A 113,401-nucleotide genomic window follows, 5' to 3' on the forward strand; every position below is an offset into this window, starting at 1 on the left:
CAGCTGATGATTCCACTTCTTGAAATTCTTGGGTCAAAATATAATTTTTTACCAAGTTCAACTCTTTTGTCAGTTGTTGGGAAATCTTTTGCATCTGGTGCTGCACTCTCTGCTAGTTTTGCGATTTCAGCAGCAGTTTTAGGTAGTGCTTGTAGGCCACTATCTTTTGCAAGTTTTGCCAAATCGTCAGCTGCGAATACTGAGCTAGCAACAACTACTGAACTAAGTAATAAAAACTTAACTTTCATTTTCCTCTCCTTTAAAAAAATGTAAATGGATTTTAAAATTTATTAAATAAAAAGTTACTTAAAAATTTAAGCGAAATAATAAAAATTCTTAAAAAAAAAAAAGATATAATTTATCGCAAAAAGGTGCTAGAACATAAAAAAATTACAAAATTTTATTAATTTAAGTTTTTTTTAAATTTAAAGCCGAATTTCCTCGATTTCTTGATAAATCACCCGAAATTTATCATCAATTTTAAAATCCTCGTGAAAATGCCCAAAATACCACTTTTTAAACTCTATTTTGTCGTAAAAATCCTGCAAAATTTTCGAATTTATATCATCAATTTTCGCCGCCATTGATAGTTTTATCACACGCGGTATGACAAATCTAGGACAGGTGTGCGTGATAATGATATCGACATTAAAGCTGTGTTTTGCGAGGTTTGCGTTCGCTTCGCAGATATCAGCCTGGCTTATCATTTCGCCCTCCCACCACGAAACCCCAAGCTCTCGCATATCTCTATCGATACTAAGCGCGCCACCCATGGTGAAAATTTTGCGCCCTGCGATTTCATAGACTTGCCCCCTCATTAAATGATACACGCTCTGGCTGATTTTATGCACTTTGCCACCAGCAAATTCGCTGATTTCATAGGCGTTTAATCGGTCGAAATTTTCATGGTTGCCGTCGATGAAAAGCGTGGTAAATTTACGCTCATTGAAGTATTTTAGCCACTGCTCCTCGCGCGCGTCGCTTTGAAACATATTCCAAACAAAGCCAAAATCCCCAGCGATGATTAAAAAATCATCTTTGCAAAGCGCACTTTCGAATTTTTCGAACTTCTTAAATCGTGCCATTTCGCCGCTAAATCCACGCCAGCCGCCGTGTGTATCGCCTGTGATAAAAATTCTATTCATTGCCTGCCTTTTTAAATTTTTGTTTGATTTTTTGCTTTTGCGATATTTATTTTATGCGCAAAATCCAAAATTTATGGAATTTTCATTATTTTTCAAATTTTGTATTTACTAAAATACTGACCCAAAAAACGATTACAACTATAAAATTGAAATTTTTGTATTTTATCGGAAACGAAATAAAGCTCAAAGGAAAATTTGGTGGTGTCCCGTGCAGGCTTCGAACCTGCGGCCCTCTGATTAAGAGTCAGATGCTCTACCAACTGAGCTAACGAGACACGAACTTGTATTTTATTCATATATATATAAAAAATAGGTTAAATTTGGCAGAATTTTCGAAAATTTGATTAAATTTAAACGATTTGTTATTGAGAGTGAAATTTATATAGATAAATTTAATGAATTTTAGGCTCCCTTAGCGAGAGCCTAAATTTGAGAAATTATTTTTTTGTTTGAGTTTTGCTTGCTTTTGCGCCTTTTTTGTAAGGGCGGTCAGAAACGATTGGTTTGCCATCAGCGTATTTTTTCTCGATTTTTGCAAACTCATAATTTGCGCCTACATTTTTAGCTGAGCGGACATTGCCCATTGTTAGGTATTTATAAAGAACATCTTTTAGGTTTTTAGTGTGTTCTGTATTGCGTGGAGAATCGTTTAAAATATCCTCGTAAGCGTAAATTCTCTCATAATAATCGTTTGTTAGTTGATCATCGATTGTGATGCGACCGCTATCGATTGTCACGCCAGCATACAAGCCTGTTTGCTCGCCTGGGGTTGCAATCCATGCTGAAATATCAGGTAAATCAGTAGCGCGACCAGCTTTCGCACCGTGTCCGCCAAATGCTGCACCAGCACTTACTTCTAGTGTATCAGCGCCTGTGAATACATCTTGGTAAGATTTAGTTGTGTGGAAAAGTAGCACAACATCGCTTGTCTCGTATCCTGCTTGGATACCTACACCAAAGCCTTTGTATTTGATGAAAATCGGAGCACTCCATGTGCCATCAGCATTTTTTACGCTAAAAATTCCATCGCCGTATTGGATAGAAGCGCCAGCTGCTAGGCGTTTGACATCTGTTAGGATTGCTACTGCTTTTGCGCCTTGTAGATATTTTTGATCTACATGGAAACCGCTAGATGCGCCAAATGATCTCATAACATTAGTCGCTGCGATGACTTCTTGATTTGCTACGACATCAGCGTGCAAAAAACTAGAAACTACAAATGAAGCAATTAATAAAAATTTTTTCATATGTTTAATCCTTTTAAAATAGAAATTTAGTTATTATAACAGCAATTTCATTTTTTTTAGCTAATTTTTAACAAAAAATTGATGAAAAATAACAAATTTTTGGGAAAATAATGAAAATTTTGGCGATTTTAGCATTATGTGTGGTTAAAATTTTTGCTTTATCGATAGTAAATGGTGAAGCAATTGTTTTGAAATTTAACAAAAACACGAGTGAAATTTTAGCAAATGGTAAAAAAATTCCCCTCGTAAATTCACTGGGTAGTGATGAAAAAATTGCAATCATCGCTGCAAATTACAGAGCCAAAAACGATATCAAACTCAAAATCACCCAAGATGGCAAAACCACAACCGAGATTATAAATTTAATCAAAGGCGATTACAAAAGCGAGGCATTTTCCGTCGCTCCGTCTAAGGTAAAACCGCCAAAAGAGGCGAAAGCTCGCATAGAGCGCGAACTAGCCGAAGCAAACAAAATTTACGCTAAAACTACGCCAAAAATTTTATTACAAAAACCTTTTTTATTACCTTCAAATGCTAAAATTACATCTGCATTTGGCAATGCGCGCACCTTTAATGGCGAGTTGAAAAGCTACCACTCAGGCACGGATTACCGCGCTGCTATGGGCACAGATGTGCATAGCGTGGGCGAGGGCGTGGTAGTCATAGCAAAGGACAGATATTACGCTGGTGGTTCTGTGGTGATAGACCATGGTGCTGGCGTGTATTCGCAGTATTATCATTTAAGTAAAATTTTGGTAAAAGTAGGCGATAAAATAGGCGGTGGCGATAAGCTAGGGCTAAGCGGTGCTAGCGGGCGCGTGAGTGGGCCACATTTGCACTTTGGGATTGCTATAAATGGTGTGAGTGTGAATCCTTTGGATTTTATAAATAAATTTAATAAAGTGGTGTTTGAAAATGAGTGAAAATAAAAAATTAACCCCAAAAGAGTTGATAAAAGAGTTAATCGAAGGTAGCGAATATACGCTCAAAGACTCAGTAAAAGGGCGCGTGCGCATAGTAGGGCGAGATAAAAAAATAATAAATTTCCTCCCAAGACAATTTGGCGTAGAGAGCCTCAATGACAAAATGAGCCTAAGCCCAGAACAAATCGAAAAAATCAAGGCAAATTTCTTATCTATTTTGCGCGAGGGAGCCAAACCAGCCGCGAGTGCTGGGATCACTGGCGAGGCTAGCATGGAGCAGGATTTGCAAAGTGCTACAAAAAAATCGGTCAAAAGCAAGCCGAAATTTAACCTAGCGTCTAAAAATAAAACCTTGCAAGAAATTTACGAGGGCTCGAAAACAGCTGCCGCTAAGTCGCAGAGCAAAAGCGCACAGTATTTCACGCCAGTGGCCGTGCGCAAGAAAAACACAAAAATCCCGTGCAAGGTGAGAATTTCGTTTTTGCGCAAAAGTTGCAGTGACGAAAAATTAGGAATCCTAGCTAGGGTAAAAATTCCGCTTTTAATGGAAAATTTCGGACTAAATGATGTCATAAACTCATCTGAACACGCGCAAATGGCGAAAAAAATGGTTCGCACAATCGCGAATTTGTATGTCGCCAAAGATTTGCGTGGCGTGCGCATAGAGGGCCCTGTGTGCCTATCTATGGGCTTTAAAAGCCAAATGGCAGATATCAGCAACCACGCCTTTGTTTTCAAACTCATCGAGGATACTTTGGTAAATAACCGCGTCATCACTGACGATAACGCTAGCGTCGTCAAAGAGATAAAAATGTATAAACAAGATGAATTTGACGGCGTTTTGGTCGATATTTTAAAGACTGATAGATAATCGCTTCAAAATTTAATCGCTTAAATTTAAGCGATTAAATTTTTCACCACTCCCCAAAGAAGTTTTGCAGCATAAAACACCAAAATCGCCGTAGAAATGTAAGCAAACGCCCTAGCCACGCTATCTGGCAGGCGCGCTCTGTTTTTATAGACTACAAGCGGAAAAAGCGTAATCCACGATAAAATCGCTACAAAAAGCCCCAGCAGTGAGAGAGCGAAATTTTCGCTACTCACGCTAGCAGAGACACTGAGCCAAAACATAATCACATAAGGATTTAGCAAATTTAAAAAAAAGCCTTTTGAGTAAATTTTGGCGTGCGTGCCAAGCTCGACGCTTTTGATTTCAGGTGTGTTGCGCGCGCTTTTGTAAATTCCATACGCAATGTATAGTAAAAAACACGCCCCAAACACCGAAATAATCGCAAATACAAGCGGAATTTTGGCAAGTTGCGAAATCCCAAATGCGCTAAGGGCGAGATAAAGCATATCCGCACTCATTGCGCCAAGCCCCAAGCAAAGGGCTTTTGTATAGCTTTGCAGGGCGTAAGACATAATCAAAACATTAATCGGACCGATTGGCACACTCACGCCAAAGCCCATTAAAATGCCGTTTATAAAGGCGTTCATCAATTTCCTTTAAATTTTTAGTGTGAAATTAAAATTTAAAATTCAAAATCGCCAGTGCTACCTTTTGACATGCTCTCAAACACGGCCTTGACATACTTATCGCGCGTTTGGCAGTCTAGGATTTTTTCGCACTGGCTACAACTTTGCAAGCCATTTTGCGCTTGGCAATCTTGCAAAATGGCTAAATTTTTGTCTAAAATTTGCTCGAAAATATCGCGTTCTTGGTTATTTTCTGACATTATTTTTCGCTTTGATAAATTTCGTGCATTTTGGAAATTTCATATTTCGAGCCGAAAAAACACGGTGTGGTTTGGTGAATTTTTGAAATTTCAAGCTCTAAAAGCGAATTGTTTTTTCCGTCGCTAGTAGCACCGCCAGCACGCTCGTAGATATAGGCAAATGGCAACACTTCAAACGCCATGCGAAGCTTGCCTGCTGGGTGATCGCTCGTGGCAGGGTAGCTAAATAGCCCGCCGCCTTTTAGCAAAATTTGGTGCAGGTCGCTGACCATGGCTCCTGAGTATCTGAGGCGATAACCCTCGTCAAATAGCGTTCTTACGAGCACTCTGTGTGTATCGCTCCAACCTTTTTGCGTCGCTCCCGTGGCGTTTAGTTTGCCTTTTTCGTTTAAAACTAGCTCTTTTGCGAAGGCAAATTTGCCGTCCCTGCCAAGCCTGTATAGCTTCGGAGTGTCGCCTAAACATACGCAAAGCTCGATTCTAGGGCCATACACGCTATATACTGCCCCGCGCAATGAGCTTGGTGAAATTTCGCCCTCATAAATCGCAAAAATCGAGCCCACGGCGAAATTTACATCTACTAGGCTAGATCCGTCGAGCGGATCGTAAGCTACTATAAATTTGCCGTTTTCATTAATGCTTAGCATTTCCTCTTTTTCTTCGCTAATTAGCGCCTTTACGCACTCTACGCCACGAAATTCGCGCTCGATTATCATATCGCTTAGCACATCGAGTTTAAGCTGTGTGTCGCCGGTGGAATTTTGCGTGCTAGCGTAGCCGAAATCAGCGTATTTTAGCTCTTCGCTGATTAAAACGGCGATTTTTTCTATTGTTTTTACGATTTCTTGCATACTCTCTCCTTTTTAAACTTTTTTAGCATTATCAAGTATCCATTTTGCGATACTTTGCGCGTCGTTTATGTCGAAATTTACAGGGCAGAATTTATCCATTTGCGCTCTTGGCAGATTTGTCGCAATGGCTTGCGAAAACGGCAAATACGCCTCGTCGATTTTGTCCCTAAATAGGCTGATTCGTGGCAGGGGCAGTGTTTTTAGACCCTCCACAATCAAAATATCAAAATCACCAAATCCAGCGATAATCTCGTCTAAATTTCGCATTTGGTTTAAAAAATATGTCGTGCGCGTAGGGCTTACGACCGCCACATCTGCGCCAACTGCGCTAAATTTCGCGCTGTCCTTGCCCTCGGTGTCAAATTTAGCCTTGTCTTTGGGGTCGTGTTTGACGATAGCGACCTTTAAATTTTGCTCGATAAAAATTTGCGCTACCTTGCAAATTAGCGTTGTTTTGCCGGTGTTTGACGGACCTGAAAACGCAATGGCTAGTCTTTTCATCTCTCTCCCTTAAAAAATCTTGATTGTATCAAATTTAGCCTTTTAAAAAGCAAAATTTGATAATATACGCCAAAATTTAAAGGAAGAAAAATGCAAAATTTAACTATTTCAAAATTTGCGCGCACTCTGATTTTAGGGCTGTTTGCGCTAGGAATTTGCTCGTGCGCTAATAAAGAAAAAGTCCCTCACGACCCGGTTAAAAACGAGTTTATGGCATATACGCAAAAATTCGAAAGCGTCAAAGAGGGCGATAGATACCTGGGCGTGGCGACCTATCTAAACCCCACAATGCCCGAGATTCGCAACGAAAGAGAAGATGAGTTTTTCTTGCTAACCTCGTATCCAAAAGAGATCGAGATCAAAAATGTGCGTGTAAATGGAAGCGACGAAAATGTCAGCGTGGAGCTAATCGCCGATGAGAGCCCGCTAGCTAGCAAAGAGGTTTTTAAAATCGCGTGGTCTAATCGCTACAAAATCAGCGCGCCAAAAACGCAACAAGATAATCTCGTGCTTAGCTTTACGACCTCAAACGGCCTAAATGCGAGCGTGAAATTTCGCAAGGTCTCGAAGTCGATGTATTGGCACCCTAAACTCAAACTCGATGATTAGGGCGGGCGCAAATTTTGCTAGAAATAAAATTTGTGATAAAATTTCAGAAATTCAAATTTGAAGGATAAAAAATGAAATGGCGTGGCGGAAATAAAAGCTCAAATATCGACGATATGAGGGCTAGTAGCGGTGGTGGCGGAGGCGGAGTAAATCTCGCGCTTTTGATTCCTGTGGTAAAATTTTTGGTAAAAACGAAATTTGGCAGAATCGTCCTAGCCCTTGGCGTGGTAGCGGCGTTTATGGGTTATAATCCGCTAAATTTGCTAAATTTCACCTCTGCTAGCGGTGGAGCTGCGGCTAGCAAATTCGAAAACAACGAAGCAGCAAAAGAAGCCAAGGATTTCGTCTCTACCGTTTTGCGCCAAACCGAAGATGTTTGGGGCGCGATTTTTGCGAAATACGGCGCGAAATACTCTGAGCCAAGACTGCTTTTATTCCACGGCGCGACAAGAAGCGGGTGTGGGTATGCTAGCTCGCAAGTTGGGCCATTTTATTGCCCGGTCGATACTAGGATTTATTTGGATACGGATTTTTTCTCTGATTTGGCGAAAAAACACCACGCAGCGGGCGATTTCGCGCAAGGCTATGTCATCGCGCACGAAGTGGGACACCATGTGCAAAATCTGCTAGGAATTTTATCTAACGCCGATAAATTAAAGGCCAGAACTAACGAAGCTGGGGCAAACGCAATTCAGGTTAGAGTGGAGCTTCAAGCCGATTGTTTGGCGGGTATTTGGGGACATCATCAATACAAAATTTTAGAAGATGGCGACTTGGAAGAGGCGCTAAATGCCGCTACGATGATAGGCGATGATACCTTGCAAAAAAAGGCGCGTGGGTATGTGGTGCCGGATTCTTTCACGCACGGAAGTGGCGCACAAAGAAAAGAGTGGTTTTATAAAGGCTTTAAAACGGGCGATTTGAGTGCGTGTTTGACGGGCTTGGAGAGTTGGTAAAATAGGAATTTCAGTAAATTTGGCGAATTTTTGCGACCCTGCACGGGTTTTTTAAATTCGGAATTGAAACGAGCCTAGCTTTCACACAAAGCTCACAACGATAGACAAAAACAAGTCTTATCTTTTGATGAGCTTTGTGTGAAATCGTCGGCATTTGTTATTCAAATTTAATAAATTCTGTATTGAAAGTATTGTAGGATTGGCATCCTTGCTCACAAAAATAAAAATTCGCTTTTTGCGATGACGATGAAAATAAAATTTAATTTTGGCGGGCAAGGATGCCCACCTTGCGAAACTAATTTTAAAGGATTAAAATGACAAATGAATCTATCATAGAAAGTGCCCTACAAATCTCTGAAAGTGACCACAATAATAAAGAAAAAATTAAAAATAAATGCAACGATATAATTGCTAATTTGGGTGAATTAAATGCGTATATTTTTTTTAAACAATCTGATTTTTGCGACAAACTAATATGTAATAATGATATAAATGCAAAAGAACCAACCGCTGATTATTCCTATGATTTTAATGGTATAAATGTAAATATAGAAGTAAATACGCAACAAGAAACCAAATCTAATAAAAAAACAACTTCTATATCAGCAGGGGCTACAAAATTTAAAAATTGTCATATAGATACAACTTCTTGTTGCCCATTTGGATACGATGAAGATATAATACTTGCCAATGTAATAAGTAAAATCAATATGATAAAAGAAGATGAAAAACAATTCAAAGAAAATGAAATAAATATTTTATTTGTAGATTTATCGTTTTTAGCTCCATTAAATTTACTGAAATATCATGAACAGCCACTCGTAATAGATATGAATAATGATGAATACATTATTCAATGCGGTTTAATTTGGCACAGCGTGTATGGAAATAAAGATGATATTTTATTTGACAAAATAGATATTAACATGCCATTTGAAACAAGTGTATATAAAATTCCATATAAAATGAAATTTTATAACAAAAGCAAAATTGATTTTATTATATTTAAGAACTATGAAGAATTCTTTATTTATCAAAACCCAAACAGACAAAATTCTTTAATCAATACTGAGTTTTATAGAAAAATAAAGTCTTTAAAAGCAAGTGTGCTTTGGTTAAATGAAGATGGCAGGTTGCAAGATAAAATTAAATACCACAAAGACATAATAAAGTATTTATTAAAATTTAAGGAATTAGTATCGTAAGGTGGGCATATTTGCCCACCATTTATATTTTTAAAGCAAATTTTCAAATCCTAATCGGATTTTCAGGCAGGACTTCGATTTGTATGTTTGGTTTTTTATTTTTATTGCTCGAATTTTGGTCGTTAAAATGCATTTGAAAGCTTTTGTTTAAATTCTGTAAAATGTCGCCAAACATCTTTTCAAGTTCGCCGTTATCTATATTTTCATTTAATGTAGCGTTTAAATCGCCAAAAAATTTGCCAAAACTTTTATCAGCTTCTTTGGCTAAATTTTCTAAATCTTTTCCAAAAATTTTAAAGCTTTTATTTGGTTTTTGCAGATTGCTTCATTTTTGTAAAACAGTTCTTTGTAATCACAATAACGGCGAAATTCGGGGCGGTATCGCCAAATCCGCTAGTAAATCAAATTTCGATTTCATACTCGATTGGATCTTTTACGCCGGCTTTTGCAAAGCCATTTAGGCGCAATTGACAGCTATCGCACACGCCGCAAGCCTTGTGCGAGTTTGTGTAACAACTCCAAGTAAGCCCCAAATTTACGCCGTTTTCAAGCGCACGCGCCACAATCTCGCCCTTGTTTAAATGCACCAAAGGCGTTTTAATCTCCACGCTAAAATTCGGCGAAGTGCCCGCATTTATCGCGCTTTGCATTTTTGCGATAAATTCCGCCGTGCAATCAGGATATCCGCTGCTATCCTCCTGCACCACGCCAATGAAAATCGCCTCACACCCCTCACGCTCGGCAAGCGCGCCTGCGATACTCAAAAACACGCCGTTTCGAAACGGCACATAGGTGTTTGGGATCTCGTTTTTATCGATGTTTGCGCCCTTTCGCACACTAAGGCTCGTATCTGTAAGCGAGTTTGCGCCGATTTGCGCGATAAATCTAGCATCCAGCGCGTATCGCCTCGCTACGCCTAAATCATCGCAAATTCTCTCGAAACACTCGCGCTCTTTATCCTGCGTGCGCTGAGCATAATCAAAATGCACTCCAATGACCTCATAGCCTGAATTTTTGGCGATATACGCGCAAGTCGCGCTATCCATACCGCCGCTGATGATACATAAAGCTTTTTTCAAATTTAATCCTTTTTTTGGTAGAATTATACGAAAAATTTGATATAAAGGGCTTAAATTTGATACTTTGTGATGAAAAATATCCTGCTATTTTGGGCGAAATCCTAGCTGAGCTTAGTGATGACGCCGTAGAGCTTGTATTTGTGCGAAGTGAAGAGATGAGAGAAATCAATAAAAATTCGCGTGGCATTGACAAAACTACCGATGTGCTTAGCTTTCCGCTTGAAAATGTGCCGTTTGGCGGTGATACTAGGCTTATGGGTTCTGTTGTGATAAATTTGGATTTAGTAGAGCAAAAATCGCTAGAATTTTCGCACTCAAATAACGATGAAATCGCACTTTTATTTACGCACGGACTTTTGCATATTTTGGGCTTTGACCACGAAATCGATAACGGGCAAATGCGTGAAAAAGAGTGCGAAATCATCACTAAATTCAAACTTCCAAAAAGCCTAATCGTGCGAACGCTGGAATAAAGGATAAATTTTGAGTAGAAAAAGAAAAATTTTAAACATATTTTTGGCGATTTTTTTGGTTTTGCTAGTTCTTATATTAGGAAGTATGTGGGGTACAACTGGAACAAATAGGTTGATTTTTTGGGCTAATCAATCCAAAAACCCATATCCGTTTCCAGGGCATGAATTTTATATCAAAATTCCCGATGAAAAAATTGTTGATATTACATCAAACAAAAATAAAGAAAATTTACTCATCATAACGGACGCTGATGAATACGGCGGATTTTTAAAAAATCTAAAATGTGGTTTTACGCCAGAAAGTTCCAAAGAGCCGTTACCGTGCAAACACTATTATTATAAAGAAAACGGAAAAATAAAAGCTATAAGCGATGATGATTTCAAAATACTATCCGAGCAAAATATTACAAAAGTCATCATTAGACACAAATATTTATTTTGAAAATTTAAGAAAAATTAATCGGATCCATATCGATCTCAACGGGCAAATGTGCTAGAAGTGCGCCAGCCCTTAAAAGTGGCGTGTGCGTGGTAGCTCGAAGCAGTATTTCGTAGCGAAATTTGCCCGCAATCAGCGCAATTCCAGCCTTGCCGTACCCTATGATTTGCAAACCATTTAGTTTTTTGGCTTTTAGCGCGCCGTGCAAAATTTCAAGTCCGCTAGCGCAAATTTTAGCCGCCTCTACCTCGTTTTTATGCGAGATTAAAACACGCAAAAGCCTAGTGTATGGCGGGTAGAGAGGATCTCGATCCTCGCTTTCTTCTTCTAAAAACGCGTCATAATCCTGCAAAAAATCCTCGAAAAACGCCCTTTGCAGAGTCTGTATCACGACCCTGCCTTCGCCCTTCCTGCCGGCTCTACCTGCTACTTGCATGCCAAGAGCCAGGGTCTTTTCGCGCGCCCTAAAATCAGGGTAATTCAAATGCTCATCAATCCCCATAATCACCGCCAAATCCACACCATGGTAATCATGCCCCTTGCTAAGCATTTGCGTGCCTACCAAAATGTCGATTTTATGGGCGTTAAAGTCGTTTAATAGAGCTTCTAGCTTTCTTTGGGTCGTAATCTCATCGCGGTCAAATTTAGCGATTTTTGCCTCAGGGAAATTTGCTTTTAGCTCTTTTAAAAGCTCGCTAGTGCCCATTTTTTTGGCCTCGCTTACGCTTTTGCCACATTTAGCGCAAGGCTGTTTGTAAAACGCGCTGTATCCGCAATAATGGCATTTTAGCGCCTTTTCCTTTTCGTGATAGCTCATACCCACGGAGCAAAACGGGCATTTGATAATCTCGCCACAACTCTTGCAAACCATATATTTGAAATTTGCGCGTGTGGGTAAAAACACCACCACTTGGCGATTTGCGCCTAGACTTGCGCTGATTTCTTTTTTTATTTTTGGCGTGAGGGAAGTTTCGCTCTCGTCGTAAATGTAGCGTTTGTGCGTGGCGTGATAGGTGCCTTTGAGCCTGAAATTTGGCTGTTTGGCAAAGCTCGTAAGAGAGGGTGTGGCTGAGCCAAGCACGGTTTTAACGCCACATTTGTGCGCGGCAAAAATCGCGAGATCTCGGGCATTTATGCGTGGAGCGGAAGCTGATTTGTAGCTATCATCGTGCTCCTCATCGACGATGATTGCGCCAAGGTTATGAAACGGCAAAAACAGCGCCGAGCGCGCGCCTGCGATAAGGCGAATTTTGCCTGCGAAAAAATCGGCTAAAATTTGGCGTTTTTTAGCGGGGGTGATTTTGGAGTGCCACACGCCAAGAGCCTCGCCGAAATACCCTTGCAAGCGCTTCGTCATTTGCGGTGTGAGCGAGATTTCTGGCATTAAAAATAGCGCTTGTTTGCCAGAGTTTAAAATTTCTGCTATGAGCGAGATATAAACCTCGCTTTTGCCGCTTCCCGTATCGCCAAAAATCAGCGAAACGGCGTTTTGCTTGGCAAAATTTAGAGCTTTTGTCTGCTCCGGGGTCAAATTTGGCGTTTTTGTGAAATTTAGCTTTTCGCAAGGCGCGCAATTTATGCTCGAATTTGGCTCAAAAACCCCAAACGCCACGCCGATTTCGCAGACATAAAAATGCGAAATAAACTGCGCTAATTCCACCTGAAACGGCGTGAAATTTAGGGGCAAAATTTCGCTGATTTCTTTCGTGCAAAACTCGGGTTTTGGCACTTCGCGCAAAACTACACCGCGTTTTTGGGCGTTTTTTACGGGAATTTGGACTATTTGGTATGGTGAAATTTGTGAATTTGAAAAATAGGTAAGCGGTTTTAGTCTTGCCCCTAAAACCGCGATTTCGTAGTAATACACTTACTCAGTCAATGCTTTGCAAGTTACATCTGTATGGACACAATCAAATGTGCCAACCCTGACACCCGCAGCGTCAGCTTCTGCTCTTGTTCGATAATATGTAAAATCTACGCACTTCCCAGCTACGCACGCCTCATAAGTTTGATTTCGAGTTTTAACTTTCCAGCCGTTTTTGCCAGTGCTTTTAGTTAGGTCATTTTGCAAAACATTACCAAACATATCATCGCTACTGCTGTTTAAATCAGGCCATGTCGCAATGCCTCTTAACTGATCTTCACCTCTTCTTAGCGAAATTCCGCTTCTGATAGCCGCTACATCGCCTCTTATTTTTGCGACCGTAGCGTCATCTCTGGTGACGGCTAGTTTTGGCACAGCAACACCTGCTAAAATGCCGAGCACAACGATAACAAAAACCAACTCAATCATAGTAAATGCGTTTTTCATATTAAATCCTTTGATTTAAAATAGATTTAAGTATAGCTAAAATTAAATTAAGCTAGCTTTAAATTAAATTAAGCTAGCGATTTTTTGCGCAAATTTTACCCTTTGCCCCTGCGAAATTTCAAACTCCAAAAATTCCTCCTCGGCAATCATCACTATCGTAGAGCCAAGCTCGAAATTTCCGATATGTTCGCCCTTTTTAAAGCTCACGCCCTCGCCATAATCGAATTTATTATAATCAAAATTCAAAATTTCCCTAGCCTTATCGTTAGCCTTAGCGTTAGTTTGAATCCTTTCATCAAAGTCAAATTTCATCTTGCCTACATTTAGCGCCCCTACAAAAACCAGCCACAAAAGCCCGCCGTTGCTCATTTTGCAGAGCAAAACCACGCGCTCGTTTTTAGCATAGAGATTTGGCACTTTTAGCAGATATTTTTTTGCCACGCTGTGAAGCTCGCCCGGGATATATAGCGCACCAATGACGCTAAGATCGCATGGGGCGTGATAGTGATGATAGTCTTTTGGGCTTAGATAGATGTTTGCGTATGTCAAATCCGCCGACATTTTAAAATCTCTGGAAGTTTTCATATCATCTAAATTTAGCAAACTAATAAAAATTTCGGAATTTTGCTTTTGCAAATCCCCGGCCCAAGATTTAAGCCCCAAAAGCTCCCAAATATCGTACTTATGCCCCTTTATACTAAACGCGCTAAAATCACTAGTAGCCCCACACTCAAAAATCACTCCATCACTCGGGCTCAAAAACGCGCTAGGCTCGGCGCAAATTTCACGCTCCCTCACCAAACGCCTCGTAAATAGCGCATTTAGGCTATCGTAATCACCTGCGCCTAAAAATTCGCTCATATCAATCTCAAAAGCGTCGATATATTTTTGATTGATAAACTTCTGCACAGGGCGCGGAAATTTTACCCCAGCCACAGCCCCAAAACAGCGTGAAATTAGCTTTTTCATCACTCTCTCCTTAGTCTTAGTAGCGCGATTTCTGCGTCAGCAAAAATCCTCATCGGAGGTCCCCAAAAACCGACCCCACTACTCACATAAATTTGCTTTGCTCCGTCATTATATAGCCCATGGACATATTTTTGATCGAGTGCTACAAGCAGGCTAAATGGGAAAATTTGCCCGCCGTGCGTGTGTCCGCAAATACACAAATCCACCTCATCTTTTACATGTAAATTTATAAATTTTGGCTGATGAGCGAGTAAAATTTTAGGTTTATTTGGATCTGCCATTTTTAGGGCTGCCCTGAAATTTGGCTCTAATTCATTAAATCTCACACCGCTTAAATCGTGCGTGCCAAGCAGATTTATCCCCATAAACTCCACGCTCTCGTTTTGCAAAACCCTCACGCCCTCGCGCTCCAAAGCTTCGATTAGCCCCTTTGCGCCTCTGTAATACTCGTGATTTCCCGTTACAAAAAACACAGGCTTTTTTAGTTCGCGCAAAGGCTCCAAAATATCGCCAAGCTCGTTTGCGCGCAAATCAAACATATCGCCCACGATACACACAGCATCATGGCTGGTAGCGTTTATCTGCGCTACGATAGTTTGCAAAAAATCTTTTTTTAAAAATTCGCCCAAGTGTATGTCGCTCACCACAGCCAAATTCAGATCCTGGCTTAGATTTTTGATTTTGATATCGACCTCGTTTATTTTCGGAGTTTTAAGCGCGTTGTAAAAGCCCTTAAAAAGGTAGCTAAACGCCATTATTACGAAGGTTACATCTACGCAAATTTTAATAAATTTGCGCCTGCTCTCGCTAAATTTGGCAAATTTTGCGCTCACATTTAAAATATCATAAGCAAGGCATAAAAAGAAAAGTGAAAAGCTGCTAGCCACGCAAACTACGCAAATTTTGTATAAAATTTCATCTTTTAGCGCGCCGGCAAAAACGCTTCTAGTAAAAAACATACCCTCGAAAATCACCAAAAATAGGCAAAAAACTATCAAAAACGGCTTTATTTTTTTGAATTTATCGTAAATTTCAAACCTAGCTGAGATTGATTTGTAAATGTATAAATTCAAAAAAACAAAGAGCGTCGTCGCTACAATCGGAAAAATATATGGGATTTTCACTCTTACTCCAAATCAGATAAATTTTTCTAATTTTTCTCTATCAAAGCCTGAAATTTCACCATCTTTATCGACCAAAAGCGCGCCAGATTTTTTAAATTTCGTAATCGTGCGAGAAAATGTCTCAGGGGTGATATTTAAAATTTTGGCGATTTTAATGTGTTTTGAGCTGGTAAAAATATCAAAATTTTCGATGATAAATTTTGATATTTTTGCCTCGCTAGGTAGCACGACGCTGTTTTCAAACGCAAATTCTAGCGCCCTAAGCTTCGCCGAAATTGATTTTATAATGCTAATGCAAATCTCAGGCTCGCTCAAAAACTCTTCGACAAATTTTTCATAATCTATTTTTAAAACCTCGCCACCGCTAGCAAAGCGCGCGCTGGCTGGATAGGGGATATTTTCGAAATTTACAGCCTCAGCCACGAAAGACATCGGGCGGATTTCGTGGATATAGATTTCCTTGCCACTAGGGGCTGTTTTATAAATCTCGATTGTGCCTTTAAGCAAGATGATTAAATGAGAGCTTGTATCGCCCTCATAAAATAAAATTTCTCCCTTTTTAAAAGCCTTTTTGCTACTAATCTGCGCTAATCGCTCGATTTTGGCCTCATCAAGCCCCTTAAAAAAAGGGATAAATTTCAAAATTTCCATATTATTTTTTTAGTAAATCCCTGATTTCGCTTAGAAGTTTGATATCTTCGCTAGGCTCAGCTGGGGCCTCAGGCTCGGCTGGTTTTTCTTTTTTAAGCTTGTTAATCGCCTTAATAGCGCAAAAAATACAAAATGCGATAATGATAAAATCAACCGCTGTTTGGATAAACGAGCCGTAATTTATCGTCACGGCTGGTGTTTCGCCCACAGCCTCTTTTAAAACGATTTTTAAATCGGTAAAATTCATACCACCTGTGATAACTCCGACGATTGGCATAATGACATCGCCAACTAGTGAAGTTACGATCTTGCCAAAGGCTCCACCGATGACCACACCCACTGCCATATCGATGACATTGCCTTTCATTGCGAATTCTTTGAATTCTTGAATAAAGCTCATTACAAGCCTCCTTTGGGAAATAAAAGGATAGATAATAACCTAATTTTGCTTACTTTTTGCTTTTTATTAGGTAGAAAAAAGTATAATGGCAAATTTTGAAATTTAATAAAGAAAAGGAAAATTTATGTATAGATTTGCGCCATCACCCACAGGCGATATGCACATTGGAAACTTACGCGCCGCGATTTTTAACTATATCCGCTCGCTTCAAGATAAAAGTGGATTTATTTTGCGTATCGAGGATACCGATACTGCCCGCAATATCGAGGGCAAAGACAAAGATATAATGGAAATTTTAACCCTTTTTGGTATCAAATGGCAAACGCTATATTATCAAAGCAAAAATCTGAAATTTCACCAAGAATTCGCCGCTAAACTGCTCCAAGAGGGCAAGGCGTTTTGCTGCTTTTGTAGCGAAGAAGAACTTGCCGCCAAAAAAGAAAAAGCCAAAGAAAAGGGCGTAGCGTATCGCTACGACGGGACTTGCGAGCATTTAAGTGACGCTGAGGTCATAGACAATCCAAAGCCATTTACAATTAGACTTAAAAAACCAACCAGGGTTTTGAAATTCACAGACGCTATCAAGGGCGAGATTAGCTTCGAGCCCGAAAATATCGATAGTTTCGTCATCATGCGCGCGGATAAAACCCCGACATATAATTTCGCTTGCGCCACTGATGATATGTTAGAGGGTGTTACCTTCGTAATCAGGGGCGAGGATCATGTCAGTAACACCCCGAAACAAAACTGGATTAGGGAGTGTTTGGGATACACAGACGAGATTTCATACGCGCATTTGCCGATTATTTTGGGGCCTGATGGCAAAAAAATGTCCAAACGCGACGACGCAAGTAGCGTAAAATGGATGCTAGATACTGGATTTTTGCCTGAGGCGATTGCGAATTATTTGGTTTTGCTTGGAAATAAAACCCCGTGCGAGGTATTTAGTATCGAAGAAGCGGTGGAGTTTTTCGATATCGCCAAAATTTCAAAAGCACCTGCTAAATTTGACATCGACAAGCTTGCATTTATCAACCGCGAACATATCAAAAGAGCAAGCGCAGAGCGCATTTGCGAGCTTTTTGGCGTAGATGAGAGCAAGGTAGAGTTAGTGAAATTTTACACCCAAGAATCCAGCCTAATCCCAGAGATTAAAGCAAAAATTAGCGCAATTTTTAGCCAAAAAGAAATTCCAAGTGAATTTAGCCAAAACGCCGAAATTTTACGAAATGAAATTTTAAATTTAACCCAAATTCCAGCCGAATTTAGCGAGTTAAAAACAATTCTCATGGAAAAAACCGCTCTCAAAGGCAAGGCGTTTTTTATGCCACTTAGATTGCTTCTTACAGGCGCGCCTCACGGACCAGAGCTTGGTGAGCTTTACCCGCTCATAAAATCATCAATCAAGGAAATCCTAAATGCTAGCAAATAGCCTAATTTACGGCGTTTTAATCACTCTGCACTACGCCATACAAGCCTACATTTTGCTTGTGTTTGTCGCCTGCGTGCTTAGCTTCATACGCCCAAATCCGTTTAACAAATTTGTCCAAGCGATTTATAAGCTTACAACCCCAGCTTTCAAGCTCGTGCGCAGGTATATCCCAACCACGCTTGGCGGGTTTGATTTCGCCCCGCTTGTGATTTTAATCGGCCTTAGCGTGATTGATAATGCGATAATTTATGCCTTACAAAGGAGTGTTTTTTGAAATTTTTATTTAAATTTAGCCTAGCGGTGGCACTCTGCGCGAGTTTTGCCACAGCAAATGTCAAAAGCTACGAAGAGATAAAAAACGAGCCAAAATCTTTGGCAAAAGATTATTATATTTATCGCCTAGCCACCGAGACCAAATACGACAAAAACGAGCTAAAAGCCCTTAGAAAGGCTGGAATTTACCGCTATCGTGGCAAGATAAAAAAGGAACTTGATAAAATTTTAGGCGCGTTTAAAGCTCTGCCAAAGCCAGATAAGTGCGCAGGGATAACGAGCGCAAATATACTAGATGCGAATTTAACCTGCCAAAAGGCTAGAAGCTATCCAGCATTTGTGGCAAAGCTAAGCCCCAAAACTCGCTCGGCGCTAATTAGCAAATTTGAAAATAGCGGAAATTTGGGCGCGATGAGTGCGATAAATTTGCTAAAAGGCTTTAATTCAGGCTCGCCGGCGCAGTATTTTAAAGAGAGCGGTCATGCGCAAAATTATTTTTCATATTATCAATTCAAGGGCGATGAGAGCTTGCTAAACATAAACGCAAGCCCCGCTTTTATCACAGATATGGCGCAACTCTCTGGCTTTAAAAGCGTGCTTGAAGATGCTGTAATCAAGCGCAAATATCCAAATTTGCGCCAATCTATGCTAGGAATTGATCCGCAAAAAGTGGAAAAAGAGGTCGCGTTTTTGCTCGGCGTAAATGCTCTAACTTATGGCGATGAGGCGCAGGCTTTGGCGTATTTTGGGCGCGCAGCAGCTACGATAGAGAGCGTGCATAACTCGCACAATGCGAAATTTTGGGTCTATTTGCTAAGCAAAGACGAAAATATCTTGCGCGAGCTTGCCAAAAGCAACTATTATAGCCTCTATTCGCTCTACGCAAAGGAAATTTTGGGTGATAAAAGCCTAAATATCATAAATCCAACCCCAGCGCGCGATAAAATTTCAAACTATGATATCAAAAACCCATTTAACTGGGTTCGCACTAAGGTCAAAGCCGATAAAATGGGTAAAGCGGAGCTTTTGGAGTTTGCGAAGAAATTCGACACCAAAGAGAGCCTTGGCGAGTGGGCGTATATAATGAATAAGGCTAATGGCGGGCGCGACAACTACTATCTAACGCCATTTATGGAGCATATCGGCACTACTGATTTGCACCGCCAAGCGCTGATTTTAGCTCTTGGCCGCCAAGAATCACGCTTTATCCCAAGCGCCGTTTCGACCTCGTATGCGCTTGGTATGATGCAGTTTATGCCATTTGTAGCGAACGATATCGCCAAAAAGCAGGTTAGTATCGAGGGCTGGGATCAAGATATGATGTTTGATCCAAAAATCGCCTACAAATTCGCCAATATCCACATTGACACACTCGAAACAAAGCTACTTAGCCCCGTTTTTATCGCATACGCATACAACGGCGGACTAGGATTTACGAGCAAGCTTCTAAAACGAGCGGATTTGTTTAAGAGGGGCAAATACGAGCCGTTTTTGTCAATGGAGCTAGTAACATTTGCTGAGAGCAGGGATTATGGCAAAAAGGTTTTAGCAAATTATGTGATTTACTCGCATATTTTAAACCCAAATTCAAAGGTAAGCATGCGTGAGGAGCTAGATAAGCTTTTAATCCCAAGCAAGAGTGATAAAATTCGCTAAATTTATTACCATTGAAAGAAACGGCGTAAGCCGTTTCGAGGCAATCTACGAGTATAAAATTTAAAGCGTGTAAATTCGCTGTCATTGCGAGCTTTTGCAGAAAATGAAGCAATTCAGAGAAATTAGCGCACCCTCAATTTGTCATTGCGAGGCGACTTGTCGCCGAAGCAATCTATGAGTATAAAATTTAAAGCGTGTAAATTCGCTGTCATTGCGAGAAAACGAAGTTTTCGAAGCAATCCAGAAAAATTTAAATTCAAAATTCAACTCAAATTTAGCATTGAACGATTTTTAAATTTTAGGCTAAATTTTAATTTTCACTCAAATGCGGAGTTTAAATTTAGGCTTGGGATTATTTGCAAATTTTGCGGTGCGACAAAGCTTTGTTTGCGGTATTTCTCCAAACCTGCGCGCGCTATCATCGCAGCGTTATCCGAGCAAAATTTCAGTGGCGCAAATAAAAGTTCGCACTCGTGCGCATCGCATAAATTTGCCAAATTTTGCCTCAAATGCGTATTCGCACTAGCCCCACCCACGACGCCAAAACGCCTAAATTTGCGCTCATCAAAGACCCGAGAGAGTTTATCTATGATATGCTCGCAAGCACTTTTTTGAAAGGCGTAGGCGATATCGCACTTATCTTGCCCCGCTAGCTCGCCATTTTGCGATAGTTTTTCGATTTGCACGCGAACGGCATTTTTAAGGCCTGAGAAGCTGTATTGTAGGCGTTTATCGCCCTTTAAAGGCACTGGGAAGCTAAATTTTGGCTTACCATTTTTGGCTAAATTTTCGATTATCGCGCCACCTGGATAGCCAAGTCCTAGCATTTTGGCGCACTTGTCAAATGTTTCGCCAAAGCTATCATCGCTGGTGCTTGCAAGCACGCTGATTGCGCCCTGGGCGTTAATATCAAGAATCATCGTGTGCCCGCCACTTACTAGCAAAACCCCAAGCGGAAATTCTGCTTCTTTGTCCAAAAATAGCGAATAAATATGCCCGATTAGGTGATTTACGCCAATTAGTGGCAAATTTAGCGCAAGGCTAAGAGTTTTTGCCATATTCACACCCCCTATCAAACTCACGCTAAGGCCCGGTGCGTGCGTTACGGCGACGGCTTTAAGAGAGCCAAAAAAAGGCTTTGCGCGCTCTAAAATGCGAGGCAGTGCTTCTGTGTGAAGACGCGCAGCTAGTTCTGGCACGACACCGCCGTATTTGGAGTGTTCGAGTTCTTGGGAGATTTTTTCGTAAAATTCTAATGCGAAATTCGAGCTGTTTAGCACAGCAATCGAGCTGTCATCACAGCTACTTTCAATGGCTAAAATCATTATTTTCCTTTAATTTTTTTCTAAATTTAGCATTTTTGGGCTAAGTTTTGGGTAAAAATAAAACAGACTAATTAAATCTTTAAAATTTTAATAATTTTTACCATTTATAAATAAATTTTGATTATAATCAAAGGTTGTAAAATTTAACACAAAGGAAAAAAATGATAAATGTTTATGATGTAGTTGTCATCGGTGGCGGTCCTTGCGGAATCGCGGCCGTGGTCGAGGCCAAAAGAAAAGGCGTAGCCAAGGTGCTTTTGCTAGAAAAAGGCGATAATCACTCTCAAACAATCAGACAATTTTACAAAGATAAAAAACGCGTAGATAAAGAATACAAGGGCATGGATAGCGAAACAAAGGGCACGATTAGCTTCGAGACTGGCACGAAAGAGAGCGTGCTAGATTATTTCGATAGCTTGCTAGATCACGGCGATATCGATATTTACTTCAACAGTGAGGTCGAAAAGGTCGAAAAAAAGGACGACGGGCTTTTTTGCATAACCACAGCCTCAGCTGGCTTTGTAGCGCGCAATGTCATCATCTCAATCGGCCGTATGGGCAAACCAAACAAACCAAGCTACAAAATCCCGCCATCAATCACACAAAGGGTAAATTTCAACCTCGATAAATGTAGCGTCAATGAAAAAGTCCTAGTCGTGGGCGGTGGCAACTCAGCCGCCGAATACGCGCTTTCGCTATGCAAAACAAATACCGTTACCCTATGCTACCGCAAAGAGAGCTTTACTAGGCTAAATGAAATCAACGAAGAAGATATCAAAAAAGAGGCCAGAAACGGCGACATTATCCTGCGCCTTGGCCTTGATATCGAAGCGCTAGAAAACGAAAGTGGCAAGGTGCTAGTGAAATTCACAAACGGCATGGAGTTAGTTTATGATCGCATAATCTATGCAATCGGTGGCACGAGCCCTGTGGATTTCCTTAAAAAATGTGGCGTAGAATTCGACGAAAACGGCGTGCCTAGCGTCGATGAGAGGTGCGAAACAGCCACAAAAGGGCTTTTTGTGGGTGGAGATTTGATCACTAGAAACGGCGGTTCGATCGTCGTAGCCTTCAACCACGCTCACACAATCGTAGAAAATCTGCATTTATGAGACTTTTCCAGCTAAAAAGTGGGTATCGCTACACCAGCGATACCATTTTTTTATGGAATTTTATCTGCGAAAACTGGCTTAACTCTCGCGCCACAAATTCTCTTAAAATTTTAGATGTTGGGGCAGGATGCGGGATTTTGGGGCTGATGTTGAAGCGGGATTTTCCAAATTTAGATTTAAGCTTGCTTGAAATCCAAGAGCAAAATTTAGAAATTTTGCGTAAAAATTGCGAGCAAAATTCATTGCAAGCTCAAATTTTGCATGAAAATTTCGCAAATTTTAAAAGCGAGCAAAGATTTGATTTAATCGTTTCAAATCCGCCATTTTATAGGGAAAAAATCCTAACTAGCCAAAATTCGCATATTGCGCTAAGCAAAAGTGCCACAAGCCTAAGCCTTAGCGATTTCGTGCGTGTTAGCAACACTCATTTAAAGCCCAAAGGCGCGCTAATTTTTTGCTACGAGGCGGGCAAAATCGCGCAAATTTGCGAAATTTTGCAAAATTACAAGCTAAATTTGACAAAGCTTGCTTTCATCTATCCTAACGAAAACAAGCCTGCCAAACTCGCACTTTTTTTGGCGCAAAAAAGTTCGCGCTCACTTTGTGAAATTTGTGCGCCGATTTATACATTTCTTAATGGTGAAAAAAGTAAAATAACGGCTAAAATTTATGAAAAAGCCAATTTAGAAAGTGTCGATATTGAGTGAGTTTGACTATACCTTCGATAGTAGCGCCTGCGAAAGCTGCGGCGGCAAGTGTTGCACGGGCGAGAGCGGATATATTTGGATAAATGACGCAGAAATCGAGAAACTCAGCGAATTTATGGGGATAGATAAGGCAAATTTTATCCGCGTATTTTTAGAGCGAGTTGGGAATAAATTTAGCATAAAAGAAAAACCATACCTTGACGGTATGGCGTGTGTGTTTTTCGACGAAAAGCACCGAAACTGCGGGATTTATGAATACAGACCAAATCAATGTAGAACCTTTCCATTTTGGGAATATTTCAAAGAGCATAAAGATGAATTGGAGAAAGAATGTATTGGGGTAAAATTTTAACCGCTTTTTTGGCTCTTGGTGCCCTAAATTTGGGCGCTAGTGAAACCAAAAGCGACGCGATAAAAGATATGAATAAAAGCTCGGTTATCACAAATACTGCGCCGGTATCCGAGAACAACGCTAGTGAAAATGTAACGCAAAAGGCCACCACACCGCAAAAGTTAAAAGAGGCGATGAAGGCTTACGATGAGGCTGAGCTGAATTTCGATCTGCTAACTGCGCTAGAACTAGCCAACAAAGACCCGCAAAGCGCGATGAAACTCTACGAAAAAGCCTTTTTAAAGACAAATTCGCAGGTGTATTTGCTAGAAGCCTTAAAGCTTGCGTTTTTTTTAAAAGATAGCAAAGCAACCGCGCGCTACCTAGCTTTGGGCGATAAAATTTTGGCTGATGATAGCGAGTATTTGCGCGTAAAAGTGGGGTATTATATGGGGCAGGGCGAAATACTTAAAGCCAACACTACCGCGCTTCATTTAGCAAATTTAGAGGTAAATTCGAGAAATTACTCGATTTTGGGCGCGACATATTATGCTATGGATAATTTCGCCCTAGCCAAGCAGTATTTCGAAAAGGCCTATGAGCTGGAAAAATCAGAGGAAAATTTAATCCGCCTTAGCGATGTTCTTTTAAATAGGCTTGATAGTAGCGACGCTGCGGTGCGTATCATGGAGACACACAGGCGAATTTATGGCTGCGCTAGCGGTATGGTGTGCGAGGTTTTGGCTGATGTGTATCGCATGCAAAAAAAATACTTTGAGGTCGCCAAACTCGATGAGGCGCTGTATGAGAGCAAAAAAAATACGAAATTTTTAGACGATATGATTGGGATTTATTATTATATGAAGGAATTTGATAAAATCATCGAAATTTTGCAAAAATACGATTATAAAAAAGATCTCATAATTGACGCTTACGCCCAGAAAAAGGACTTCGCCACAGCTATGAGATTAGCGCGTGAGGAGTTTTCGAAAACCGAAAATTACGATTATTTGGCGAACGAGGCGATTTATCTGTATGAATCTTTTGGCGATAAAAAAACAGCTGCTCAGATTAACGAAGTCGTGGCGAAATTTGAAAACATAGCTAGCAAGCTAAAAGATCCGGTGCATTTGAATTACTACGGATACATTTTAATCGATCATGATTTGGATATCAAAAAGGGCATTGATTATGTCGAGCGCGCCCTAAAAGACGAGCCAAATTCGGTTTATTACATAGACTCGCTAGCATGGGGGTTTTACAAACTTGGCGAGTGCGAAAAAGCCAAAGAGTGGATGGACAAGATAAAAGACGATGAGTTTTACGCTAGCGACGAGGGCAAGGGGCATGTAAGCGCGATAGAGAGATGCGTGATAGATAAAAATATCCAAAAAATAGGCGAAATCGCAGGCGGAATAAAGGCACAAAAATGATTTTAGATGAAATTTTAGAAAAAACGCGCGAGGATTTAGCTAGGCGCAAAGAAAAATTTAGCTTTGATATGCTTGGTCGCACGCTAAGTGCTAATCCCATGATACCGCGCGATGCGAAAACTGCGCTAAAAAGCACCCCGGATAATCCGCTTCGCATAATCGCTGAGGTGAAAAAAGCAAGCCCTAGCAAAGGCGTCATCAGAGAGGATTTCGATCCGCTTAAAATCGCTATGGAGTATGAAAAATCAGGCGCTAGCGCGTTTTCTATTTTGACTGAGCCACACTATTTTAAGGGCGATATTAGCTACATTTCGCAAATCAGGCGTTACACAAACACGCCGATTTTGCGCAAAGATTTTATAATCGATGAGTATCAAATCCTAGAAGCGCTCGTGTATGGGGCGGATTTTGTGCTATTAATCGCAAAGGCTTTGGAGCAAAAAGAGCTTAAAAGACTTTTGGAATTTGCTAGGCATTTGGGCCTTGAAGCGCTTTTTGAAATTCACGATAAAGATGATTTGAAAAAGGCGATTTTCGCAGGGGCTGATATAATCGGCATAAATCACCGAAATTTGCAGACTTTCGAGGTTGATTTGAGTTTATCGGCAAATTTAATCCCGCTTATCCCAAATGGCAAAATTATCGTGGCTGAAAGTGGGCTAGGCTCGCACGAACAGCTACTCGAATTAAGCGCACGCGGGGTCGATGCGTTTTTAATCGGCGAGAGTTTTATGCGCCAAGATGATGTCGGTGCGGCGCTTAGAGCAGTGAAATTTGGCGAAAAATAGGGGGAGAATATGGATTATATTTGCGCGCCGTGGAGAAGTGATTATTTCACGCAAAAACGCAGCGGTTGCCCATTTTGCGCTGCCGCAAAGGCAAAAAAGGGAGAAAAGTGCGTAGGCGTGGTATTTCGCGCTAAATTTTGCTTCGGGCTTATGAATTTATATCCATACAATCCTGGGGCTTTTATGGTGATTCCTTACGAGCATACCGATAATATCGAGAATTTACCGCTAGAAGCGTGGTTAGAGATGAGCGAATATGTCCAAAAGGGCGTGCGAGTGCTAAAAACCGCCCTTGGCGCAAAGGGGGTAAATATCGGTATGAATCTAGGCGTGGCAGCTGGGGCTGGGATAGCCGAGCATGTGCATTATCATCTAGTTCCGCGCTGGGAAAGGGATACGAATTTCATCACTACAATCGCAAATGTGCGTGTAAATGGCGTGAGCTTCGCCCCGCTTTATGAAAAGATAAAAGCTGGATTTAAAAATTTGAATAAGGATTAAAAATGGTTAGCGTAGAACAAGCTATACAAGATATGAAAAATGGCAAGATGATTGTCATGGTCGATGATGTTGATCGCGAAAATGAGGGCGATTTGATTTTCCCTGCGACTTTTACGAGCGCGGAGAAGGTAAATTTCGCTATCACACACGCTCGTGGCGTGGTTTGCGTGGCACTGGACGAGGAAATCGCCAAAAGGCTAGATTTGCCCCTAATGGTCGATAAAAACACATCTTCGCACGAGACGGCCTTTACTATCACAATCGACGCAAAAGACGCAACCACGGGCGTGAGTGCGTATGAGCGAAATATGACAATCGAGCTTATGGCGCGCCCAAACTCCACCCCAAGCGACTTCGTGCGCCCTGGCCACATAAACCCGCTCATCGCCAAAAAAGGTGGAGTGCTCGTGCGCACAGGCCACACTGAGGGCTCTGTGGATTTGTGCAAGCTCGCTGGAATCGCGCCAAGTGCGGTGATTTGCGAGATTGTAAATGAAGACGGCACAATGGCAAGGCGCGATGATTTGGAGAAATTTTGCGAAAAATTTGGCATAAATATGATTTCAATCGCCCAAATCGTCGAATACAGATTAAAGCATGAAACTTTGGTTAAATTTGGCGAATTTAGCGAGGGCAAAATTTGCGGTAAATCGTGCAGAGTTTGCGAAATCACAGACCACGATGACAACGCTCACAAAGTCTTTATTTTCGGTAAAATTGGCGAAATTTGCAATGTAAAATTTCATAAAATCGGTAGCGATTTAGAATTTATGCAAGATGAAAATTACGATGATTTTATGCAAAATTTAGAAATTTTAAGCACGAGCGGTGGCGTGATTGTGGCGCTAAATTCGGCTTCGCACAAGGGCGATTTCAAAAGCTATGGTATCGGAGCGCAGATTTTAGCGCATTTGGGGATTAAAAAAATCAAAATTCTTTCAAATTCCAGCCCGAAGGAATACGCTGGACTTAGTGGATTTGGGATAGATATAGTTTGATAGCACATATCGATTTAGACTGCTTTTTCGTATCTGTCGCAAGGCTGATAAATCCCGCTCTTAGCGGACTTCCTGTCGCAGTTATCGGCGGAAATAATGAGGAAATTTTCGCTAATAAAGACGAGGGCTTTGGGGCGAAATTTCACTTCGATGAGAGCGCGCAAAATTTTAAAATTCAAGCCCAAAAAGAGCAAAATTTGCAAAATTTTGCCGATGAGCAAAAAAGGCTAAAATCTTTGCAAAAAGGTGTGGTTTTAAGTGCTAGTTACGAGGCTAGAAAATTTGGCGTGCATTCAGCGCAACCCCTAAAAATGGCGCTTCTAGCCTGTCCAGAGCTAGTGCTGGACGCGGCAAAGCACGGCGTGTATGGCAAGATTTCAAACCAAATTCACAAATTTTTACTAAATTTCACGCCAGAAATTGAAAAATTTAGCGTTGATGAGTTTTTTTTGGATTTGCGTGGCACGAAATACAACGAAAACGCGCGCGAGTTTGCGCTATTTTTGCAAAGCGAAATCAAGGCGAAATTCGGGCTTCCTAGCAGTGTGGGGCTAAGTGAGGCGAAATTTATCGCCAAGCTTGCCACTGATTTAGCCAAGCCTTTTGGGGTGCGCGAAATACCTCTCTCGCGCCTTAAAACCGAGCTTAGAGATGTCGAAATTTCAAAATTTCCAGGTGTGGGAAAATCTATGCAAAAAACGCTCGCAAAATACGGCATTAAAAGTATTGGCGACGCGTGGGGACATAGGGAAATTTTCGAAAAAATGGGCAAAAACGGCGAGCAAATTTTCGCTCAAATCAGTGGCGATACGAGCGAGCGGGTGCAGGTTAGCAGGGAGCGCAAAAGTATCGGTCTTGGGCGCAGTTTCGAGCCGTGCTTCGATAGGGACGAGATTAAAAGGCGCATTAAAATTCTCTCTCGCCACCTAGCTAGCGAGGTTTTAGAGGGTGGGTTAAATCCGCTGACATACGAGGTCAAAATCCGCTACAAATCGCGCGATGAGAGTTCTAAAAGGCTTAGTCAGCATAGGCCTTTTAGCCTAGATTTGCTTGATGAAACGGCGCTTTTGCTTTTTGAAGCTATTGATGTGCATAGGGGCGATGCGATAATTCATGCGTCGCTAAATTTGTCAAATTTTGGCGCAAATAGCGCAGAGTGTGCGACGCTGCTTTTCGATGAAATCGATAAAAAACGCCAAAGTTTGGATAAATCAATGAATCAAATTTGGTCAAAATTTGGTGTAGAAAAAATTAAAAAAGCTAGTGAAATTTAAGGAGAAAACATGAAAGTAGGGGAACTTTATTCGGTTATGTGTATAATTTTCGCGACGAATTTTAAAGGCGCGATAAGCAAGGAAAATTTCGAAAAACTTGCTAGCAAATGGATTATAATCAACGAAAATCCAGAAAACAAAAAAGGTCAAGAGCTTTGGGCAGGGGTTAAAAATAGCGATTATGAGGCTATTTGCGCTGATTTTGAAAATCTCAAAGAGGCCTTTGATATGAGCTATTTCAAGCTAATAAGTGCGAGCGAAGTGAGTATTTTTTACGAAAAATGTCGCTTCAAAAAGCCATTTGCGGATTTGCCAGATACACACGCTGCAAACATGCTAGGGCTGTTGGCGATGATTTTTAAGCAAGATACAAACGAAAAATCGCACAATATTTTGGGCGAGTATTTGACGAATTTTATCATGCCAAGCCTGCGTGGGCTAGCCGGACATTTGCAAATCAATGCTAAAAGCGATTATTACAAGGCGTTTGGGTATTTTTTGGCGGATTTTTGCGTGGTTGTGAAAAATAGCTTGGGGCTTAAAATTTAGCCAAATTTACAAATTTAATTAGGGGTGAGAGTTGGAGTTTTGGAACCACATTTACGAAAAATTTGACCCAGTTGCGTTTAGCGTTGCCGGTTTTAGCGTGCATTGGTATGGCATAATGTATGTTTTGGCCCTGCTAATCGCACTCTTTATGGCCAAATGGATTGCTAAGCGTGACGGGCTGAAATTTAGCAGTGCGGTGCTGGATAATTATTTCATCTGGGTCGAAATCGGCGTGATTTTGGGCGCTAGGCTCGGATATATCGCGATTTATTCGGGCGAGGCGCTGTGGTATTTCACTCACCCGTGGCGAATTTTCAACCCCTTTTATAACGGCGAATTTATCGGAATTCGCGGCATGAGCTACCATGGGGCGGTGGTTGGATTTATCATCGCCACAATAGCGTTTTGTCGTCGCCACGCCCAAAACCAGTGGGCGCTACTCGATCTTGTCGCGCTCAGCGTTCCGCTTGGGTATTTTTTCGGGCGGATTGGGAATTTTTTAAACCAAGAGCTAATCGGGCGCGCAACCGATGTGAGCTGGGGGATTTTTGTAGATGGTGTGCTTCGCCACCCTAGCCAAATTTACGAAGGTTTGCTCGAAGGAATTTTGATTTTTGTGATTTTATTTTTTAGCAGGAAATTTAAGAAATTCGACGGCGAACTGATTTGCAACTACGCTATTTTATACACTTTTATGCGCTTTGTGAGCGAATTTTTCAGAGAACCAGACGCTGGGATTGGGTTTGTAATCGCTGGATTTTCAATGGGGCAAATTTTATCGCTCGTTATGTTTTTGGCGGGCATTATATTAAAAATTTCTTTGAAATTTCAACTAATAGGGCGTAATTAACTTTACTTAAAGTTAAAAAATACTATAATGTCCTGTTAAAGTTAAATTTACAAATTGTTAGTAATTTAACTAACTAATTTTCTATAAGGAGAGCTCATGAGCGAGCAAATCGAAGGCTTCTTAGGTATCCGCACGGATCGCACAAAAAGCCGTATGCCAGCGCGCCTAGACTTAATCCAAAGTATCAGTGGTGGAATTTTGGGTCTATTTATGTGGGTGCATATGATGTTTGTTTCTACTGTATTGTTCGGTGGAGACTTTTTTACCAAAGTTGTTGAATTCTTAGAATTAAGATTTTTGAGCGACAGCCCTTCTATGAGCTATATTACATCTTTCTTAGCTCTTGCTGTATTTATCATTTTCTTTATTCACGCTGCGCTAGGTATGAGAAAAATGCCAATCAATTTCCGCCAATGGCAATCATATCGTGCTCACATGAAACGCTTCAAACACGAAGATACTTCACTTTGGTGGGTTCAAGCAATCACTGGCTTTATTATGTTCTTCTTGGGTGCTGCACACCTTATTTTCATCATCACAAACTCTGATAAAATTTCAGGTGATATGTCAGGTGCTCGTGTAGTAAGCCATTTTATGTGGTTGTTCTACCTAGTATTGCTTTTCGCTGTTGAACTTCACGGTAGCATTGGTTTATACAGACTATGCGTTAAATGGGGTATTTTCGAAGGTCCTGATGCAAAAGAAAGTCGTAAAAAACTTAAAAAATTAAAATGGATTGTTTCAGCTTTCTTCTTAATTTTAGGTCTTTTATCTTTGGCTGCATTTATCAAAATCGGTGTAAATTTATAAAATAGGGAATTGAAATATGAATGTTAAATATTATGATGCATTAGTTATCGGTGGTGGGCTTGCAGGCCTACGCGCTGCGGTAGCTGCTGGCGAAAAAGGGCTTAGTACAGTAGTTTTAAGCCTTATTCCTGTTAAACGCTCGCACTCAGCAGCAGCACAAGGTGGTATGCAAGCAAGTCTTGGTAATTCTAAAATGAGTGAAGGCGATAATGAAGATGTGCATTTCGCTGATACCGTAAAAGGTAGCGACTGGGGTTGCGATCAAGATGTAGCTAGAATGTTTGCTCAAACAGCTCCAAAAGCTATTCGTGAGCTAGCTGCGTGGGGCGTTCCATGGACTCGTATCACAAAAGGTAAAAGAAGCGCGATTATCAACGCTCAAAAAACAACAATCGAAGAAAAAGAAGAAGTTCATGGTCTAATTCACAGCCGTGACTTCGGTGGAACAAAAAAATGGAGAACTTGCTACACAGCTGACGCTACTGGTCACACTATGCTTTTCGCTGTTGCAAACGAGGCATTAAAACACAATGTCGATATCCACGATAGAAAAGAAGCAATCGCTCTAATCCACGAAAACAACCGCTGTTATGGCGCGATTGTTCGCGATTTGGTAACTGGCGAGCTTACAGCTTATGTCGCAAAAGGCACACTAATCGCAACTGGTGGTTATGGTCGTGTATATCGCCACACTACAAACGCTGTTGTTTGTGAGGGAACTGGTGCTGCTATCGCACTAGAAACAGGCGTAGCTCAATTAGGAAATATGGAAGCAGTTCAATTCCACCCAACTCCAATCGTTCCAAGTGGTATCTTGCTAACTGAGGGTTGCCGTGGTGATGGTGGTATCTTGCGTGATGTCGATGGATATCGCTTTATGCCTGATTATGAACCAGAGAAAAAAGAACTAGCTAGCCGCGATGTTGTTTCACGCCGTATTATGGAGCACATTAGAAATGGTAAAGGCGTTCCTAGTCCTTATGGATACCATGTTTGGCTTGATATTTCTATTTTGGGTCGTGAGCATATCGAGAAAAACCTTCGCGATGTTCAAGAAATTTGCCAAATTTTCAACGGTATCGATCCTGCTGATACAGAGACTTACACAGATGAAAATGGTCGCAAAAGAGGCAAAGGTTGGGCTCCAATCCTTCCAATGCAACACTACTCAATGGGTGGAATCAAAACAAAAGCAACAGGCGAAAGCCCAACACTAGCAGGTCTATTCTCAGCTGGTGAGGCTGCATGCTGGGATATGCACGGATTCAACCGCTTGGGTGGAAACTCAGTTTCTGAGACAGTTGTCGCTGGTATGATTGTAGGTGATTACTTCGCAGATTTCTGCGCAAGCCACGAAATCGATATCAAAACAACTTCAATTGAGAAATTTGTAAATAAATCACAAGCTTATCTACAAAGCCTACTTGATAAAGATGGCAAATACAATGTATTTGAGATCAAAAACAAAATGAAAGATATCATGTGGGAACATGTTGCGATTTTCCGCACAGGCGAGGGCTTGGCAAAAGCTGTAAAAGAGCTAGAAGAGCTTTACAAAGAATCAACAAATGTTAAAATTTCAAACAAAGAGCTATTTGGAAACCCAGAGCTAGAAGAGGCTTATCGTGTTCCTATGATGCTTAAACTTGCACTTTGCGTTGCAAAAGGTGCACTAGATCGCAAAGAGAGCCGTGGCGCTCACTACCGCGAAGACTTCACAAAACGCGATGACGCAAACTGGCTAAAACGCACACTAGCGACTTGGAAAGACGGCGATACATTGCCAACTCTAACTTACGAGCCACTAGATATTATGAAAATGGAAATCCCACCAGCGTTCCGTGGTTATGGCGCTAAGGGTAACATTATCGAGCACCCAGATAGTGCTAAACGCCAAAAAGAAGTTGATGACATTAGAGCAAAAATGGAATCAGAGGGCAGAGGACGCTATGAAATCCAAGAAGCACTAATGCATTATGAGTTGCAACCAAAATATAAAGCACCAAATGAAAGAGCAGGTATAGGATATGAGTAGAAAAATCACAATTAAAGCGTTTAAATTTAATCCGCTAAGCAAGGTTTCTAAACCTCACTTTGCGACTTATGAGCTTGAAGAAACAGATGGTATGACACTATTTATCGCACTTAATGTCATCCGCGAAAAATTTGACCCAGAGCTAAGCTTCGACTTCGTATGTCGTGCTGGTATCTGCGGTAGCTGCGGTATGTTAGTCAATGGTAAGCCAGCACTTGCTTGTCGCACACTAACAAAAGACTATCCAGAGGGCGTCATCGAGCTTATGCCACTTCCTGTATTCAAACTACTAAAAGATTTGAGCGTAGATACAGGTAACTGGATGAACGCGATGAGTAAGAGAGTCGAGAGCTGGATCCACACTGACCATGTAACTGACATCTCTAAATTAGAAGAAAAAGTCGAACCAGAAGTAGCACAAGAGGTTTTCGAGCTAGATCGTTGTATCGAGTGCGGTATCTGCGTGGCAGCATGCGGAACTGCGATTATGAGAGAGGATTTTATCGGTGCTGTTGGTATCAACCGCGTAGCTAGATTTAAAATCGACGCTCTTGATAACAGAACAGACGATGATTTCTACGAGTTAATCGGCGATGATGACGGTGTGTTTGGTTGTATGAGTTTGCTAGGTTGCGAAGACAACTGTCCTAAACACCTTCCATTACAATCTCGCATTGCTTATATGCGTAGAAAACTTGCTGCAAAAGGCAAATAATCCTATGACGCTTGCAAAATTTTTGCAGGCGTCTTTCTACTTTTATAAAATTTTGAAATTTTATTGCAAAACTTATCAAATTTCTAACCATTTCAACCCAAAAAAGGTAGTTTATGAATAATTTTATGAGTAAAATTTGGGGTTCAAAGAGGCTTTTTATCGATGAGAGCCTAACTCGCACTATGCCTAGCGATATCGCTGCGCTTATGTTATGCACAAATTCGCAAAATTTTGAAAAATTTAAATCGTTGCAAAGTTTTAGAGAAATTTTAAAAGAGCTTGGCGAAGAGATTGGAATCTATGCGATTCAGTCCCTGCAAATCGGCGCAATCAATGCGATTTGCAAGCTTAAAATTTCCAAATTAAGCGTTTTGATGATGGTTGAAAATTTAAGCAAAGAAGGAATTATTAGCAAAAGCGAGTATGATGAAATTTCAAAATTTTTGCTTCAACTTCAAAGCGATTTGAACGAAAACGAAACCCTAAATTCGCCCGCAAATTTCGCATTTTACGGTAAATTAGAGAGTTTGGATATTATTAGCGATGAGCTAAAAGCACTTTTGAGCGCCAAAAGCGAAGATGAACTTGCAAATTTGGTTTCAGGCACAGATACTGGCGCGGGCGCAAATTTAGGCGCAAATTTGGGCGAGTATTTGGATACTAGCGCGAGCGAAAATGCGAGCGAAAATTCAGATACAAACCCAGGTGCAGGTTTTCTCGTTTGCGCGAGCGAATTTGAAAATTCGCTCTTTGAGCGCACAAACGCCGCCAAATTAAACGCCAAAGATGCAAATTTCACGCTCTCGGTTACTGGCGTAATCAACGCTGGGAAATCTAGCATGCTAAATCGCCTTTTGGGATTTGATATTTTAGGGACTTCAAATATCCCTGAAACGGCGAATTTAACGCTTCTTAAAGGTAGCGATAAGCCTTATGCTAAGGTCAAATTTTACGATGATGAGGAGCTTGAAATTTTGGGTTTTGCGCAGGAATTTCGCTCGAAATTTCAAAACCAAAGCGAAGCCATAATCGAGCCAGAAAAATTGCAAGAATTCACCTCTGCCAAGTATGAAATTTCAAAATTTATCAAATTTATCGAACTTGGCATAAAAAGCGATTTTCTAAGCGATAAAATCACCGTCGTCGATACCCCAGGTTTGGACGATAGCGTGGTTTTGCGCGAGGAGCTGACGAAAAACTTTATGTTTTCAAGCGACGCGATAATCCACCTAATGAACGCCTCTCAAAGCTCGACCAAAAAGGATATGAGCTTTATCGCAAGCACTCTAAAAAGCTCGAAAAACAACTCGCTCATTGTCGTTTTAACACACGCTGATTTGCTTAGCCAGACCGAGCTAATCGACGCGCTAAGATACGCTAGGGCTAGTATTTGCGAGGAGCTTGGGGCGTTTGGGTTCGATGAGGGACTGATAGAAAATGTGAGCTATTTTTGCATAGATAGCCACAGCGGACGGGGCATTGGCGAGCTGAAATCTCATCTTTTCGAGCGATTTTTCGGCGAAAATTCAGCCAAAGCAGATGAAATTTTATCCTCATACAAAAAAGAGTTATCGCTGATTTGCGAGGTGTATTTGGCTGATTTGCAGGAGCAAAACGCTGATTTTAGCGCGAATAAAAGCGAACTAGCCCAAAAATGCGAGAATATAAACGCCGAAATTAGCGCGCTAAATGCAAATTTAGCTAAGCTAAAAAACGATTTAACCGGCGCAATTAGCAAGCTTAGCTACGATGATAGCACGCTTTTTGCGCCGTTAAAATCAGCGATTTTGACGATTAAAGACAGGGTTTTAACCGACATAAATTACTCGAAAAAAAATAAAAAGCAGATTGATTTTTCTAGGCTAGAAGTCATCGCAAATTCGGGCGTCAAAGATGTCATCACGGACATTTTCCGCTCGTTTTCGCAAAAGATTTCGCGCGATATTTCTGATATAAAAGAGCTTTTAGGAAGCGATTTTAGCGAGGTAAATTCGCTTAAATTTGACACGAAAAAATACATGGACGAAAATTTCGCCCAGCCAAATTTCGCTAAATTTAACGAAAGCCTGCGTGAAATCGTGCGCAAAAACAGCGATTTTGGCGCATTATCGGCGAGTTTTGACGCGCTATTTAGCGAGTTTTTCGCTAAGCTAAATTTAAAATCTAGTTTCGAAAACATCGCCAAAACCTGCACCGCAGAGTTTAAAGAAAATGTCCTAGCCCTTTTTGCTAGCAAAAAATCTAGCCTAGATTTGCGCCAAAGCGAGCTTGAAAACGCGCTTAAAGCAGGCGATGAAAACGCCGAGCAAATTGCCAAAAACGCGCGATTGGTGCGAGAAAAAATAAATTTGGTAAATGGATTAATTAAAAGGATCGAGCAATGCTAAGGGAATTTATCAGCGAGTATAGGGCGAAATTTTTACCCAGCACGAAGCAGGGATTTTGGGGCGATATGAGCAGGGCTGTGAGCGAGCTAAAAGACCCGAGTCTGCACCCTAGCGCGCATTTAAGCAAGGTTTTAGATGAAATTTTGCTCGTCGAGTCTGAGCCTCTTAAAATCGCGGTTGTAGGGCAGTTTAGCAGCGGTAAATCGACATTTTTAAACACCTTGCTTTCTAGCGAAGTTTTGCCAACTGGCGTCGTGCCAGTCACTGCCAAGGCCACTCACATCAAATACGCCCCTTATGAAATGATGAGCGTAGCGTATAAAAACGGCTACACCCAAACCTTAGAAAGCTCGCAAATTTCGGATTTCGTCGATCAAAGGCGGGAGTTAAAAGATATCAAAAATATAAATATGTTTTTGCCGCACGAGCTTTTGAAAAAGATAAATTTCATCGACACCCCAGGGCTAAATTCACGCTCGAACGCCGATACTAGGGAGACTTTGGAGATTTTCGACGAGGTTTTTGGCGTGCTTTGGATTTCACTCATCGACAACGCCGCCAGAAAGAGCGAAACAGCTCAAATTTCGCTTTTGCCAAAATTTTTAAGCAAAAACTCCATTGCAATTTTGAGCCAAAAAGATAGACTTGGCGCCGAAGAAATCGAGCGCGTGCATAATTACGCCAAAACGATTTTTGGCGCGAATTTCGCCTCTATCGTGCCAATATCATCAAAGCTAGAAAAAGCTGGCGATAGCCAAAACAGTGGGTTTAGCGAGGTTAGAGAGTTTTTAGACGGGCTTGATAAAAACCGCATTAGCTTTGCCAAATCTAGGCTAAATTTCATACTTGCCGAGCTTAAAAACGAGCGGGCAGGGTATTTGGAAATACATAAAATTTTAGAAAACATTATCGCTTCAAACAAAGATAAAATCGCCGAATTTTGCGCCAGCGAGCGTGAAATTTACAAAGAGGAATTTAGCAAAATTTACGCTTCGATTAAAGAGACCTCGAAATTTATCGCCCAGACAATGCAAGAAGCCCTAAGCTCGAAGCAAAACGAGTATTTCATAAGCGCGACACAGACGAAAAAGAGCTTTTTTGGCACGCAAACCTCGAAGGGATACGAAAAGGTAGCCTACGAGGCGCCGTATTTCAACACCGACGCCGCGCTTTCGAAGCTGATTTACAACGACGATAGGCTAAATGTGATTTTTCGCCGTTTCAAAGGCGAGCTAGTCAAAACGCAAAACGCCATGAGCGAGGCGATAGAGCGCATTTATGCGGGGTTTGAGAGGGAAATTTTGCTATTTAAAGGTAGGTTTGAAAACTACGAGCGCCAAAGCGATTTAGCCTCTATCATAGAGGCTTCAAACATCGCTAAAATCGCAAGCGAAGTCTATGGGCTGTTTTTAAAAGACGGCGAGAGAGCTGTTTTTCAAATCTGTCAAAAAATCGCGCTGTTTTTCGAGCAAATTATGATAAAAATCGCCTCAAACTACACAAACGCCGTAACCCTAAGCGCGAATTTCATCGCAAACAAAATCGCAAAATCAATCAGCGATTACGAGGAAGAACCAGGACTTTATCAGCTTTTTTATCCATCTTATGAGGATTTTGAAAAGGCGGTTTTGGGGGGACTTCATTACTATGAGTTCGAAAATGACTTCGTAGGGTCTAGCTCGTTTGTGGATAAAATTTACTCAGATTTTAGCGCGCAGATTGCGCAAATTTTCGAGGAAAATTTAGCCAAAATCGCGGATTTTAAAGCCACGCAAGAAAATGCGCTTGCGATTTTTAGCGCACTTGAAAATTTGCAAAGTCAAAATTAGTCTAAATTTCTAAATTTAGACTAATTTCGCAAACTCACTTCCTAGTTTTTCGCGCCAATTATCGGCGATTTTTTCGCCCTCTTTGGCGTATTTTAAAATCACGCCCTCGCATTTTTGCAAAAATTTAAAGAGCTTTTCCTCCCAAATTTCGGGGCTTTGATTATTTTTGTGCATGGTTTGGATAAAGACTAATTCCTTGCTAAGATTTGCGATTTCATCGAGTGCTTCGTCCCTTTGGCTCTCATCTTTTAGCTCTAAATTTTGCAAAGCTAAAATTTCGCCATCAAGTATGTCGCAAAAGCTCAGATATTTGGCGTTATTTGGCACTTCTTCTATCATATCAGCGCGCGAGGCTGCGCGCATTACCTGCGAATAAACGATAAAACCTACTATCAAAAAAACCGCCAAAATCAGCGTTATATTAACCATTTTTCCTCCTTTTTAAGCTATCAAATCCCACTATCGCAAGCCCTAGCCAAATGAGCGAAAAGCTGAAAATTTTGTAAAAACTAAGCTCCTCGCCGTATAAAAACACAGCGATTAGCATGCTCATCGAGGGGCTAAGATACTGCATAAATCCGATTGTCGAAAGCGGCAGATACACAGTCGAAATCGCGAAAGTAATCAGTGGCAAAACCGTGATAACTCCGCTAAATGCGAGCAGTGCGCCGGTGCTGTGTGCCCCAAATGCGCTAGTGCCCGAATACGCGCAAAACCCCAAATACGCGCACGCAAGCGGGAGCATGAGTGCGGTCTCGCAAAACAGCCCCTCGAAGCTAGGCACGGCGATTTTTTTGCGAATTAATCCGTAAAATGCGAAACTTGTCGGCAAAATCAGCGACACAAATGGCAGTCTGCCAAGTGCGTAAATTTGCACGCAGATCGCCAAAAACGCCAAAAATAGCGAAACTCTCCCTGCCACGCTTAGCCGTTCTTTTAGAAAAATTGCGCCCAAAAGCACCGATAATAGGGGGTTTATGAAATACCCTAGGCTCGTGGATAAAATATCGCCCAGATTTACCGCCCAGATAAAAATCCCCCAATTTATGCTAATCAAACAGCCTGTGCAAAGAAGCGCCAATGCTTTTTTGCGGTCTGATAACAAAAGCGAGATATTTTTTAGCTTTTTTGTAAAAAACAAAAATAAAAAAAGCAAAACAAAGGACCAAAAAATTCTGTGCGCTAAAATTTGCGTGGCATCTACATCTTGGATAAATTTGAAATAAATCGGAAAAACGCCCCACATAAAAAAGGTCAAAAACGCGATTATTAGCCCTTTTGTGCGGTCATCTTTCATAAAATTCCTTAAATTTGCGATTGATTTAAAAGGCTTGCATTTTAAAATTTAATTGATTAATAACTGCTTATTTTTGGCGTGAAATTTAGGAGTAAATTTATATTTTTGAAATGAAATTTAGTCATATTTAGGTATAATGGCAAAATTTTTAAAACCAAAAAAGGAGAATTTATGAGTTGGGATAGATCGTCTTGGAAAAATTTCAATATCTTACAGCAGCCCACATACCCTGATATGGGCGCAGTCGAGGCCGTCAAAGAAAGGCTCTATAACTTCCCGCCACTAGTTTTTGCTGGCGAGGTCAGATCTTTAAAAAGCGATCTTGCAAGAGCCACAAGGGGCGAGGCGTTTTTGCTTCAAGGTGGGGATTGCGCTGAGAGTTTTGCGAATTTTAGCGCAAATAATATCCGCGATATGTTTAAGGTAATGCTCCAAATGGCGATTGTAATGACCTTCGCCGCTGGCAAGCCTATCGTAAAGGTCGGACGCCTAGCAGGTCAGTTTGCCAAACCACGCAGTAGCGATTACGAAGAGGTTGGCGGTGTGAAGCTCCCTAGCTATCGTGGCGATATCATAAATGGCTTTGAGTTTAACGAAGCTGCGCGCGTGCCAAATCCAGAGCGTATGATTGAGGCATATCACCAAAGTGCGGCTACGATGAACCTTTTGCGTGCCTTTTCGCGCGGTGGTCTAGCCAATCTGCACGAGGTGCATAAGTGGAATTTGGGCTTTTTGAAAAGGGCTGAGTTGCAGGCGAAATTCAACGCTCTAAGCGATTCTATCTCAAATGCGCTGAAATTTATGGACGCATGTGGCATAAATACGCAAAGCGCGCCAACGCTAAATGAGACGAAATTTTACACTTCACACGAGGCGCTTTTGCTAAATTACGAAGAGTGCCTTACGCGCATAGACAGCACGAGCGGGGATTGGTATGACTGCTCGGCGCACATGGTTTGGATAGGCGAGCGCACTAGGGGAGTTGGTGATGCGCATGTGCATTTTATGAGCGGTATCAAAAACCCTATCGGCGTAAAAATCGGACCAAACGCCAGTGCGCAGGATATTTTGCGCTTAGCTGACGCGCTAAATCCAGAAAACGAGGCTGGTAGGCTAAATATCATCATTCGTATGGGCGCAGATAAAATCGGCGATAGGCTACCAAAAATACTGCGCGAGCTAAAAAGCGAGGGCAGGGAAATTTTATACAGTATCGATCCTATGCACGGAAACACCGTCAAAGCGGGCAATTACAAAACGCGCGAGTTCGATATGATTTTAAAAGAGGTTCAAAGCTTCTTTGAAATCCACAAGGCTGAGGGCACGAAAGCTGGCGGAATCCACCTAGAAATGACAGGCCAAGATGTTACAGAATGCACAGGCGGGGCGTTTAATGTAACCGAAGAGACGCTAAAAGAGCGCTACGAAACCCAGTGCGATCCGCGCCTAAACGCTGATCAAGCGCTCGAACTTGCCTTTGTAATCGCTGATAATTTAAAGGCAGTGGAGTAAAATTTCAAAATTTAAATTTTGCCTATAAGCCAAATTTGCCATTTTTGGTGAATTTGGCTTTTTTAATGGTTAAATTTTATGTTTATTAAAATTGTATATTTTTAAAAATTCTACTCAGCAATTCTAAATTTAGCGCATATTTAATCACTGGGTTTATAAGTAGTAATTAAGTTTTATTTTGTCATTATGTCGTATCCAATTATCAAGGAGGATACGATATGGATAAATCAAGACGAAATTTTCTCAAAGGTAGCGCAGGAATCGGCACACTAGCCGCTTTTAAGCTCCAAGCAGGCGCAAATACGGCTGATTTGCTCGGCAAAGAGAGCAAAAAGGTCGCAAGTGTGTGCGAAATGTGCTCTTCGCGCTGTCCGATTGAGGTTAGAGTAGAAGACGGCAAGGGGGTTTTCATCCAAGGAAATCCAAAATTTGGCAATAAAACCTCGGTTTGTGCCAGAGGCGGCGCAGGTGTAAATCAACTCTACGATGATCAAAGACTCGTAAAACCGCTAATCCGCGTGGGTGCGCGTGGGGAAGGCAAATGGAAGGAAGTAAGCTGGGAAGAGGCGTTTAAATTTGCCGCGCAAAAACTCGCTGAAATTTCTGAAAAATACGGCCCGCAGAGTGTCGTTTTCACCTCCAAAGCAAGCGAAAATCACAACCAAATGATAAATTTCGCCTGTGCCTATGGTAGCCCAAATATCTACTCACACTGGTCATGCTGTCCTGTGGCGTATCGTATCGCGCTTCCGCATACTTTCGGCTCTGATATGCAAAGGGATTATGGCGACGCCAAATATATCGTAAATTTCGGCCACAATCTTTTCGAGGGAATTGATATTTCAAAAACCAAAAAGCTAGCCAAAACAGCCGCGAAAAAAGACGCAAAACTGCTAGTTTTAGAACCGCGTTTTAGCGTGGTTGCAGCCAAAGCCGATGAGTGGCTTCCTGTAAAACCTGGCACCGATTTGGCGTTTGTAATGGCGCTAATTCATGTTTGGATTAGGGACGGAAAATACGACAAAGAATTTGTCGAAAAATTTACCACTGGAATCGAGCAAGTCATCGAAGCGACCAAAGAAACCACGCCAAAATGGCAAGAGAGCATCACCGGCATAAAAGCAGCCGATGTCGAGCGAATCGCAGATGAAATTTGGGCCGCTGCGCCAAAAGTCATTATCGACTGGGGTCATAAAACCACCACCACAAGGGCAGAGTATCAGCGCACAAGGGCCATAGCAATCGCAAATGCGCTAATGGGAAATGTCGAGAAAAAGGGCGGAATTTATTATAGTAAGGATTCGAAAGTTTTCAACAAACTCTGCAAAGAAGAGCTATTTCCGACTATTGCAGACCCTGATAAAAATTTTAAAATTCCAAAAACGGCTAGGATTGACGGGTGTGGTGAAGAAGGTAGCGTAAATTTCTTTATGCCACGCAAACACGGCGTTTTAATGGAAATTCCAAAGGCAATTTTGAGCGAAAAACCATACCCTGTCAAAGGCTGGGTAAGCACGAGATTTAACCACCTAATCAATGTCGCTGATACAAACACGACGCTAAAAGCGATAGAAAAACTCGATTTTATCATGGTTACGGACATTTATATGAGCGATTTCGCAAATTTAGCCGATGTGGTTTTCCCTGAGGCTAGTTATTTAGAGCGCGATGAGAGTATCCAAAACAAAGGCGGCACCGCACCTGGATTTGTCATGCGAAATAAAGTTGTCGAGCCAATCGGCGGGACAAAAAGCGCGTATGAAATTTTTAGAGAGTTAGCCAGAGTTATGAAAATCGACGAGCTTTATACTTGGAAAGATATAAATGAATTCCGTATGCAACAAGCAAAAGGAAACGCTGAATTACTAGCAAATTTGATGAAAGACGGATATGTAACTTGGAAGGTGCCAAAAGTGTATTATTTGGAAAAAGAAAATGTAGCGAAATTTGTCGAAAAATACCCTGTCGCGGCTGAATTTGTAGATGAAAATGGGCAAATGAGCTCGCAGATGAAATGCAAAACTCCAAGCGGAAAAATCGAGCTTTTTAGCGAACAGGTTGAAAAAGTTTTCCCGGGGGAAGGCTGTATCAATGCAAACGATATGGATGTTTATAACGGCCACAAATACTGTCTCACAAGCGGTAAAATCGCCACTCACACAAACGGTCACACACAAAATGTCAAAATTTTAAACGAAATGACAAAGGAATCACCGCTTTGGATTAGCCCAAATACGGCTAAGGCCGAAGGGCTAAAAACAGGCGATTTGGTGCTAGTCAAAAACGAATTTGGCGAACAAAAGGTCAAAGTTTTCGTAACCCAGGGTATTAGAGATGATACGCTTTTTGTATATCATGGCTTTGGACACGCAGGAAGTGGTATGAGACGGGCAGAGGGTCTAGGAATGAACGATAGCGTGCTTCTTGATCCCAAAGCAGGGGCAGTTTGCGCGACAATGGTTACAAATATCGGCGTTGATATAGTTAAAATTTAAGGGTGTGAAATGAAAAAATTTGTAATGGTTCATGATGAAAATTTATGTATAGGTTGCCAAGGTTGCGTGGTAGCGTGCAAGAACGAAAACGGCGTAGGCGAGGGCGTTAGTAGGCTTGAAATTTACGGCGTTAGTAGCGGTGTTTTTCCAAATTTGAAACTTGATATAAAAAGACAAAGTTGCGTAATGTGCGAAGAAAGCCCGTGCGTGAGCGTCTGCCCGACAAATGCGAGTTTTAAAACCGCTGACGGCGTGGTGATGATAGATGAGAGAGAGTGCATAGGGTGCAAATACTGCATTTTGGCCTGTCCTTACGAGGCAAGGTATGTCAATCCAGTCACAGGTAAAGTGGATAAATGCACATTTTGCTACGATAACCGCGTAGCAAAGGGCGAAAATCCAGCCTGTGTGAGCGTATGCCCGACAGATGCGCTAATCTTTGGCGATGCGAACGACGAAAACTCAGCCGTAGCTAAAATTTTAGCCTCTGGCGTAAAATATCCAAAGGAAAATTTGGGCTTAAAACCGCGACTTGGCGTGATTGAGAACTACAAAGGATAGATTATGGAAAAGATAAAATTTATATTTTTGAGTTTGGTTTTGAGCTCATTTGCGTGGGCTGAAAATTTCAGCGTAGGTTCGACCTCGTTGTGGGAAGAGTCGAAATTTAGCGCGCCTGATACATACGCTAGTGGATATGCGCCATTATTTGTAAATTTGCAAAGTGGGGCTAGCAAAATCGCCTTAATCGCGCTAGTTGCGCTAGTTGCTATTTTTGCGTTTCACTATTTTGTATTTGGATCAAAGAAATTTTCGCATAACGGAGAGAGAGTTTTAGCATTTAGTGGATTTGAGCGTTTGATACACTTCGTCGCTGCGATTTCGTGGGTAGTGCTCGTGCCAACTGGGCTAATAATGCTCTTTGGCAAAAGCTTTGGCGGAGGGCTCGCTGGGGTTTGCAAATGCCTGCACCAAATCGCCACAATCGGCTTTGGCGTAGCGATAATCCCGATGTTTTTAATGTGGGTTTTGAAAATGTTTCCAAGCGCGTATGACATAAAATGGCTAGCGATTTTGGGTGGATATTTAAGCAAGGCTAAAAAACCAGTCCCAGCTGGCAAATTTAACGCAGGGCAAAAAATGTGGTTTTGGGTCGCGATTTTAGGCGGAGGCGTGATGATAGCAAGTGGCGCGCTAATGTATTTTAGCGACTATTACGCGGCTTCTAGCACGCAAATTTTAGGCTTAAACGGCCTTGAAGCCTTGCGCCTTAGCGCGACGCTCCATACGATTTTGGGTATTGTTTGCGTGGTGTTTTTTATCGTGCATATTTATATGTCGGTTTTCGGTGTCAAAGGCTCGATTTCATCGATGATCGACGGATATAAATGCGAAGAAGAAATTTATTTGCTCCACAACTACTGGTATCAAAACCTCGTAAAACAGGGCAAAATGCAAAAATCTCAGTTCGAGAGTCAATACAAAAATCTATAAATTTAATCCGAATTTGGCTTTGGCTAAATTCGGAAATTCTTTTAAAATTTCAAAATTTTGCGTGAAATTTGTGGGTAAAATTTAGCTTAAATTCGCTGTTGCGCTTGGTTTTTTCAGCCCTGCTGTGCGGGAAAATAGTATCAAATCCTCCGTGCTTTGCACGCTCCATGGAAGTGCGCTTATGGCGTGAGCGAAGATTTCCTTGCACGAAATAGCGTCGCTATAAGCCCTATGGTGGGTGTTTTCGATACCCAAAAGCTCTTTTAGGGCGCCGAGATTGTATTTAGGCGACTCTATCGTGCGACGCGCTAGCTCGACGGTGCAAATTTTGCGGTTTAGCAGCATGCCAAATCCGCATTTTTGCATACTTGCGTCGATAAAACCATAATCAAATTTGACATTATGCGCCACGAAAATCGCATCGCCTAAAAATAGTCGAAACCGCTCCAAAACGCTAGCTAGGCTTGGTGCGCCCACTAAATCGCGCGCGCTAATTCCGGTTAGTTCGGTGATACCCTCTGGCACGAAATTTGCATAGACAAAGCTCTCAAATCTATCCAAAACTCGCCCGCCTTGCACCTTTATCGCGCCGATTTCGATGATTTGACCGCTACTTAGCCCGCCACTGGTCTCAATATCCACAAAGCAAAAAATCTCGTCCTCGATATCGGTTTCGCGGGTTTTAAGCGTGATTTTGCCGTTGTCTAGCTTGATGACATTTAGCCCCATGGCGCGCCACATGCTAAAATCTTTTGGCTCAAAAAGTTCCGCAATTAGCTCGATTTTTTGCGCTTTGGCGATAAAATCGTGGTAGTTTATGCTTTTTTGCGCCAAAAGTTCGATTAGGTTATCAAGCCCTTTTCTGCTGTCTTGGCTCATACTTTTAGGGCTTTGATAGCTTCGCTGTAATCGTTTGATGAAAATACGAAATTTCCAGCCACGACGATGTCTGCGCCTGCGCTATCTAGCTCGGCGACATTTAGTCCATTTACGCCACCATCGACTTCGATCATACATTTCGCGCCCCGTTTTTCGATCAAATTTCTAAGTTCTGAAATTTTACGCAGGGCTGATGGGATAAATTTTTGCCCGCCAAAGCCCGGATTTACGCTCATTAAAAGCACCATATCAACCTCGTCTATGATGTAATCAAGCGCGCTAATTGGTGTGTGTGGATTGAGCGTGATAGCGGGGCTGACGCCGTTTTTGCGGATATGATCTATCAAGCGCAAAGGGTGTTTTTCTTCCTCGATATGAAAGCTTAAAAATTTCGGTTTTAGTGGCAAAAATAAATCAGCAAAAAACGGCACATTTTGCACCATTAAATGAATATCAAGAGGCTTTGTGGAGGCCTTGGCTACGGCATTTACGACAAGTGGGCCGATTGTGAGATTTGGCACGAAGTGTCCGTCCATGACATCGACATGGATTAGATCTGCTCCCGCGTCGCATACTGCGCGCACTTCTTCGCTAAGCCTGCCAAAATCAGCTGATAAAATACTAGGGGCTACATACATATCAAATTTCCTTATCAAATTTATAAAACTTGCAATTCTACTAATTTTTCTCATAAATTTTGCTAAATTTAATACTTTGTATAATTTAAGCAAATTTTGAAATTTTTTAAGATATAATCGCTGTTTATTTTCAAATTATAAGGATTTATTATGGCAAGAAGATGCGCAATCACTGGCAAAGGTGCGATGGTAGGAAACAATGTAAGCCACGCAAACAACAGAACTAAGAAAAAATTCCAAGTCAATCTACGCACAGTTCGCGTTCAGCTAGAAGACGGCACTACAAGAAAAATCAAAGTAGCTGCTTCAACTCTAAGAACAATGAAAAAACAATCAAGATAACCTTAAAAAGAGGAATTTATGTCTATTTTAGGCAGAATAAAATTATTCCTCAACTGGTCCGGCTCTACTAAACCGGACATTAACCTTTATAGCGAAATTTACGACGAACTACGCCCATTTAGACTTCCACTAATTATCATTGTTTTAATGCAGTTAGTGGGGACTTTGGGCTATATATTCACCGCTGGATTTTCGCTAGTTGATGCAATTTATCAAGCAGGCATGACATTTACCACCGTCGGATTTACCGAAGTGGCGCCAATCCCGCCTGCTGGCAGACTTTTTACAATCGCATTTATTTTGATGGGCTTTGGGACATTTTCGTTTTGTCTGGGTGTCGTCGTCGAAGTTATCAAAAAAGGAACACTGCAAAATTTAATCAGGGAGCAAGCTATGATAAACAATATCGCAAGGCTCAAAAATCACTACATTATATGCTATAACAACTCGTATTGTGCGGAGTTGGCGAAGGAATTTCGCGCCAATCATATCCCATTTGTCGTCATTGATCCAAACCCAGATTTGGCAAAAAGCGCTGATGAAAATTTATACCCATACTACATAATCGGCGATCCGCACGAGCAAAAAACGCTTTTAAAAGCGCACCTTTCAAGCGCAAAATCAATAATCACGCTAAGTCCAAATTTAGCCGATAATATCGCTATTATCACGCTTGTTAGGCTTTATGAAAAAGAGCTAGGGCGTATTACGCCGTATTTTATCATGGCGAATTCTGACAGCGACAGCGACAGCGAACGCCTCAAAAAACTTGGGGCAAATTCTGTCGTATTGCCGTCCAAACTCGCCGCACAGCGCCTTTCAGCGATTAGCGTGCGCCCAGATATGGAAAATATCCTAGAACGCCTCGTTTATCAAAAAGACTCTCCGATTGATATCGAAGAAATTTTAGTCCCTGAGTTTTCGTGGATGAGGTTCAAACGCCTCAAAGAAACCCGCCTCAAAGAGATGACAAACGCAAATATCGTGGGCGTGAAGGAAGCTAACAATCGCTTTGTAGCTATGCCTGATGGGGATTATCTAATCGGCACTGGCGCGAAACTGCTAGTCATCGGCACAGCCGAGGGTATCAGGGATACCAAAAAGCTAATTAGAAGCAAATACAAACCGCAGGAGATGAAATATGTATAAAATCGCCCCTTTGCAAAACGGCCTCGAAAATATCGACGGATTTTATTTTGGCGGGCTAAATTCGGGCTTTAAAAAGGTCGGAAATGATTTGGGATTTATCAGAGCTGACGAGCCGTTTGCTATAAGCGCGATTTTTACGAGTAATAAATTTGCCGCTGCGCCAATAGCGCATTTTAGGCGAATTTTAGAGAAAAACGGCGGGGAATTTCGCACGAATTTCATTTTGATAAATTCTAAAAACGCAAACGCAATGACCGGCGAAGCTGGTATTGGCGATATAGATGAAATTTTCTCTGAAATTTCAAAATTTACGCCCTTAGTAAATCCTGTGATGAGCTCAACTGGCGTCATTGGATATAGATTAAAAAAAGAAAAAATCATAGCTGCTGCGAAAAATTTCGACCTTATGGCGCGCGATTCTGAGGCCATAGCTACGGCGATTATGACGACAGACACGCTAAAAAAGGAGTTTGCTTACGAAGTAAGCTTAGATAGTGGCGAGAAATTTCACATAGCAGGGATTTGCAAGGGTGCGGGTATGATAAATCCGGCTTTGGCGACTATGCTTTGCTATATTTTAACCGACGCGAAAATCCCGCACTCTGATATGGGCGAGCTTTTAAGCGAGGCTGTGGAGGATAGCTTTAATAGGGTCAGTGTCGATGGCGATACGAGCACGAACGATACCGTCATGCTAGCGACCAGTGCGCGTGCTAGCTATGATAAAGAGGCGTTTCGTGCCGCGCTGAAAAAACTCACACTCGACCTTGCCTTAATGCTAGTGCGCGATGGCGAGGGTGCGAATAAGCTAGTCAAATTCAGAGTTTTTGGCGCGAAAAATGATAATGAAGCCAAAAAAGCTGCTAAGGCTTTGTCAAATTCTCCGCTTGTCAAAACAGCGATTTATGGCGAGGATCCAAACTGGGGGCGCATAGCCTCTACAATCGGTGCGTGCGGGATAGAGTGCGACGCCGAAAAACTCGTGATAAAATACGACGATGCGCTTGTGTATGATAGCGCGCACCGCGAGCTAGATGAGGAGCGCGAAAGGCTAGCGCACGAAGTAATGCAAAAGGCCGAATTTGAAATTTCATGCGATTTGGGGCTAGGAGCGGGCGAATTTAGCGCGTATGGCTGTGATCTCAGCTATGAATATGTCAAAATAAACGCAGATTACAGGTCGTAAATTTAGCGAAATTTGCGCCTGTGAGGGTGGTTTATCCAAGAAAAGAAAAAAATGAAAGCAGGTATTAGGGATTTTTTGTTTGTAATTATTGGTTTTTTGATATGTATTATAGTTTTTGGTGGTGCCAATAGAATATCCTATCAAGTTGCAATCAAAGAAGACCCATGTTATCGATATAATTATATGGATAACATGCGATTAGACAGCAATTATAGTCAAGTATTTGTGTATTGTGCAAATCGTGAATTAAATGGAACTAAAAATATGTTAAATTTTTATTTTAGAAATTTACCAAAAGAAGCAAATTTTACTTCCCAAGAACAAATAGTGGTTGATAAGGTAAAAAAAATTATAAATGATGAATTTATTGAAAATAATAATAACAAAACAGCAACCGAAAATTCAAAAATTTCAAATAAGAAAATGAGATGAAATTTTTAAAAAAAATATTAAAAATATTAAAAATAATCTTTTATTTGATTTCAACTATTTTGATATTGCTTGTGACAGCACCTTATTTATTAGACAAAAGTAGATGTTTATTTGCAGAAAAACGGCTTTTGTCTAGACTAAAAGAAGCAAATGAAACTAAAAATATACTTTTATTACAAGGCATTGTTTTTGATAGTAGAATTTGCAGACAAGAAGAAATTTGCAATCAAGCTTCTGTATTGATATGCGCCGATTTTAATTATAACGATTTTATTAAAGAGCTGAATGAGGCAAATAAAACGAAAAATAGAGATAGATTGTTAGAACTTGATGTACAATCTAAATTTTGTATAAAAAATATGGACATAAGAGATAAGATATGGAAAGAATTTGAATTATATAAGCTATATTAGCGGGAGTAAAAATGATTTGAAACGATACAAAAACATTATTTTATTACCTTTTGTGATAATTGTTGCGTTTTTTGTTTTTCGTATGGTTTATATGGAAATGATTAGCGAGTGTGCTCCAAAAAATCTTTTTTCAGACAATTCTATAAGCAATAACGATAATATTAAACTGAAAGCAAAGTGCATAAAAAAGGCTTTGGAAAATGATGATAAACACCTTATTATGCAGTATTTTAAAAGAGAAACAAATGAGTGTTTTAAAATTATCGATGAACCATCAAGAATTCCGCAAATTTTAGTTAAAGTTAATAGTTTTGACGAGTGGAAAAAGTTAAGACTTACAGATACTGACAATATAATTTGTGCTATTGGTAATACTAAAAAAGGTAATATCGATGAAATCAAATAAATTTATACAATTTATCTTGGAAAACATTTATTACATTTTGTTTTCTGGGGTGCTGTTTTTTATATCGTTTAATATAGAAACTAATTTGAAAAACACCGAATATATCGAAGGAAAAGTAACATCTATCAAGGAAATAGCGGTAAAAAGTTTTAGAGATGAGGTTTTATCGCCTAGAAAATATTACAATGTCTGCATTAAAAATAACGCCGGGAATAGCTGTATTAAGGTCGTAGAGCCAAATTTGGGATTTGAGCCGATAGTTAGTTCTTTGAGCAAAAATAATTATTTTTTTACATTTTGGGTAAAAAAGGAAAGCTTTGGCGATGTTTATAAAATTTACAAAGCGCTTGTTTATGAAGACGAGCAGAAAACAAAAATTCTAAAATTTTATAGTGGAAAAGACGCCCAAATCGTAAAATTTTCACAAAAAGAGCTTCGATTATACAAAAATTTTACCTTGTTTTTGGCGATTGCGTTTTTGTGGTTTGTATTTCGAAAAAGAAAGTTAGTTCGAAATTGGTTATAAAATATCGAATAAATAGTGATAAAAGTTTTAGAGTAGTTAAATTTGACGCAAATTTCAAAATTTTGCGCCAAATTTCAATCATACTTCACAAAAAGATGATGATTTTAAAACCATTTTTCCATTGAGATAGTTAAGTTGGATATCTATCACCAATACGCCTTTTTTGAAAATCATTGATTTGAAATTCTTTTGCAATTCCTCAAACGCTGGCGTTTTGGCGCAAGAAAACAGAGCAATTTCTTGGTTTTGCACATAGATCGAAACGACGAAATTCCCAGGATTTTCATCGTCTTTTGCCGTGTTTAAAAAAATCTCTTTTGCATCGAAAGCCTTGGTTTGCGGACAGCCGTCTCCTGGAAATTCGTTGATTAAAATTCGCACATTAACTCCTTTTGATAGAATTTCGTAATTTTATCCAAAACAAAAGAATTTTGGCGCAAAATTTTAGAATTTTAAAATTTTGCATCAAATTTTGAAAATTTTATCTAAATTTATTCGGATTTAATCCGCCGATTCGTGTGCCTTTGGCTGTTTTGTTCGCGCCGGTTTCGTCTGTGTATGTGAAACTCGCATCGCGCATTGATTTCATCGTGGCTTGATTGTGCGCTAGTTCGCACGCATTTGAGGCACCTGCGCTCATACCATCTATGCGCACCCAAGCACCCATGTATTCGCTCACGCCGTAAGTTAGGGCATAGCAAGGTTTGTTTTTGACTCTGATGTGCATTGACACGCTACCGCCGTTAGCTAGGCACGAGCCGTTGCCTGCGTGCGCGCCACCAGCGGCTGAGCTAAATGTGGCGACATTGCTCATAAAATTTGGATTGTTGCTAAGACAGCCGTTTGCGTTGTAGTAGTTTGTGATATCGCTAGTAAGGGTCTTTATATTTGTCATCAATCGCACGATTTCGGCATCGTCCCTGCTGGCGTTCATTCTAGGCAGAGCGATACTAGATAAAATTCCTAAAACAACGATAACAAAAACAAGTTCGATCATAGTAAAAGCATTTTTCATAACCTGCTCCTAGCTAAATTTTGGGTGATTATACAAAAATTTGAAAAATAAAAAAAGAGTAGGGCGCGTTTGCGCCCATAAATTTAGATTTTTGGAATTCTGATTTTTTGACCTGGATAGATTAGGTTCGCGTCTTTGATGACTTCGCGATTGGCCTCGAAAATCACAGGGTATTTGTTAGCATCGCCGTAGAATTTCTTAGCGATTTTTGAAAGGTTGTCGCCTTTGACGATAGTGTAGTAGTTCTCTTCGCTATCTTCATTGACGCCTTCGATTTCTACGCTTGAAATTCCATTTACATTTCCTGCGATTAGAGCGGCTTTTTCAAGAGTTTCTTTGTCGGCGTTTCCGCTTACTTTAACGACATCGCCCTCGATTTTGACATCTAAGCCCTCGATTGGGGTAGAAGAGAGGTTTTTGGTAATCTCGTCTTTGACATTTTGCTCGTCGTTTCCGATACCAAGTAGCTTTTTACCAGCATTTGCAACAAATGAAAGTAATCCCATTTTTTCTCCTTTGATGAAAAATAAAATGTGATTTTAACGCAAGATAGTAAATATTTGAAAAAATGAAAATTTGTGATTATATTGCAAGAAATGAGAAATAATTTATGAAATTTTAGTTTTGTAAATTTTGCATAATTTGTCATTGCGAGCTTTTGCAGAAAGCGAAGCAATCCAGGGAAATTTAAATTCGAAATTCAACCTAAATTTAGCATTGAACGATTTTTTGAATTTTAGGCGAAATTTTGAAATTCTCCGTAAGGGGGAGGGCGCGCTTTTTGCGAGACGCTACCCTCCCCCTTACCAACCCCCACCCCTGTAAAACGCTAGAAGTGGCTGAATTTAGAAAAACTTCGTTTTTCTAAATTCAGCTGGTTTTATTTTTACGGAAATGCTTCGCATTTCTTTGCAAATTTTACTTTTGGGTAGCGATTTTGCCTTTTAGCTCTTCGAGTTTTGCGATACGGTCGCTTGTGCTAGGGTGTGTGCTAAAAAGCTGAGAGAAATTCGCCTTAATCCCGCTAAATGGGTTTATGATAAACATGTGCGCAGTCGATCCCGTTGCAGAGTGCATGCGGTAGTTTTTGGCGTAATTATCTAGCTTGGATAGAGCGGAAATCAGCCACTCGGGGTGCCCTGTAAGTGCGGCTGCACCGGCGTCTGCTTTGAATTCTCTGGTGCGTGAGATCGCCATTTGGATTACGCTAGCAGCTAGAGGCATTATCACGGCTCCAATTAGCAAGAAAATTCCGTTTGCGCCACCGCGATTTTGCGAGTTTGAGCCCGCAATCGCGCCAAATTTGGCGAAATTCGCTAGCATTGCGATTGCGCCTGCAAACATCGCAGCGACCGAGCCGATTAGGATATCGTAGTGATTAACATGGCTTAGCTCGTGAGCTAGCACGCCCTCGATTTCTTGCGGGCTCATTAGATTTAGCAGGCCTTGTGTAACGGCGACTGCGGCGTTGTTTGGGTTGCGACCTGTGGCAAAGGCGTTTGGAACCTGCTCGTTGATGATATAGATTTTTGGCATTGGCAAATTCGCCTTAGCGCAAAGGCGATCGATTATGTCGTATAACATAGGCTGACTTTCGGCAGTTACAGGCGTAGCGCGGTAGTGTTTCAAGACTAGTTTGTCGCTGAAAAAATAGCTGAAAAAATTCATACCGCACGCCACGACAAACGCCATAATCATACCCTTTTGTCCGCCAATTAGGCTACCGACGAACATAAAAAGTAGCACGAGCCCGCTCATTAGCAGGGCGGTTTTTATTTTTTCCATATATCCTCCTTGGATAAATTTTTCGCACTGATTTTTGTGTCTAAATTTTTGATTTTTCCGCCTAAATTTTTGGTTAGACCGATTAGGCCTTGCGGATTGATATGCGGCAGGTGAAATTTACGCCCGCCAGCAAAAAGCCCGCTTAAAAAGGATTTTGGGCGGTTTGCGATGGCTTCTTTGAAAACCACAGCGTCGATTCCAAGCTCGGCAAGCTGTTTTAGGGCGCGAGTGGAGCTGGCAAACATCGCGATTTTAGCGTCAAAAAGATAGTCGTTGGCTAGCTTTTGCGCGAGTGGGGCGGTTTTTTTATTTACGATGATAAATCTCGCACCTGCGCCGTTTGCGAGCAAAATTTCGTTTAGGTTGTTTGTAATGACGCTGAAATTTTTCTCCGTGCTTTTGGCTAGCGAGATTAATTTAGGATCAAATTTAAAGAGCAAATTATCGTATCTGAAAACCTCGTCTGTGTGTTTGATAGCGTAAAACGGCTCGTAATCAACCAATTCATGCCCTAGAATAATCATTTTTTTTCCTTTATTTTTGCCAAGCAAGATTTGCAAATTTGGCGAGAATTATGCGAGATAAGCGCGCTAGTTTCGTAGTATGTCCCGCACTCATCGCAAGGCATTAGCGCTGTTGGCTCTTGCTCGCCATTTGTGTCTGCGCTCTCGCCCTTTTTGGCGCGAAATTTCGGCACGATTAAAAAATAAATTAACGCAATAATTATCGCTAATGATAAAATTTTTCCCATTTTTGGCCTTTTAAATTGGTTTTGAAATTTCACTTATTAAAAGATAATTTCTATTCTCTTCGTTAAAAACTTGCGTCTTTGCGCCTGTGAATTTTACCCTAAATTCGGTGATTTCATCATCTACGTTGCTGCCTTTATAGAGCAAAAAGTGCGTATTGCTATCATAAAATCCATCGCAAATTTCGACTAAATTTTTCGTTTTCATCACAGCTCTTGAAGTTATCAAATCAGCCCTAAATTTTAGCGAATTTTCGATTTTTTCTCTATGAATTTCGACATTTTTTAGCCCCAAATTTACCTTCGCGTATGTCAAAAATGACGCTTTTTTGGCGATTGGCTCGTATAAATGCCATTTCGTGTGGTTTAAAACCATAGCCAAAAATATCGCCGGAAACCCAGCCCCACTACCGATGTCAATGGCGATTTTAGGGTATTTTGGGATAAATTTCACCCCACCGATACTATCAGCGATAATTTCGCTTAAATCATCGTAATTCGTAAGGCTGTGGATTGCGTTAAATTTACGCAGACACTCGCCGAATTTATCGCATTTTTCGTCGAAATTTTCAGGCAAAATCAAATTCACAGTAAATGCCCCATTTTATCTTTTTTAGTTCGCAGATAATTCTCGCTAAATTCGTTAGCTTTGATTATAATCGGTATGCGCTCGACGATCTCCACACAGTGCAAATTTGATAGCTTTTCAGGGTTGTTTGTGAGTAAATTTATCTTTTTGATTTCATAGTGTTTTAGGATAAAATCCACGATTTCGTAAGTTCGCTCATCTGCCTTGAAACCTAGCTGATGATTTGCCTCGATTGTATCAAATCCCTTATCTTGGAGCGCGTAGGCGTTGATTTTATTTAGTAGCCCGATATTTCGCCCCTCTTGGCGCAGGTATATCACCATACCGCCGTTTTTTTCTATGTATTTTAGGCTCTCTTCGAGTTGGTCTCTACAATCGCATTTTAGGCTTCCGATCGCATCTCCCGTGAGGCACTCGGAGTGGATTCGCACATTTACGATTTCATTTAACGGCATTTTTGCGATTACTAAGTGTTCTTTTTCGTTTTCTTTGAAGGACTGCACCTTAAATTTACCGAAGCGTGAGGGCAAATTTGCAATCTGCGAAATTTGAATATTCATATAAAATTTACTCCATTTGTGATATTATAAATCGATGATTTTACCCAAAAAAGGAAAAACAATGTTTAAACGATTTAGAAGAGTGCGCATAAATCCCGTAGTAAGGGAACTCGTGCGCGAAACTTCGTTAGAGATGAGAAATTTTATTTACCCGCTTTTTGTCGTTCCTGGAAAAGGTGTCAAAAACGAGATAAGCTCCATGCCGGGCGTTTTCCAGCTGAGTTTGGACGAAATTTTAAAAGAGTGTGAAATTTTATCAAATTTGGGAATTAATAAAATTTTACTTTTTGGAATTCCAGAGGTTAAAGACAGCATTGGCTCTGACGCGCTTAGCGATGATGGCATAATCGCCACTGCGCTTCGTGCGATTAAGGATAAATTTCCAAAATTTATGGTGATTACAGATTTGTGCTTTTGCGAATACACTGACCACGGACACTGCGGGATACTAGATCATGTTCATCAAACCGTAAATAACGACGCCACGCTTGAAATTTCAGCCAAACAAGCCCTAATCCACGCCAAAAACGGCGCTGATATGATAGCCCCAAGCGGTATGATGGACGGCATAATCACCACTTTACGCTGCGCACTTGATAGCAATGGATTTGAAAATTTACCGATTATGGCGTATTCGACGAAATTTGCGAGCGGGTATTACGGGCCGTTTCGCGATGTGGCGGAGAGTGCGCCTAGCTTTGGCGATAGAAGCTCGTATCAAATGGATCCAGCAAACCGCCTAGAAGCGATAAATGAGAGTTTAGAAGACGAGGCACAAGGGGCTGATATTTTAATGGTAAAACCAGTACTTGCATATTTGGATATAATCCGTGATTTGCGCGAGCGCACACTGCTTCCGATTTGTGCGTATAATGTCAGTGGCGAATACGCGCTTTTAAAAGGCGGAGCGAAGCTTGGATTGATCGATTATGAGCGGGTTTTAATGGAGACTATGATAAGCATAAAACGCGCAGGAGCGGATATGATAATCTCATATCACGCAAAAGAAATAGCTGAGCTTTTGCGTAAATTTAGCTAAATTTAGGAGTGAGTATGCGACATTTTTTGACTTTTGAAGATTTTAGCAAAGATGAAATTTTTGAAATTTTGCGCCTTGCGGCTGAGATTAAAAAAGAAGCCAAAGCGAAGGATTACAAACCGTATCTAAAAAACCAAACCCTAGCAATGATTTTTGAAAAAAGCTCGACTAGAACGCGCGTGAGCTTTGAGACTGGTATGTATCAGCTAGGCGGACAAGCGCTGTTTTTAAGCTCGAAAGATATTCAACTAGGTCGTGGCGAGCCTGTGCGTGATACTGCGCGCGTGATTTCTAGCATGGTCGATATGGCTATGCTTAGGGTTTATAAACAAAGTGATTTGGAGGAATTTGCCAAATACTCAGCTGTGCCTGTGATAAACGGCCTTAGCGATTATTTGCACCCTGTGCAGTTAATCGCGGATTATCTTACTATGCAAGAGCGCGCGAACGGCGATTGCGTGGCGTATATCGGGGACGGAAACAATATGGCGCACACTTGGATTTCGCTGGCTTCGATTTTGGGATTTGAGCTTAGAATCGCTACGCCAAAGGGCTATGAAGCTGACGCTTCTATCGTAGCGCAAGCTGAGAAAAACGCCAAAATTTCAGGGGCAAAAATCATCTACACTCACGATCCGCGCGAGGCAGTCTGTGGCGTAGATGTGGTTACGACTGATACTTGGGTTTCAATGGGACAAGAGAGCGAAAAAGAGCGCAAGGTTAAGCTCTTCGAGGGATTTTGCGTAGATAAAGATATGATGAGCCTAGCCAAAAAAGATGCTATTTTCTTGCACTGCTTGCCAGCGTATCGCGGATACGAGGTCAGCGATGAGGTGATAGAAGGCCACGCAGGCGATGTTTTTAGCGAGGCTGAAAACAGACTGCACGGCCAAAAGGGCGTAATGGTATGGCTAGATAGACACAGAGGTAATTAAGTGGAAAAAAACGACAAAGCATTAACAAAAATTGATCAAATCAATGAATTTTTCGGTATCGAGGACGCTAATAGCACGGTTTTTGAGATTTCGCACGACCCGCAAACAAACGAAAAAAAACTAACACTAAAAAAGGGTTCATGGAGCGACGAGGAGCCGTGGTTTGGGATAGATGAGAGTGGCGAGCTGCACACAATGGTATCTTTAAAATCGCTAAATAATCTAATCCAAGTCGCAAAAGGGGCGATTGCAGAGAATTTCAACCTAAAATTAGAGCGCTCGATTTTACAGCAAGCCCCAGTGGATTTTGGCGATGCGTGGATCGTGTGCATGGACGAGATCCGCAAAATCACGAGCGAAAACCCAAGCATAAAAAAGATAAATTTAGATTTAGACGCCATAGTTTCGCGCGTGAAGCAATCACACCCAAATTTATTTATTGATATCGAAGAGTTAGTAAGGAGCAGAAATGGCAAACATTGATTTTGACGCGTATGCTAAATTTTCGCGCCCAGGACCGCGCTATACGAGCTATCCCACTGCGCTAGAATTTAGCCAAAATTTCAGCTACGAGCAGTATATAAACGAGCTAAAAACCCAAGATAAAAACGCCCCGCTTTCGCTTTATTTTCACATGCCGTTTTGCCGTTCGGCGTGCTATTTTTGTGGCTGTAATGTCATCTACACTGGCAAACGCGATAAAATGGACAGGTATTTAGACTACATAAATCGCGAAATGGATATTTTGTGCGAGCATTTAGACGCTAGCAGGATTGTTACGCAAATGCACTTTGGTGGTGGCACACCGACATATTTCGACGCGAATCAACTTGATCGCCACATAAAAAACATAAAAAAACATTTCAAAAATTTCAGTGCTGATGCTGAGATTAGCTGTGAGATTGACCCTAGATTTCTTTCGCAGCAGCAGCTTGATGTGCTTATTTCGCATGGATTTAACCGCATAAGTTATGGCGTGCAGGACTTCAACGAGCGCGTGCAAAAAGAAATCCATAGAATTCAGCCTTATGAGCTGACAAAAAGCGTAATGGATATGGCGCGAAAGGCTGGGATAAAGTCGATTAATATGGATTTGATTTATGGTTTGCCATATCAAAATTTAGCGACTTTCCAAGAAACGCTAAATTTAGCCCTTAGCCTTAACCCAGATCGTTTTGCGATATTTAATTACGCCCATGTTCCATGGATAAAAAAATCTATGCGAAAATTTGACGAAAGCACGCTTCCTGCGCCAAAAATCAAGCTTGAAATTTTAAAATTTACCCATGATTTTTTGACCGCTAATGGATACGAGCCAATCGGCATGGATCACTACTCTAAGCCAAGCGACGAGCTTCATGCTGCGCTTAAAGACGGCACGCTTCATAGAAATTTCCAAGGTTACACCACAAAAGGTGGCGCGGATTTGGTGGGCATTGGGCTTACTAGTATCGGCGAGGGCGTGAGGCATTATGCGCAAAATTTCAAAGATATGGCGCCGTATGAGGAGGCGATTGATAGCGGTAAATTGCCGTTTTTCAAAGGAATTTTGCTAAATAGCGAGGATTTGCTTCGCAAAGATATCGTAATGAGCCTAATGGCGAATTTTAGGGTAAATATCAAAGAGATCGAAGCCAAGCATAATATTAAATTTTTTGAGCATTTTGCAAATTCGCTAAAAGAGCTTGAATATCTTAAAGATTTTGTGAAAATTTCAGATGATGAGCTTAGCGTAACGCCGACTGGAACGCTTCTAATCCGCAATATCGCAATGTGCTTTGATGAGTATATGCACAAAAATTTGGGCGAGAAAAAATTCTCAAAAACGGTGTAAAAAATGTATGATTTCAAAACCCTAAGCGATAAATGCGTAAAATGTGGCAAATGTATCCCCTCATGCACGATTCATAATATCAATAGCGACGAAGTTACCAGCCCGCGCGGGTTTTTGGACCTGCTTGGTGCGGTCGAGCGGGGCGAACTCGAACTTGATAAAAATATGAAAAATATCTTTGAGAGCTGTTTTTTATGCACAAGCTGCGTCGATGTGTGCAACGATTCCCTACCTACCGATACTGCGATTGAAAATATGCGCCACAAAATTGCGCAAAAATTTGGCATAGCGTGGTATAAAAGGGCTGCGTTTTGGTTTTTATCTCACCGCAAAATTTTGGATTTGGCAGCTAGGCTAGGGTATTTTTTCGTGCCGTGCGCCTTTAAGACACAAAAAGACAGCGAGCGCGGAAATACGATGAGACCGCGATTTTCGGTGCCGATGATGAGCGTGGAGCGCACACTGCCTAGCTTAGCAAAAAAAAGCTTTATGAGCTCGCACGCCGAATTTATCGACAATGGCGGGAGCAAAACTATCGGGCTTTTTATCGGCTGTATGGGAAACTACGCATATACAGGCATTGGCGAGGCGTTTTTGAAAATCGCAAAAGAGCTTAAAATCAATGTGAATTTGATGAAAAAGCAAGCCTGCTGTGGCGCGCCGCAGTATTTCACGGGGGATTTTGCCTCTGTGGAGAAAAATGCGAAATTTAACATAGAGTATTTTGAAAAAATGCTAGTTAATCTCGACGCTATCGTCGTTCCAGAAGCCACATGCTCTGGTATGCTAAAAGTCGATTATGTGCATTTTTTCGAGGGCGATTCGCATTGGCAGGAGCGCGCAAAGGCTGTGGCGAGTAAAATTTATCTAGCGACGGAGTATTTTGATAAATTTACAAATTTAAAAGAAATTTTATCAGAGCGCGGAAAAATAGGGCAAATCACTTACCACGATCCGTGCCACTCACGCAAAATGCAAGGAATTTGGCGCGAACCACGAAATTTGCTCTTGCAAAATTATGAAATAATCGAAATGCCAAACGCCGATCAATGCTGTGGATTTGGCGGTGTAACAATGCAGAGCGAAAAATATCATCTCTCGCGCAAGGCTGGGCTTGATAAGGTCGCCTCGCTCAAAGATACTCCCCTAAAAATCGTAAGTGCGGAGTGTAGCGCGTGCAGAATGCAACTAAATAACGCCTTTGGCTTATCTGAGATCGATATGAAATGTGTAAATCCGTTAGAATTGATTGCTAGGGCGTTGGGGTAGCATGGGTTAAACCTAAATTTAACCCCAAATTTCAATCTTCGTAGGCGTTTTCTTCTGCTTCTGGCTCTTTTGGGCTGTTTTCTTGGATTAGCATGCGGTTGGTTTCGATCTGTTTTTTTAGCTCGTCGTAGTTGCTCTCGGCTTGGTTTAGTCGCTTTTCTAGCGCTGTGATGCGCTTTTCGGAACGAGAAATAAAATAATACACCACATAAATCATAAATATAACGATAATCCAAGGAACGATTTTCATCTTTTTACCTTTTTGTAAATTTCAAAGCGTGATTATAGCATAAGTTAAATTTACCAAAATTTTAACTTTTAATTGCTTGGTTTTAAGGCGAAAAAAGATACAATATAAGCTTTATTTTTAGGTAATGGACAATGAAAAAGATAATGGGCAAAACCAAAGATAGTCGCGAAAATATCGCCATTAGGCTTGTTAGATTTATGCAGTTAGCATTTTTAGGTGAGAGTTTTAGAAAGAAAGATTTAGAAAACGAATTTGGCGTGGGCGATAGGACTATACAAAGGGATTTAAAGGCGCTTAGAGCGCACGGCTTTGAGTTTGAAACCAAAAACGGCATAACTCACGCAACTGCGTTGGGGGGGGCTTTTTAAACACTCACTCGCTTAGCCTAGCACGAAATTTAGGCGTTAGCGAGATTTTCCCTAGCTTTGGGGAGAACGAAATCACAGACCTTTTAAACGGCGTTTATAAAATCGACGCTAAATTTGAAAAATTCATTGCAAATTCTACGCTGAAAAATGATTTCAACGACATTTGCAGTGCTATCAAAAATCACTATATTTTAAATTTCACTTACGCCGAAAAACCACGCACGGCTAATCCCTATGCTTTTATTTTCCGTCTTGGGGTTTGGTATGTGCTATGCGATGAAAAGGGCGTTTTAAAGACATTTACATTTGAGAAAATTTCAAATTTAGATGTTTTGGAACAAACTTTTTCGCCAGAAAATGAAAAACTAGCACAAATCAAAGAAAACAAAAACCACTGGTTTTCATCGGCTCCTGTGGAAGCTATTTTGCGACTAAGTATCACAGCAACGGCATATCTAAATCACAAGCAGTTTTTTATAAAACAAAAAATCACAAAAAAAGATGAAAAATTTGCCTATCTTAGCGTAACGGCGGCATTTGAAGATGAAATTTTAAATTTCGCAAAACTTTACCTGCCGTATGTGAAAATCATCGAACCTGCGAATTTGCAAAGTAAATTTGAAAAAATTCTGCAAGATTATTTGGAAAAAAGTGCCAATGCGACAAATACTGACGGGAAAATTTCTTAAAATGAGTAAATTTATTGTGCTTTTTGGTGCGATAAAAATTTACTTTAAGGAAAGAAAAATGAACGAATTTGTCACAGCTACGGAAAAAAGGGTAATGGAGTTGAAGTTAAAATTTGCCAAAAAACGGGGTTTATTAAAAAAGATTGAAGAAATAACACCTGAGTTTTTAAAAATCATAGCCCAAAAAACAAACGGCGATGATACAGAGCTAGAAAACGAAGCGATTTTATATATAAAGCAAAAATATGGAATTAAGCTTGTGTCTGAAATCAAACACTTGATTTCAGGCGATTTTTATCGTAATCATAGCGATGAAGCCATACATATCGCAGATATTTTAATGCCAGAACGACCCATTATATCAGCAGAAATCGATAAAATCAAAGAAGAAATTCTATATTTGAAAACGAAAGAGCTTCAAAAAGAAATCGATTTTAAAAAGGAAAGCATTGAGAGATTTAAAGAAGAGATTAAGGATTTACAAGCAAGATTGAAGATGAAAAAGGCGATAGTGGAAGCATATTTGATAATATGACAAATCCTGTCGCAAGAGTTTCGTAAAATACCATAAATTTTTTACGAAAGGATTGAAAATGCTAAAACTTTGTTTAGGTTTGGTTGGCGGCGAGTTATTGTGTTTTGTAAATAGACACGAAGAAAATGATAAATTCGCTAAAAAAGTGAATAAGTTTTTAGAACGAATTTATGGTAGCCAAGAGTGCATAGATAAAATAGCCCTTAGGCTTTGGCTGAGTGGTGGCGGATATTTTGACTTTGGCAAGAGTGCAAAAAGTTGCAGGGCGTAAAGTCAAGATTAGAAAAAATTTAAATTTGTGAAAGGATAAAAAATGTGGAAGTTTTTCTTAGGTTTAGGCGTAGGTGCGATAGCAGGAGTAGGTGCGTTAGCGTATGTCAAAACTAGGTGCGAAGAAGACGCCGAATTCGCCGAAAAAGTAGATGATATTTTAGAAAGTGTTTATAGTGGCTTTGAGAGTGCAAAAAATGCCATAGAAAGCACGGCTTCAAACATTTCTGAGATAGTCGATGAAAAATGCGAAGAAATAGATAAAGCCTTTGGCTGGGGCGAGAAAAAGGAACAAATAGTTTCATAAAGCCAAAATAGCGTGATTTGCAAGATTTTTATCTTGCAAATTCGCCGTGTTCGCACAAGTGCAAACGAAATTTAAAAGGAATAAAACATGAAAGAAAATTTGTCAATTTGTAACGATAATGATTTTTATGAAATAATGAAAATGAAAGATATAAAGATAATATTAGAAAATACCGAATTTACATTTGGAGAGTTAGAGACCTTGTTTAATGTGCCAGATGATGAATTAGACGAGAATTCTAAAAAAAGAAAACAACAAATAATAGAAGATGTAAAAAAAGCAAATATTGAATTAGAGAAATTAGAGAAATCGTGTCAAGAAAATGAAAAGAAATGGATAAAATTAGAAAAAAAACTTACGAAACAAGTAGAACAAATGGAGCAAATAGCACAACGATGGGAAAAACTATGTGGCGAAGACAAATATGAGTAGATAATAAATTGGTTTTTAAGAAATTTAACTTTTTACGAAAGGACTGAAAATGTTTAAATTTATTTTGGGTGTTGGTTGTGGTGCGATACTAACGATAAAAGCCATAAAATCACAGCGATTGTTGCAAGTATGGTTGATGAGAGATTTAAGAAAATAATTTTTTTAAAGGCAGGATTAAATGGTAAATATTTACGATAGAGTAAAGTCGGAGATTGAAAATATAGAAAAAAATTTAGAAGTTACAGATGATTTCAATACTAGCGAAAATAAAGCAAAAACAGAAGCTCTTAAACAGATACAAGAATTTCGTCAAAATTCATTTGAGAAATTGAAAAAGTTACAATCAAATCAGGATTGGAAAAAATTTTGTATAGCATTTTACGGTGAAACAAATGCTGGCAAATCTACGCTTATAGAAGCTTTGAGATTATATCTAAATGAAAAAAATAAAATAAAAGAACATGAAAATTTAATTTTGTTACAAAATGAGATTAAAAAAGAGATAAAAGATTTTAAAAACAATATAAAAAATTTATCTATTTTTGAAAAGATAACGAATTTTATCAAAGGTAAAAATGTAAAAATAGAATTTCGCAATTTCTTGAAAGTAATGAAACAAAAACACATAGCATTGCCATTTGACGGAACAATAATTGGTGATGGTAGAAGTGATTTTACTAGAAAAAGTGCGAAATACGATTTTGCACATGATGGTAAAGAATTTATCATTATGGATTTACCCGGTATCGAAGGTAAAGAGAGTGAAGTAATAGATGAAATTCTATCAAGCACACAAAAAGCCCATATTGTATTTTATATAAAAAATGAGCCAAGACCACCACAAAAAGGCGATGAAAAAACTATCGGAACGATTGAAAAGATAAAAAGTCATTTGGATGATATGACAGATGTTTATGCCATTTATAATAAAAGCATTACAAATACTAGATTTTTAAAAAGAGAATTTTTAAATGACGGCGAAATAGCTGGGCTCAAAGAATTAGATGAAAAAATGGGTGAAATTTTAGGAAAACATTACAAAGGACATTTTGCCATATCGGCACAACCAGCTTTTTATGCTAATGCTAAATATTTGCAACCAAATTCTAAATTTAAAAATGATAGCAATAAATTTTTAAAAGAATTTAGTAAAGATGAAATTTTGCAAAAAACACTTTTTATAGAATTTGTAAATTTTATAAAAAATAACTTAATACCAAATAGTGAAAAAAAGATAAAACAGGCAAATTTATATAAAATACAAATGGTATTAGACAATGGGATAAATATGCTAAATAAACTTTTGAACGAAATGTTTATCCCGCTTCGTGATAAATTTAAAAGCGAATTAGCAAATGTAAATTTTAAGTTAGATGAGACTGTTAATATTACCAAAGATGAAATAAAACGAGAACTGAAAGATACGATATATAGCTATATAGTCGATGCTAGAAAAAGACTTTATGAATTTGTAGATTCTGATATAAGCAATGATGAATTAAAAAATCGCATAGATGATGAAATTAAAAATGTTAATAAAAAAATGGAAAGTGAATATAAAAATATAATTGATAAAAATATTATTAGTATGAATAATGAAATAAAGAGAATAATTGAAAATTTGGAGCGTAGAGCAAAATCAATAATTGAAAATATAAATTCACAAATAAATCTAACTAAAACAAGCAATGAAGTAGATACAAAAAGCGGTTTTGATATGTTAAAATTTATTGGTGGTATAACTAGTATTGGTGGCGGTATAGCAATATTACTTAGTGGTGGTTGGGTTGTTGCTGGTTTGGTAGGTATAGCAGTTGGAGCAGTTGCTTTTTTAAAATCTATTTTGTCATTTTTTAGTGATAAATACAAAAGAGCTCAGCAGAAAAAAAGTATCGATGAAAATTTAAGAAAACATGAGAACGAAGCATATTCTAGCATTGATAAAGATTTGAATACAATATTTGAAAATATTAAAAATGAAGTAAAAAAAATCAAAAATCAATTGGATATAGAAGTAGGTGCTTCTTCGCAGAAGCTGTGTGATATTTTAAGCAATAGTATCAACGAGATAAAACAAATATCTTTTAAAATTGAACAGGAGGCAAAGATATGAACGAAACATTGCAAGAATTTGGAAAGCAAAAAAGTGATGCTTTGGAAGTATTACAAAGGCTTAAAAAGTTTTTAGAAAACGGAGAAAATTTAGGTATAAAGATAGATGAAAATCTAAAAGATAAGCTCAAAGTAGCTATGAGCGAAACAGAAAATACAAAATTAAAAGTTTGTCTTATTGGTGGTTTTAGCGAAGGTAAAACTTCCATAGCAGCGGCTTGGTTGGGAAAATTAGACAAAAGCACGATGAAAATTAGCGAACAAGAATCATCTGATGAAGTTAATGTATATAACGATGACGAAGTAGATATAGTCGATACTCCCGGGCTTTTTGGTTATAAAGAAAAAACAAATGACAGAAAAGAGATAGAAAAATATAAAGACATAACTAAAAAATATGTTAGTGAAGCAAACATTATTTTATATGTTATGAATTCGAAAAATCCAATAAAAGATAGTCATAGTGATGACCTAAAATGGCTTTTTAGAGAACTTTCTTTGTTGAATAGAACAGTATTTGTATTATCTAGGTTTGATGAGATAGCTGATTTGGAAGATGAAAATTCATACAATAACGAATTTATAATTAAACAAGGAAATGTCATTTCTAGGTTAAGTGAAATTTTAAATCTTAATGATAAAGAGAAAGCTGAAATCAGCGTAGTTGCCGTAAGTGCAAATCCGTTTGATGAAGGTATAGAATATTGGCAGAAAAATTACGATGAATTTATGAAAATTTCCCATATTAAAAATTTACAAGATAACACAAAAGAAAAAGTAATCAAAAATGGTGGAGCATTGGCACTAGTTAATCAAACTAGAAAGAGTATTATTAAAGATATTTTAAATACCCAAGTGCCAAAGACAAATAAGGCTTATGAAGATGCGAAAGCTAATAGTAAAAATTTGGAAATAGCACTTAAACAAATTTCTAGTGAATTAAAAAGCGTAAAAAGTAAAATTTCAAGGGCAAGGATAAATTTAAAAGAATTTGTTGGAAAATATTTCACTGATATTATTTTACAACTTAATAATACTGATTTAGAAACTTTTAAAGAATTTGTAATAAGAGAAATTGGAGACAAGGGTATAAATATAGAAGTAAAGATAAAAAATAAATTTGAAGAAGAAACCAGTTCTATATTAACAGAATTAGAAAAAGTTAAGACAACATACATAGAAGAAACTAGTTTATTTGAAAGCACTATGTTAAGTGCTGGAAAGAGTGGGTTAAACTCATTAGCTAATTCCGGCGTAATAAATGCTGAAAATATTAAATTAGCAAGAGATGTGGTTACTAGTGTAGCAAAATTTTTTAATATAGATTTGGTTATAAAATTTAAACCTTGGGAAGCAGTTAAAATAGCTAGTAATTTAAATAAGGCTATACCGTTCATTAGTGCAGGAATTGAAGCTTGGGAAACATATTCGGACTATAAAAAACAGCAAAAATTTTTAGAAATAAAAAATGATATGACCGATGATTTTAACAAGAAAAAGGCGGAATTGATTAATTTTATAGATAGTGATGACTTTGTGAATAATTTGTTTGAAATATATCCAAAATTAATGTCTGGTGTAAGCAATATTCAAAAAGAGTTGAACGAATTAAAGGAGCGTGAAGTTGGGTTTAAGGCTTGGAAAGAACAAGCAGAAGAAATTATTGATGTTGAGATTATTTAACATGCAAAATATCCTTATCCTTTACAACCCGTATTTCAAGGCAAATGTCATCGAAGAGCATTTAAAAATTTTGCTTAGCAAAGGCAAGGTCGCATTTGGCAAGGTCAGGGCAAAGGATAGGGATATGATAAATTCCGACGAAAATGCCCTAAATGAAATTTATGCCGGTGCAAACGCAGACGAAAACGGCTATTTTCAGCTGTTTTTGAGCGATTTTTCTAGCCTTTATGTCGCAAAGGTCATCGCTGTCAAGGACACACTAGATGATGAGATAAGCCCAAGCTACTATGCAGATTTAGAAGTGGAGAAATGGTTTATTTTAGGTGATTTGCGTGAGCTTGTGCGAAACGATTTCGAACGCGTCAGAGATGATTTTTTAAGCGGATTTTTGGTGCGTGGCAGGACTTACCGCATTTATGGCAACGACTATGTTTATCCGCTTGTGGTAGAACAAAAAAATTCGCTTGATTATTTTTCTAGCGGTGAGTGTTTTTACAAAAATGTCTATAAAAGTGCCGAATTTTTGGGTGTAAAAGAAAATTTAGCAAGGTATTGTTTCGGCGAGATTTTTCATATCTTACATATCGACAGCGTGGAAAATCTAGTCTCAGCCGAGATCGAATACCTAGCCAACAAAGATGATAAAATTTACGATTTTAGTGCTATTTCTATGAGATATTCTAAGGTCATGGAGCTTGAAATTTACGAATTTGTCAAAATTTTATTTAAAAGGCTTTGTATTTTTGACAAAGAGATTTTAGCCGTGCCTTACTCGGTGCAGGGCAAGGACTACACCGTGCGAGATATGTTTGAAATTCGCCCAAATTTAGGCACTTACAAATTTTTATTTAATCAAATTAGGATTAAAAAAGCAATTCAGAGGCTAAATGATAGAAATTTAGAAAATTTTCTACTTTACATCTTGCTTGGCGAGATAACTGCCCTACAAAGTGTGCGAAATCCAAGCGTGCATAAAAAAAAGGCGAGCCTGCGTGAGATAAATTTGCTAAGAAGCAGAATTTTAGGCATAGGGCGAGACGGCGCGATACCTGCGCTTTTGCGAGAAAAACAAAAAATCGATTATAAAGGATAAAAAATGAAAATCAACGGCATAATTCCAGGAAAACCAAAGCTAGTAAAATGTCCAAAATGTGGAAATTTGCAAATTTTTATTTTTAGTTGCACGAAGCCGTTTGCGGTGTGCAAAAAATGCGGAAACATAATACCGCAGCAAAAAGGGGAGTAAAATTTGAAATTTTGACTTAAAATTTTCAAAAAAACCTTGACAAAGATTTTTTTTTCAGATATAATCCAAACTTCAATTTCAAAATGCTGGTGTAGCTCAGTTGGTAGAGCTACTGCCTTGTAAGCAGTGGGTCGGCGGTTCAAGTCCGTTCACCAGCTCCATTTTTTTGTAACAGTGTTTGACCAGATTTTCATTAGGTGAGATACTCAAGTGGCCAACGAGGGCAGACTGTAAATCTGCTGACTATGTCTTCCGTGGTTCGAATCCACGTCTCACCACCATGAATCTATGCGGGAGTAGCTCAGTTGGCTAGAGCATCAGCCTTCCAAGCTGAGGGTCGCGGGTTCGAGCCCCGTTTCCCGCTCCATTTGGGTTTTACTGGGAGCTGTAAAAACTTAATGCTTTTATACGCTTTTATATCCAAATTTCGTCTTACATTGTCAGATAGTAGGTAGCGATTTCTCTTGGCCAGGGGTAATGCTCATATGGCTCAGAGGTAGAGCACTTCCTTGGTAAGGAAGAGGTCGCGGGTTCAAGTCCCGCTATGAGCTCCATTTAGAAAATTGCTTAGTTTTTTATTGTGTAACCACAAATTAATAACGGAGGATATGATGGCTAAAGAAAAATTTACTCGTAACAAGCCACACGTAAACATTGGTACTATTGGTCACGTCGATCATGGTAAAACTACTTTGACAGCTGCTATTTCTGCTGTTCTTTCTAGAAGAGGTCTTGCTGAGCTTAAAGATTACGACAATATCGATAATGCTCCTGAGGAAAAAGAGCGCGGTATCACTATCGCTACATCTCACATTGAGTATGAAACAGAGTCTCGCCACTATGCTCACGTTGATTGCCCAGGCCACGCTGACTATGTTAAAAACATGATTACTGGTGCTGCTCAAATGGACGGCGCTATCCTAGTTGTTTCAGCAGCTGATGGTCCTATGCCACAAACAAGAGAGCACATCTTGCTATCTCGCCAAGTTGGTGTTCCATACATCGTTGTTTTCCTAAACAAAACTGATATGGTTGATGATCCTGAGCTTCTAGAACTAGTTGAAATGGAAGTTAGAGAGCTTCTAAATGAATACAACTTCCCAGGCGATGATACTCCAATCGTAGCTGGTTCAGCACTTCAAGCTCTTGAAGAGGCAAAAGCTGGTAACGACGGCGAGTGGTCAGCAAAAATCATGGATCTTATGAACGCTGTTGATAGCTATATCCCAACTCCAACTCGTGACACTGATAAAGATTTCTTGATGCCAATCGAAGATATCTTCTCAATCTCAGGTCGTGGTACAGTTGTAACTGGTAGAATCGAAAAAGGTGTTGTTAAAGTAGGCGACACAATCGAAATCGTTGGTCTTAAACCAACTCAAACAACAACAGTTACTGGCGTTGAGATGTTTAGAAAAGAGATGGATCAAGGCGAAGCTGGCGATAATGTCGGTGTATTGCTAAGAGGAACTAAAAAAGAAGAGGTTGAAAGAGGTATGGTTCTATGCAAACCAAAATCAATCACTCCTCACACAAAATTTGAAGGTGAAGTTTATATTCTAACAAAAGAGGAAGGCGGACGCCACACTCCTTTCTTTAACAATTATAGACCACAATTCTATGTTAGAACAACAGATGTTACTGGCTCAATCACTCTACCTGCTGGCACAGAGATGGTTATGCCTGGTGATAATGTTAAAATCACAGTTGAGCTTATCGCTCCTGTTGCTCTTGAACAAGGAACAAGATTCGCTATCCGTGAGGGTGGCAGAACTGTTGGTTCAGGTGTTGTTTCAAACATCATTGCATAATTTTTATACAGACGGATTTTCGAATCCGTCTGTTTTTTTAAATTTAAGGAAGTAATATGGCAAAAAATTCAAGTAGAGTAAAAATTGGTCTAAAATGTTCTGAGTGCGGAGATATCAATTACAGCACTTATAAAAACAGCAAAACAACAACAGAAAAATTGGAACTTAAAAAATACTGCCCTAGATTAAAAAAACACACACTTCACAAGGAAGTTAAGCTTAAATAAGTTTATAGGGCAATAGCTCCAACGGTAGAGCGCCGGATTCCAAATCCGATGGTTGGGGGTTCGAATCCCTCTTGCCCTGCCACGAGGATAGGGATTATGGAAAAAATTAAAGAATATTATAGACAAGCAAGAATAGAATTAGATAAGGTAATTTTTCCAACAAAAGAGCAAACAAGAACTGCTTATATTTCAGTAGTTGTTGTGGTTGTGGTCATAGCGTTATTTTTGGCTTTGGTAGATTTTCTAATGTCTACTGCAATTACTGCATAGAAAGGTTTTTTTATGGCACATAAATGGTATGCAATTCAGACTTATGCTGGCAGTGAAATGGCAGTAAAAAATGCTATCGAAGCTCTAAAAGCTGATGAGATGCTTGCAGATAAAATCGGTGAGGTTTTAGTTCCCACAGAAGATGTTATCGAGGTCAAAAACACAAAACAAACTATCAAAGAGAGAAGTTTATATCCTGGATATTGTTTTGCAAATTTAGATTTAGACACTACTTTGTGGCATAGAATTCAAATTTTGCCAAAAGTTAGTCGCTTTATCGGCGAGGCTAAAAAACCTTCTCCTTTATTGGAAAAAGATATTGCAATAATTCTTGAAAAAATCAATAATCGTCAAGCGCCAAAACCAAAAATCAATTTTGATGAGGGCGAGACTGTTAGAATTATCGATGGACCATTTGCGAATTTTAATGGTATTGTCGAAGAGTATGATATGCTTCACGGCAAGCTTAGATTAAATGTTTCTATCTTTGGTAGAAGCACGCCGATTGAAATTTCATATTCACAAGTCGAAAAGATAATTTAAAAATTTAATAAGGAGTATAGTAAATGGCTAAGAAAGTTGTTGGTGAGATTAAATTACAAATCGCCGCTACAAAAGCAAATCCAAGTCCGCCAGTTGGTCCAGCTTTGGGTCAAAAAGGCGTAAATATTATGGAATTTTGTAAAGCATTTAACGAGCGCACAAAAGATATGGCAGGTTATAATATCCCTGTTGTTATCACTGTTTATGCTGATAAAAGCTTTACATTTATCACAAAACAACCACCTGCGACAGATTTGATTAAAAAAGCAGCTAAAATCGACAAAGGTTCAGACAATCCTTTGAAGAAAAAAGTTGCGACTTTAACAAAAGCGCAAGTTTTGGAAATCGTTGAGAAAAAAATCGCTGATTTAAATACCAACGATCGCGAACAAGCAGCTAGAATCATTGCTGGTTCTGCACGCTCTATGGGTATTACCATAGTAGATTAATCTTTTGACCGCTAAGATTTAAATAAAAGCGGTAGCACTTTAAAATTGCGGAGAAATATATGTCAAAAAATTCGAAAAGATTTAATGAACTTTTGAAAAAAGTTGATTCTAATAAACTATACAATATATCTGAGGCTATCGATACAGTAAAAGGTCTAGCATCTGCTAAATTTGACGAAACTGTTGAAATCGCTCTTAAACTAAATGTAGATCCACGCCACGCAGACCAAATGGTTCGCGGCTCTATCGTTTTACCAGCTGGCACAGGCAAGAGCGTCCGCGTTGCTGTTATCGCAAAAGATGCAAAAGCAACTGAGGCACAAGAGGCTGGTGCTGATATCGTAGGCACAGATGATTTAATTGAGGAAATCCAAAAAGGTATTATAAATTTCGATGTTCTTATCGCTACTCCAAATTTAATGGGATTAGTCGGTAAAGTAGGTAGAATTCTTGGACCAAAAGGCGTAATGCCAAACCCTAAAACAGGCACTGTTACAATGGATGTAGCACAAGCTGTTAAAAACGCAAAAGGTGGTCAAGTAAATTTCCGCGTTGATAAACAAGGAAATATCCACGCTGGTCTTGGAAAAGTAAGTTTTAGCAAAGAACAACTTTTGGATAATGTCACAACATTTATCAAAGCCATTAACAAACACAAACCAGCTACTGCAAAAGGTAGATATGTGACTCATGCAGCACTTTCGCTAACTATGAGCCCAGCTGTTACTCTTGATAGCCAAGAAGTTATTGATTTAAAATAAAAATTTAAAATTTTTATCTTAGATTGGAGATAGTTCAAGGTCGCTTTGACTTAATTGATTTAAATTTAACTAGCTTAAATTTAAATCTCTTGGCTTGAAATCACCGATCGGAAAGGAGAAACCTAATGACGAGAGATGAAAAATCACAAATCGTAGCAGAACTAAGCGAAGCTTTCAAAAATAGCGAAGCTATTGTTATATCTGATTTCAAAGGTCTAGATGTTAAAAAACTAGAAGAACTTAGAAATAGCGCTCGCGAGCTTGATGTAAAAGTCAGAGTTATCAAAAACACATTAGCAGCTATCGCTTTGAAAAACGCCGAAAAAGATGGTATGAGTTTCAAAGATACAAATATTTTCTTATGGGGCGATCAACTTTCAGTATGTAAAGTTGCTGCTAAATTTGAAGAGAAAAACGAAGCATTTGCACTTAAAACTGCTTATGTCGATGGTGAAGTTACTAGCATCGAAAAAGTTCGCGCGCTTTCAAAAATGCCAAGCAGAGACGAGCTTATCGCAATGTTACTTCAAGTCTGGAACGCACCGATTCAAAATTTTACAATCGGCTTAAATGCGCTTAAAGAAAAAAAAGAACAAACAGCATAAAATAAAAATTTAGGAGAAAAACAATGGCAATTACAAAAGAAGATGTATTAGAATTCATTTCTAATCTTTCAGTTTTAGAGCTTAGCGAATTAGTTAAAGAATTCGAAGAGAAATTCGGCGTTAGCGCAGCTCCTGTTATGGTAGCTGGCGCAGCAGGTGCAGCAGCAGGTGCAGCAGCAGCTGAGGAAAAAACTGAATTCGATATCGTATTAGTTGATGCAGGCGACAAAAAAATCAATGTTATTAAAGTCGTTCGTGCTCTTACAGGTCTTGGTCTTAAAGAGGCAAAAGACGCTACTGAGTCTACACCATCTGTTCTTAAAGAGGGCGTTAGCAAAGAAGATGCTGAAAAAGCTAAAAAAGAGCTTGAAGAAGCAGGCGCTAAGGTCGAACTTAAATAATCTCGCAAAATTTATTAGTTTTGCAAATCATAATGTGTGTCGGTGTGCAAGCGCCGACACTTCTTTCTTAAAATACAACTACGAGGTAGTAGAATGTTAAATAGCTTATATTCAGGTAATCGTCTTAGAGTTGATTTTTCTAAGGTCCCAAAAGATATAGAGATACCAAATTTATTACAATTACAAAAAAAAAGTTTTGATCACTTTTTAAATCTTGATAACTCAAATGCAGATAGTGGTATAGAAAAAGTCTTCCGTGCTATCTTTCCTATTCATGATGCTCAAAATAGACTAAGCATCGAGTATGTAAGTAGCGAGCTTTCCAAGCCAAAATACTCGATTAGAGAGTGTATGGAGCGTGGTCTTACATATTCTGTAAATTTAAAGATGAAAATTCGCCTAATCGTGCATGAGCGAGATGATAAAACAGGCGAAAAAATCGGCGTAAAAGATATAAAAGAACAAGATATTTATATTCGCGATATTCCGCTTATCACCGATAGAATTTCATTTATCATCAACGGTGTCGAGCGTGTCGTCGTAAATCAACTACACAGAAGTCCTGGCGTTATTTTCAAAGAAGAAGAGAGCCCGACTGTATTAAACAAACTAATCTACACAGCCCAAATCATACCAGATCGCGGCAACTGGCTATATTTCGAATACGATGCGAAAGATGTATTGTATGTGCGCATTAATAAACGACGCAAGGTTCCTATTACTATACTTTTCCGCGCACTTGGATATAAAAAACAAGACATTATAAAACTATTTTATCCGATTAAAACAATCTATGTCAAAAAAGGCAAATTCTTAACAGATTTCGATCCAAAAGAGTATGCTGGCAGACTTGATTATGATATCATCAACGAAAAAGGCGAGGTTTTGCACCAAGCAAGCAAGCGTTTAACTCTAAAAAAAGCTGAAAAATTAGCAGAAGAGGGGTTAAAGCTTATAGAATACCCAGCTGAAATTTTAGCAGAGCGCCACTTAGCAGATGCGATTTTTGATAAAGATAGTGGCGAGGTTATATACGATTCACTTGCTGCGTTAGATGAAGCCAAACTAGTCGCTATTGCAAATTCACAGAAAAAATTTACAATCGCAAACGATTTAGCTAGTGGTGTCGATGCCTCTATCATCAACTCATTTGCCCAAGATAGCGAAGCTCTTAAAATTTTACAACAAAGCGAAGGCGTTGATGATGAAAACGATTTAGCAGCTATTAGAATTTATAAAGTTATGCGCCCTGGCGAGCCAGTGGTTAAAGAGACTGCAAGATCGTTTGTAAATGATCTGTTTTTCAACCCTGAAAGATACGATCTTACAAAAGTCGGCCGTATGAAAATGAACCACAAGCTTGGCAACGAAACACCAGAGTATGTAACGGTGCTAACTAACGAAGACATTATAAAAACAGCAAAATATTTGATAAAAGTTAAAAATGGCGAAGGTTTTATCGATGATAGAGATAATCTAGGCAATCGTAGAATTCGCTCTATTGGTGAGCTTTTGGCTAGTGAAATGCACCTTGGATTTATCAAGGTTCAAAAAGCTATAAAAGATAAATTTGCAAGCATTAGCGGAAATATCGATGAGCTTATGCCTTATGATTTTGTCAATCCAAAAATCATCACAACTACGCTTATGGAATTCTTCACAGGCGGTCAGTTGAGCCAATTTATGGATCAGACAAACCCGCTTAGCGAGGTTACTCACAAGCGTCGTTTATCTGCTCTTGGCGAGGGCGGTTTGGTTAAAGAGCGCGCTGGATTTGAGGTGCGCGATGTTCATCCGACTCACTATGGTAGAATTTGTCCAATCGAAACCCCGGAGGGTCAAAATATCGGTCTTATCAATACCCTGGCAACTTATGCAAAAGTAAATGATTTAGGCTTTGTCGAAGCTCCTTATAAAAAGGTCGTCGATGGCAAGGTAACAGACGAAATCGTTTATCTAACCGCTACACAAGAAGAGGGTCATGTAATCGCTCCTGCTTCTGCTAAATTAGACGAAAACGGCGCGATTATCGAGGAAATGCTGGAAGCTAGAAAAGACGGCGAAAACCTTATGGCTAGACGCGAGGACATCACTCTAATCGACCTTTGCTCTGGTATGATTGCTGGTGTGGCTGCTTCACTTATTCCATTTTTGGAGCACGATGACGCCAACCGCGCGCTAATGGGTTCAAACATGCAACGCCAAGCAGTTCCACTTCTATACGCAACTGCTCCGATTGTAGGCACGGGTATGGAAGCGACTATCGCTAGGGATTCTTGGGAAGCGATTAAGGCTAAAAGAGCCGGCGTGGTCGAAAAAGTAGATAATAAAAATATCTTTATCTTAGGCGAAGATGAAAAAGGTCCGTTTATCGATCACTACTCAATGGAGAAAAATTTACGCACTAACCAAAACACTACATTTTCTCAGCACCCAATTGTGCGCAAAGGCGATAGTGTCAAAGAGGGACAAATCATCGCAGACGGCCCTAGCATGGACGGCGGCGAGCTAGCTATCGGTAAAAACGCTCTAATCGCGTTTATGCCATGGCATGGTTATAACTACGAGGACGCCGTCGTAATGAGCGAGAAGATGATTCGCGCTGATGAATACACAAGCGTGCATATTTATGAGAAAGAGATTGAAGCCAGAGAGCTAAAAGACGGCGTAGAAGAGATCACCAGAGATATCCCAAATATCAAGGAAGAAGAGCTTTCTCACCTTGATGAGAGTGGAATTATCAAAATCGGAACCCATGTCAAACCTGGTATGATTTTGGTAGGAAAAGTAACTCCAAAAGGCGAGGTTAAACCAACCCCAGAGGAAAGACTTTTAAGGGCGATTTTTGGTGAAAAAGCAGGACATGTGGTAAATAAATCACTCTATGCGACAGCTTCTATGGAAGGTGTGGTAATCGATGTCAAAATTTTCACCAAAAAAGGCTATGAAAAAGATCCTAGAACAAACAAAGCTTATGAGGACGAAAAGACAGAGTTAGAGCGCGAGCACCACGATAGACTTTTGATGCTGGACCGCGAAGAAATGCTAAAAGTCGTAGCCTTGCTATCAAAAAGCAAGCTAGAAAGCGCACAAAGCCTAAACAAAAAAGAGTATAAAAAAGGCGATATTGTCAGCAAAGAAGAGCTTGAAAGCTCAAACCGCTTTACGCTAAATTCGTTTATCAAAGGCTACTCTAAGAAAATTCAAAAAGAGTATGAGGATCTGAAAAATCACTTCCAAAACGAAAAACGAAAGCTTAAAGAAGAACATGATGAAAAAATCGAAATTTTGGAAAAAGATGATATCTTGCCAAGTGGCGTAGTAAAACTAGTCAAAGTCTATGTCGCAACTAAACGCAAACTAAAAGTCGGCGACAAAATGGCTGGACGCCACGGAAACAAAGGTATCGTCTCAAATATCGTCCCAGAGGTCGATATGCCATACCTTCCAAATGGTCAAAGAGTAGATATCGTCCTAAATCCGCTAGGCGTTCCAAGCCGTATGAATATCGGTCAAATCATGGAGAGCCATTTGGGTCTAGTAGGCTGGCGTTTGGGCGAGCAAATCGCTGAAATTTTAGAGCAAAAAACTGGCGAGTGGTTAAAAGAACTTCGTGCTAAAATGATTGAGATTGCAAATGTTTCTAAGCTTATGGACGCTAAGAAAACGCTAGAAAAAATCAGCGATGAAGAGCTTTTGAAATATGCTAGAGATTGGAGCAAGGGCGTTAGATTTGCAGCTCCGATTTTTGAGGGAATCGTGCCTGAGGATTTTGCGAAACTATTTGAAATGGCGAAAATCGACGCTGATGGCAAAACCGAGCTTTATGATGGACGCACAGGCGAAAAGATTAAAGAGCGCGTAAATGTGGGTTGTATGTATTATCTCAAACTCCACCACCTTGTCGATGAAAAAGTCCATGCTAGAAGCACAGGCCCTTACAGCCTTGTTACACAGCAACCAGTCGGCGGTAAAGCGCTATTTGGTGGTCAAAGATTTGGAGAAATGGAAGTTTGGGCGCTTGAAGCTTATGGTGCGGCATATACCTTGCGCGAAATGCTAACCGTCAAATCAGACGATGTCGATGGTCGTTTGGCGGCGTATAAAGCACTTACCAGAGGCGAAAATGTTCCAACAACAGGAATTCCTGAGACATTTTTTGTTTTAACAAACGAGCTTAAATCACTTGCTTTGGATGTTGAAATTTACGGAAACGGGGAAAAGAAATGAGCGAAAACAATAGCTTAGAAAAAATTGAAATTAAAGAAGACGGTAGAGTTCAAGATTTTGATGTATTTGCCATAAGACTTGCTAGCCCTGAGCAAATCAAAAATTGGAGCCACGGCGAGGTTAAAAAGCCAGAAACTATCAACTATCGCACGCTAAAACCTGAACGAGACGGCTTGTTTTGCGCTAAAATTTTTGGTCCAGTAAGGGATTATGAGTGCATTTGCGGAAAATACAAAAAAATGCGCTACAAAGGCTGGAAATGCGAAAAATGTGGCGTAGAAATCACTAGTTCTAAGGTTCGCCGCACACGCATGGGACATATCGAGCTAGTTACCCCAGTAGCGCACATTTGGTATGTAAATTCGCTCCCTAGCCGTATCGGCACGCTTTTGAATATCAAAATGAAAGATTTAGAGCGCGTGCTTTATTACGAGGCGTATATCGTAGAGAGTGCTGGTAGTGCGTATTATGATAACGAAAACACTAAAAAAGTTGAAAAATACGATGTCTTAAACGAAGAGCAATACCAAAGCTTGCGCGAGAGATTTGAGCAGACTGGTTTTGTGGCTAAAATGGGTGGTGAAGTTATCAGAGATATGCTAGCAGATCTTGATTTGGTCGAAATTCTTTCAAATTTGAAAGAGGAAATGGCTAGCACAAATTCAGAATTAAAGAAAAAAAATATAATCAAACGCCTAAAAGTCGTAGAGAGCTTTTTAAATTCTGGCAACAAACCAGAGTGGATGATGATTACAAATTTACCAGTCCTACCAGCGGATTTAAGACCGCTAGTTAGCCTTGACGGCGGTAAATTTGCGGTTTCAGATGTCAATGATTTATACCGCAGAGTTATCAATCGCAACACTCGTCTTAAAAAACTTTTGGAGCTTGATGCGCCAGAGATTATTATTCGCAACGAAAAACGCATGCTCCAAGAAGCTGTCGATGCTCTATTTGATAACGGCAGAAAGGCAAACGCTGTAAAAGGCGCAAACAAACGCCCGCTAAAATCTCTAAGCGAGATTATCAAAGGAAAACAAGGCCGTTTCAGACAAAATTTGCTTGGAAAACGCGTCGATTTCTCAGGTCGTTCAGTTATCGTCGTAGGTCCAAATTTGCGTATGGATCAATGCGGTCTGCCAAAAACTATGGCATTAGAGCTATTTAAACCACATTTGATAGCTAGACTTCAAGAAAAAGGCTATGCAACAACCGTAAAACAAGCCAAAAAAATGATTGAGGGCAAGGTAAATGAGGTTTGGGAGTGCCTAGAAGAGGTCGTTAAAGGTCACCCTGTCATGCTAAACCGTGCGCCGACACTTCACAAAATGTCAATCCAAGCCTTCCACCCAGTCCTAATCGAGGGTAAGGCTATTCGTTTGCACCCGCTTGTTTGTGCGGCTTTCAACGCTGACTTCGACGGCGACCAAATGGCCGTGCATGTCCCACTAAGCCAAGAAGCAATCGCAGAGTGCAAAATTTTAATGCTAAGTTCTATGAATATCTTGCTTCCAGCTAGCGGTAAGCCTGTGGCTGTGCCTTCGCAAGATATGGTTTTGGGAATTTATTATCTTAGCCTTGAAAAAGCTGGTGCAAAAGGCACAAACAAAATTTTTGCCAATGTCGATGAGGTTATGGTCGCTGTGGAGGCGAACTCTCTCGATATCCACGCTAAAATCAAAACTATGGTTGATGGTCGCATTATCTTTACGACAGCTGGTAGATTGGTCATTAAATCAATTTTGCCTGATTTTATCCCAGATACATTGTGGAATAAAAAATTAAAGAAAAAAGATATCGCAGAACTAGTTGATTATGTCTATAAAAATGGCGGTTTAGAAGTAAGTGCTGAATTCCTAGATAATCTTAAAAATTTAGGTTTCGAATCTGCTACAAAAGCTGGAATTTCAATCGCTGTTTCAGATATCATCGTGCCAAATTCTAAGTCAAATTTGATCGAGGACGCGAAAAATCAAGTCCGCGAAGTCCAAAACCAATACTCTGGCGGTTTGCTAACTGAGGGCGAGAGATACAATAAAACTATTCAAATTTGGACAAGCACGACTAAAAAACTAGCCGATGAGATGATGGATTTGATGAAAAACGACAAAGACGGCTTTAACTCAATCTATATGATGGCTGATAGTGGCGCTCGTGGTAGTTCAGAGCAAATTCGCCAATTAGCTGGTATGCGTGGTTTGATGTCTAAACCAGATGGCTCGATTATCGAGACCCCGATTACATCAAATTTCCGCGAGGGATTAGATGCGAACGAATACTTCATCTCAACCCACGGTGCGAGAAAGGGTCTAGCCGATACTGCGCTTAAAACGGCAAATGCTGGTTACCTTACTCGTAAGCTAATCGATGTCGCTCAAAATGTCCGCGTTACAATCCATGATTGTGGCACACACGAGGGTATCGAAGTAACTGAAATCGTCGAAAACGGAACTTTGGTCGAGAATTTAGCCGATAGAATTTTGGGTCGCGTGCTAAGTGCAGATGTGATTGATCCAGTTTCAAATGAAATTTTATTTACCGAGGGCACACTTCTTGGCGAAAAAGAGGTTCGCACTATCGTAGATGCTGGAATTAAATCAGTCAGCATTAGAACTCCGATTACTTGCAAGGCTCACAAGGGCGTTTGCGCTAAATGCTATGGCGTGAATTTGGGTGAGGGCAAACTGGTAAAACCAGGCGAGGCTGTCGGTATCATCTCAGCTCAATCAATCGGCGAGCCAGGAACGCAACTAACACTAAGAACTTTCCACGCAGGTGGAACGGCTGCTACTGATCAACAAGCAGATAAGGTTATCGCTAGCGATGAGGGTTATATCAGATATTATAATGTCAAAACTTATGAAAACAATGGCAAAAATATCGTAATGAACCGCCGAAATGCGGCTGTGCTTTTGGTTGAACCAAAAATCAAAGCTCCATTTAGCGGTAAGGTAAGCATAGAAGTAACTCACGATGATGTCAATATCTCTGTAAAAAGTAAAAAAGATGAGGTCAAATACAATATCCGCCGCCACGATTTGGCTAAACCAAACGAGCTAGCTGGTGTTAGCGGTAAGGTCGAGGGCAAATATTATATCGTTTGCAAAGACGGCGATAATATCGAAGAAAACGAGAGTTTGGTCGAAATCATCAAAACAGACTGGAATATCCCAGCTCGCGTGCCGTTTGCTAGTGAAATTTGCGTCCAAGACGGCGAGCCTGTAACTCAAAAAATCAAATCAGGCGCAGTTGGCGAAATCAAATATTTCATCTTAAAAGGTGATTATTTAGAGCGTCTAAAAGATATCAAAAAGGGAAATATTGTAACCGAAAAAGGTATGTATGCTGTAATCTCTGATGAAAACGGCAGAGAGGCTATCAGACACTATATCCCACGCGAATCTGTGCTTGTATTTAACGATAATAGCAAGGTTAAATTTGACGATATCATCGCAAAACCTAAAAAAGAAGAAAACACCGTAATCGCTCAATGGGATCCATATACTACCCCTGTGGTAGCTGAGTGCGCTGGTGTGGTTAGTTACGAGGATATCGAGCCAGGTTACACTGCTACTGAGCAATACGATGAAGCGACAGGACATAGTAGCTTGGTGATTAATGAGTATTTACCACAAGGCGTAAAACCAGCTATCGTAATCACACCTAGCAAGGGCGAGCCGATGAAATACAATATCGGACCAAAAACTCAAATTCTTGCAACTAGCGGAGATGAGGTAGCGATCGCTGATATCCTAGCTAGGACGCCAAAAGCCGCTGCGAAATCGAAAGATATCACAGGTGGTTTGCCACGCGTTTCTGAGCTTTTCGAAGCACGCAAATCAAAAAATACCGCTATCATCGCTGATATCGACGGAACTGTGAGATTTGGCAAACCTATGAGCTCAAAAGAGCGCGTAATCATCGAGGGCGAGGACGGCACTGTGGCTGAGTATCTAATAGATAAATCTCGCCAAATTCAGGTCCGAAACGGCGAGTTTGTCCATGCTGGCGAAAGGCTAACTGACGGCTCTATTAGCTCACACGATGTGCTTAGAATTTTAGGCGAAAAAGCGCTTCATTACTACCTAGTTAGCGAAGTTCAACAAGTCTATCGCTCACAAGGCGTTGCGATTAACGATAAACATATCGAAATTATCGTATCTCAAATGCTTCGCCAAGTTCGCATTATAGATAGTGGCGATACTAAGCTAATTATCGGCGATTTAATCAGCCGCCGCAGGTTTAAAGAAGAAAATGAGCGCATTATGAAAATGGGTGGCGAGCCAGCGATCGCTGAGCCAGTGCTTCTTGGTATCACAAGAGCGGCTGTGGGAAGCGATAGCGTGATTTCGGCTGCTTCCTTCCAAGAGACTACCAAGGTTCTAACCGAGGCAAGTATTGCGGCGAAATTTGATAGATTAGAGGACTTGAAGGAAAATATCATTTTAGGTCACATAATCCCAGTCGGAACTGGTCTATACAAAGACAAAGAAGTCAAGCTTAAAAAATAATTTTGGGGGCGAAATTTCGCCCCTTTTTTAAATTTTAAAATTTTAGAATTCTTGAATTTTGCCAAATTTTAAAATTTTAAAATTTTGCCACAAAAGGGACTATCTATGCCTAAATCATTTCCAAATTTCGGATTGTTAATGCTTCGTTTGACGCTTGGAGTTTGCCTTTTTATGCATGGCGTGGCAAAGATAATGAACGGTGTGGGCGGTATAAAGGGTATGCTGGGTGCAAAGGGATTGCCTGAGTTTATCGCGTATGGCGTGTATCTAGGCGAAATCATCGCACCCGTGATGATAATCATCGGATTTTTCACCCGCGTGGGTGCGCTTGTCGTGCTTGGGCTGTGTGGCGTGATATTTTATCTAGCGCACCCTGATTTTTTGGCATTATCAAAACACGGCGGATTTGAGGCGGAGATTTTATACCTTTATATCGGAATTTCACTTTGCTTGCTGGCCTGCGGCGGCGGAAGATTTAGCGTGGTGAGGGATTAGCGAATTAAAATTTTACCCCCACATATCCGCTTTGCTCGATGATTTCTTGACCCTGTGGGCTCAAAATCCACTCTAAAATTTTGGCGATATTTTCGTTTTTATTGTTTTTATCATACACGGCGTAAATTTCGCCTATTATCGGATACGAGCGGTTTCTGATATTTTCTTTGTTTGGATATACGCCGTTTAGGCTTAGCATTTTAACCTTGCCGTTTGCGACGAGAGTTTCGACATAGTAACGAAACGAAAAGCCAATGGCTGAGCCAAAAAATCCAAGCGTGTTTCGCTTCATTTTTTCATCTTTCATAAACGCTACCATCGCACTTTGCGAACCACTGCCTTCGTTTCGTTGCACAGCATCGATATATAAATTTGCCCCGCCTGCTTGCGACCATTTTGTGATTTTTCCGCTATAAATTTCCTTGATTTGAGCGGTGCTTAAATTTGATACAGGATTATCATTACGGACGATAAAAACAAAGGCTTCAAGCCCGATTGGCACGAATTCTAAATCCACGCCATTTTCTTTGGCATATTGTAGTTGAGCCTTTGACGGCTTTGCGACAAAAATCAAATCTGCTTTCTTATCAACCACAGCCTTGTAAGCACCGCGAGTGTTTGTGTATTTTAGTCTGCTTTTTTCACTGAAATTTTCGCCGTCAAATTCCACGCTATCTTTTGGATATACTGCACCCACAAAAGCCGAAAACACAGGGAAAAGTGCCGCCGCTCCGTCGATGACGGGCAAGTCGCCTTGTAAATTTAAGTCCGCTTTTGTTTTGTAAATGTGTGAATTTTCATCAAATGGCAAAAATTTGCTAATTTCGATTGATTTTGCCTGCATTTCGGGGTTTGTGGAGTTTTTATATCTTTTAGTAATGCCGTGATAAAATGCCAAATCAAACGCCAAAAACGCCAAAATCAGCGAAATGATTATTAAAATTTGAGATTTTTTCACGGCTTATTTCCCATTTGCGATATACGAAATAATCGAGCATTTGCTTTGCAGATCAAAAGTATAAGCAATCAGTCCAGCCACGCTAAATGCCCAAATAACGCAAATCGCAAGTATAATTTTATAAAATTTTTCATCACTCATAAATTTTCCTACATGTGCTTTACAGCCTGAGCAAACAAAATGACAAGTGTAGCAAAAGCAGTAATAATTAGCGTTAGCGTAATAATTGCAGAAATTTTAAACAATCTTTTTCGCTTCTGTTTTTCTTGCAAATTTTTTTCAAATTTAAATTTAAAAAAGCAATAAATAAACCAAATAAGCGAAACAAACGGCGAAACCAAAAGCATTAAAATAAACGCTGAAATTAACCAATCTAAAATCGTTTCAAACATAAATTTGCTCCAAATTTACATACTCGCACCAGGCAATGACATTAAAATCATAAGCACTACCAAAGGAGAAATAAGGACAATCGCTACAATTACAAGAGATAAAATTATATAAATCAATGTGTTGGTAAGTTTTGAGCCGTCCCTTGCTTTAAGATAAGCTCTAATTTTTTTATCGACAATTCCAACTCCGATAAGCAATAAAATCGGAATTCCCCACAAAAGTTCGGCAAAAAACAAATCACTCATTTTAAATCGCTAAATACTATTTTATTCCCACATATTAGTGATATTTTATTTCTAACTCTGAGTTCGTAAAAATTTCTAGCATTTCCTTTGCGCTATTATCATCTGGAAAATTTGATATATAAATTTTTAGTTCTTTTATGGCTTCATCTTTTTTGTTTTGTGCCATATAAGCTATTGCAAGACCATAATGCGCACTTTTACTACCTTCACTAATCGCTTTTTTAAACTCATTTTCAGCTCTTTCTATTCTGTTGCTATTTGCTAGAAAATCGGCAAATTCAGTACGAATTTCGCCATTTCTATCAAATTTCAGTAGCTTTTCATAACCCTCATCTGCATTTTTAGCAAAATTTCCAGACATATCAAAATTGTGAGCCATTACAAAAAGCCTAGTATTTTGCCAATCAAGATAAAATTGTTCCTTTGCCGACATAGTCTCAAATTTTTTATTTTCTCTCAACCAATCAAAAATACTTAACAACACTCTCAAATCAGACCTTGCGTTTTTTTCGTCTTCTTGATTATCAAAATGCAGTGGATAATACATAGAGTGTTTGTATATATTATCGACACTCTTATGGAGATTATCCAAATCAAGTCTGCCACCATCATCTGTTTTAATTATTGTTTTGTTAAAATCAAATGGCTCATATGGTTCGCAAAATCCAAAATTTACAATAAATATCAATAAAAATATAAATTTTTTCATTATTTTCCTAAAAAATTAAAATTCTACAATACGCCTTTTGTGCTTGGCGTTCCCGTTCTTTTATTTTCTGCGACAGCTCGTCTAAATGCGACTGCAAATGCTTTAAACGACGCTTCTGCTATATGATGAGCGTTGTCTCCACGCAAATTTATGAGATGAAGCGTGATATTTGCATTAAATGCAAGGGCTCTGAAAAACTCAGCGATTAACTCAGCGTCAAATTCGCCGATTTTACCGGTTTTTAAACCTTCATAAACTAGATATGCTCTGTTTGAGAGATCCAAAGCACAGCTAGTCGCCGCTTCGTCCATGACAACCACGCTATCGCCGTATCTCTCGACATTTTGAATCGGATAAATCGCTTCTTTTATCGCTTCACCTAGCACGATTCCGCAGTCTTCGACGCTGTGGTGAAAATCCACTTCCAAATCGCCCTTGCAAACGAGTTTTATATCCATTAATGAGTGTTTGCAAAGTGCTGTTAGCATGTGGTCGAAAAAGCCAATTCCTGTGTTAATCTCAGCCTTGCCTGAGCCGTAAATTTCAAGCTCCAAGCTTATGTCGGTTTCTTTCGTTTTTCTAGTTTTGCTTATCATTTCATCTCCTTTAAAAGGCTAAATTTAGACCAATGCGATTTTTAGCACATCTTCTATGTGATCGACTGGCGTGATTTGCATGGCGTTTTTGACTTCATCTGGAATCTCGTCCAAATCGCGCTCGAAATTTTTGCGCGGGATTAGGGCGTGGGTGATTTTGGCCTTGTGCGCGGCGATTAGCTTTTCTTTTAATCCGCCGATTGCAAGCACAGCCCCACTTAGCGTAATCTCACCCGTCATCGCCACATCGAAGCGCACCTTTTTCTCGCTTAAAATCGACGCAATCGCCGTTGCTAGCGTGATTCCAGCGCTTGGACCGTCTTTTGGTGTAGCGCCCTCTGGGACATGGATATGCAGGTCAAATTTGTTATAAATTTGCTCGTCTTTCGCCAAATTTGCGCTTTTTTCAAATTTTAATTTTCCATTATCGATTAGGACTTTTACCACGCTAAATGCGATTTGAGCGGATTCCTTCATTACATCGCCAAGCTGACCGGTAATCGTCATCGCACCCTTGCCCTTGATTTTAATCGCTTCGATTTTTAGGACATCGCCGCCCACGCTTGTCCAAGCTAGGCCATTTACAATGCCGATTTGGTTCGTTTTTTTCACGGCGTCGATTTCAAAAACCTTTTTATCCAAAAATTCTTCTAAATTTTTGGTTGTTATGGCAAGTTTTTTAAATTCGCTATCTTTTAGAATTCTAACGGCGATTTTACGGCAAATCGCTGCGATTTGGCGGCGCAGGTTACGCACGCCTGACTCTCTGGTATATTCGGCAATGATTTTTTCAAGCGCAGTAGAGTGAAAGCTGATATCGGCTGGTTTGAGCCCGTGTCGCTCTAATTCCTGCGGGATTAGATAGTTTTTTGCGATTTGAAATTTCTCTTGCGGGGTGTATGAGCTAAGCCCGATAAACTCCATTCTGTCGCGAAGTGGGGCAGGTATTTGGGAAATATCGTTCGCTGTGGCGATAAAAATAATCTTGCTTAAATCAATATCGAAATTTAGGTAATAATCCCTAAATGCTGAATTTTGCTCTGGATCTAAAATTTCGAGCAAAACAGCGGTCGGATCGCCTTTATACGAGGTGGATACCTTGTCGATTTCATCTAGCACGACGACAGGATTCATCTGTTTTGCGCTGATTAAACCCTGCACCAAACGCCCTGGCATAGCGCCTACATAGGTGCGACGATGGCCACGAAGCTCATTGACATCTTCTAATCCGCCAAGCGCGATACGGATTAATTTGCGTTTTAGCGCAGTTGCGATTGAGTTTGCTAGGCTGGTTTTACCCACGCCAGGAGGTCCGTAAAAGCATAAAATCGCGCCATTATTCACGCGTTTGCCCTCTTTATCCACGCTTCCGCGAAGCTCTAAAAGCTCTTTTAGCGCGAAATACTCTTCGATACGCTCTTTTGGCTTTTCTAGGGAATAATGGTCTTTGTTTAGCTGCTTGCTTACGCTTTGGATTGAGAGTTTTTCCTTTGCCATTTGCTCAAATGGGATTTCCAAAACCCAGTCTAGATAGCTTTGTGAAAGCCCTGCGTCTGCGCTGTCTGGGTGAAGGCGCGCAAATTTGTCGATTTGCTTTTTTATCTCTTTGTAGGCTTCATCGCTGATAAATGGCTTTTTTAGATCCAGTTTTTTTCTGTATTCTTCGATTTCGACCTCTCTATCGCTATCTGAGCCAAGCTCTTTTTGAATTTGTTTTAACTGCTCTTTTAAAAAATACTCTTTGTTGGTTTGATCGATTTTGCTATGAACCTTGCTTTTGATCTCTTTTTCGAGGCGATAAGATTCGATTTCATCGGCAATGTAGGCAATGAGATCGAAAATTCTTTTTTCTAAATTTAACTGCGAAAAAAACGAATACGCTATCTCTTTTTTGACCCTGAGTGCGCTTAGTGTTAAATCGCAAATTCGCGATGCGTCTGTGTTTTCCTCGATAGTTTTAAGCAGATCGTTTGGGAAAAAGTGCGTTAGGCTACTTAGGGCTTTGACTCTTTCTTTTAAAACATTGATTGATGCGTCGATTTTCGCTTCGTCGCCTCGCTCATCATGGACGATACCGATAGTGGCAAATAGCGGGTTTTGCGAAATTTCGTGCAGAATTTTGCCTTTTGCAGAGCCTTGGAATAAAATTTTAACCCTGCCATCTGGAAGTGGCACTGTGCGCATGATAGTGCCGATTACGCCGATATGATAAATCCCGCCGAAGCTCCTGTCGCCGTTAAATTCGGGCGTCGAGCTTACTACCATTATCATGGATTCGTTTTTTATGGCAAGATCAATGGCTCTTTTGTTTTTTTCATCGCTTATGAAAAGCGGAGTTATCATAAACGGGTATAAAAACAGCTCGTCCTCGACCAAAATCGGCAAATCTGTGGGAAATTTTTTATTTTGTGATAACTGCATTAGAAATTTCCTACTCAAATATCGCGCGATACCATGGGGATTGCGGTTTTATAATCTCGGTGCTGTTCATTGGCGAATTTTCGATTCTGCTTTCATAAATTTTAGCTGATTCGTCCTTACCAGTGCGCTCGTAAAGGTCTTTTATGTCTTTATTGAGCTGGTGTTCGGCTAAGCGAAGTTTGGTCATCATAGTCTCTAATAGCGGTCTATACTGGCTTTGAGGGTATTCGATGATAAATTTGCGAATTTCATCTATGCTATTTAGCATTAATCGCTGATTGCGACCTGGGCGTGAAAATGAGTCGAAATTTGCTCTGATTTTTAGGTATCTTGCATACTCGATTTTTCTCGCGGTGCCGTATCTGCGTATGTATTCGTCTAGATATTTGTTTGCTTTTTCATAATTTTCGTCATCGACGAAGGCTTGTGCCATAATCAGCGTCATTTCTTCCAAAAGCGGTGAAGCGATGTGCTCGCTAGCAAAGCTCGTGTAGTGCGTCTCAGCATCATCGTATGAAAGCGAGTTTAAATCGTCTAGGATTTGCGCATACCATGCTTCTTGGCTGAGGTTAAAAAGTGTGCCATCGCCTTTCGAGCTACAACCGCCGATAAATGCGACAAACAAGGCACAAAGTAGAAATTTGATTAAATTTTGCATATTTTTTCCTTGTGAAATTTTAACCCGCAATTCTATAATATTTAGGTAAATATACACCAAAATTTCACTCAAATTTTAAAAATTTCATTTTGTATGCGTAAAAATAGCAAATTTAAGGTTTTGCGTTGTATAATTATGCGTCTAGCAGTGGATATTGAGTATCCATGAGTAAAATTTAAGGAAGGCGAGATGAAAAAGGGTTTCACTCTGATCGAGTTGGTCTTTACCATCGTAATCTTGGCTATTACTACAATGGCCATACCGCGTATAGTCGCTCAGACGGTAAATTTGAATATGTTTGCCGTGCAACAGGAGCTTGTTTATAATGCTAAATCTATGATGAGCCGTATCCAGCCGGCGAAGTGGGATAGCAATTATTGCATAGATGACGAAAACTGCATTGCCCCAGTAATCCAAAGCGTTACCATAGCAGCTGGTAATACACAAGAAATACGACTCGGCACCAATCGAGATATAAGTGCAAGGACACCAACGCCATATGGTAGTTTTGGCATAGGAGAAAACAATGTCTCATTTGGCGGAACCGGATTATATAAGGATATGGATGATTTTAATTTGTTTAGCAGAACTATGACTACTAGTGATTTGGTTACGGGAGATTTTGTTCTTCAAACAACTACAAATGTAGCTGTTCATTATGTAGCAGATCCGATATCTGCCGGATCTGATTATGCTAATAGCCAAGATTTAGTGGCAAATTTTAGTGATGTTTTTGCAGATGGAGCTCCTACGGATGTTAAATGGATAAGAGTAACATCAACAAATTCGGCAGAAGATGGTGCTAGTGTGGCTTTGAACTATTATGCTTTTAATATAGGTTCTAGCAGACCAGACAAAAAATCTGTATATAGATAACAATGGTTAGGAATATGATATGAAAAAGGGTTTTACTTTAATAGAATTAGTAATGGTCATAGTGATTTTAGGCATAATCTCTATGTTTGGTGCTGATTTGTATTCGCAGATTTATAGGTCTTATGTCCATACTCGTGCATTAAATCAGCTAGAATCAAGAACACAAAATGCGATTACTTTGATATCAAATAGATTAGAATATCGAATTTATGGTAGCACGATTGGTAGAATAGCGGCTAATAATAATTTTATTAATCTAGCGGGTGTTACGCCAGCTTATGACATTATAGAGTGGATTGGACAAAGCGTAGAGACTAAGGATATAAATAATTTAAATCCTGGTTGGAGTGGCTTTGCTGATTATAATTCTTTACCTGATCCGTTGCCTCGACCTGGTACGGATTATAATATCACAACGCAAGGAAGTGCTTTAAGAAATATATCAGACATTTTGAAAAACATAGACAGAAATCATGCTGATGGTGCTTTTGTCGTGGTGTTTTCAACACTTGCTAATGACTATGATGGAACAAATATCAATACAGCGTATGGGTATAGTGGCACTGGCAATGATGCAGATAGGGTCTATGTGGCTAGCGTAAGAGAACCTAGAAATAATGAGGAATTGGTTATTAGCAATTATCCAGAGCATTTAGATGATACTGGTGGTTGGGTAAGGGAATTTTCAGATCAATACTATGTAGCGCACTCTGCGTATGCAATTTATCCTGTTGGGACACAGGTTGTTGGTTATGGTGGCCAACCTAGTAGAAATTTTGACTTGATGTTATCATATAATTACAGACCTTGGGATGGCGAAACATACAATGGCGAAAATACCCCTAGTTCTTTAATTGCAGAAGATGTTTCTATGTTTTTGTTTAGAGATGATGGTGGTGCTGTCGCTATGAAACTATGTATGCGAGATAATGGTAGAAATTTTGACCCTAATCAATTAGATATGATTATGTGTAAATCTCAGGTGGTGTACTAATGAAAAAGATGAGAAGAGCTTTTGGCTTGATAGCCGCAATATTTTTTATCGTTTTAGTTGCCACTACGGCTATTACTGCGCTTTCTATCGCTACGATGACAGCCCGCGATACAAACAACGCTCACAGTCGCGAGCAGGCTGTGCTTTTGGCGCAAAGCGCGACAGAATACGCTGTTTTGGCTATGCAAAAGCACGACTATGGAACAAACTGCTTAAATAGTATAGCAATCACATATCCAAATGCAGCCAATCCATTATTTATAGCAAATGTTAGAATATATTATTTGGATTCAAATTTAGGTTGTGGCGCAGGTAATACCATAGGTGTAATTCCGCTACCTGGCACTCGTCCAAGTAATGCGGCACTAGTAGATGTTACCGTTACATCAACCGCTGCTCTTGATTCACCGCAAATCAGATACCATAGAAGAACAATACAAAAACCTTAATTTCAATGGAGGAAAGAATGAATTTAAGTATAGTAGGAAAACAGTTTGAACTAACAGACGCTATTAAGGATTATATCGCACAAGCGTTTGATAGTCTAAAAAAATACAACCTTGACATTATATCAGGTCGTGCTGTCGTATCAGCAGATGAAAAACAAGGTCGCAAGGGCTTCGTCGTGGATTTTTCGCTAAATTTGGCTCACCAAGACACAATTGTCGTGCGCGAAAAAGACAAAGACCTATACGCAGCGGTAGATAACGCAACAAATCGCCTTGCAAAAGTGCTTCGTCGCTATCATGACAAGGTAAATTCGCACAAAAATCGCGATGATATGAAACAAAACGCAGTAGATGAAATCATCAAGGCTAGCGAGCCGAATTTAGACGATAATGTCGATGAAATCGTCCCAACAGAGCTAGATCTTTACAAACCGCTAGAAATCGACGAGGCGCTAAATAAATTAAAAGAAAGCACCGATCAATTTCTAGTTTTCAACGATATGGACGCTAAAATGCGCGTTTTATACAAACGCAAAGACGGCAAATTTGGATTATTCTAGGATTTGATTTTCTAAATTTTGCCAAATTCCACGGACAGGTTCGCCTGTCCGTTTTTTATGCCAAATTTTTGCAAAATTTGCCATCGCAAATCATTAAATAAACGCGGAAAACCACAAATTTAAAGAATTCCAAATTTTGCCAAATTTAACCTTTCTAAATTTCATTTTTACCCAAATTTTTAAAATTTTAGCTAAAATTGCGAAATGAAAAATTTAAAGATATTTTTGGACGAATTTAAAATTTTTATCAAATCCTGGCGCAAGATTTACGATCCGCACCTCATGCACTACGCCTCGTCGCTAAGTTTTCACACTATTTTGGCGCTTTTGCCCGTGCTTATGGTATCTTTGAGCGTATTTATGCAGCTGCCTAGTTTCCATGATTATTACGCCAAAATCAAGGCATTTATTTTCTCAAACCTGCTTCCAGCCAACCAAGAAAGCCTGATTCCGTATTTGGAAGAGTTTATGGCAAACGGCCTAAGCCTTGGCGCACTGGGATTTTTGGCGGTGCTTGTAACTTCGATTTTGTTTTTTGATGATTTTGAGGAGATTATCGCGCAGATTTCGCACTCGCCAAAGCGCGGATTTTTCAAAGGCCTTAGCACATATTGGACGCTTATGACACTGGCTCCCGTGGGGCTTGGCGCGTCGTTTTTCATCAGCTCAGAACTTCAAAATTTACTCGATAAAACCGAATTTTCTAGGTGGATAAATTTGCTCTCGGTTTTGCCATTTGTTATCATTTGGGCTATTTTTGCTATCACTTACGCTACGGCGATAAACCGCGAAATTCGCCCCAAAGCTGTGCTTATATCCTCTCTCGTAGCCTCCACATTATGGTGGATTTCTAAGATTATTTTCGCGCAGTATGTGTTTTATAACAAAACCTATCTTAGTATTTACGGCTCGTTTTCGGTGGCGCTATTTTTCTTTTTGTGGATTTACATAAGCTGGATTTTTTATCTAAATGGCGTGAAATTTTGCGTTTATTTGGATAATTGTTTTAAAAATTTAAAGCGCAATTAAATTTCATAAAAAACACATTTTAATCTTTTTTGAGTTATAATTTTAAAATTTTTAATCCAAAAAAAAGGAAATAAAATGGAGCAACAAAGCAAATTTTTAAATAGAGAGTTGAGTTGGCTTCGCTTTAATTCGCGCGTTTTAACTCAGTGTCAAAAGCAAATTCCGCCGATTGAAAAATTGAAATTTGTAGCGATTTATAGCACAAATTTAGATGAGTTTTATATGATTCGTGTGGCTGGGCTTAAACAGCTTTTCACAGCTGGCGTAACAGCTAGTGGCGATGATGAGATGACGCCATTAGAGCAACTTCGTGAAATTCGTTCATATTTAAAACAAGAGCAAAACGAGCTAGAAGCGCACTATATCGCTATCAAAGAGGAGCTTAGCAAAAACGGCCTTTTTATCAAAAACTACGATGAGCTAACCCCTGATTTAAAGCTAAGTGCCGATGAGTTTTTCTTCAACCAAATCATGCCAGTGATTATCCCAATCGCCGTAGATGCGACGCACCCGTTTCCGCACCTAAACAACCTTAGCTTTTCGATTGCAGTCAAACTCTGCGACGCAAATGCACCTGAGGCGATACATTTTGGTATGATTAGGATTCCTCGTGTGCTTCCTCGCTTCGTGCAGGTCGCCAAAAACACCTATGTAACGATTGATTCAATCGTAAATCGCCACGCCGAGGAGATTTTTCCGGGCTATAAGCTAATCAGCTCGGCTGCGTTTAGGGTCACAAGAAATGCCGATATCGTAATTGAAGAAGAGGAAGCAGATGATTTTATGATGATACTCGAAGCCGGTCTTAAACTGCGCCGCAAAGGGGCTTTTGTGCGACTTCAAATAGCCAAAAACGCAGACCCTGATTTGCTAAATTTCTTAAACGAACACCTTAAAATTTTCTACAAAGATATTTTTGAGTGTTCGATTCCGCTCACACTTGACGGACTTTGGGAAATAGCTGGCAACAAGGATTTTTCCTATCTAGCCCACCCGCAATACCTTCCAAAAACACTGCCTCCCTTTAACGAAAACACCTCAGTAATGAGCGCAATGGAAAAAGATGATATTTTGATTTTTCACCCTTATGAAAGCTTTGATCCAGTCCAAAAACTCGTAAAAGAGGCTAGCAAAGATCCAAAAGTAATCTCAATCCGTATGACGCTATACCGTGTGGAGAAAAACTCCCCAATCGTCCAAAGCCTAATCGAGGCCGCAAGCGACGGCAAACAAGTAACGGTAATGGTCGAGCTAAAAGCTAGGTTTGATGAGGAAAATAACCTGCACTGGGCAAAGGCGCTAGAAGACGCTGGCGCGCATGTGATTTATGGAATCGCAGGTTTTAAGGTCCATGCCAAAGTCACTCAAATCATCAAAAAAGAAGACGGCAAGCTTAAATTTTATATCCACCTAGGCACAGGCAATTACAACGGAAGCAGTGCGAAAATCTACACCGATGTGAGCTTTTTTACTTGTGGGGATACTTTCGATAAGGATACGACGAATTTTTTCCACATACTCTCAGGTTATAACAAAAACCGCAAACTAGGCAATCTCTCAATGTCGCCAATGCAGATAAAAGAGAGAATTTTAAAGATGATCAAGGTCGAAGAGAGCAAGGGAAGTGACGGCAGAATCATCGCTAAAATGAACGCCCTCGTCGATAGCGATATGATAAAGGCGCTTTATAAGGCGAGCCAAGCCGGGGTTAAGATCGATCTCATAATCCGTGGAATTTGCTGTTTGCGCCCAGGTGTGGCGGGACTTAGCGAAAATATCAAAGTCCGCTCAATCATCGGCAAATACCTAGAACACGCTAGAATTTTTTATTTCAAACACGCAGAACCATGCCTATATATCGCAAGTGCGGATTGGATGCCGCGAAATTTAGAGCGCAGATTGGAGCTTATGACGCCGATTTATAGCGAGGCTTTGCAAAATAAATTAAAAGAAATTTTGAAATTACAGCTTAGCGATACCGAGCTTGCTTACGAGCTTGGAAGCGACGGCGAATATAGCGCAATTAGCGTGGCAAACGAAGCAGAGCGCATTAATAACCATGAGTATTTGGAAATTTTCTTTAACAAAATTTACAAATCTGCACGCAAACACGATGACGGCGCGATTTTAGCGACGAAACTTCTAAAAGAGAGTTAAATCTATCTGGGCTAAATTTACACGCTAAATTTAGCCCAAATTTAGCCAAATTTTCAAATTTACAGCCTAATACTTATCGTTTTGTAATTGTCTTTGTTTCTAAAAGTTAGCAAATTTTGCAAAATTCCAAACAAAATCATAAATGTGATAAAACTACTTCCACCATAGCTAAAAAACGGCAGTGGCACGCCCACGACAGGGGCAAATCCGATGACCATGGAGATATTAACCCCAGCGTAGATAAAAATCAGCGTCGCCAGAGCCGAGGTAAAAACCCGTATGAGATAATCGCTACCAAAGTCGTAATTTAGGCTAAGCAGGTGCATGATTAAAAGCGCGTAAAAGCCGATGAGTGCGAGTGCGCCGACAAATCCGAAGCGCTCGACCATATAGGCAAAGATAAAATCGCTCGTGGCAATTGGCAAAAATTTAAAGTGAGTTTGGGTGGCTTCTTCTAAATTTTTGCCGTAAATTCCGCCATTTCCGATAGCGATGACGGCTTGTTTGACCTGATAGTTGTGCTCTTCGCTCAAAAAATCCGTAATGCGCTTTTTTTGGTAATCGTGCAGGTTGTTATAAAGCACGGGCGAGCTTACGCTAAACGCTAACACCAGCGCAATCCAAATTTTTTTATTCACGCCGATGATAAAAAGCGTCGCAAATCCCATTAAAAAAAGAATTAGCGCGGTTCCGAGGTCTGGTTCTTTGGCGATTAGCGCAAATGGCAAAAGTATATAAAAGCTAAATTTAGCGAAGTCCTTCACGCCATAACCCTCGGGCGGTGGCGGATTTTTGTGGATTAGATACATTAGCATTAGCATGCACGCTGGCTTCATAATCTCGCTTGGTTGCAGGGTAAAATGCACGAACGGCAACTCCAACCAACGCTTCGCGCCAAGCTTGCTAATGCCGAAAAATTCCACGCTTAAAAGCAGGGCGATATTTACCCAGTAAAACAGCGGAATCAAATACAAAAATTTGCGAATCGGAAACAAAAAAAAGACCATAAAAACAACAAAACCAACCCCAAAATAAACAAGCTGTTTGTTGCCAAGTGTGGTGTTTGCCTCGCTGATTAAAAGGTATGAAAAAATAATAATCGGCAAAATCAGCAAAGGTTGAATATAATCAAAATATGATAAAATCTTTTTGTCAAATTTCAAAGTAAGTCCTAATAAATTTTGGGCGATAATAACAAAAAAAGGTATAAATTTGGATAATTTTACAGCAGATTGCGTGGCGAGAATCGATGTTTTTTTAAGCGAAAATTTGGGCATTTCGCGCAATCAAATTTCGAATTTAATCAAATCAGGCAGTGTTTTTATAAACCAAAAAATCATAACCAAATCATCGCAAAAGCTAAATTTGGGAGATAAAATTTGCGTAAATTACCCTGCGCCTGCTAGTAGCGATGAGGCGAAATTTAGCTTTGAGGGCGAGATTGAAATTTTATACGAAGATGATGATTTGCTAGTGTTAAATAAGCCCGCTGGCGTGGTCGTTCATCCAGCCCCAAGTGTCAAAGAAGCCACGATTGTAGAGTGGCTACGCCAAAAAGGGTTCATGCTCTCCACGATAAATGGTCAAATTCGCGCAGGTATCGTTCATCGCCTAGATAAGGGCACTAGCGGAGCTTTGGTCGTGGCTAAAAACAACGCCACTCACCAAGCCCTAAGCGCGCAATTAAGCGACAAAAGCATGGGGCGAATTTATCTAGCTTTAACAGATTTGCCCCTAAAAGAGCCCTGCGTGATAGATCGCCCGATCGATCGCAACCCAAACAACCGCCTAAAAAAGGCGATAATTCCGGGTGGTCGCGAGGCAAAAAGCGCGTTTTATACGATTTTTAGCGATGATTGGGGGCAGGCGAAATTTAGCCAGAGTGGAGGCGATAAATTTGGCAAAATCAACCTAATCGCAGCCAAGCTTTTTACTGGGCGCACGCACCAAATCCGCGTGCATTTGGGCTCGATTAATCGCCATATTATCGGCGATTATTTATACGGATTTAAGAGCGAAAAAGATAAAATAGCAAGAATTTTACTTCACGCTTATGTGCTGTATTTCACGCACCCACGAAGTGGCGAGCGTATGCAGATTACGGCGCCTTTGCCGGTGGAGTTTGAGAATTTGATACAAAATCACGATAAAAAGGATGAAATTTATGAAAAAATTTTACCAAGTAGCATTTTGCGCGAGTTTAGCGATACTAGCGGCTGGTTGCTCCTCTCATAGTGTGCCGGGCGGAAATGACGCAAGCCTGCCACGCGTCGAGGGTATTAAAAGTATCTCTGGCACGAACGAAATCGGCTTAGAGTGGCCAAATTACGGCTCATATCCTAACCTTTTAGGATTTGTGGTTTATCGCGCTGATATGGGCGGTGGCGAAGCGAAAAAAATCGCAACCCTAGCCGATCCATACACTACGCACTTTGCCGATACTCGCTTGGAGCCAAATACATCGTATAAATACACTGTGCGCGCTTATGGCATAAATGGCGTGGGCGAAAGTTCGCCTGCTGCGATTGTAAGCACGACAAAGACAATTGATTCTGTGCCGTTTGCGCAGGCCTACGCACTGCCAGATCGCGTGAAAATCATCTGGCGTCCGCACCCTGATTTGCGCGTGGCAAGCTACACTATCGAGCGCAGGGTAAAAGGCGCTGATTCGTGGAGTGGCGTCAAAGATATCGCAGGCAGACTTAGCGCAGAGTATATTGATTATGTAAATTACACCGCAGGATACGAATACCGCATAATCGCAAAATCGCAAACAGGCATGCTCTCGATCCCAAGCGCGCCAATCCAAGTAAGTCAAATGGCGGAATAAATTGCCAAATTTTATTGCAAAAAGCATAGAACTACCACGCCTTCCATTTAGCAAGGAGGGCGTGGAGCTTTTGGAGTCTGCTAGCGATGAGAGTTGCACGCTCGTGCGCACAAGGTGCTTTGATAGCGAATTTTTCGTTACTCTCAAATACGCCAAAGACAAAGTCGTAGTTAAAGGCGAAAAAACCACCAAACCAGCCAAAATTGGTATTTTGCAACGCGCACTTGAAATTTACGAGAGAGAATTTGCAAGCGGTGTGATTTTTAGCGCATTTGCTTTCAAAAGCAAATCCCTAACCCAAAAAACCCCGCTCGTGCTAGATGAAGATGAAATGCTAAATTTGCTCAAAACCACGAAATTTAGCCAAATTTTCGTCGAAATCGGCTTTGGTTCGGGCAGACATTTGCTCTATCAGGCTCGCACAAATCCGCAAACGCTGGTAATTGGAATCGAAATTTACAAGCCTAGTATCGAGCAGGTCGCAAAACTAGCGATTAAAGAGGGTTTGGAAAATGTCGCTTTGATAAACACTGACGCGCGAATTTTACTTTCATTAATGCCTGCAAATTTGCTCTCTCGCATATTTTTGCACTTTCCTGTTCCGTGGGACGATGCCCCGCACCGCAGAGTCATTAGCGATGAGTTTGTTCATCAATGCGTGCGAACTCTCAAAAAAGGGGCGAAATTTGAGCTTCGCACAGATAGCGATATGTATTTTGCCTATGCGTTGGATAAATTTGGCGTAGCGCAAAGTGCAGGGCGTGGCGCGATAGACCACTTTAAAAACAGAGATTTAAGCGTTAGCTCGAAATACGAGGATCGCTGGCGCAAAATGGATAAAAATATCTTTGATTTGATTTTTACTAATAGTGATGAAAACGGCGAGGAACCAGCGAAATTCGATATGAATTTCTCAAATTTTAACCCGCAAAAAATAGAGGCAAATTTCAAAAATTTGACTATCAAAGGCGAGGGATATTTCGTGCATTTTGAGAGAATTTATAAATTTGATGATAGCGATGAGGTTTTGATTTTGACCTCGTTTGGGGCGTTTGACTTCCCGCAACAATGCTTTATTCGCATCGGGGCAAAGACGGAGTATTTTTTAAAAACTCCGCTAGCTACAAGCGAAAATTACAAAGCACACAAAAAAATAATGGAGATTTTTGAGTTATGGCAGGCATAGGAGCTGATAATAACATAATCACCGCCGAGGGGCTTACACTGGGATATGATAGCGGTGAGGTCATAAAAAATGCTAGTTTTGGCATAGGCGCAAGAGATTTTGTCGTAATCACCGGCAAAAGCGGAAGTGGCAAAAGCACGCTTTTAAAATCATTTTACGGCGATATGGATATCAAAAGTGGCGAACTTAATGTTTGCCTGTGCGATTTAAACGGCATTAGTCGCAGTGATTTGCGCGCACTGCGCCAAAGAATCGGCATAATTTTTCAAGATTACAGGTTGATTAATGAATGGACGATCGAGCGAAATATCATGCTGCCGCTGATGATTATGGGCTATAATGAGCAAGTCTGCCAAGATCAGGCCAAAAAACTGCTCCGCCATATCGAGCTTGGACACAAAATGGGCAAATACCCGCTAGAACTAAGCGGTGGCGAACAGCAGCGCGTCGCCCTAGCACGCGCTATGGCGCACAATCCACGCTTGCTACTTTGCGACGAGCCTACTGGAAACTTGGACGATTATTCAAGCGATATTATTTGGAATTTATTGCGCTCGGCATGCGAGGCGTGGAACGCTTGCGTGGTTATCGTAACGCACAAAATGCCTAGCACTTTGCGTTTTGCGCATAGACATTTCGAGATAAAGGACTCCCATGTCACTGAGATCGATTAAAACGCATTTTGGGGTTATTTTTTCGCTTGTGGCGCTTTTGTTTTCGGTGCAGTTTGGAATTTTTGTAAATAATTTAGCCAAAAGTTACGAAAAATCTATCCAAAACGAATACAACATCGTCCTTGTCTCAAAAAAGGCGCTAAGCTTAGAGGAAGTGCAAGATAAGGTCAGCGATATCAGCCAAATCATTGAAATTCCAGCTGATAATATCACAGATAGATTAAAGGGTAAAATTTCAGAAGCAGCCTTTGGCGAGCTTAGCAAAAATTTGCCTAAATTTTACAGCATTAAGCTCGAAAATTTCCCAGACAGCGCGCGTTTAGAGGACATAGAGAGCGCGCTAAAAAGCATGGGTTCGCTTAGCAGGGTTGAAATTTTCAAAAAAACCCACGATGATATTTTTAAAATTTTGCTACTAATTAAAAGTTTGGTTTATGGATTTGCGCTTTTAATCGTGGTTTTAGGCCTTATGCTAATTCACCGCCAAATGCGAATTTGGGTCTATGAGCACAAAGAGCGAATCGAGATTATGGAGCTATTCGGCGCTAGTTTTATGATAAAAAGTGGCAGGCTATACCGCATGGCGCTAGCCGATAGCGTGTTAGCTACGCTAATTGTCGTGGCGTTTTATCTAGCGCTTCCAAACTGGCCGATTTTCATGCAAACCGTGAGCCAAATCACAAATTTAAGTGAGACGATTGTTTTGCCGTATGAACCACTGATTTTGTTTGGTATCGCTGTGGGGCTGACATTTATCGCAGTTACATTTGTAATGCTAGAAGTAAGTGGTAAAAAATCACAATGAAGCGTTTGATGATACTGTGCGCGCTTGCGTTTTTCGCATACGGCGCACCGACTACGAAGGAAAAAATCGCCCAAAGCAACAAAGAGCTAAAAACCTCCAAGCAAGAGGAGATGAGGCTGTCTAAAAAAATCGATGAAATCGCTGATTTAATCGTGCAAGAACAAAACGATTTTAAAAAGCGTGAAAACGAGATAAAAGAGCTTAGCCAAAATATCGAGGAGCTAAAAGAAAAATACGCAAACGAAGAGCAAGAGCTAGAAAATCTCAAAAAACAAAATGCAACCTTGCTTAGCGTGCAAAGCGAGCTAGAAAACAAAATCGTCCAAATCATCTCCCAAGAGCTCTCATTTGATCTCATCAGCGACACAAATTCCAGCGTTACGCCTGATTCTATCGTGGCTAGCGAGGTTTTAGGTGGATTAGAGAGCGTGATGAATAGCGAGCTAAATAAGCTAATGAAGGATTATGAAAATAACAAAAATTTCATTGACGAACAAAACAAAAAAATCGCTCAAATCAACGAAAATATGGAAAGTTATAGCCAAAAAAAGATAAATTTGAGCGAAAAGCAAAACGCACAAAAAGAAAAAGTAGCTAGCCTGCAAAAAAACAAAGATAGCTATATCGCCCAGCTCGAAAAGCTAAATGCCGAGCAAGACGCGATTGCCAAGACCTTGGCTGAGCTTAAAATCATTGATGATAAAGAGGAGCGCGAAAAAGCTGAAAAAGCGGAAAAGGAGCGCATAGCCAAACTAGAAGCGCAAAAGAAAAAAGAAAAAGAAGCCAAACAAAAAGAGCTTGAAGCCAAGAAAAAAGAGTATGAAAAGCAAAAAGCCGCCGCCAAAAAAGCTGGCAAGGAAGCTCCGCCTGCGCCTAAATTTGAGCCAGAGCCAGAATCAGAGCCTAGCGAGCCAGCCGATGAGAGAGTTAGCAAAATCAACACCAAGGTCAAGCAATACGGATCTAGCTATCAATCCTCTCGTGTGAAAAAATACACCGGCGCGAAAACCTCTGCACCGCTTGACGGGGCGTATGTGAAGCGTAAATTTGGCAATTACAGCGATCCTGTGTATAATATCAAGCTTTTTAACGAAAATATCGTGCTAGGCTCGAAAAGTGGCGACACGCAGGTAAAAGCGGTGCTAGCTGGCAAGGTCGTATTTGCCAAAGAAACAGCCGTGCTAGATAAGGTCGTCATCATCGAGCATGCGGGTGGAATCCACACGATTTATGCGCATTTAAATCAGATTCCAAACACTGTGCGCGTGGGCTCTTCGGTCAAAAAGGGCTACACAATCGGCAGAATTAGCTCGGATCTAACCTTTGAAGTAACGCAACAAAACTACCACATAAACCCGCTGGATTTGATTTCGCTCAAATAGATTTTCTTGCAATGTCTAAATTTGGCATTGCAAGAATTTTATAAAAAATCGAAGCTGTAACAAAAAATTAATTTTTATTAAAATTTAATAAATAACGAAATTTTTGTTTTTGTTTTTTGCAATACCGCAACTATTCACTTTTATATAATCGTGGTGAAAGTTCTTATAAGAATTATTTGATTTTGCTCCATTTTTCAGATAATCTTCTAAATAGTATTGCAAATCTAAATTTATTCTTTTTTTCAAATCATTCACATCATCTCTTTCAGATTTTTCTATGTTGTCGTTTGTTATCATATACTCAATATAATTTGAATAATATGGGTAATAAAATTTATACCTTTTTATTTCTACGGACGAATTTTCTTTATGGAAAATAAAAGCGTCTGAACCATAAATAGAAATTGCACCTTTTCCTTCTTCTATATGGGTATCGTAATTGCCGACAGCTATTGCTGTATTGAGCGGAACATTACTTACAACCCAACGCCACTTTTCTGTTGAAAATGAAACAATATTTTCGCTAATGTTTTTTAAAGTATAATGTTTATTTAAAGCCTGTAAAATATTTAAATGCTCACTAACAATAATTTTTTTTGTTGTATCTTTATATTTGCGTTCGATTATTTTGTGGGTTTTATTGGTATCATTTTCCACAATATATTTTAGTTTTTGCAAAACTTCTTGTGTTGTTGGATTTTCGCCGATTAAATAGAAATTCGGTTTAGCATCGGCGTTTTTTGTTTTTTGCAAAAACGAATCTTTAAGAAAATTTTGCACTATTTCTTCATCGCTTAAATTATAGCAGTATATATCGGCTATATTTACTTTTAGTTTTAATAAATACAATAAACATAAATGTATTAACAAAATCGTAAATAAAAAACTTAATAAAATTTTAACTTTCTTTTTCATTTTTATTTCCTTTAATAAAAATTTCCTTGCAAATTCAAATTCGGTCAGTATCGTTTAGTCACGATACGAATTTATTTAAATTTATGATTTTGTAAATTTCGTTGTCATTGCGAGAGTTTGAAAAACTCGAAGCAATCCAGAGAAATTCCGATAAATTTTAATCCACAAATGAATTTTGTTGAATTTTAAATTTTCTCTAAATTTTACTGGATTGCTTCGTTCGTTGCACTCGCTCGCAATGACAGCAAATTTGCAAAATTTAAATTTTAAAGTCGTAGATTGCCGCGAATTTTGCTACGAAAAATTCTCGCAATGACAAACCTGGCGTAAATTTTGCCTAATAATTTGTCATTGCGAGGAGCGAAGCGACGAAGCAATCTACGAGTTTCTAAATTTGCAAAAATTTCGGCGCAGTGTTTTAAAGGGCTAAATTTGCCACATACTCTTTAAATAAATTTCCCCGTTGGGCGTAGCTTTTGAACTGATCTAGGCTAGCGCAGGCTGGGCTTAGGAGTGCGACTTCGCCCGCACCAGAGAAATTTTCATCTATTTTGGCGACTGCGTTTTTCAAAAATTCGCACCTAATGCAAGGAATTTTAAATTTTTCGCATAAATTTACGAGTTTATCGGTGTTTGAGCCAATCGCATAAATTTGCAAATCATACGGCGCAAAGCTCACAAATAGTGGCTCCAAATCCACGCCCTTATCATCGCCACCCAAGATTAGGTGGATTTTTTTGTCCTTGTAGCGTTTAAGGGCTTGCGCGCAAGCATCGATATTTGTGGCTTTTGTGTCATTTACCCACATGCGATTTTTTACATCAAAAAATTCTTCTAGTTTGTTTGCCTCGATTACAAATTCGTTCAAAACTTCCACGCTAGCTTTATCAGTTAGGATTTTTTCAATACAAAGTGCAATTATAGCGTCTAGCAAAAATGGCGTTTTAAATGAAATTTTTTCAATTTCGATTTCAAATTTAGCTGCCAAATCATTTTCATCTTCGTAGCAAATCACCCTTGCGCGCGAGTTTTTCACAGCCTCGCTACTGGCATACACAGCCGGTATTAGTGCGACTGAACCCTCGCTCATAGCTAGAAGTGGCGAGAGTTTGACGCGCTCGTATTCAGCAAAACTGCCATGCCAGCTAAGATGATCTGGTGTGATTGGCAAAAGCGCGTAAATTCCGGGGTGCGCGGTGCGTGTGTAGTGAATCGTAAATGAGCTAGTTTCCAATATCCAAATTTTCGCACTCTTGTCCAAAAGTGCAAGTGGCGTGCCCACATTTCCGCCCATAAGCGAGCCATGGCGGGCTAGGAGGTGCTGTGTCATCTGCGTGGTTGTGGTTTTGCCGTTTGTCCCGCTAATCCAAATTTTAAAAGGCGCAGTATTTGTGAAATAATCATATTCGCTGATTAAATTCCTAGCGGATTTTATTAGATTATGCTCTTTGGGAAATCCTGGGCTTGGGATTTCTAGCTCGCTTTTTGCGGGGTCAAAATGGCAAGGGGCTAAAAGCGCATTGCCAAATTCGTCAAATTTGACCTCGTCAGCTTTGAAATTATCATCGTAAATGTCCCAACCGCCGCTTTTTGCTAACGCTTTTGTAGTGGTGCCGTGTCCAAAGAGTGATTTTTTCATTTTTTTTCCTTATCTTAATTTTATCGAAGTTAGCGCGATCAAATTTGCCATTAGCGCGATTATCCAAAAGCGAATTATGATTTTGTTTTCGCTCCAACCTTTCAGCTCGAAATGGTGATGAATAGGCGCCATAAGGAAAATTCGCCTTTTAAACATTTTAAAGCTTCCTACCTGCAAAATCACGCTTAGTGTCTCCATTACAAAGACAAATCCGATAATAATTAGCAAAAATTCATTTTTTGTCACAATCGCGCAATATCCCAAAAACGCCCCCACGCTTAGGCTTCCGCTATCGCCCATGAAAACTTCGGCTGGGTAGCAGTTAAACCACAAAAACCCAAAAAGCGCGCCGATAAGGGCTGCGATGATGATACTTAGCTCGCCCACACCTGCGATTTTTGGCAAAAACAGGTATTGCGCATAAATCGCGTGTCCGCACAAATAGGCAAAAATACCAAGGCTAGCTAGCGAAAAAACAGAGGGAATTGTGGCTAGCCCGTCAAGGCCGTCGGTTAAATTTACAGCATTTGAACTTGCGCTGAAAACTATCATCCAAAATACAATGGCGAAAAATTCTAAATTTATTATGTGGTTTTTCACAAACGGTAAATACAGCTCGCCACCAAGCGGACTGAAAATATACAGCGTAAATGAAATCCCCAAAGCTAGGGCGTTTTGGAGTAAAAGTTTGGTTTGCGGGCTAAGTCCTGCGTGGTTAGAGGCACCCAAAATTTTAGACAAATCGTCCTTAAATCCTATCGCGCAAAACCCAGCTAGCGTGATTAAGCCACAAGTTGTGAAAATGCTAAATTTCACGCACAACGCACTCGCCACAATCGCTGAAAAAACAAAGACAAGTCCGCCCATTGTGGGGGTTTTGGACTTTTTTTGGTGCGTTTGCGGGGCTAGGTCGTAGATAGGTTGGGAGGCGTTTTTGGCTCTGGCCCAAGATATGAATCGTGGCATTAGATACACGCTTAAAATAAAAGCTATGAAAAACGCGATTCCAGCGCGCGCTGTGGTGTATTGAAAGAAATTTATATTTGTGATTTGGTAGATATAATATAACAAAATTTGCCTTTTAAATTTTATTTTAAAACCGATTATTTTAATACTTTCTTTGTAAAATTTAGCTTTTAAATTTTAAATTTTGTGATATTTGCTAAAAAAAAGTATAATGCGAAATTTCAATGTCCGCATTGAATTTAGGAGAAAAATATGAAACAAAAAACAATTCTTGTGATAACTGACGGCATAGGTTGCAATCAAAGTGCCGAATTTAACGCCTTCGCCGCAGCCAAAAAGCCGACTTACGATATGCTTTTCGCCTCCGTGCCAAACACGCTACTTCGCACATCTGGGCTTGCGGTGGGCTTGCCTGAGGGACAAATGGGAAATTCTGAGGTCGGGCACATGACGATTGGAAGCGGTCGCGTGCTGTATCAAAATCTAGTCAAAATTGATAAAATGATCGAAAATGACACCCTAAAAACTGCGCCTGAAATCGTAAATTTGCTAAAAATTTGCCCTAGGGTGCATGTCATAGGGCTATACAGCGACGGTGGCGTGCATTCGCACATGCGCCATTTCGACGCGCTTTGCCAGATAGCAAAAGACGCTGGCGCGCAGGTTTTTGCCCACGCTATCACTGACGGACGCGATGTAAGCCCTACGAGCGGGGCAAGGTTTTTGCAGGCTTTGGAAGCGAAATTTAGCGTAGGAAGCGTTTGTGGGCGGTTTTATGCTATGGATAGGGACAATCGCTGGGAAAGGGTGCAAAAGGCCTATATTGCGCTAATGTGTGAGGGCGAGAAGCAAAAAATCTCCCCAAGCGAGTATGCTCGCAAAAGCTATGAGAAGGGCATTACAGACGAATTTATCGAGCCAGCGATTTTTGGGGAATTTGACGGGATTAAAGAAAATGACGGAATTATTTTTGTAAATTTCCGAAATGATAGGGCGCGTGAGATTTGCCAAGCTTTGAGTATGGAGGATTTCACGGGCTTTGAGCGTAAATTTTGCGTGCGAAATTTAATCACCATGACAGAATACGACGCGAAATTTCCATTTCCAATCATTGTCAAAAAGGACATTTTGCAAAATACTCTTGCTGAGGTCATCGCGGATGCGGGATTTAGACAGCTTCACACCGCCGAGACCGAAAAATACGCCCATGTTACATTTTTTTTCAACGGCGGCAGCGAAGAGTGCGTGCAGAACGAAACCCGCATTTTAATCGACAGCCCAAAGGTCGCGACCTATGATTTATGCCCTGCTATGAGTGCGCATGCTGTGTGCGAGGCTGTGATAAAGGGTATCGAGGGGGGCGAAGATTTTATCGTGGTAAATTTCGCTAACGGCGATATGGTCGGCCACACGGGCAACTTCGAGGCTGCGGTAAAAGCCGTCGAAGCAGTCGATGAGTGTCTAGGCAAAATCTATGCTAAGGCAAAAGAAAAAAACTACGCCTACGTGCAAATCTCAGATCACGGCAACTGCGAGCAAATGCGAGGAGCGCAGGGCGAGCTTCTTACAAACCACACGACTTTCGATGTGTTTTGCTTCGTAAGCGCGCAGGGCGTGAGCGAGTTAAAGCCGAATTTGGGGCTTAGCAATGTCGCACCAACTATCTTAAAGTTAATGGGGCTTGAAATTCCAGCGCAAATGGACGAGCCGCTGTTTTAAAATTTGAAATTCAAAGAAAGGATAAAAAATGAAATTTAGTGGAAAAAATGTCTTAATCACAGGCGCAAGTAGAGGAATCGGCGCAGATATCGCCAGAGTGCTAGCTAGCATGGGGCTTAAAGTGTGGATCAACTATCGCTCAAAGCCTGAGCTAGCTGACGCGCTTTTAGAAGAAATTCGAGCAAATGGTGGCGAAGGTGCTGTGGTGAAATTTGACGCGACAAACGAGGCTGAATTTATCGAAGCGATAAATGCGATAATCGAGTGTGACGGCGAGCTAAGCTACCTTGTAAATAACGCAGGTATCACAAACGACAAACTAGCCCTTCGTATGAAGCTCGAAGACTTCACTCGCGTAATCGACGCAAATCTCACATCTGCTTTCATCGGCTCACGCGAGGCACTAAAAGTGATGAGCAAAAAACGCTTCGGCGCAGTCGTAAATATCGCTTCAATCGTCGGTGAAATGGGCAATGCAGGGCAGGTGAATTATAGCGCGAGCAAGGGCGGTATGATAGCGATGAGCAAGAGTTTCGCCAAAGAGGGTGCGAGTCGCGGAGTGCGCTTTAACTGCGTGACACCGGGCTTTATCGCTACTGATATGACAGACGCTCTAAGCGATGAGGTCAGAGCGAACTACGAGGCAAATATCCCGCTTAAACGCTTCGGAAGCGCGCAAGATGTGGCGCACGGCGTGGCGTTTTTGCTTAGCGATTATGCTAGCTATATCACCGGCGATGTGCTCAAAATCAACGGCGGACTTTATATGTAACCAAATTTTGCCGAATTTTCGGCAAAATTTTAAATTTTCTTCTTAAAATTCTACATTTTTATTTTTTGACACAATATGACAAAAAATCCATGTAAAATTGCTTCAAATCAAAAACAAGGAGCAAAAAATGGAAATTTCAATCACAAGAGCGTTGGCCCAGATTAAGTTGATTGATAAAAAGTTGCAAGGCGGGGATTACAAATTAGCCAAAGTCGCAATAAACGGCGTTTTGGTAAATGCTAGCAACCAAACTCCGCAAGATTTCTTAAAATACGCTAATGGCGTGCTGGATAGCAGGGCGGATTTGCGCAAGAAAAAACGCGCGCTCAAAGGTGCAGTTGCCAAGGCAAATGTGCAAAACACCATTAAAATCGGCAAAGAAGAGCTGTCTATCATCGAGGCTATCGAATACAAGGGCATTGTGAGCGCCTGGATCGATGAATTATCTATGATGATTGCTTGCCTTGATGAGGCGGCGAAAATCAAGGAAAAAGAGGAAGCCAAAACCGAGGAAAAGGCGCAAAAAACGCTAGAATCTATCTATGGCACAGCCAAAAACACCTTGCCAAAAGATACTATCGAACAAACTCTAAAAAGCTTCCGCGATGCCTATAAAATCGAGATTATCTCGCCACTTACTTTGGAAAAAGCAATCGCACAAAAAGACGAGCTAGTCACGCTTTTAAGCGAGATTGATTTGAGCCTGTCTGAAATCAACGCCAAAACGATGATTGAAATCTAACCTCGCGCAGGTTTGCGAAATAGGGCGAAATTCGAGATTTGATACCGCCCTAGCGAGCATATCGAAAACGAGCGAAAAAGGAGACCAAGAAAGCGCCACTTGGCCAAAAACGGCGCGCTAACAAACTATAAAGATCTGCTAAATCTTTTAGAGACTGAGTATCTCATCTGGCTCATAACCAGAATCAGGCTTGTTGCCTGAGCTGCTTAAAGTGCAAAATTTATAGTTTAAAATGCAAAGATTAAATTTCAAATTTAGTTTTCGCAAAGTTAAAATTTTATGACGCGTGCTAATTTTGCGCGCCTTAAAGTTATTTAAAATCCTAGGTAAGGTTTTATAAGTTTTTTTCCTTGATCTTGCTTGTTTGGACTAGGCTGATATGCTCGCTAGGGCGGTAGTTTGTGGCAGAAATGAAACAGATTTCGCCTATTTGCGTAGGGAATTTAGCCTGAATTTGCCTTTAAATTCGGCTAAAATGCCGCCTTTTGTGGTGGTAAATTTCCGTGTGTATTCTCATAAAAATCCCTAGCTATGCCCTTTACGATACCTTCTAGTTTGCGCGGGGCTAGGACTTTTATGCGCGGAAGCCACTGCTTGATGATATTTAAAATTTCGCCGAAATTTGTCACGCTAAATTCGACATTTATGCTCCCGTCGTCGTTTTCGCAAACGATTTCTTGGGTGGGGTAGAATTTTTTGAGTCTAAAATACTTGGCGTGCTCTTGCGGGATTTGCAAAATTACTTTGATTAAATTCGCCCTGAAATTCGGCGAATAGCTCGCCCATGGCGAGTTTATGAAATGCAAAAAATCTAGGTAATTTTGGTCGCGCTTAAACTCGCGCCCGCTAAATTTGACCTCGCTCATCATAGCGATTCGAAAAATCACATGCGCGTGCTTGTGCGGGCGTTTTTGCAGTCCTGCGAGGTAGAAATTTTGCTCCATAAACATTATTTTATACGGCTGGATTGTAAAGTGCGAAATTTTGCCCGCGTTTGTGTATTTAAAGGAAATTTCTTTTTTATAAGTGATCGCGCGCTCTAAAATTTTAAACACTTCCCGCCTAGCAAAAATTTCCTCGTAAGGCTTGTGTTTAAAGATATATGGGCTCTCGTCTAGGTTTTTTAAAATTTTATCTTGCATGGATTTGCTTAAATTTTTTGAAATTTCTAGGCTTGATTTGTGAGAGAGTTTTATGATTTCTTTAAGCATAAAAAATTCGCTCGAATTTAGCATATTTTCAAAAATCGCTTTTTGCGAGCTTTGGTAATTTCCGCCCCCCAAATGCATGAAAATATCGCCAAAAATTTCTTTGATGACCTCCAAATCTCGCCTTAGCGTGCGCTCGCTGACGCTGTATTTATCCGCTAAATTCGCCAGATTTAGCACATTGCCTTTTTGCAAATCATATATGATTTCGATCACGCGTTTGACCGAGCTATCTTTACTCAAAATTTAACTCCAAATTTTATAATGTCAGGGCGCGTATTATAGTAAAAATGTTTAAATTTCGATACTTTAAGCAAACTTATTATAATATAACGAGTTATTTTTTTAAAGGAGTTCCAAATGGCAGCATTTGAAGATGTAAGAGATGTAGTTGTGGAGCAACTTAGCGTTGCACCTGATCAAGTAAAACCAGAAGCAAAAATTATCGAAGATTTGGGCGCTGATTCATTAGATGTAGTTGAGCTAGTAATGGCTTTGGAAGAGAAATTTGGCATCGAAATTCCAGATAGCGAATCAGAGAAATTAGTAACAATCGGCGATGTCGTAAGCTATGTAGAAAGCTTAAATAAATAATTTAAATTTTAAATTTTAAGGAATTGATCTTGAAAAGAGTCGTAGTAACCGGAATTGGCATGATTACAGCCCTTGGCCTTGATAAAAAAAGTAGTTTCGAAAACATTTGCAGCGGAAAAACCGGAGTAGGCAAGATTACACTTTTTGATGCGAGCGAATTTCCAGTTAGCATAGCAGCCGAAGTTAAGGATTTTGATCCTAGCGTGGTTGTCGAAGACGGCAAAGAGATCAAGAAAATGGATAGATTTATTCAACTAGGACTAAAAGCTGCCGCAGAGGCTATGCAGGATGCTAAATTTAGCGAATTTGACGCTGATGAGTTTGGTATCAGTTCAGCCGCTGGAATCGGTGGTTTGCCGAATATTGAGATCAACTCAAATGTCTGTTTGCAGCGTGGTCCTAGGAGAATTTCTCCATTTTTTATCCCGTCTGCACTAGTAAATATGCTAGGCGGATTTATTTCTATTTATCATAATCTCAAAGGTCCAAATTTAGCCAGTGTTACAGCTTGTGCGGCATCTACTCACGCTATCATCGAGGCAGCGAAAACTATCCAAGTCGGTGAAGCGAAAAAAATGTTAGTCGTTGGCGCTGAGGCTGCGATTTGCCCTGTCGGTATCGGTGGATTTGCCGCTATGAAGGCACTTTCTACTAGAAATGACGATCCTGAGCATGCAAGCAGACCGTTTGACGGGGAGAGAAATGGCTTTGTTATGGGAGAGGGCGCGGCTGCGCTTGTTTTGGAGACATACGAGGACGCAGTTGCAAGAGGGGCTAAAATTTATGGCGAGCTTATCGGATATGGTTCTAGCGGTGATGCGTATCATATCACTTCGCCTACGCTTGATGGTCCGCTTCGCGCTATGAAAAAGGCCTATAAAATGGCTGGCGAGCCAAAGGTTGATTATATCAACGCTCACGGCACATCTACTGCGGTAAATGACAGAAACGAAACAGCGGCTTTAAAAGAGCTATTTGGCGCAAATGTCCCAGCTGTAAGCTCGACAAAGGGTCAAATCGGGCATTGTCTTGGTGCAGCTGGTGCGATCGAGGCAGCGGTTGCCCTACTAGCTATGGAAAGTGGAATTATCCCTCCTACAATCAATCAAATTTCAAAAGATCCAGAGTGTGATTTGGACTATGTCCCAAATACTGCGCGCAAAGCACAGATTGATTGCGTTATGAGCAACAATTTCGGCTTTGGTGGCACAAACGGATCTGTAATCTTCAAAAGAGTGAAATAATGGCAAGTTATCTTGATTTTGAAAAATCTATTAAACAAATAGATGATGATATCGCCAACGCAAAAATTCGTGGCGATGAGGACGCGGTTGAGATTTTAAACAAAAATTTAGAAAAAGAGGTCGCTAAAATTTACAAAAATCTTAGCGAATACCAACGCTTGCAACTAGCCCGCCACCCAGATCGTCCTTATGCGATTGATTATATCAGAGCGCTTTTAAAAGACGCTCACGAAATCCACGGTGATCGCGCGTATCGCGATGACGCGTCGATTGTGTGCTACCTAGGTATCATCGGCACACGCAAAATCGTCGTAATCGCAGAACAAAAGGGTCGTGGCACAAAAAACAAATTAAAGCGAAATTTCGGTATGCCTCACCCAGAAGGTTACCGCAAGGCTCTAAGAGTGGCGAAATTAGCCGAAAAATTTAATCTGCCTATTTTATTTTTAATCGACACTCCGGGTGCATATCCTGGAATCGGCGCCGAAGAGCGCGGACAAAGCGAGGCAATCGCGCGAAATTTATACGAACTTAGCAATCTACGCACTCCAACAATTGCCGTAGTTATCGGCGAGGGCGGAAGCGGTGGCGCGCTAGCTATCGGCGTAGCTGATAAATTAGCAATGCTACAAAACTCAATCTTTTCAGTTATTTCGCCAGAGGGCTGTGCGGCGATTTTGTGGAACGATCCAGAAAAAAGCGAAGCAGCGACAAAAGCGTTAAAGATTACCGCTGAGGAGTTAAAAGAGCTTGATCTAATCGACGATGTCATCGAAGAGCCTAAAATGGGCGCTCACAGAGATAGAGACGCCACAGCGAAACTGCTAGGAAACTATGTTTTAGCCGAGCTTGACAAGCTAGCAAATCTCTCAATCGATGAGATTATCACTCGCAGACAACAAAAAATTCTAAAATTTGGTGCGTTTAAGGAATAAAATTTTATAATTACAGCTACCTTTTACCGCCAAATTTTAAATCTTCAAATTTCAAAGAGGAACAATGGAAAACACTAAGGAAAATTCAACCCAACAAACCCAAACCGCCCCACAAGCACCAAATCACACGAAAAAAGTTCATGCTAAAACTCATGTCCCAGTAGAGGGATATCAAATCGAAGAGCTTCGCGCTATGGATTTAGAAAACCTTGTCGCAATCGCTGATGAGCTAGGTGTGGAAAATTCTCGCGAATTTCGCCGCCAAGAGCTCGTGTTTGAGATACTTCGCATGCAGACAAAACAGGGCGGATTTATTTTATTTACTGGAATTTTAGAGGTTACGCCTGAGGGATACGGCTTTTTGCGAGGAATCGACTCCAACCTTAGCGACAGCGCAAATGACGCCTATGTCAGCCTAAGCCAAATTCGCAAATTTGCCCTTCGTGTGGGCGATATCGTCACAGGGCAGGTCAGAGAACCAAAAGATCAAGAGAAATATTACGCGCTTTTAAAAATCGAAGCGATTAATTACAAATCAATCCAAGAAGCCAGAGAAAGACCGCTTTTTGATAATCTAACTCCGCTTTTTCCAACTGAAAAATTACAGCTCGAATACGATCCGATGAAGCTAACTGGTCGCGTGCTAGATCTTTTTACGCCGATTGGCAAGGGTCAAAGAGCGCTTATCACGGCTCCGCCTCGCACGGGTAAAACTGAGCTTATGAAGGAGCTAGCAAACGGAATTACGAGAAATCACCCAGAGGTCGAGCTTTTGGTGCTTTTGGTAGATGAAAGACCAGAAGAGGTTACTGATATGGAGCGCAGTGTGCGTGGCGAGGTGTTTAGCTCGACTTTTGATCAGCCTGCGTTTAACCATGTGCGCGTGGCTGAACTCGTGATCGAAAAGGCAAAACGCGCCGTCGAAATCGGTAAAGATGTGGTGATTTTGCTCGATAGCATTACTCGCCTTGCGCGCGCTTACAACACCGTAACCCCAGCTAGCGGTAAGGTGCTAAGCGGTGGTGTCGATGCCAACGCACTTCACAAACCAAAACGCTTTTTTGGAGCGGCGCGAAATATCGAAAACGGCGGATCGCTTACTATCGTGGCGACTGCGCTAATCGAGACGGGATCTCGTATGGACGATGTGATTTTCGAGGAGTTCAAAGGCACCGGAAATAGCGAGATTATCCTAGATAGAAATATCAGCGATCGTCGAATTTACCCTGCGATTAATATCACAAAATCAGGCACGAGAAAAGAAGAATTGCTCCAAGGTGCGCAAAATTTACAGAAAATTTGGGCTATTCGCTCTGTGGTTTCTACGATGGACGATGTCGAGGCACTGAAATTTTTATACCCAAAAATCCTAAAAACCAAAAA

At 40.3% G+C, this 113,401-nt stretch carries 121 protein-coding genes, 6 tRNA genes and 1 pseudogene (2 of these 128 running past the window's edge); 86 read left to right on the forward strand and 42 right to left on the reverse strand.

Features of this window, described 5'->3' with window-relative positions:
- The 4 genes from OFO10_RS02755 to OFO10_RS02770 form a co-directional block, all read right to left on the reverse strand.
- A protein-coding gene (locus tag OFO10_RS02755; RefSeq protein WP_270858218.1) for a cytochrome-c peroxidase crosses the window boundary here: on the reverse strand, window positions 1-248 show its beginning. It extends 802 nt beyond the left edge of the window; only the first 248 of its 1,050 coding nucleotides appear in the window; the start codon lies at window positions 246-248; its stop codon lies off the left edge, out of view.
- Between the two features lie 177 nt (window positions 249-425).
- Window positions 426-1,145 carry a metallophosphoesterase family protein gene (locus tag OFO10_RS02760; protein ID WP_270866004.1) on the reverse strand — a complete coding sequence of 240 codons (720 nt, stop codon included), beginning with the start codon at window positions 1,143-1,145 and terminating at the stop codon, window positions 426-428.
- A 199-nt stretch (window positions 1,146-1,344) separates the two neighbouring features.
- A tRNA-Lys gene (locus tag OFO10_RS02765) sits at window positions 1,345-1,420 on the reverse strand.
- Between the two features lie 162 nt (window positions 1,421-1,582).
- Entirely contained in the window at window positions 1,583-2,392 is an 810-nt protein-coding gene (locus OFO10_RS02770; protein ID WP_270866005.1) for a lipid-binding SYLF domain-containing protein, read from the reverse strand.
- Between the two features lie 110 nt (window positions 2,393-2,502).
- Between OFO10_RS02770 and OFO10_RS02775 the strand changes: the two genes are divergently transcribed.
- Both OFO10_RS02775 and OFO10_RS02780 read left to right on the forward strand, forming a co-directional pair.
- The gene (locus OFO10_RS02775; RefSeq protein WP_270866006.1) at window positions 2,503-3,315 is read left to right on the forward strand and encodes a M23 family metallopeptidase; all 813 of its coding nucleotides are present in this window, start codon (window positions 2,503-2,505) and stop codon (window positions 3,313-3,315) included.
- Window positions 3,308-4,186 (forward strand): hypothetical protein, encoded by an 879-nt coding sequence (locus OFO10_RS02780; RefSeq protein WP_270862003.1) that lies wholly within the window; start codon window positions 3,308-3,310, stop codon window positions 4,184-4,186. The genes OFO10_RS02775 and OFO10_RS02780 overlap by 8 nt, the downstream gene beginning before the upstream one ends.
- 26 nt (window positions 4,187-4,212) lie before the next feature.
- Here the strand turns inward: OFO10_RS02780 and OFO10_RS02785 are convergent, their stop codons facing one another.
- Genes OFO10_RS02785 through mobB form a run of 4 tightly spaced genes read right to left on the reverse strand, consistent with a single transcriptional unit; the run spans window position 4,213 to window position 6,403 of the window.
- Entirely contained in the window at window positions 4,213-4,812 is a 600-nt protein-coding gene (locus OFO10_RS02785) for a LysE family translocator (RefSeq protein WP_270866007.1), read from the reverse strand.
- A 35-nt stretch (window positions 4,813-4,847) separates the two neighbouring features.
- A complete protein-coding gene (locus tag OFO10_RS02790; RefSeq protein ID WP_270858212.1) occupies window positions 4,848-5,051 on the reverse strand; it encodes a hypothetical protein in 204 nt (67 codons plus the stop codon).
- Window positions 5,051-5,902 carry a class 1 fructose-bisphosphatase gene (locus OFO10_RS02795; RefSeq protein ID WP_270866008.1) on the reverse strand — a complete coding sequence of 284 codons (852 nt, stop codon included), beginning with the start codon at window positions 5,900-5,902 and terminating at the stop codon, window positions 5,051-5,053. Before OFO10_RS02795 ends, OFO10_RS02790 begins: the two co-directional genes overlap by 1 nt.
- A 12-nt stretch (window positions 5,903-5,914) precedes the next feature.
- Complete coding sequence (mobB, locus tag OFO10_RS02800; RefSeq protein WP_270866009.1) at window positions 5,915-6,403, reverse strand: molybdopterin-guanine dinucleotide biosynthesis protein B; 489 nt, start codon at window positions 6,401-6,403, stop codon at window positions 5,915-5,917.
- Between the two features lie 90 nt (window positions 6,404-6,493).
- Here mobB and OFO10_RS02805 point away from each other — a divergent pair, with 90 nt between their 5' ends.
- From OFO10_RS02805 to OFO10_RS02815, 3 genes are all read left to right on the forward strand, one after another.
- Window positions 6,494-7,012 (forward strand): hypothetical protein, encoded by a 519-nt coding sequence (locus OFO10_RS02805; protein WP_270866010.1) that lies wholly within the window; start codon window positions 6,494-6,496, stop codon window positions 7,010-7,012.
- Between the two features lie 71 nt (window positions 7,013-7,083).
- Window positions 7,084-7,968, forward strand: a complete 885-nt coding sequence (gene ypfJ, locus OFO10_RS02810; protein WP_270866011.1) for a KPN_02809 family neutral zinc metallopeptidase — start codon at window positions 7,084-7,086, stop codon at window positions 7,966-7,968.
- Between the two features lie 314 nt (window positions 7,969-8,282).
- On the forward strand, window positions 8,283-9,173 hold the full coding sequence (locus tag OFO10_RS02815; RefSeq protein ID WP_270866012.1) for a hypothetical protein: 891 nt from the start codon (window positions 8,283-8,285) through the stop codon (window positions 9,171-9,173).
- A 43-nt stretch (window positions 9,174-9,216) separates the two neighbouring features.
- Here the strand turns inward: OFO10_RS02815 and OFO10_RS02820 are convergent, their stop codons facing one another.
- A complete protein-coding gene (locus tag OFO10_RS02820; protein WP_270866013.1) occupies window positions 9,217-9,348 on the reverse strand; it encodes a hypothetical protein in 132 nt (43 codons plus the stop codon).
- A 226-nt stretch (window positions 9,349-9,574) separates the two neighbouring features.
- Complete coding sequence (gene queC, locus OFO10_RS02825) at window positions 9,575-10,219, reverse strand: 7-cyano-7-deazaguanine synthase QueC (RefSeq protein WP_442867983.1); 645 nt, start codon at window positions 10,217-10,219, stop codon at window positions 9,575-9,577.
- An 89-nt stretch (window positions 10,220-10,308) separates the two neighbouring features.
- Here queC and ybeY point away from each other — a divergent pair, with 89 nt between their 5' ends.
- Both ybeY and OFO10_RS02835 read left to right on the forward strand, forming a co-directional pair.
- Window positions 10,309-10,725 carry an rRNA maturation RNase YbeY gene (gene ybeY / locus OFO10_RS02830; RefSeq protein ID WP_270866221.1) on the forward strand — a complete coding sequence of 139 codons (417 nt, stop codon included), beginning with the start codon at window positions 10,309-10,311 and terminating at the stop codon, window positions 10,723-10,725.
- 10 nt (window positions 10,726-10,735) lie between these two features.
- Window positions 10,736-11,167, forward strand: a complete 432-nt coding sequence (locus tag OFO10_RS02835; RefSeq protein ID WP_270866015.1) for a hypothetical protein — start codon at window positions 10,736-10,738, stop codon at window positions 11,165-11,167.
- A gap of 4 nt (window positions 11,168-11,171) precedes the next feature.
- On the opposite strand, the gene OFO10_RS02840 is transcribed toward OFO10_RS02835, so the two are convergent.
- The 6 genes from OFO10_RS02840 to mscL all read right to left on the reverse strand — a co-directional run bounded on the left by OFO10_RS02840 (window position 11,172) and on the right by mscL (window position 16,619).
- Window positions 11,172-13,031, reverse strand: coding sequence for a primosomal protein N' (locus OFO10_RS02840; protein ID WP_270866016.1), 1,860 nt, complete (start codon window positions 13,029-13,031; stop codon window positions 11,172-11,174).
- The gene (locus OFO10_RS02845; protein WP_270866017.1) at window positions 13,032-13,475 is read right to left on the reverse strand and encodes a type II secretion system protein; all 444 of its coding nucleotides are present in this window, start codon (window positions 13,473-13,475) and stop codon (window positions 13,032-13,034) included.
- Between the two features lie 63 nt (window positions 13,476-13,538).
- Window positions 13,539-14,444, reverse strand: coding sequence for an archaetidylserine decarboxylase (gene asd, locus OFO10_RS02850; protein ID WP_270866018.1), 906 nt, complete (start codon window positions 14,442-14,444; stop codon window positions 13,539-13,541).
- Entirely contained in the window at window positions 14,444-15,568 is a 1,125-nt protein-coding gene (locus OFO10_RS02855; RefSeq protein WP_270866019.1) for a metallophosphoesterase, read from the reverse strand. The genes asd and OFO10_RS02855 overlap by 1 nt, the downstream gene beginning before the upstream one ends.
- Before the next feature lie 12 nt (window positions 15,569-15,580).
- A complete protein-coding gene (locus tag OFO10_RS02860; protein ID WP_270865135.1) occupies window positions 15,581-16,219 on the reverse strand; it encodes a Crp/Fnr family transcriptional regulator in 639 nt (212 codons plus the stop codon).
- A 1-nt stretch (window position 16,220) separates the two neighbouring features.
- Window positions 16,221-16,619, reverse strand: a complete 399-nt coding sequence (mscL, locus tag OFO10_RS02865) for a large-conductance mechanosensitive channel protein MscL (RefSeq protein ID WP_270858204.1) — start codon at window positions 16,617-16,619, stop codon at window positions 16,221-16,223.
- 124 nt (window positions 16,620-16,743) lie between these two features.
- Here mscL and gltX point away from each other — a divergent pair, with 124 nt between their 5' ends.
- From gltX to OFO10_RS02880, 3 genes are read left to right on the forward strand one after another with little or no spacing between them, the layout of a single operon-like run.
- Window positions 16,744-18,051 carry a glutamate--tRNA ligase gene (gene gltX / locus OFO10_RS02870; RefSeq protein ID WP_270866020.1) on the forward strand — a complete coding sequence of 436 codons (1,308 nt, stop codon included), beginning with the start codon at window positions 16,744-16,746 and terminating at the stop codon, window positions 18,049-18,051.
- Window positions 18,038-18,325, forward strand: a complete 288-nt coding sequence (locus OFO10_RS02875; RefSeq protein WP_270858206.1) for a YggT family protein — start codon at window positions 18,038-18,040, stop codon at window positions 18,323-18,325. Before gltX ends, OFO10_RS02875 begins: the two co-directional genes overlap by 14 nt.
- Complete coding sequence (locus OFO10_RS02880; RefSeq protein ID WP_270866021.1) at window positions 18,322-19,980, forward strand: transglycosylase SLT domain-containing protein; 1,659 nt, start codon at window positions 18,322-18,324, stop codon at window positions 19,978-19,980. Before OFO10_RS02875 ends, OFO10_RS02880 begins: the two co-directional genes overlap by 4 nt.
- A 317-nt stretch (window positions 19,981-20,297) precedes the next feature.
- Here OFO10_RS02880 and tsaD read toward each other — a convergent pair whose 3' ends face one another.
- A complete protein-coding gene (gene tsaD, locus OFO10_RS02885; protein ID WP_270866022.1) occupies window positions 20,298-21,305 on the reverse strand; it encodes a tRNA (adenosine(37)-N6)-threonylcarbamoyltransferase complex transferase subunit TsaD in 1,008 nt (335 codons plus the stop codon).
- A gap of 161 nt (window positions 21,306-21,466) precedes the next feature.
- On the opposite strand from tsaD, the gene OFO10_RS02890 reads away from it, so the two are divergent.
- From OFO10_RS02890 to OFO10_RS02960, 15 genes and pseudogenes are all read left to right on the forward strand, one after another.
- A complete protein-coding gene (locus OFO10_RS02890; protein ID WP_270866023.1) occupies window positions 21,467-22,417 on the forward strand; it encodes an NAD(P)-binding domain-containing protein in 951 nt (316 codons plus the stop codon).
- Window positions 22,414-23,124 carry a tRNA1(Val) (adenine(37)-N6)-methyltransferase gene (locus OFO10_RS02895; protein WP_270866024.1) on the forward strand — a complete coding sequence of 237 codons (711 nt, stop codon included), beginning with the start codon at window positions 22,414-22,416 and terminating at the stop codon, window positions 23,122-23,124. Before OFO10_RS02890 ends, OFO10_RS02895 begins: the two co-directional genes overlap by 4 nt.
- Complete coding sequence (locus OFO10_RS02900) at window positions 23,117-23,476, forward strand: YkgJ family cysteine cluster protein (RefSeq protein WP_442867978.1); 360 nt, start codon at window positions 23,117-23,119, stop codon at window positions 23,474-23,476. The genes OFO10_RS02895 and OFO10_RS02900 overlap by 8 nt, the downstream gene beginning before the upstream one ends.
- Entirely contained in the window at window positions 23,455-24,888 is a 1,434-nt protein-coding gene (locus OFO10_RS02905) for a tetratricopeptide repeat protein (RefSeq protein WP_270866026.1), read from the forward strand. The genes OFO10_RS02900 and OFO10_RS02905 overlap by 22 nt, the downstream gene beginning before the upstream one ends.
- Window positions 24,885-25,676 (forward strand): indole-3-glycerol phosphate synthase TrpC, encoded by a 792-nt coding sequence (gene trpC / locus OFO10_RS02910; protein ID WP_270866027.1) that lies wholly within the window; start codon window positions 24,885-24,887, stop codon window positions 25,674-25,676. Before OFO10_RS02905 ends, trpC begins: the two co-directional genes overlap by 4 nt.
- 9 nt (window positions 25,677-25,685) lie before the next feature.
- The gene (locus OFO10_RS02915; protein WP_270866028.1) at window positions 25,686-26,177 is read left to right on the forward strand and encodes an HIT family protein; all 492 of its coding nucleotides are present in this window, start codon (window positions 25,686-25,688) and stop codon (window positions 26,175-26,177) included.
- 2 nt (window positions 26,178-26,179) lie between these two features.
- Window positions 26,180-27,175, forward strand: coding sequence for a bifunctional 3,4-dihydroxy-2-butanone 4-phosphate synthase/GTP cyclohydrolase II (locus OFO10_RS02920; protein WP_270866029.1), 996 nt, complete (start codon window positions 26,180-26,182; stop codon window positions 27,173-27,175).
- Entirely contained in the window at window positions 27,172-28,449 is a 1,278-nt protein-coding gene (locus OFO10_RS02925) for a DNA polymerase Y family protein (protein WP_270866030.1), read from the forward strand. The genes OFO10_RS02920 and OFO10_RS02925 overlap by 4 nt, the downstream gene beginning before the upstream one ends.
- Before the next feature lie 9 nt (window positions 28,450-28,458).
- Window positions 28,459-28,998 carry a hypothetical protein gene (locus tag OFO10_RS02930; protein WP_270866031.1) on the forward strand — a complete coding sequence of 180 codons (540 nt, stop codon included), beginning with the start codon at window positions 28,459-28,461 and terminating at the stop codon, window positions 28,996-28,998.
- 31 nt (window positions 28,999-29,029) lie between these two features.
- A complete protein-coding gene (gene lgt / locus OFO10_RS02935) occupies window positions 29,030-29,848 on the forward strand; it encodes a prolipoprotein diacylglyceryl transferase (protein WP_270866032.1) in 819 nt (272 codons plus the stop codon).
- Between the two features lie 96 nt (window positions 29,849-29,944).
- Window positions 29,945-30,646 (forward strand): annotated as a pseudogene (locus OFO10_RS02940) (fumarate reductase cytochrome b subunit); the annotation flags it as partial.
- A 28-nt stretch (window positions 30,647-30,674) separates the two neighbouring features.
- Window positions 30,675-32,693 (forward strand): fumarate reductase flavoprotein subunit, encoded by a 2,019-nt coding sequence (locus OFO10_RS02945; protein ID WP_270866033.1) that lies wholly within the window; start codon window positions 30,675-30,677, stop codon window positions 32,691-32,693.
- Complete coding sequence (locus tag OFO10_RS02950) at window positions 32,686-33,408, forward strand: fumarate reductase iron-sulfur subunit (RefSeq protein ID WP_270858184.1); 723 nt, start codon at window positions 32,686-32,688, stop codon at window positions 33,406-33,408. Before OFO10_RS02945 ends, OFO10_RS02950 begins: the two co-directional genes overlap by 8 nt.
- Before the next feature lie 113 nt (window positions 33,409-33,521).
- Window positions 33,522-35,795, forward strand: coding sequence for a dynamin family protein (locus OFO10_RS02955; protein ID WP_270866034.1), 2,274 nt, complete (start codon window positions 33,522-33,524; stop codon window positions 35,793-35,795).
- Window positions 35,789-37,624, forward strand: coding sequence for a dynamin family protein (locus tag OFO10_RS02960; protein ID WP_270865151.1), 1,836 nt, complete (start codon window positions 35,789-35,791; stop codon window positions 37,622-37,624). Before OFO10_RS02955 ends, OFO10_RS02960 begins: the two co-directional genes overlap by 7 nt.
- Window positions 37,625-37,639: 15 nt before the next feature.
- On the opposite strand, the gene OFO10_RS02965 is transcribed toward OFO10_RS02960, so the two are convergent.
- A complete protein-coding gene (locus OFO10_RS02965; RefSeq protein WP_270861974.1) occupies window positions 37,640-38,053 on the reverse strand; it encodes a hypothetical protein in 414 nt (137 codons plus the stop codon).
- The gene (gene rarD, locus OFO10_RS02970) at window positions 38,046-38,921 is read right to left on the reverse strand and encodes an EamA family transporter RarD (RefSeq protein ID WP_270866035.1); all 876 of its coding nucleotides are present in this window, start codon (window positions 38,919-38,921) and stop codon (window positions 38,046-38,048) included. The genes OFO10_RS02965 and rarD overlap by 8 nt, the downstream gene beginning before the upstream one ends.
- Window positions 38,922-39,092: 171 nt before the next feature.
- Between rarD and OFO10_RS02975 the strand changes: the two genes are divergently transcribed.
- The 4 genes from OFO10_RS02975 to OFO10_RS02990 all read left to right on the forward strand — a co-directional run bounded on the left by OFO10_RS02975 (window position 39,093) and on the right by OFO10_RS02990 (window position 44,422).
- Entirely contained in the window at window positions 39,093-40,433 is a 1,341-nt protein-coding gene (locus OFO10_RS02975) for a class II 3-deoxy-7-phosphoheptulonate synthase (protein ID WP_270866036.1), read from the forward strand.
- A gap of 218 nt (window positions 40,434-40,651) precedes the next feature.
- Window positions 40,652-42,928, forward strand: a complete 2,277-nt coding sequence (gene phsA, locus OFO10_RS02980) for a thiosulfate reductase PhsA (RefSeq protein WP_270866037.1) — start codon at window positions 40,652-40,654, stop codon at window positions 42,926-42,928.
- Window positions 42,929-42,937: 9 nt separating this feature from the next.
- The gene (locus OFO10_RS02985; RefSeq protein WP_270866038.1) at window positions 42,938-43,489 is read left to right on the forward strand and encodes a 4Fe-4S dicluster domain-containing protein; all 552 of its coding nucleotides are present in this window, start codon (window positions 42,938-42,940) and stop codon (window positions 43,487-43,489) included.
- Window positions 43,490-43,492: 3 nt separating this feature from the next.
- Window positions 43,493-44,422 carry a formate dehydrogenase subunit gamma gene (locus OFO10_RS02990; protein ID WP_270866039.1) on the forward strand — a complete coding sequence of 310 codons (930 nt, stop codon included), beginning with the start codon at window positions 43,493-43,495 and terminating at the stop codon, window positions 44,420-44,422.
- A gap of 81 nt (window positions 44,423-44,503) precedes the next feature.
- Here OFO10_RS02990 and OFO10_RS02995 read toward each other — a convergent pair whose 3' ends face one another.
- The gene (locus OFO10_RS02995) at window positions 44,504-45,301 is read right to left on the reverse strand and encodes a 3'-5' exonuclease (protein ID WP_270866040.1); all 798 of its coding nucleotides are present in this window, start codon (window positions 45,299-45,301) and stop codon (window positions 44,504-44,506) included.
- Window positions 45,298-45,939, reverse strand: a complete 642-nt coding sequence (gene rpe, locus OFO10_RS03000) for a ribulose-phosphate 3-epimerase (protein ID WP_270862519.1) — start codon at window positions 45,937-45,939, stop codon at window positions 45,298-45,300. The genes OFO10_RS02995 and rpe overlap by 4 nt, the downstream gene beginning before the upstream one ends.
- 150 nt (window positions 45,940-46,089) lie before the next feature.
- Here rpe and rpmB point away from each other — a divergent pair, with 150 nt between their 5' ends.
- Genes rpmB through OFO10_RS03035 form a run of 7 tightly spaced genes read left to right on the forward strand, consistent with a single transcriptional unit; the run spans window position 46,090 to window position 50,393 of the window.
- Window positions 46,090-46,281: a 50S ribosomal protein L28 gene (gene rpmB, locus OFO10_RS03005; RefSeq protein ID WP_270859292.1), complete on the forward strand. Its 192-nt coding sequence runs from the start codon at window positions 46,090-46,092 to the stop codon at window positions 46,279-46,281.
- Between the two features lie 18 nt (window positions 46,282-46,299).
- Window positions 46,300-47,430 carry a potassium channel family protein gene (locus tag OFO10_RS03010; RefSeq protein ID WP_270859293.1) on the forward strand — a complete coding sequence of 377 codons (1,131 nt, stop codon included), beginning with the start codon at window positions 46,300-46,302 and terminating at the stop codon, window positions 47,428-47,430.
- The gene (argJ, locus tag OFO10_RS03015) at window positions 47,423-48,616 is read left to right on the forward strand and encodes a bifunctional glutamate N-acetyltransferase/amino-acid acetyltransferase ArgJ (protein WP_270866041.1); all 1,194 of its coding nucleotides are present in this window, start codon (window positions 47,423-47,425) and stop codon (window positions 48,614-48,616) included. The genes OFO10_RS03010 and argJ overlap by 8 nt, the downstream gene beginning before the upstream one ends.
- A 51-nt stretch (window positions 48,617-48,667) precedes the next feature.
- Complete coding sequence (locus OFO10_RS03020) at window positions 48,668-49,048, forward strand: hypothetical protein (RefSeq protein ID WP_270866042.1); 381 nt, start codon at window positions 48,668-48,670, stop codon at window positions 49,046-49,048.
- Window positions 49,045-49,461: a hypothetical protein gene (locus OFO10_RS03025; RefSeq protein WP_270866043.1), complete on the forward strand. Its 417-nt coding sequence runs from the start codon at window positions 49,045-49,047 to the stop codon at window positions 49,459-49,461. Before OFO10_RS03020 ends, OFO10_RS03025 begins: the two co-directional genes overlap by 4 nt.
- Window positions 49,439-49,867: a hypothetical protein gene (locus tag OFO10_RS03030; RefSeq protein ID WP_270866044.1), complete on the forward strand. Its 429-nt coding sequence runs from the start codon at window positions 49,439-49,441 to the stop codon at window positions 49,865-49,867. Before OFO10_RS03025 ends, OFO10_RS03030 begins: the two co-directional genes overlap by 23 nt.
- Complete coding sequence (locus OFO10_RS03035; protein ID WP_270866045.1) at window positions 49,854-50,393, forward strand: hypothetical protein; 540 nt, start codon at window positions 49,854-49,856, stop codon at window positions 50,391-50,393. Before OFO10_RS03030 ends, OFO10_RS03035 begins: the two co-directional genes overlap by 14 nt.
- 78 nt (window positions 50,394-50,471) lie before the next feature.
- On the opposite strand, the gene OFO10_RS03040 is transcribed toward OFO10_RS03035, so the two are convergent.
- From OFO10_RS03040 to ribA, 8 genes are all read right to left on the reverse strand, one after another.
- Window positions 50,472-50,774 (reverse strand): hypothetical protein, encoded by a 303-nt coding sequence (locus OFO10_RS03040; RefSeq protein ID WP_270865162.1) that lies wholly within the window; start codon window positions 50,772-50,774, stop codon window positions 50,472-50,474.
- 100 nt (window positions 50,775-50,874) lie between these two features.
- Complete coding sequence (locus OFO10_RS03045; RefSeq protein ID WP_270866046.1) at window positions 50,875-51,408, reverse strand: type II secretion system protein; 534 nt, start codon at window positions 51,406-51,408, stop codon at window positions 50,875-50,877.
- A gap of 83 nt (window positions 51,409-51,491) precedes the next feature.
- Window positions 51,492-51,914 carry a peptidoglycan-binding protein LysM gene (gene lysM, locus OFO10_RS03050; protein WP_270859298.1) on the reverse strand — a complete coding sequence of 141 codons (423 nt, stop codon included), beginning with the start codon at window positions 51,912-51,914 and terminating at the stop codon, window positions 51,492-51,494.
- A gap of 412 nt (window positions 51,915-52,326) precedes the next feature.
- On the reverse strand, window positions 52,327-53,193 hold the full coding sequence (gene htpX / locus OFO10_RS03055; protein WP_270866047.1) for a zinc metalloprotease HtpX: 867 nt from the start codon (window positions 53,191-53,193) through the stop codon (window positions 52,327-52,329).
- Window positions 53,181-53,717, reverse strand: coding sequence for a hypothetical protein (locus tag OFO10_RS03060; RefSeq protein ID WP_270866048.1), 537 nt, complete (start codon window positions 53,715-53,717; stop codon window positions 53,181-53,183). Before OFO10_RS03060 ends, htpX begins: the two co-directional genes overlap by 13 nt.
- Window positions 53,714-53,944 carry a hypothetical protein gene (locus tag OFO10_RS03065; protein WP_270866049.1) on the reverse strand — a complete coding sequence of 77 codons (231 nt, stop codon included), beginning with the start codon at window positions 53,942-53,944 and terminating at the stop codon, window positions 53,714-53,716. The genes OFO10_RS03060 and OFO10_RS03065 overlap by 4 nt, the downstream gene beginning before the upstream one ends.
- A 10-nt stretch (window positions 53,945-53,954) precedes the next feature.
- Window positions 53,955-54,530 carry a 16S rRNA (guanine(527)-N(7))-methyltransferase RsmG gene (gene rsmG / locus OFO10_RS03070; protein WP_442867979.1) on the reverse strand — a complete coding sequence of 192 codons (576 nt, stop codon included), beginning with the start codon at window positions 54,528-54,530 and terminating at the stop codon, window positions 53,955-53,957.
- A complete protein-coding gene (gene ribA / locus OFO10_RS03075) occupies window positions 54,527-55,090 on the reverse strand; it encodes a GTP cyclohydrolase II (protein ID WP_270859302.1) in 564 nt (187 codons plus the stop codon). Before ribA ends, rsmG begins: the two co-directional genes overlap by 4 nt.
- A gap of 61 nt (window positions 55,091-55,151) precedes the next feature.
- Here ribA and hemB point away from each other — a divergent pair, with 61 nt between their 5' ends.
- Genes hemB through OFO10_RS03100 form a run of 5 tightly spaced genes read left to right on the forward strand, consistent with a single transcriptional unit; the run spans window position 55,152 to window position 60,167 of the window.
- On the forward strand, window positions 55,152-56,129 hold the full coding sequence (gene hemB / locus OFO10_RS03080; protein WP_270866050.1) for a porphobilinogen synthase: 978 nt from the start codon (window positions 55,152-55,154) through the stop codon (window positions 56,127-56,129).
- A 14-nt stretch (window positions 56,130-56,143) separates the two neighbouring features.
- Window positions 56,144-57,064, forward strand: coding sequence for an ornithine carbamoyltransferase (gene argF, locus OFO10_RS03085; RefSeq protein ID WP_270866051.1), 921 nt, complete (start codon window positions 56,144-56,146; stop codon window positions 57,062-57,064).
- Window positions 57,065-57,547 carry a DUF2603 domain-containing protein gene (locus tag OFO10_RS03090; RefSeq protein ID WP_270865587.1) on the forward strand — a complete coding sequence of 161 codons (483 nt, stop codon included), beginning with the start codon at window positions 57,065-57,067 and terminating at the stop codon, window positions 57,545-57,547.
- The gene (gene hemN, locus OFO10_RS03095; RefSeq protein WP_270866052.1) at window positions 57,534-58,898 is read left to right on the forward strand and encodes an oxygen-independent coproporphyrinogen III oxidase; all 1,365 of its coding nucleotides are present in this window, start codon (window positions 57,534-57,536) and stop codon (window positions 58,896-58,898) included. The genes OFO10_RS03090 and hemN overlap by 14 nt, the downstream gene beginning before the upstream one ends.
- Window positions 58,899-58,901: 3 nt before the next feature.
- Window positions 58,902-60,167 carry a (Fe-S)-binding protein gene (locus OFO10_RS03100; protein WP_270866053.1) on the forward strand — a complete coding sequence of 422 codons (1,266 nt, stop codon included), beginning with the start codon at window positions 58,902-58,904 and terminating at the stop codon, window positions 60,165-60,167.
- Between the two features lie 31 nt (window positions 60,168-60,198).
- On the opposite strand, the gene OFO10_RS03105 is transcribed toward OFO10_RS03100, so the two are convergent.
- Window positions 60,199-60,417 carry a hypothetical protein gene (locus OFO10_RS03105; RefSeq protein ID WP_270859308.1) on the reverse strand — a complete coding sequence of 73 codons (219 nt, stop codon included), beginning with the start codon at window positions 60,415-60,417 and terminating at the stop codon, window positions 60,199-60,201.
- A 131-nt stretch (window positions 60,418-60,548) separates the two neighbouring features.
- Here OFO10_RS03105 and OFO10_RS03110 point away from each other — a divergent pair, with 131 nt between their 5' ends.
- The 26 genes from OFO10_RS03110 (at window position 60,549) to OFO10_RS03235 (ending at window position 82,362) form a co-directional block, all read left to right on the forward strand.
- Window positions 60,549-60,785 (forward strand): HTH domain-containing protein, encoded by a 237-nt coding sequence (locus OFO10_RS03110; protein WP_270866054.1) that lies wholly within the window; start codon window positions 60,549-60,551, stop codon window positions 60,783-60,785.
- Window positions 60,786-60,946: 161 nt separating this feature from the next.
- Complete coding sequence (locus OFO10_RS03115; RefSeq protein ID WP_270866223.1) at window positions 60,947-61,474, forward strand: WYL domain-containing protein; 528 nt, start codon at window positions 60,947-60,949, stop codon at window positions 61,472-61,474.
- Between the two features lie 58 nt (window positions 61,475-61,532).
- The gene (locus OFO10_RS03120) at window positions 61,533-62,009 is read left to right on the forward strand and encodes a hypothetical protein (protein ID WP_270866055.1); all 477 of its coding nucleotides are present in this window, start codon (window positions 61,533-61,535) and stop codon (window positions 62,007-62,009) included.
- Window positions 62,010-62,067: 58 nt separating this feature from the next.
- A complete protein-coding gene (locus OFO10_RS03125; RefSeq protein ID WP_270866056.1) occupies window positions 62,068-62,280 on the forward strand; it encodes a hypothetical protein in 213 nt (70 codons plus the stop codon).
- Window positions 62,281-62,322: 42 nt separating this feature from the next.
- Window positions 62,323-62,586 (forward strand): hypothetical protein, encoded by a 264-nt coding sequence (locus OFO10_RS03130; protein ID WP_270866057.1) that lies wholly within the window; start codon window positions 62,323-62,325, stop codon window positions 62,584-62,586.
- An 87-nt stretch (window positions 62,587-62,673) separates the two neighbouring features.
- Window positions 62,674-63,018 carry a hypothetical protein gene (locus tag OFO10_RS03135; RefSeq protein ID WP_270866058.1) on the forward strand — a complete coding sequence of 115 codons (345 nt, stop codon included), beginning with the start codon at window positions 62,674-62,676 and terminating at the stop codon, window positions 63,016-63,018.
- A gap of 178 nt (window positions 63,019-63,196) precedes the next feature.
- On the forward strand, window positions 63,197-65,131 hold the full coding sequence (locus OFO10_RS03140) for a hypothetical protein (RefSeq protein WP_270866059.1): 1,935 nt from the start codon (window positions 63,197-63,199) through the stop codon (window positions 65,129-65,131).
- The gene (locus OFO10_RS03145) at window positions 65,128-66,813 is read left to right on the forward strand and encodes a LeoA/HP0731 family dynamin-like GTPase (protein ID WP_270866060.1); all 1,686 of its coding nucleotides are present in this window, start codon (window positions 65,128-65,130) and stop codon (window positions 66,811-66,813) included. Before OFO10_RS03140 ends, OFO10_RS03145 begins: the two co-directional genes overlap by 4 nt.
- On the forward strand, window positions 66,797-67,906 hold the full coding sequence (locus tag OFO10_RS03150) for an HP0729 family protein (protein ID WP_270866061.1): 1,110 nt from the start codon (window positions 66,797-66,799) through the stop codon (window positions 67,904-67,906). Before OFO10_RS03145 ends, OFO10_RS03150 begins: the two co-directional genes overlap by 17 nt.
- A 3-nt stretch (window positions 67,907-67,909) precedes the next feature.
- On the forward strand, window positions 67,910-68,059 hold the full coding sequence (locus tag OFO10_RS03155) for a hypothetical protein (protein WP_270859318.1): 150 nt from the start codon (window positions 67,910-67,912) through the stop codon (window positions 68,057-68,059).
- Window positions 68,060-68,144: 85 nt separating this feature from the next.
- Window positions 68,145-68,220, forward strand: a tRNA-Thr gene (locus OFO10_RS03160).
- A 35-nt stretch (window positions 68,221-68,255) separates the two neighbouring features.
- A tRNA-Tyr gene (locus tag OFO10_RS03165) sits at window positions 68,256-68,340 on the forward strand.
- A 9-nt stretch (window positions 68,341-68,349) separates the two neighbouring features.
- A tRNA-Gly gene (locus tag OFO10_RS03170) sits at window positions 68,350-68,426 on the forward strand.
- A 112-nt stretch (window positions 68,427-68,538) separates the two neighbouring features.
- A tRNA-Thr gene (locus OFO10_RS03175) sits at window positions 68,539-68,613 on the forward strand.
- A gap of 57 nt (window positions 68,614-68,670) precedes the next feature.
- On the forward strand, window positions 68,671-69,870 hold the full coding sequence (gene tuf, locus OFO10_RS03180) for an elongation factor Tu (RefSeq protein ID WP_270859319.1): 1,200 nt from the start codon (window positions 68,671-68,673) through the stop codon (window positions 69,868-69,870).
- 56 nt (window positions 69,871-69,926) lie between these two features.
- Window positions 69,927-70,097, forward strand: a complete 171-nt coding sequence (gene rpmG / locus OFO10_RS03185; protein WP_270859320.1) for a 50S ribosomal protein L33 — start codon at window positions 69,927-69,929, stop codon at window positions 70,095-70,097.
- A 6-nt stretch (window positions 70,098-70,103) separates the two neighbouring features.
- Window positions 70,104-70,179: transfer RNA gene (locus OFO10_RS03190), tRNA-Trp, on the forward strand.
- A 14-nt stretch (window positions 70,180-70,193) separates the two neighbouring features.
- A complete protein-coding gene (secE, locus tag OFO10_RS03195) occupies window positions 70,194-70,367 on the forward strand; it encodes a preprotein translocase subunit SecE (protein ID WP_270859321.1) in 174 nt (57 codons plus the stop codon).
- Between the two features lie 12 nt (window positions 70,368-70,379).
- Window positions 70,380-70,910: a transcription termination/antitermination protein NusG gene (gene nusG, locus OFO10_RS03200; RefSeq protein ID WP_270859322.1), complete on the forward strand. Its 531-nt coding sequence runs from the start codon at window positions 70,380-70,382 to the stop codon at window positions 70,908-70,910.
- A gap of 23 nt (window positions 70,911-70,933) precedes the next feature.
- Complete coding sequence (gene rplK, locus OFO10_RS03205; protein WP_270859323.1) at window positions 70,934-71,359, forward strand: 50S ribosomal protein L11; 426 nt, start codon at window positions 70,934-70,936, stop codon at window positions 71,357-71,359.
- 59 nt (window positions 71,360-71,418) lie between these two features.
- Window positions 71,419-72,120 (forward strand): 50S ribosomal protein L1, encoded by a 702-nt coding sequence (rplA, locus tag OFO10_RS03210; RefSeq protein ID WP_270866062.1) that lies wholly within the window; start codon window positions 71,419-71,421, stop codon window positions 72,118-72,120.
- A gap of 125 nt (window positions 72,121-72,245) precedes the next feature.
- The gene (gene rplJ, locus OFO10_RS03215) at window positions 72,246-72,725 is read left to right on the forward strand and encodes a 50S ribosomal protein L10 (protein ID WP_270859325.1); all 480 of its coding nucleotides are present in this window, start codon (window positions 72,246-72,248) and stop codon (window positions 72,723-72,725) included.
- A gap of 23 nt (window positions 72,726-72,748) precedes the next feature.
- A complete protein-coding gene (gene rplL, locus OFO10_RS03220; protein ID WP_270862320.1) occupies window positions 72,749-73,126 on the forward strand; it encodes a 50S ribosomal protein L7/L12 in 378 nt (125 codons plus the stop codon).
- Between the two features lie 93 nt (window positions 73,127-73,219).
- The gene (rpoB, locus tag OFO10_RS03225) at window positions 73,220-77,356 is read left to right on the forward strand and encodes a DNA-directed RNA polymerase subunit beta (protein ID WP_270864629.1); all 4,137 of its coding nucleotides are present in this window, start codon (window positions 73,220-73,222) and stop codon (window positions 77,354-77,356) included.
- Window positions 77,353-81,867 carry a DNA-directed RNA polymerase subunit beta' gene (gene rpoC / locus OFO10_RS03230; protein ID WP_270862322.1) on the forward strand — a complete coding sequence of 1,505 codons (4,515 nt, stop codon included), beginning with the start codon at window positions 77,353-77,355 and terminating at the stop codon, window positions 81,865-81,867. The genes rpoB and rpoC overlap by 4 nt, the downstream gene beginning before the upstream one ends.
- 105 nt (window positions 81,868-81,972) lie before the next feature.
- A complete protein-coding gene (locus tag OFO10_RS03235; protein ID WP_270866063.1) occupies window positions 81,973-82,362 on the forward strand; it encodes a DoxX family protein in 390 nt (129 codons plus the stop codon).
- Between the two features lie 4 nt (window positions 82,363-82,366).
- Here the strand turns inward: OFO10_RS03235 and OFO10_RS03240 are convergent, their stop codons facing one another.
- The 7 genes from OFO10_RS03240 to OFO10_RS03270 form a co-directional block, all read right to left on the reverse strand.
- Window positions 82,367-83,320, reverse strand: a complete 954-nt coding sequence (locus OFO10_RS03240) for a PstS family phosphate ABC transporter substrate-binding protein (protein WP_270866064.1) — start codon at window positions 83,318-83,320, stop codon at window positions 82,367-82,369.
- A gap of 3 nt (window positions 83,321-83,323) precedes the next feature.
- Complete coding sequence (locus tag OFO10_RS03245; RefSeq protein ID WP_270859331.1) at window positions 83,324-83,461, reverse strand: hypothetical protein; 138 nt, start codon at window positions 83,459-83,461, stop codon at window positions 83,324-83,326.
- Between the two features lie 266 nt (window positions 83,462-83,727).
- The gene (locus OFO10_RS03250; protein WP_270866065.1) at window positions 83,728-83,958 is read right to left on the reverse strand and encodes a hypothetical protein; all 231 of its coding nucleotides are present in this window, start codon (window positions 83,956-83,958) and stop codon (window positions 83,728-83,730) included.
- Between the two features lie 34 nt (window positions 83,959-83,992).
- Complete coding sequence (locus OFO10_RS03255; RefSeq protein ID WP_270866066.1) at window positions 83,993-84,667, reverse strand: tetratricopeptide repeat protein; 675 nt, start codon at window positions 84,665-84,667, stop codon at window positions 83,993-83,995.
- Window positions 84,668-84,690: 23 nt separating this feature from the next.
- Window positions 84,691-85,263 carry an imidazoleglycerol-phosphate dehydratase HisB gene (hisB, locus tag OFO10_RS03260; RefSeq protein ID WP_270866067.1) on the reverse strand — a complete coding sequence of 191 codons (573 nt, stop codon included), beginning with the start codon at window positions 85,261-85,263 and terminating at the stop codon, window positions 84,691-84,693.
- Window positions 85,264-85,287: 24 nt separating this feature from the next.
- A complete protein-coding gene (lon, locus tag OFO10_RS03265; protein ID WP_270866068.1) occupies window positions 85,288-87,684 on the reverse strand; it encodes an endopeptidase La in 2,397 nt (798 codons plus the stop codon).
- Between the two features lie 10 nt (window positions 87,685-87,694).
- Window positions 87,695-88,342, reverse strand: a complete 648-nt coding sequence (locus OFO10_RS03270) for an outer membrane protein assembly factor BamD (protein WP_270859336.1) — start codon at window positions 88,340-88,342, stop codon at window positions 87,695-87,697.
- A gap of 189 nt (window positions 88,343-88,531) precedes the next feature.
- Here OFO10_RS03270 and OFO10_RS03275 point away from each other — a divergent pair, with 189 nt between their 5' ends.
- From OFO10_RS03275 to OFO10_RS03300, 6 genes are all read left to right on the forward strand, one after another.
- Window positions 88,532-89,218 carry a type II secretion system protein gene (locus tag OFO10_RS03275; protein WP_270866069.1) on the forward strand — a complete coding sequence of 229 codons (687 nt, stop codon included), beginning with the start codon at window positions 88,532-88,534 and terminating at the stop codon, window positions 89,216-89,218.
- Between the two features lie 19 nt (window positions 89,219-89,237).
- A complete protein-coding gene (locus OFO10_RS03280; RefSeq protein ID WP_270866070.1) occupies window positions 89,238-90,212 on the forward strand; it encodes a type II secretion system protein in 975 nt (324 codons plus the stop codon).
- Window positions 90,213-90,220: 8 nt separating this feature from the next.
- Complete coding sequence (locus OFO10_RS03285; protein WP_270866071.1) at window positions 90,221-90,661, forward strand: type II secretion system protein; 441 nt, start codon at window positions 90,221-90,223, stop codon at window positions 90,659-90,661.
- A 17-nt stretch (window positions 90,662-90,678) separates the two neighbouring features.
- Window positions 90,679-91,221 carry a ribosome hibernation-promoting factor, HPF/YfiA family gene (hpf, locus tag OFO10_RS03290; protein ID WP_270866072.1) on the forward strand — a complete coding sequence of 181 codons (543 nt, stop codon included), beginning with the start codon at window positions 90,679-90,681 and terminating at the stop codon, window positions 91,219-91,221.
- Window positions 91,222-91,425: 204 nt separating this feature from the next.
- A complete protein-coding gene (locus OFO10_RS03295; protein WP_270861963.1) occupies window positions 91,426-92,250 on the forward strand; it encodes a YihY family inner membrane protein in 825 nt (274 codons plus the stop codon).
- A 75-nt stretch (window positions 92,251-92,325) separates the two neighbouring features.
- Complete coding sequence (locus OFO10_RS03300) at window positions 92,326-94,407, forward strand: RNA degradosome polyphosphate kinase (RefSeq protein WP_270866073.1); 2,082 nt, start codon at window positions 92,326-92,328, stop codon at window positions 94,405-94,407.
- 59 nt (window positions 94,408-94,466) lie between these two features.
- On the opposite strand, the gene OFO10_RS03305 is transcribed toward OFO10_RS03300, so the two are convergent.
- Window positions 94,467-95,570 carry an FtsW/RodA/SpoVE family cell cycle protein gene (locus tag OFO10_RS03305; protein ID WP_270861961.1) on the reverse strand — a complete coding sequence of 368 codons (1,104 nt, stop codon included), beginning with the start codon at window positions 95,568-95,570 and terminating at the stop codon, window positions 94,467-94,469.
- Between the two features lie 49 nt (window positions 95,571-95,619).
- Between OFO10_RS03305 and OFO10_RS03310 the strand changes: the two genes are divergently transcribed.
- From OFO10_RS03310 to OFO10_RS03335, 6 genes are read left to right on the forward strand one after another with little or no spacing between them, the layout of a single operon-like run.
- Window positions 95,620-96,642 (forward strand): RluA family pseudouridine synthase, encoded by a 1,023-nt coding sequence (locus OFO10_RS03310; RefSeq protein WP_270866074.1) that lies wholly within the window; start codon window positions 95,620-95,622, stop codon window positions 96,640-96,642.
- Entirely contained in the window at window positions 96,572-97,237 is a 666-nt protein-coding gene (locus tag OFO10_RS03315) for a hypothetical protein (protein ID WP_270861959.1), read from the forward strand. The genes OFO10_RS03310 and OFO10_RS03315 overlap by 71 nt, the downstream gene beginning before the upstream one ends.
- Window position 97,238: 1 nt before the next feature.
- Complete coding sequence (gene trmB / locus OFO10_RS03320) at window positions 97,239-98,423, forward strand: tRNA (guanosine(46)-N7)-methyltransferase TrmB (protein ID WP_270866075.1); 1,185 nt, start codon at window positions 97,239-97,241, stop codon at window positions 98,421-98,423.
- Window positions 98,411-99,097: a cell division ATP-binding protein FtsE gene (locus tag OFO10_RS03325; RefSeq protein ID WP_270864617.1), complete on the forward strand. Its 687-nt coding sequence runs from the start codon at window positions 98,411-98,413 to the stop codon at window positions 99,095-99,097. Before trmB ends, OFO10_RS03325 begins: the two co-directional genes overlap by 13 nt.
- Window positions 99,078-99,902 (forward strand): cell division protein FtsX, encoded by an 825-nt coding sequence (locus OFO10_RS03330; protein WP_270864616.1) that lies wholly within the window; start codon window positions 99,078-99,080, stop codon window positions 99,900-99,902. Before OFO10_RS03325 ends, OFO10_RS03330 begins: the two co-directional genes overlap by 20 nt.
- Before the next feature lie 5 nt (window positions 99,903-99,907).
- On the forward strand, window positions 99,908-101,284 hold the full coding sequence (locus OFO10_RS03335) for a murein hydrolase activator EnvC family protein (RefSeq protein ID WP_442867980.1): 1,377 nt from the start codon (window positions 99,908-99,910) through the stop codon (window positions 101,282-101,284).
- 84 nt (window positions 101,285-101,368) lie between these two features.
- Here OFO10_RS03335 and OFO10_RS03340 read toward each other — a convergent pair whose 3' ends face one another.
- From OFO10_RS03340 to mraY, 3 genes are all read right to left on the reverse strand, one after another.
- Window positions 101,369-102,199 carry a hypothetical protein gene (locus tag OFO10_RS03340; RefSeq protein WP_270866076.1) on the reverse strand — a complete coding sequence of 277 codons (831 nt, stop codon included), beginning with the start codon at window positions 102,197-102,199 and terminating at the stop codon, window positions 101,369-101,371.
- Window positions 102,200-102,617: 418 nt separating this feature from the next.
- The gene (gene murD / locus OFO10_RS03345) at window positions 102,618-103,838 is read right to left on the reverse strand and encodes a UDP-N-acetylmuramoyl-L-alanine--D-glutamate ligase (protein WP_270866077.1); all 1,221 of its coding nucleotides are present in this window, start codon (window positions 103,836-103,838) and stop codon (window positions 102,618-102,620) included.
- Between the two features lie 9 nt (window positions 103,839-103,847).
- Entirely contained in the window at window positions 103,848-104,909 is a 1,062-nt protein-coding gene (gene mraY, locus OFO10_RS03350; RefSeq protein ID WP_270866078.1) for a phospho-N-acetylmuramoyl-pentapeptide-transferase, read from the reverse strand.
- A gap of 147 nt (window positions 104,910-105,056) precedes the next feature.
- Between mraY and gpmI the strand changes: the two genes are divergently transcribed.
- From gpmI to OFO10_RS03365, 3 genes are all read left to right on the forward strand, one after another.
- Entirely contained in the window at window positions 105,057-106,523 is a 1,467-nt protein-coding gene (gene gpmI / locus OFO10_RS03355) for a 2,3-bisphosphoglycerate-independent phosphoglycerate mutase (RefSeq protein WP_270866079.1), read from the forward strand.
- A gap of 28 nt (window positions 106,524-106,551) precedes the next feature.
- The gene (gene fabG, locus OFO10_RS03360) at window positions 106,552-107,295 is read left to right on the forward strand and encodes a 3-oxoacyl-ACP reductase FabG (protein ID WP_270866080.1); all 744 of its coding nucleotides are present in this window, start codon (window positions 106,552-106,554) and stop codon (window positions 107,293-107,295) included.
- A gap of 127 nt (window positions 107,296-107,422) precedes the next feature.
- Window positions 107,423-108,037, forward strand: a complete 615-nt coding sequence (locus OFO10_RS03365) for a hypothetical protein (protein ID WP_270866081.1) — start codon at window positions 107,423-107,425, stop codon at window positions 108,035-108,037.
- 470 nt (window positions 108,038-108,507) lie between these two features.
- Here the strand turns inward: OFO10_RS03365 and OFO10_RS03370 are convergent, their stop codons facing one another.
- Window positions 108,508-109,488, reverse strand: coding sequence for a helix-turn-helix transcriptional regulator (locus OFO10_RS03370; RefSeq protein ID WP_270866082.1), 981 nt, complete (start codon window positions 109,486-109,488; stop codon window positions 108,508-108,510).
- Window positions 109,489-109,605: 117 nt separating this feature from the next.
- On the opposite strand from OFO10_RS03370, the gene acpP reads away from it, so the two are divergent.
- From acpP to rho, 4 genes are all read left to right on the forward strand, one after another.
- Window positions 109,606-109,839 carry an acyl carrier protein gene (gene acpP, locus OFO10_RS03375; RefSeq protein WP_270859356.1) on the forward strand — a complete coding sequence of 78 codons (234 nt, stop codon included), beginning with the start codon at window positions 109,606-109,608 and terminating at the stop codon, window positions 109,837-109,839.
- Window positions 109,840-109,868: 29 nt separating this feature from the next.
- Window positions 109,869-111,083, forward strand: a complete 1,215-nt coding sequence (locus OFO10_RS03380; RefSeq protein WP_270859357.1) for a beta-ketoacyl-ACP synthase II — start codon at window positions 109,869-109,871, stop codon at window positions 111,081-111,083.
- Window positions 111,083-112,018 (forward strand): acetyl-CoA carboxylase carboxyl transferase subunit alpha, encoded by a 936-nt coding sequence (gene accA, locus OFO10_RS03385; RefSeq protein WP_270861946.1) that lies wholly within the window; start codon window positions 111,083-111,085, stop codon window positions 112,016-112,018. Before OFO10_RS03380 ends, accA begins: the two co-directional genes overlap by 1 nt.
- 64 nt (window positions 112,019-112,082) lie before the next feature.
- Window positions 112,083-113,401: the 5' portion of a transcription termination factor Rho gene (gene rho, locus OFO10_RS03390; RefSeq protein ID WP_270859359.1), read on the forward strand. 37 nt of this gene lie beyond the right edge of the window; the window shows 1,319 of its 1,356 coding nt (coding positions 1-1,319); the start codon lies at window positions 112,083-112,085; its stop codon lies off the right edge, out of view.

It is taken from the genome of Campylobacter sp. VBCF_06 NA8 (assembly GCF_027737825.1).
In the GTDB taxonomy this organism is placed as follows: Bacteria; Campylobacterota; Campylobacteria; order Campylobacterales; family Campylobacteraceae; genus Campylobacter_B.

Excerpts from the sequence above, each read along its gene's own strand:
- OFO10_RS02760 (WP_270866004.1), bottom strand. The coding sequence starts at position 1,145 with ATGAATAGAATTTTTATCACAGGCGATACACACGGCGGCTGGCGTGGA.
- OFO10_RS02770 (WP_270866005.1), bottom strand. The coding sequence starts at position 2,392 with ATGAAAAAATTTTTATTAATTGCTTCATTTGTAGTTTCTAGTTTTTTG.
- OFO10_RS02775 (WP_270866006.1), top strand. The coding sequence starts at position 2,503 with ATGAAAATTTTGGCGATTTTAGCATTATGTGTGGTTAAAATTTTTGCT.
- OFO10_RS02780 (WP_270862003.1), top strand. The coding sequence starts at position 3,308 with ATGAGTGAAAATAAAAAATTAACCCCAAAAGAGTTGATAAAAGAGTTA.
- OFO10_RS02785 (WP_270866007.1), bottom strand. The coding sequence starts at position 4,812 with ATGAACGCCTTTATAAACGGCATTTTAATGGGCTTTGGCGTGAGTGTG.
- OFO10_RS02790 (WP_270858212.1), bottom strand. The coding sequence starts at position 5,051 with ATGTCAGAAAATAACCAAGAACGCGATATTTTCGAGCAAATTTTAGAC.
- OFO10_RS02795 (WP_270866008.1), bottom strand. The coding sequence starts at position 5,902 with ATGCAAGAAATCGTAAAAACAATAGAAAAAATCGCCGTTTTAATCAGC.
- mobB (WP_270866009.1), bottom strand. The coding sequence starts at position 6,403 with ATGAAAAGACTAGCCATTGCGTTTTCAGGTCCGTCAAACACCGGCAAA.
- OFO10_RS02805 (WP_270866010.1), top strand. The coding sequence starts at position 6,494 with ATGCAAAATTTAACTATTTCAAAATTTGCGCGCACTCTGATTTTAGGG.
- ypfJ (WP_270866011.1), top strand. The coding sequence starts at position 7,084 with ATGAAATGGCGTGGCGGAAATAAAAGCTCAAATATCGACGATATGAGG.
- OFO10_RS02815 (WP_270866012.1), top strand. The coding sequence starts at position 8,283 with ATGACAAATGAATCTATCATAGAAAGTGCCCTACAAATCTCTGAAAGT.
- OFO10_RS02820 (WP_270866013.1), bottom strand. The coding sequence starts at position 9,348 with ATGTTTGGCGACATTTTACAGAATTTAAACAAAAGCTTTCAAATGCAT.
- queC (WP_442867983.1), bottom strand. The coding sequence starts at position 10,219 with ATGGATAGCGCGACTTGCGCGTATATCGCCAAAAATTCAGGCTATGAG.
- OFO10_RS02845 (WP_270866017.1), bottom strand. The coding sequence starts at position 13,475 with ATGAAAAACGCATTTACTATGATTGAGTTGGTTTTTGTTATCGTTGTG.
- asd (WP_270866018.1), bottom strand. The coding sequence starts at position 14,444 with ATGAAAAAGCTAATTTCACGCTGTTTTGGGGCTGTGGCTGGGGTAAAA.
- OFO10_RS02860 (WP_270865135.1), bottom strand. The coding sequence starts at position 16,219 with ATGGAAATTTTGAAATTTATCCCTTTTTTTAAGGGGCTTGATGAGGCC.
- mscL (WP_270858204.1), bottom strand. The coding sequence starts at position 16,619 with ATGAGCTTTATTCAAGAATTCAAAGAATTCGCAATGAAAGGCAATGTC.
- gltX (WP_270866020.1), top strand. The coding sequence starts at position 16,744 with ATGTATAGATTTGCGCCATCACCCACAGGCGATATGCACATTGGAAAC.
- OFO10_RS02875 (WP_270858206.1), top strand. The coding sequence starts at position 18,038 with ATGCTAGCAAATAGCCTAATTTACGGCGTTTTAATCACTCTGCACTAC.
- tsaD (WP_270866022.1), bottom strand. The coding sequence starts at position 21,305 with ATGATTTTAGCCATTGAAAGTAGCTGTGATGACAGCTCGATTGCTGTG.
- OFO10_RS02890 (WP_270866023.1), top strand. The coding sequence starts at position 21,467 with ATGATAAATGTTTATGATGTAGTTGTCATCGGTGGCGGTCCTTGCGGA.
- OFO10_RS02895 (WP_270866024.1), top strand. The coding sequence starts at position 22,414 with ATGAGACTTTTCCAGCTAAAAAGTGGGTATCGCTACACCAGCGATACC.
- OFO10_RS02905 (WP_270866026.1), top strand. The coding sequence starts at position 23,455 with ATGTATTGGGGTAAAATTTTAACCGCTTTTTTGGCTCTTGGTGCCCTA.
- trpC (WP_270866027.1), top strand. The coding sequence starts at position 24,885 with ATGATTTTAGATGAAATTTTAGAAAAAACGCGCGAGGATTTAGCTAGG.
- OFO10_RS02915 (WP_270866028.1), top strand. The coding sequence starts at position 25,686 with ATGGATTATATTTGCGCGCCGTGGAGAAGTGATTATTTCACGCAAAAA.
- OFO10_RS02920 (WP_270866029.1), top strand. The coding sequence starts at position 26,180 with ATGGTTAGCGTAGAACAAGCTATACAAGATATGAAAAATGGCAAGATG.
- OFO10_RS02930 (WP_270866031.1), top strand. The coding sequence starts at position 28,459 with ATGAAAGTAGGGGAACTTTATTCGGTTATGTGTATAATTTTCGCGACG.
- OFO10_RS02945 (WP_270866033.1), top strand. The coding sequence starts at position 30,675 with ATGAATGTTAAATATTATGATGCATTAGTTATCGGTGGTGGGCTTGCA.
- OFO10_RS02950 (WP_270858184.1), top strand. The coding sequence starts at position 32,686 with ATGAGTAGAAAAATCACAATTAAAGCGTTTAAATTTAATCCGCTAAGC.
- OFO10_RS02955 (WP_270866034.1), top strand. The coding sequence starts at position 33,522 with ATGAATAATTTTATGAGTAAAATTTGGGGTTCAAAGAGGCTTTTTATC.
- OFO10_RS02960 (WP_270865151.1), top strand. The coding sequence starts at position 35,789 with ATGCTAAGGGAATTTATCAGCGAGTATAGGGCGAAATTTTTACCCAGC.
- OFO10_RS02965 (WP_270861974.1), bottom strand. The coding sequence starts at position 38,053 with ATGGTTAATATAACGCTGATTTTGGCGGTTTTTTTGATAGTAGGTTTT.
- rarD (WP_270866035.1), bottom strand. The coding sequence starts at position 38,921 with ATGAAAGATGACCGCACAAAAGGGCTAATAATCGCGTTTTTGACCTTT.
- OFO10_RS02975 (WP_270866036.1), top strand. The coding sequence starts at position 39,093 with ATGAGTTGGGATAGATCGTCTTGGAAAAATTTCAATATCTTACAGCAG.
- phsA (WP_270866037.1), top strand. The coding sequence starts at position 40,652 with ATGGATAAATCAAGACGAAATTTTCTCAAAGGTAGCGCAGGAATCGGC.
- OFO10_RS02985 (WP_270866038.1), top strand. The coding sequence starts at position 42,938 with ATGAAAAAATTTGTAATGGTTCATGATGAAAATTTATGTATAGGTTGC.
- OFO10_RS02990 (WP_270866039.1), top strand. The coding sequence starts at position 43,493 with ATGGAAAAGATAAAATTTATATTTTTGAGTTTGGTTTTGAGCTCATTT.
- OFO10_RS02995 (WP_270866040.1), bottom strand. The coding sequence starts at position 45,301 with ATGAGCCAAGACAGCAGAAAAGGGCTTGATAACCTAATCGAACTTTTG.
- rpe (WP_270862519.1), bottom strand. The coding sequence starts at position 45,939 with ATGTATGTAGCCCCTAGTATTTTATCAGCTGATTTTGGCAGGCTTAGC.
- rpmB (WP_270859292.1), top strand. The coding sequence starts at position 46,090 with ATGGCAAGAAGATGCGCAATCACTGGCAAAGGTGCGATGGTAGGAAAC.
- OFO10_RS03010 (WP_270859293.1), top strand. The coding sequence starts at position 46,300 with ATGTCTATTTTAGGCAGAATAAAATTATTCCTCAACTGGTCCGGCTCT.
- argJ (WP_270866041.1), top strand. The coding sequence starts at position 47,423 with ATGTATAAAATCGCCCCTTTGCAAAACGGCCTCGAAAATATCGACGGA.
- OFO10_RS03020 (WP_270866042.1), top strand. The coding sequence starts at position 48,668 with ATGAAAGCAGGTATTAGGGATTTTTTGTTTGTAATTATTGGTTTTTTG.
- OFO10_RS03025 (WP_270866043.1), top strand. The coding sequence starts at position 49,045 with ATGAAATTTTTAAAAAAAATATTAAAAATATTAAAAATAATCTTTTAT.
- OFO10_RS03035 (WP_270866045.1), top strand. The coding sequence starts at position 49,854 with ATGAAATCAAATAAATTTATACAATTTATCTTGGAAAACATTTATTAC.
- OFO10_RS03045 (WP_270866046.1), bottom strand. The coding sequence starts at position 51,408 with ATGAAAAATGCTTTTACTATGATCGAACTTGTTTTTGTTATCGTTGTT.
- lysM (WP_270859298.1), bottom strand. The coding sequence starts at position 51,914 with ATGGGATTACTTTCATTTGTTGCAAATGCTGGTAAAAAGCTACTTGGT.
- htpX (WP_270866047.1), bottom strand. The coding sequence starts at position 53,193 with ATGGAAAAAATAAAAACCGCCCTGCTAATGAGCGGGCTCGTGCTACTT.
- OFO10_RS03060 (WP_270866048.1), bottom strand. The coding sequence starts at position 53,717 with ATGATTATTCTAGGGCATGAATTGGTTGATTACGAGCCGTTTTACGCT.
- OFO10_RS03065 (WP_270866049.1), bottom strand. The coding sequence starts at position 53,944 with ATGGGAAAAATTTTATCATTAGCGATAATTATTGCGTTAATTTATTTT.
- ribA (WP_270859302.1), bottom strand. The coding sequence starts at position 55,090 with ATGAATATTCAAATTTCGCAGATTGCAAATTTGCCCTCACGCTTCGGT.
- hemB (WP_270866050.1), top strand. The coding sequence starts at position 55,152 with ATGTTTAAACGATTTAGAAGAGTGCGCATAAATCCCGTAGTAAGGGAA.
- argF (WP_270866051.1), top strand. The coding sequence starts at position 56,144 with ATGCGACATTTTTTGACTTTTGAAGATTTTAGCAAAGATGAAATTTTT.
- hemN (WP_270866052.1), top strand. The coding sequence starts at position 57,534 with ATGGCAAACATTGATTTTGACGCGTATGCTAAATTTTCGCGCCCAGGA.
- OFO10_RS03100 (WP_270866053.1), top strand. The coding sequence starts at position 58,902 with ATGTATGATTTCAAAACCCTAAGCGATAAATGCGTAAAATGTGGCAAA.
- OFO10_RS03105 (WP_270859308.1), bottom strand. The coding sequence starts at position 60,417 with ATGAAAATCGTTCCTTGGATTATCGTTATATTTATGATTTATGTGGTG.
- OFO10_RS03110 (WP_270866054.1), top strand. The coding sequence starts at position 60,549 with ATGAAAAAGATAATGGGCAAAACCAAAGATAGTCGCGAAAATATCGCC.
- OFO10_RS03120 (WP_270866055.1), top strand. The coding sequence starts at position 61,533 with ATGAACGAATTTGTCACAGCTACGGAAAAAAGGGTAATGGAGTTGAAG.
- OFO10_RS03125 (WP_270866056.1), top strand. The coding sequence starts at position 62,068 with ATGCTAAAACTTTGTTTAGGTTTGGTTGGCGGCGAGTTATTGTGTTTT.
- OFO10_RS03130 (WP_270866057.1), top strand. The coding sequence starts at position 62,323 with ATGTGGAAGTTTTTCTTAGGTTTAGGCGTAGGTGCGATAGCAGGAGTA.
- OFO10_RS03135 (WP_270866058.1), top strand. The coding sequence starts at position 62,674 with ATGAAAGAAAATTTGTCAATTTGTAACGATAATGATTTTTATGAAATA.
- OFO10_RS03140 (WP_270866059.1), top strand. The coding sequence starts at position 63,197 with ATGGTAAATATTTACGATAGAGTAAAGTCGGAGATTGAAAATATAGAA.
- OFO10_RS03145 (WP_270866060.1), top strand. The coding sequence starts at position 65,128 with ATGAACGAAACATTGCAAGAATTTGGAAAGCAAAAAAGTGATGCTTTG.
- OFO10_RS03150 (WP_270866061.1), top strand. The coding sequence starts at position 66,797 with ATGTTGAGATTATTTAACATGCAAAATATCCTTATCCTTTACAACCCG.
- OFO10_RS03155 (WP_270859318.1), top strand. The coding sequence starts at position 67,910 with ATGAAAATCAACGGCATAATTCCAGGAAAACCAAAGCTAGTAAAATGT.
- tuf (WP_270859319.1), top strand. The coding sequence starts at position 68,671 with ATGGCTAAAGAAAAATTTACTCGTAACAAGCCACACGTAAACATTGGT.
- rpmG (WP_270859320.1), top strand. The coding sequence starts at position 69,927 with ATGGCAAAAAATTCAAGTAGAGTAAAAATTGGTCTAAAATGTTCTGAG.
- secE (WP_270859321.1), top strand. The coding sequence starts at position 70,194 with ATGGAAAAAATTAAAGAATATTATAGACAAGCAAGAATAGAATTAGAT.
- nusG (WP_270859322.1), top strand. The coding sequence starts at position 70,380 with ATGGCACATAAATGGTATGCAATTCAGACTTATGCTGGCAGTGAAATG.
- rplK (WP_270859323.1), top strand. The coding sequence starts at position 70,934 with ATGGCTAAGAAAGTTGTTGGTGAGATTAAATTACAAATCGCCGCTACA.
- rplA (WP_270866062.1), top strand. The coding sequence starts at position 71,419 with ATGTCAAAAAATTCGAAAAGATTTAATGAACTTTTGAAAAAAGTTGAT.
- rplJ (WP_270859325.1), top strand. The coding sequence starts at position 72,246 with ATGACGAGAGATGAAAAATCACAAATCGTAGCAGAACTAAGCGAAGCT.
- rplL (WP_270862320.1), top strand. The coding sequence starts at position 72,749 with ATGGCAATTACAAAAGAAGATGTATTAGAATTCATTTCTAATCTTTCA.
- rpoB (WP_270864629.1), top strand. The coding sequence starts at position 73,220 with ATGTTAAATAGCTTATATTCAGGTAATCGTCTTAGAGTTGATTTTTCT.
- rpoC (WP_270862322.1), top strand. The coding sequence starts at position 77,353 with ATGAGCGAAAACAATAGCTTAGAAAAAATTGAAATTAAAGAAGACGGT.
- OFO10_RS03235 (WP_270866063.1), top strand. The coding sequence starts at position 81,973 with ATGCCTAAATCATTTCCAAATTTCGGATTGTTAATGCTTCGTTTGACG.
- OFO10_RS03245 (WP_270859331.1), bottom strand. The coding sequence starts at position 83,461 with ATGAGTGATGAAAAATTTTATAAAATTATACTTGCGATTTGCGTTATT.
- OFO10_RS03250 (WP_270866065.1), bottom strand. The coding sequence starts at position 83,958 with ATGAGTGATTTGTTTTTTGCCGAACTTTTGTGGGGAATTCCGATTTTA.
- OFO10_RS03255 (WP_270866066.1), bottom strand. The coding sequence starts at position 84,667 with ATGAAAAAATTTATATTTTTATTGATATTTATTGTAAATTTTGGATTT.
- hisB (WP_270866067.1), bottom strand. The coding sequence starts at position 85,263 with ATGATAAGCAAAACTAGAAAAACGAAAGAAACCGACATAAGCTTGGAG.
- lon (WP_270866068.1), bottom strand. The coding sequence starts at position 87,684 with ATGCAGTTATCACAAAATAAAAAATTTCCCACAGATTTGCCGATTTTG.
- OFO10_RS03270 (WP_270859336.1), bottom strand. The coding sequence starts at position 88,342 with ATGCAAAATTTAATCAAATTTCTACTTTGTGCCTTGTTTGTCGCATTT.
- OFO10_RS03275 (WP_270866069.1), top strand. The coding sequence starts at position 88,532 with ATGAAAAAGGGTTTCACTCTGATCGAGTTGGTCTTTACCATCGTAATC.
- OFO10_RS03280 (WP_270866070.1), top strand. The coding sequence starts at position 89,238 with ATGAAAAAGGGTTTTACTTTAATAGAATTAGTAATGGTCATAGTGATT.
- OFO10_RS03285 (WP_270866071.1), top strand. The coding sequence starts at position 90,221 with ATGAGAAGAGCTTTTGGCTTGATAGCCGCAATATTTTTTATCGTTTTA.
- hpf (WP_270866072.1), top strand. The coding sequence starts at position 90,679 with ATGAATTTAAGTATAGTAGGAAAACAGTTTGAACTAACAGACGCTATT.
- OFO10_RS03295 (WP_270861963.1), top strand. The coding sequence starts at position 91,426 with ATGAAAAATTTAAAGATATTTTTGGACGAATTTAAAATTTTTATCAAA.
- OFO10_RS03300 (WP_270866073.1), top strand. The coding sequence starts at position 92,326 with ATGGAGCAACAAAGCAAATTTTTAAATAGAGAGTTGAGTTGGCTTCGC.
- OFO10_RS03315 (WP_270861959.1), top strand. The coding sequence starts at position 96,572 with ATGAAAAAATTTTACCAAGTAGCATTTTGCGCGAGTTTAGCGATACTA.
- OFO10_RS03325 (WP_270864617.1), top strand. The coding sequence starts at position 98,411 with ATGGCAGGCATAGGAGCTGATAATAACATAATCACCGCCGAGGGGCTT.
- OFO10_RS03330 (WP_270864616.1), top strand. The coding sequence starts at position 99,078 with ATGTCACTGAGATCGATTAAAACGCATTTTGGGGTTATTTTTTCGCTT.
- OFO10_RS03340 (WP_270866076.1), bottom strand. The coding sequence starts at position 102,199 with ATGAAAAAGAAAGTTAAAATTTTATTAAGTTTTTTATTTACGATTTTG.
- murD (WP_270866077.1), bottom strand. The coding sequence starts at position 103,838 with ATGAAAAAATCACTCTTTGGACACGGCACCACTACAAAAGCGTTAGCA.
- gpmI (WP_270866079.1), top strand. The coding sequence starts at position 105,057 with ATGAAACAAAAAACAATTCTTGTGATAACTGACGGCATAGGTTGCAAT.
- fabG (WP_270866080.1), top strand. The coding sequence starts at position 106,552 with ATGAAATTTAGTGGAAAAAATGTCTTAATCACAGGCGCAAGTAGAGGA.
- OFO10_RS03365 (WP_270866081.1), top strand. The coding sequence starts at position 107,423 with ATGGAAATTTCAATCACAAGAGCGTTGGCCCAGATTAAGTTGATTGAT.
- acpP (WP_270859356.1), top strand. The coding sequence starts at position 109,606 with ATGGCAGCATTTGAAGATGTAAGAGATGTAGTTGTGGAGCAACTTAGC.
- accA (WP_270861946.1), top strand. The coding sequence starts at position 111,083 with ATGGCAAGTTATCTTGATTTTGAAAAATCTATTAAACAAATAGATGAT.